104 protein-coding genes, 1 tRNA gene, 3 pseudogenes, 1 CRISPR repeat array and 1 riboswitch (1 of these 110 running past the window's edge) are annotated in these 115,343 nt (G+C 34.8%); of the genes and pseudogenes, 69 read left to right on the top strand and 39 right to left on the bottom strand.

Annotated elements, in window-relative coordinates:
- The 8 genes from recG to uvrD all read left to right on the top strand — a co-directional run.
- Nucleotides 1-1,928, top strand: the 3' portion of a protein-coding gene (recG, locus tag J6569_RS02050) for an ATP-dependent DNA helicase RecG (protein ID WP_296317369.1). 166 nt of this gene lie to the left of the window's left edge; 1,928 of the gene's 2,094 nt are visible here — the last part of the coding sequence; the start codon falls outside the window, past its left edge; its stop codon occupies nt 1,926-1,928.
- Between the two features lie 242 nt (nt 1,929-2,170).
- Complete coding sequence (locus tag J6569_RS02045; protein ID WP_141672655.1) at nt 2,171-2,326, top strand: lipoprotein; 156 nt, start codon at nt 2,171-2,173, stop codon at nt 2,324-2,326.
- A 21-nt stretch (nt 2,327-2,347) separates the two neighbouring features.
- On the top strand, nt 2,348-3,601 hold the full coding sequence (gene lysA / locus J6569_RS02040) for a diaminopimelate decarboxylase (protein ID WP_065608838.1): 1,254 nt from the start codon (nt 2,348-2,350) through the stop codon (nt 3,599-3,601).
- 121 nt (nt 3,602-3,722) lie between these two features.
- Nucleotides 3,723-4,547, top strand: a complete 825-nt coding sequence (dapF, locus tag J6569_RS02035; protein WP_174799450.1) for a diaminopimelate epimerase — start codon at nt 3,723-3,725, stop codon at nt 4,545-4,547.
- 159 nt (nt 4,548-4,706) lie between these two features.
- Nucleotides 4,707-5,444, top strand: a complete 738-nt coding sequence (locus J6569_RS02030; protein WP_174799451.1) for a DUF484 family protein — start codon at nt 4,707-4,709, stop codon at nt 5,442-5,444.
- Between the two features lie 12 nt (nt 5,445-5,456).
- Entirely contained in the window at nt 5,457-6,374 is a 918-nt protein-coding gene (xerC, locus tag J6569_RS02025) for a tyrosine recombinase XerC (RefSeq protein WP_174799452.1), read from the top strand.
- Nucleotides 6,375-6,376: 2 nt separating this feature from the next.
- The gene (yigB, locus tag J6569_RS02020; RefSeq protein WP_296317365.1) at nt 6,377-7,090 is read left to right on the top strand and encodes a 5-amino-6-(5-phospho-D-ribitylamino)uracil phosphatase YigB; all 714 of its coding nucleotides are present in this window, start codon (nt 6,377-6,379) and stop codon (nt 7,088-7,090) included.
- A 215-nt stretch (nt 7,091-7,305) separates the two neighbouring features.
- A complete protein-coding gene (uvrD, locus tag J6569_RS02015) occupies nt 7,306-9,486 on the top strand; it encodes a DNA helicase II (protein WP_174799454.1) in 2,181 nt (726 codons plus the stop codon).
- Between the two features lie 77 nt (nt 9,487-9,563).
- On the opposite strand, the gene cyaY is transcribed toward uvrD, so the two are convergent.
- The 6 genes from cyaY to J6569_RS01985 form a co-directional block, all read right to left on the bottom strand.
- Nucleotides 9,564-9,875, bottom strand: a complete 312-nt coding sequence (cyaY, locus tag J6569_RS02010; RefSeq protein WP_296301105.1) for an iron donor protein CyaY — start codon at nt 9,873-9,875, stop codon at nt 9,564-9,566.
- Between the two features lie 99 nt (nt 9,876-9,974).
- A complete protein-coding gene (locus J6569_RS02005; RefSeq protein ID WP_085165678.1) occupies nt 9,975-10,487 on the bottom strand; it encodes a surface-adhesin E family protein in 513 nt (170 codons plus the stop codon).
- Nucleotides 10,488-11,264: a hypothetical protein gene (locus J6569_RS02000; protein WP_296317363.1), complete on the bottom strand. Its 777-nt coding sequence runs from the start codon at nt 11,262-11,264 to the stop codon at nt 10,488-10,490.
- A gap of 89 nt (nt 11,265-11,353) precedes the next feature.
- Entirely contained in the window at nt 11,354-11,974 is a 621-nt protein-coding gene (locus J6569_RS01995; protein ID WP_296301107.1) for a thiamine diphosphokinase, read from the bottom strand.
- A gap of 35 nt (nt 11,975-12,009) precedes the next feature.
- A complete protein-coding gene (gene rimI, locus J6569_RS01990; protein WP_085165672.1) occupies nt 12,010-12,471 on the bottom strand; it encodes a ribosomal protein S18-alanine N-acetyltransferase in 462 nt (153 codons plus the stop codon).
- Nucleotides 12,440-12,847 (bottom strand): DNA polymerase III subunit psi, encoded by a 408-nt coding sequence (locus J6569_RS01985; RefSeq protein ID WP_085165670.1) that lies wholly within the window; start codon nt 12,845-12,847, stop codon nt 12,440-12,442. Before J6569_RS01985 ends, rimI begins: the two co-directional genes overlap by 32 nt.
- An 88-nt stretch (nt 12,848-12,935) precedes the next feature.
- On the opposite strand from J6569_RS01985, the gene rsmC reads away from it, so the two are divergent.
- Nucleotides 12,936-13,976, top strand: a complete 1,041-nt coding sequence (rsmC, locus tag J6569_RS01980; RefSeq protein WP_085165668.1) for a 16S rRNA (guanine(1207)-N(2))-methyltransferase RsmC — start codon at nt 12,936-12,938, stop codon at nt 13,974-13,976.
- A gap of 110 nt (nt 13,977-14,086) precedes the next feature.
- Here the strand turns inward: rsmC and J6569_RS01975 are convergent, their stop codons facing one another.
- The 3 genes from J6569_RS01975 to yihI all read right to left on the bottom strand — a co-directional run bounded on the left by J6569_RS01975 (nt 14,087) and on the right by yihI (nt 17,292).
- Entirely contained in the window at nt 14,087-14,896 is an 810-nt protein-coding gene (locus tag J6569_RS01975; protein ID WP_085165666.1) for a hypothetical protein, read from the bottom strand.
- Nucleotides 14,897-15,094: 198 nt separating this feature from the next.
- Nucleotides 15,095-16,465, bottom strand: a complete 1,371-nt coding sequence (gene hemN, locus J6569_RS01970; protein ID WP_174799457.1) for an oxygen-independent coproporphyrinogen III oxidase — start codon at nt 16,463-16,465, stop codon at nt 15,095-15,097.
- 326 nt (nt 16,466-16,791) lie between these two features.
- Nucleotides 16,792-17,292, bottom strand: a complete 501-nt coding sequence (gene yihI / locus J6569_RS01965; protein WP_085165662.1) for a Der GTPase-activating protein YihI — start codon at nt 17,290-17,292, stop codon at nt 16,792-16,794.
- A 170-nt stretch (nt 17,293-17,462) separates the two neighbouring features.
- Here yihI and coaA point away from each other — a divergent pair, with 170 nt between their 5' ends.
- The 6 genes from coaA to J6569_RS01935 all read left to right on the top strand — a co-directional run bounded on the left by coaA (nt 17,463) and on the right by J6569_RS01935 (nt 22,905).
- Nucleotides 17,463-18,398: a type I pantothenate kinase gene (coaA, locus tag J6569_RS01960; RefSeq protein ID WP_085165730.1), complete on the top strand. Its 936-nt coding sequence runs from the start codon at nt 17,463-17,465 to the stop codon at nt 18,396-18,398.
- 18 nt (nt 18,399-18,416) lie between these two features.
- Nucleotides 18,417-18,872 carry a DUF1090 domain-containing protein gene (locus tag J6569_RS01955; RefSeq protein WP_085165660.1) on the top strand — a complete coding sequence of 152 codons (456 nt, stop codon included), beginning with the start codon at nt 18,417-18,419 and terminating at the stop codon, nt 18,870-18,872.
- A gap of 165 nt (nt 18,873-19,037) precedes the next feature.
- Nucleotides 19,038-19,082: riboswitch (PreQ1 riboswitch) on the top strand.
- Nucleotides 19,083-19,085: 3 nt separating this feature from the next.
- The gene (queF, locus tag J6569_RS01950; protein ID WP_085165658.1) at nt 19,086-19,559 is read left to right on the top strand and encodes a preQ(1) synthase; all 474 of its coding nucleotides are present in this window, start codon (nt 19,086-19,088) and stop codon (nt 19,557-19,559) included.
- Between the two features lie 27 nt (nt 19,560-19,586).
- Nucleotides 19,587-20,243, top strand: a complete 657-nt coding sequence (gene queC / locus J6569_RS01945) for a 7-cyano-7-deazaguanine synthase QueC (protein ID WP_174799459.1) — start codon at nt 19,587-19,589, stop codon at nt 20,241-20,243.
- Between the two features lie 46 nt (nt 20,244-20,289).
- Complete coding sequence (locus tag J6569_RS01940; protein WP_174799460.1) at nt 20,290-20,970, top strand: 7-cyano-7-deazaguanine/7-aminomethyl-7-deazaguanine transporter; 681 nt, start codon at nt 20,290-20,292, stop codon at nt 20,968-20,970.
- Nucleotides 20,971-21,285: 315 nt separating this feature from the next.
- The gene (locus J6569_RS01935; RefSeq protein ID WP_296317355.1) at nt 21,286-22,905 is read left to right on the top strand and encodes a hypothetical protein; all 1,620 of its coding nucleotides are present in this window, start codon (nt 21,286-21,288) and stop codon (nt 22,903-22,905) included.
- A gap of 107 nt (nt 22,906-23,012) precedes the next feature.
- On the opposite strand, the gene J6569_RS01930 is transcribed toward J6569_RS01935, so the two are convergent.
- The 3 genes and pseudogenes from J6569_RS01930 to J6569_RS01920 all read right to left on the bottom strand — a co-directional run bounded on the left by J6569_RS01930 (nt 23,013) and on the right by J6569_RS01920 (nt 24,867).
- The gene (locus tag J6569_RS01930) at nt 23,013-23,444 is read right to left on the bottom strand and encodes an integrase core domain-containing protein (RefSeq protein ID WP_174799462.1); all 432 of its coding nucleotides are present in this window, start codon (nt 23,442-23,444) and stop codon (nt 23,013-23,015) included.
- Between the two features lie 177 nt (nt 23,445-23,621).
- Nucleotides 23,622-24,423 (bottom strand): annotated as a pseudogene (locus tag J6569_RS01925) (transposase); the annotation flags it as partial.
- Between the two features lie 75 nt (nt 24,424-24,498).
- Nucleotides 24,499-24,867 (bottom strand): hypothetical protein, encoded by a 369-nt coding sequence (locus tag J6569_RS01920; RefSeq protein WP_143426364.1) that lies wholly within the window; start codon nt 24,865-24,867, stop codon nt 24,499-24,501.
- Between the two features lie 231 nt (nt 24,868-25,098).
- Here J6569_RS01920 and J6569_RS01915 point away from each other — a divergent pair, with 231 nt between their 5' ends.
- Nucleotides 25,099-25,350 (top strand): YfhL family 4Fe-4S dicluster ferredoxin, encoded by a 252-nt coding sequence (locus J6569_RS01915; RefSeq protein ID WP_034911286.1) that lies wholly within the window; start codon nt 25,099-25,101, stop codon nt 25,348-25,350.
- Nucleotide 25,351: 1 nt separating this feature from the next.
- On the opposite strand, the gene ispH is transcribed toward J6569_RS01915, so the two are convergent.
- The 5 genes from ispH to folE all read right to left on the bottom strand — a co-directional run bounded on the left by ispH (nt 25,352) and on the right by folE (nt 31,499).
- Nucleotides 25,352-26,299, bottom strand: coding sequence for a 4-hydroxy-3-methylbut-2-enyl diphosphate reductase (gene ispH / locus J6569_RS01910; protein ID WP_174799193.1), 948 nt, complete (start codon nt 26,297-26,299; stop codon nt 25,352-25,354).
- Between the two features lies 1 nt (nt 26,300).
- A complete protein-coding gene (gene lspA, locus J6569_RS01905) occupies nt 26,301-26,786 on the bottom strand; it encodes a signal peptidase II (protein WP_202983962.1) in 486 nt (161 codons plus the stop codon).
- Nucleotides 26,787-26,876: 90 nt separating this feature from the next.
- The gene (ileS, locus tag J6569_RS01900) at nt 26,877-29,684 is read right to left on the bottom strand and encodes an isoleucine--tRNA ligase (protein ID WP_296317351.1); all 2,808 of its coding nucleotides are present in this window, start codon (nt 29,682-29,684) and stop codon (nt 26,877-26,879) included.
- Nucleotides 29,671-30,660: a bifunctional riboflavin kinase/FAD synthetase gene (gene ribF / locus J6569_RS01895; protein ID WP_174799196.1), complete on the bottom strand. Its 990-nt coding sequence runs from the start codon at nt 30,658-30,660 to the stop codon at nt 29,671-29,673. Before ribF ends, ileS begins: the two co-directional genes overlap by 14 nt.
- A 179-nt stretch (nt 30,661-30,839) precedes the next feature.
- Nucleotides 30,840-31,499, bottom strand: coding sequence for a GTP cyclohydrolase I FolE (gene folE, locus J6569_RS01890; RefSeq protein ID WP_034911276.1), 660 nt, complete (start codon nt 31,497-31,499; stop codon nt 30,840-30,842).
- 202 nt (nt 31,500-31,701) lie between these two features.
- Between folE and polA the strand changes: the two genes are divergently transcribed.
- From polA to asnB, 6 genes are all read left to right on the top strand, one after another.
- On the top strand, nt 31,702-34,473 hold the full coding sequence (polA, locus tag J6569_RS01885; RefSeq protein WP_296317348.1) for a DNA polymerase I: 2,772 nt from the start codon (nt 31,702-31,704) through the stop codon (nt 34,471-34,473).
- A gap of 281 nt (nt 34,474-34,754) precedes the next feature.
- A complete protein-coding gene (gltX, locus tag J6569_RS01880) occupies nt 34,755-36,185 on the top strand; it encodes a glutamate--tRNA ligase (RefSeq protein ID WP_174799202.1) in 1,431 nt (476 codons plus the stop codon).
- A gap of 54 nt (nt 36,186-36,239) precedes the next feature.
- Nucleotides 36,240-37,853: a YdbH domain-containing protein gene (locus tag J6569_RS01875; protein ID WP_296317345.1), complete on the top strand. Its 1,614-nt coding sequence runs from the start codon at nt 36,240-36,242 to the stop codon at nt 37,851-37,853.
- Nucleotides 37,854-37,864: 11 nt separating this feature from the next.
- Entirely contained in the window at nt 37,865-38,050 is a 186-nt protein-coding gene (locus tag J6569_RS01870) for a YnbE family lipoprotein (RefSeq protein ID WP_034911268.1), read from the top strand.
- A gap of 105 nt (nt 38,051-38,155) precedes the next feature.
- Nucleotides 38,156-38,500, top strand: coding sequence for a DUF1318 domain-containing protein (locus J6569_RS01865; RefSeq protein WP_085165597.1), 345 nt, complete (start codon nt 38,156-38,158; stop codon nt 38,498-38,500).
- Nucleotides 38,501-38,679: 179 nt separating this feature from the next.
- On the top strand, nt 38,680-40,353 hold the full coding sequence (gene asnB, locus J6569_RS01860; protein ID WP_034911264.1) for an asparagine synthase B: 1,674 nt from the start codon (nt 38,680-38,682) through the stop codon (nt 40,351-40,353).
- 80 nt (nt 40,354-40,433) lie between these two features.
- Here the strand turns inward: asnB and satP are convergent, their stop codons facing one another.
- Entirely contained in the window at nt 40,434-41,012 is a 579-nt protein-coding gene (gene satP, locus J6569_RS01855) for an acetate uptake transporter (RefSeq protein ID WP_034911261.1), read from the bottom strand.
- A gap of 229 nt (nt 41,013-41,241) precedes the next feature.
- Between satP and dnaK the strand changes: the two genes are divergently transcribed.
- Nucleotides 41,242-43,158: a molecular chaperone DnaK gene (gene dnaK / locus J6569_RS01850; RefSeq protein ID WP_085165595.1), complete on the top strand. Its 1,917-nt coding sequence runs from the start codon at nt 41,242-41,244 to the stop codon at nt 43,156-43,158.
- A 127-nt stretch (nt 43,159-43,285) separates the two neighbouring features.
- Nucleotides 43,286-44,413 (top strand): molecular chaperone DnaJ, encoded by a 1,128-nt coding sequence (gene dnaJ / locus J6569_RS01845; RefSeq protein ID WP_085165593.1) that lies wholly within the window; start codon nt 43,286-43,288, stop codon nt 44,411-44,413.
- A 202-nt stretch (nt 44,414-44,615) separates the two neighbouring features.
- Here dnaJ and J6569_RS01840 read toward each other — a convergent pair whose 3' ends face one another.
- The gene (locus J6569_RS01840; RefSeq protein WP_296317343.1) at nt 44,616-45,188 is read right to left on the bottom strand and encodes a hypothetical protein; all 573 of its coding nucleotides are present in this window, start codon (nt 45,186-45,188) and stop codon (nt 44,616-44,618) included.
- Between the two features lie 693 nt (nt 45,189-45,881).
- On the opposite strand from J6569_RS01840, the gene J6569_RS01835 reads away from it, so the two are divergent.
- The 5 genes from J6569_RS01835 (at nt 45,882) to csdE (ending at nt 51,294) form a co-directional block, all read left to right on the top strand.
- Nucleotides 45,882-46,973 carry a DUF695 domain-containing protein gene (locus J6569_RS01835; RefSeq protein ID WP_174799208.1) on the top strand — a complete coding sequence of 364 codons (1,092 nt, stop codon included), beginning with the start codon at nt 45,882-45,884 and terminating at the stop codon, nt 46,971-46,973.
- Nucleotides 46,974-47,690: 717 nt separating this feature from the next.
- Nucleotides 47,691-48,686 carry a peptidase U32 family protein gene (locus J6569_RS01830; RefSeq protein WP_296301243.1) on the top strand — a complete coding sequence of 332 codons (996 nt, stop codon included), beginning with the start codon at nt 47,691-47,693 and terminating at the stop codon, nt 48,684-48,686.
- 85 nt (nt 48,687-48,771) lie between these two features.
- Nucleotides 48,772-49,650 (top strand): U32 family peptidase, encoded by an 879-nt coding sequence (locus J6569_RS01825; RefSeq protein ID WP_034911249.1) that lies wholly within the window; start codon nt 48,772-48,774, stop codon nt 49,648-49,650.
- Nucleotides 49,619-50,830 (top strand): cysteine desulfurase CsdA, encoded by a 1,212-nt coding sequence (gene csdA, locus J6569_RS01820; protein WP_296302104.1) that lies wholly within the window; start codon nt 49,619-49,621, stop codon nt 50,828-50,830. Before J6569_RS01825 ends, csdA begins: the two co-directional genes overlap by 32 nt.
- Before the next feature lie 68 nt (nt 50,831-50,898).
- The gene (csdE, locus tag J6569_RS01815) at nt 50,899-51,294 is read left to right on the top strand and encodes a cysteine desulfurase sulfur acceptor subunit CsdE (protein ID WP_296302106.1); all 396 of its coding nucleotides are present in this window, start codon (nt 50,899-50,901) and stop codon (nt 51,292-51,294) included.
- 42 nt (nt 51,295-51,336) lie between these two features.
- Here csdE and dolP read toward each other — a convergent pair whose 3' ends face one another.
- Nucleotides 51,337-51,915 (bottom strand): division/outer membrane stress-associated lipid-binding lipoprotein, encoded by a 579-nt coding sequence (gene dolP, locus J6569_RS01810; RefSeq protein ID WP_296302108.1) that lies wholly within the window; start codon nt 51,913-51,915, stop codon nt 51,337-51,339.
- 240 nt (nt 51,916-52,155) lie between these two features.
- Here dolP and J6569_RS01805 point away from each other — a divergent pair, with 240 nt between their 5' ends.
- Together J6569_RS01805 and J6569_RS01800 are read left to right on the top strand one after the other, a co-directional pair.
- Nucleotides 52,156-52,854 (top strand): DUF1266 domain-containing protein, encoded by a 699-nt coding sequence (locus tag J6569_RS01805; RefSeq protein WP_065590581.1) that lies wholly within the window; start codon nt 52,156-52,158, stop codon nt 52,852-52,854.
- Complete coding sequence (locus tag J6569_RS01800; RefSeq protein WP_296317341.1) at nt 52,851-55,574, top strand: hypothetical protein; 2,724 nt, start codon at nt 52,851-52,853, stop codon at nt 55,572-55,574. The genes J6569_RS01805 and J6569_RS01800 overlap by 4 nt, the downstream gene beginning before the upstream one ends.
- A gap of 81 nt (nt 55,575-55,655) precedes the next feature.
- On the opposite strand, the gene J6569_RS01795 is transcribed toward J6569_RS01800, so the two are convergent.
- From J6569_RS01795 to xthA, 3 genes are all read right to left on the bottom strand, one after another.
- The gene (locus tag J6569_RS01795; protein WP_174799214.1) at nt 55,656-57,326 is read right to left on the bottom strand and encodes a molecular chaperone HscC; all 1,671 of its coding nucleotides are present in this window, start codon (nt 57,324-57,326) and stop codon (nt 55,656-55,658) included.
- 125 nt (nt 57,327-57,451) lie between these two features.
- Nucleotides 57,452-58,786 (bottom strand): exodeoxyribonuclease VII large subunit, encoded by a 1,335-nt coding sequence (gene xseA, locus J6569_RS01790; protein WP_174799215.1) that lies wholly within the window; start codon nt 58,784-58,786, stop codon nt 57,452-57,454.
- Between the two features lie 51 nt (nt 58,787-58,837).
- Entirely contained in the window at nt 58,838-59,644 is an 807-nt protein-coding gene (gene xthA, locus J6569_RS01785; RefSeq protein ID WP_065590585.1) for an exodeoxyribonuclease III, read from the bottom strand.
- A 120-nt stretch (nt 59,645-59,764) separates the two neighbouring features.
- On the opposite strand from xthA, the gene tyrA reads away from it, so the two are divergent.
- The 10 genes from tyrA to J6569_RS01735 all read left to right on the top strand — a co-directional run bounded on the left by tyrA (nt 59,765) and on the right by J6569_RS01735 (nt 69,007).
- Nucleotides 59,765-60,886: a bifunctional chorismate mutase/prephenate dehydrogenase gene (tyrA, locus tag J6569_RS01780; RefSeq protein WP_174799216.1), complete on the top strand. Its 1,122-nt coding sequence runs from the start codon at nt 59,765-59,767 to the stop codon at nt 60,884-60,886.
- Nucleotides 60,887-60,993: 107 nt separating this feature from the next.
- Nucleotides 60,994-62,325: a phosphoglucosamine mutase gene (gene glmM / locus J6569_RS01775; protein ID WP_174799217.1), complete on the top strand. Its 1,332-nt coding sequence runs from the start codon at nt 60,994-60,996 to the stop codon at nt 62,323-62,325.
- 258 nt (nt 62,326-62,583) lie between these two features.
- Nucleotides 62,584-63,366, top strand: a complete 783-nt coding sequence (gene atpB, locus J6569_RS01770) for a F0F1 ATP synthase subunit A (protein ID WP_085163680.1) — start codon at nt 62,584-62,586, stop codon at nt 63,364-63,366.
- A gap of 24 nt (nt 63,367-63,390) precedes the next feature.
- Nucleotides 63,391-63,630 carry a F0F1 ATP synthase subunit C gene (gene atpE, locus J6569_RS01765; protein WP_085163681.1) on the top strand — a complete coding sequence of 80 codons (240 nt, stop codon included), beginning with the start codon at nt 63,391-63,393 and terminating at the stop codon, nt 63,628-63,630.
- 25 nt (nt 63,631-63,655) lie between these two features.
- Nucleotides 63,656-64,126, top strand: a complete 471-nt coding sequence (gene atpF / locus J6569_RS01760; protein WP_034911222.1) for a F0F1 ATP synthase subunit B — start codon at nt 63,656-63,658, stop codon at nt 64,124-64,126.
- 13 nt (nt 64,127-64,139) lie between these two features.
- Complete coding sequence (atpH, locus tag J6569_RS01755) at nt 64,140-64,673, top strand: F0F1 ATP synthase subunit delta (RefSeq protein ID WP_296317336.1); 534 nt, start codon at nt 64,140-64,142, stop codon at nt 64,671-64,673.
- 11 nt (nt 64,674-64,684) lie between these two features.
- On the top strand, nt 64,685-66,226 hold the full coding sequence (atpA, locus tag J6569_RS01750; RefSeq protein WP_296317335.1) for a F0F1 ATP synthase subunit alpha: 1,542 nt from the start codon (nt 64,685-64,687) through the stop codon (nt 66,224-66,226).
- Nucleotides 66,227-66,240: 14 nt separating this feature from the next.
- Entirely contained in the window at nt 66,241-67,110 is an 870-nt protein-coding gene (gene atpG, locus J6569_RS01745; RefSeq protein ID WP_065590589.1) for a F0F1 ATP synthase subunit gamma, read from the top strand.
- 47 nt (nt 67,111-67,157) lie between these two features.
- Nucleotides 67,158-68,540, top strand: coding sequence for a F0F1 ATP synthase subunit beta (gene atpD, locus J6569_RS01740; RefSeq protein WP_034911215.1), 1,383 nt, complete (start codon nt 67,158-67,160; stop codon nt 68,538-68,540).
- 41 nt (nt 68,541-68,581) lie between these two features.
- Nucleotides 68,582-69,007, top strand: coding sequence for a F0F1 ATP synthase subunit epsilon (locus J6569_RS01735; protein ID WP_034911289.1), 426 nt, complete (start codon nt 68,582-68,584; stop codon nt 69,005-69,007).
- Between the two features lie 168 nt (nt 69,008-69,175).
- Here J6569_RS01735 and J6569_RS01730 read toward each other — a convergent pair whose 3' ends face one another.
- The 5 genes and pseudogenes from J6569_RS01730 to J6569_RS01710 form a co-directional block, all read right to left on the bottom strand.
- A complete protein-coding gene (locus J6569_RS01730) occupies nt 69,176-69,574 on the bottom strand; it encodes a hypothetical protein (RefSeq protein ID WP_174799219.1) in 399 nt (132 codons plus the stop codon).
- A gap of 108 nt (nt 69,575-69,682) precedes the next feature.
- Entirely contained in the window at nt 69,683-70,030 is a 348-nt protein-coding gene (locus tag J6569_RS01725) for a hypothetical protein (protein WP_174799220.1), read from the bottom strand.
- An 88-nt stretch (nt 70,031-70,118) separates the two neighbouring features.
- Nucleotides 70,119-70,460, bottom strand: coding sequence for a hypothetical protein (locus tag J6569_RS01720; RefSeq protein WP_174799221.1), 342 nt, complete (start codon nt 70,458-70,460; stop codon nt 70,119-70,121).
- 161 nt (nt 70,461-70,621) lie between these two features.
- Nucleotides 70,622-70,967: pseudogene (locus J6569_RS11210) on the bottom strand (transposase); the annotation flags it as partial.
- 471 nt (nt 70,968-71,438) lie between these two features.
- Nucleotides 71,439-72,728 carry an NAD(P)/FAD-dependent oxidoreductase gene (locus J6569_RS01710; protein ID WP_065590593.1) on the bottom strand — a complete coding sequence of 430 codons (1,290 nt, stop codon included), beginning with the start codon at nt 72,726-72,728 and terminating at the stop codon, nt 71,439-71,441.
- 337 nt (nt 72,729-73,065) lie between these two features.
- Here J6569_RS01710 and J6569_RS01705 point away from each other — a divergent pair, with 337 nt between their 5' ends.
- The 5 genes from J6569_RS01705 (at nt 73,066) to rraA (ending at nt 77,960) form a co-directional block, all read left to right on the top strand.
- Nucleotides 73,066-74,037 (top strand): HlyD family secretion protein, encoded by a 972-nt coding sequence (locus tag J6569_RS01705; protein WP_296317332.1) that lies wholly within the window; start codon nt 73,066-73,068, stop codon nt 74,035-74,037.
- The gene (locus J6569_RS01700) at nt 74,037-75,158 is read left to right on the top strand and encodes an ABC transporter permease (protein ID WP_296317330.1); all 1,122 of its coding nucleotides are present in this window, start codon (nt 74,037-74,039) and stop codon (nt 75,156-75,158) included. Before J6569_RS01705 ends, J6569_RS01700 begins: the two co-directional genes overlap by 1 nt.
- Nucleotides 75,159-75,175: 17 nt before the next feature.
- Nucleotides 75,176-76,336 (top strand): ABC transporter permease, encoded by a 1,161-nt coding sequence (locus J6569_RS01695; protein WP_085163709.1) that lies wholly within the window; start codon nt 75,176-75,178, stop codon nt 76,334-76,336.
- A 140-nt stretch (nt 76,337-76,476) separates the two neighbouring features.
- Nucleotides 76,477-77,379 (top strand): 1,4-dihydroxy-2-naphthoate polyprenyltransferase, encoded by a 903-nt coding sequence (locus tag J6569_RS01690; protein WP_065590595.1) that lies wholly within the window; start codon nt 76,477-76,479, stop codon nt 77,377-77,379.
- 89 nt (nt 77,380-77,468) lie between these two features.
- Nucleotides 77,469-77,960: a ribonuclease E activity regulator RraA gene (gene rraA, locus J6569_RS01685; protein ID WP_296317327.1), complete on the top strand. Its 492-nt coding sequence runs from the start codon at nt 77,469-77,471 to the stop codon at nt 77,958-77,960.
- 89 nt (nt 77,961-78,049) lie between these two features.
- Here the strand turns inward: rraA and dprA are convergent, their stop codons facing one another.
- A complete protein-coding gene (gene dprA / locus J6569_RS01680) occupies nt 78,050-79,156 on the bottom strand; it encodes a DNA-processing protein DprA (protein WP_296299985.1) in 1,107 nt (368 codons plus the stop codon).
- Between the two features lie 156 nt (nt 79,157-79,312).
- Here dprA and def point away from each other — a divergent pair, with 156 nt between their 5' ends.
- A complete protein-coding gene (def, locus tag J6569_RS01675) occupies nt 79,313-79,825 on the top strand; it encodes a peptide deformylase (protein ID WP_065605826.1) in 513 nt (170 codons plus the stop codon).
- A gap of 44 nt (nt 79,826-79,869) precedes the next feature.
- Here def and grpE read toward each other — a convergent pair whose 3' ends face one another.
- Nucleotides 79,870-80,454: a nucleotide exchange factor GrpE gene (gene grpE / locus J6569_RS01670; protein WP_034909401.1), complete on the bottom strand. Its 585-nt coding sequence runs from the start codon at nt 80,452-80,454 to the stop codon at nt 79,870-79,872.
- Nucleotides 80,455-80,612: 158 nt separating this feature from the next.
- On the opposite strand from grpE, the gene nadK reads away from it, so the two are divergent.
- Nucleotides 80,613-81,491: an NAD(+) kinase gene (gene nadK / locus J6569_RS01665; RefSeq protein WP_065574520.1), complete on the top strand. Its 879-nt coding sequence runs from the start codon at nt 80,613-80,615 to the stop codon at nt 81,489-81,491.
- 55 nt (nt 81,492-81,546) lie between these two features.
- On the opposite strand, the gene J6569_RS01660 is transcribed toward nadK, so the two are convergent.
- Both J6569_RS01660 and argF read right to left on the bottom strand, forming a co-directional pair.
- Nucleotides 81,547-82,044, bottom strand: coding sequence for a phosphatidylglycerophosphatase A (locus tag J6569_RS01660; RefSeq protein WP_296302119.1), 498 nt, complete (start codon nt 82,042-82,044; stop codon nt 81,547-81,549).
- A 99-nt stretch (nt 82,045-82,143) separates the two neighbouring features.
- Nucleotides 82,144-83,154 (bottom strand): ornithine carbamoyltransferase, encoded by a 1,011-nt coding sequence (argF, locus tag J6569_RS01655; protein ID WP_296299979.1) that lies wholly within the window; start codon nt 83,152-83,154, stop codon nt 82,144-82,146.
- 270 nt (nt 83,155-83,424) lie between these two features.
- Here argF and carA point away from each other — a divergent pair, with 270 nt between their 5' ends.
- The 10 genes from carA to J6569_RS01605 all read left to right on the top strand — a co-directional run bounded on the left by carA (nt 83,425) and on the right by J6569_RS01605 (nt 99,728).
- The gene (carA, locus tag J6569_RS01650; protein WP_296317324.1) at nt 83,425-84,585 is read left to right on the top strand and encodes a glutamine-hydrolyzing carbamoyl-phosphate synthase small subunit; all 1,161 of its coding nucleotides are present in this window, start codon (nt 83,425-83,427) and stop codon (nt 84,583-84,585) included.
- A 2-nt stretch (nt 84,586-84,587) separates the two neighbouring features.
- Nucleotides 84,588-87,803, top strand: a complete 3,216-nt coding sequence (carB, locus tag J6569_RS01645) for a carbamoyl-phosphate synthase large subunit (RefSeq protein ID WP_296317322.1) — start codon at nt 84,588-84,590, stop codon at nt 87,801-87,803.
- A 165-nt stretch (nt 87,804-87,968) separates the two neighbouring features.
- On the top strand, nt 87,969-88,922 hold the full coding sequence (gene cas1f, locus J6569_RS01640; RefSeq protein ID WP_366940469.1) for a type I-F CRISPR-associated endonuclease Cas1f: 954 nt from the start codon (nt 87,969-87,971) through the stop codon (nt 88,920-88,922).
- A complete protein-coding gene (cas3f, locus tag J6569_RS01635; protein WP_296317320.1) occupies nt 88,919-92,242 on the top strand; it encodes a type I-F CRISPR-associated helicase Cas3f in 3,324 nt (1,107 codons plus the stop codon). The genes cas1f and cas3f overlap by 4 nt, the downstream gene beginning before the upstream one ends.
- Before the next feature lie 759 nt (nt 92,243-93,001).
- Nucleotides 93,002-93,319 (top strand): hypothetical protein, encoded by a 318-nt coding sequence (locus J6569_RS01630; RefSeq protein ID WP_296317318.1) that lies wholly within the window; start codon nt 93,002-93,004, stop codon nt 93,317-93,319.
- A 75-nt stretch (nt 93,320-93,394) separates the two neighbouring features.
- Nucleotides 93,395-94,771: a type I-F CRISPR-associated protein Csy1 gene (gene csy1 / locus J6569_RS01625; RefSeq protein WP_296317316.1), complete on the top strand. Its 1,377-nt coding sequence runs from the start codon at nt 93,395-93,397 to the stop codon at nt 94,769-94,771.
- Nucleotides 94,771-95,694 (top strand): type I-F CRISPR-associated protein Csy2, encoded by a 924-nt coding sequence (csy2, locus tag J6569_RS01620; RefSeq protein ID WP_296317315.1) that lies wholly within the window; start codon nt 94,771-94,773, stop codon nt 95,692-95,694. Before csy1 ends, csy2 begins: the two co-directional genes overlap by 1 nt.
- A 35-nt stretch (nt 95,695-95,729) precedes the next feature.
- Nucleotides 95,730-96,737, top strand: coding sequence for a type I-F CRISPR-associated protein Csy3 (gene csy3, locus J6569_RS01615; protein ID WP_296317313.1), 1,008 nt, complete (start codon nt 95,730-95,732; stop codon nt 96,735-96,737).
- 5 nt (nt 96,738-96,742) lie between these two features.
- The gene (gene cas6f, locus J6569_RS01610) at nt 96,743-97,312 is read left to right on the top strand and encodes a type I-F CRISPR-associated endoribonuclease Cas6/Csy4 (RefSeq protein ID WP_296207756.1); all 570 of its coding nucleotides are present in this window, start codon (nt 96,743-96,745) and stop codon (nt 97,310-97,312) included.
- 137 nt (nt 97,313-97,449) lie between these two features.
- Nucleotides 97,450-98,257: direct repeats of the CRISPR family, unit length 28 nt; unit sequence CTTCAATGCCGTATAGGCAGTTTAGAAA.
- 544 nt (nt 98,258-98,801) lie between these two features.
- Nucleotides 98,802-99,728 carry a hypothetical protein gene (locus J6569_RS01605; protein ID WP_296300794.1) on the top strand — a complete coding sequence of 309 codons (927 nt, stop codon included), beginning with the start codon at nt 98,802-98,804 and terminating at the stop codon, nt 99,726-99,728.
- A 249-nt stretch (nt 99,729-99,977) separates the two neighbouring features.
- Here the strand turns inward: J6569_RS01605 and J6569_RS01600 are convergent, their stop codons facing one another.
- Nucleotides 99,978-100,559 (bottom strand): YigZ family protein, encoded by a 582-nt coding sequence (locus tag J6569_RS01600; RefSeq protein WP_296317311.1) that lies wholly within the window; start codon nt 100,557-100,559, stop codon nt 99,978-99,980.
- 59 nt (nt 100,560-100,618) lie between these two features.
- On the opposite strand from J6569_RS01600, the gene nfi reads away from it, so the two are divergent.
- Nucleotides 100,619-101,284 carry a deoxyribonuclease V gene (gene nfi / locus J6569_RS01595; protein ID WP_366941225.1) on the top strand — a complete coding sequence of 222 codons (666 nt, stop codon included), beginning with the start codon at nt 100,619-100,621 and terminating at the stop codon, nt 101,282-101,284.
- Nucleotides 101,274-102,020 carry a methyltransferase domain-containing protein gene (locus tag J6569_RS01590; RefSeq protein ID WP_065590445.1) on the top strand — a complete coding sequence of 249 codons (747 nt, stop codon included), beginning with the start codon at nt 101,274-101,276 and terminating at the stop codon, nt 102,018-102,020. The genes nfi and J6569_RS01590 overlap by 11 nt, the downstream gene beginning before the upstream one ends.
- 11 nt (nt 102,021-102,031) lie before the next feature.
- Here the strand turns inward: J6569_RS01590 and J6569_RS01585 are convergent, their stop codons facing one another.
- The 6 genes and pseudogenes from J6569_RS01585 to lolB form a co-directional block, all read right to left on the bottom strand.
- Nucleotides 102,032-103,441 (bottom strand): basic amino acid/polyamine antiporter, encoded by a 1,410-nt coding sequence (locus J6569_RS01585; RefSeq protein WP_065590444.1) that lies wholly within the window; start codon nt 103,439-103,441, stop codon nt 102,032-102,034.
- Nucleotides 103,442-103,492: 51 nt separating this feature from the next.
- A complete protein-coding gene (ddaH, locus tag J6569_RS01580) occupies nt 103,493-104,263 on the bottom strand; it encodes a dimethylargininase (protein WP_065608562.1) in 771 nt (256 codons plus the stop codon).
- A gap of 272 nt (nt 104,264-104,535) precedes the next feature.
- Nucleotides 104,536-105,087 carry an adenine phosphoribosyltransferase gene (apt, locus tag J6569_RS01575; RefSeq protein WP_065559991.1) on the bottom strand — a complete coding sequence of 184 codons (552 nt, stop codon included), beginning with the start codon at nt 105,085-105,087 and terminating at the stop codon, nt 104,536-104,538.
- 172 nt (nt 105,088-105,259) lie between these two features.
- A pseudogene (locus tag J6569_RS01570) lies at nt 105,260-106,310 on the bottom strand (methylated-DNA--[protein]-cysteine S-methyltransferase).
- Between the two features lie 246 nt (nt 106,311-106,556).
- A complete protein-coding gene (ispE, locus tag J6569_RS01560) occupies nt 106,557-107,399 on the bottom strand; it encodes a 4-(cytidine 5'-diphospho)-2-C-methyl-D-erythritol kinase (protein ID WP_296317305.1) in 843 nt (280 codons plus the stop codon).
- 11 nt (nt 107,400-107,410) lie between these two features.
- Nucleotides 107,411-108,031 (bottom strand): lipoprotein insertase outer membrane protein LolB, encoded by a 621-nt coding sequence (lolB, locus tag J6569_RS01555; RefSeq protein WP_034914549.1) that lies wholly within the window; start codon nt 108,029-108,031, stop codon nt 107,411-107,413.
- Nucleotides 108,032-108,197: 166 nt separating this feature from the next.
- Here lolB and hemA point away from each other — a divergent pair, with 166 nt between their 5' ends.
- From hemA to J6569_RS01510, 9 genes are all read left to right on the top strand, one after another.
- Nucleotides 108,198-109,469: a glutamyl-tRNA reductase gene (gene hemA / locus J6569_RS01550; protein WP_065559989.1), complete on the top strand. Its 1,272-nt coding sequence runs from the start codon at nt 108,198-108,200 to the stop codon at nt 109,467-109,469.
- A 36-nt stretch (nt 109,470-109,505) separates the two neighbouring features.
- On the top strand, nt 109,506-109,763 hold the full coding sequence (locus J6569_RS01545) for a DUF1289 domain-containing protein (RefSeq protein ID WP_065625977.1): 258 nt from the start codon (nt 109,506-109,508) through the stop codon (nt 109,761-109,763).
- A gap of 118 nt (nt 109,764-109,881) precedes the next feature.
- Nucleotides 109,882-110,124, top strand: a complete 243-nt coding sequence (locus tag J6569_RS01540; RefSeq protein WP_065575322.1) for a zinc ribbon domain-containing protein — start codon at nt 109,882-109,884, stop codon at nt 110,122-110,124.
- A gap of 98 nt (nt 110,125-110,222) precedes the next feature.
- Nucleotides 110,223-110,309, top strand: a tRNA-Leu gene (locus J6569_RS01535).
- 476 nt (nt 110,310-110,785) lie between these two features.
- Nucleotides 110,786-111,730 carry a WYL domain-containing protein gene (locus tag J6569_RS01530; RefSeq protein WP_065590437.1) on the top strand — a complete coding sequence of 315 codons (945 nt, stop codon included), beginning with the start codon at nt 110,786-110,788 and terminating at the stop codon, nt 111,728-111,730.
- Between the two features lie 60 nt (nt 111,731-111,790).
- A complete protein-coding gene (locus J6569_RS01525; RefSeq protein WP_296317303.1) occupies nt 111,791-112,861 on the top strand; it encodes a hypothetical protein in 1,071 nt (356 codons plus the stop codon).
- Between the two features lie 62 nt (nt 112,862-112,923).
- A complete protein-coding gene (locus J6569_RS01520; protein ID WP_174798536.1) occupies nt 112,924-114,495 on the top strand; it encodes a cobalamin adenosyltransferase in 1,572 nt (523 codons plus the stop codon).
- Nucleotides 114,492-114,758: a YkgJ family cysteine cluster protein gene (locus J6569_RS01515; protein ID WP_174798535.1), complete on the top strand. Its 267-nt coding sequence runs from the start codon at nt 114,492-114,494 to the stop codon at nt 114,756-114,758. The genes J6569_RS01520 and J6569_RS01515 overlap by 4 nt, the downstream gene beginning before the upstream one ends.
- 113 nt (nt 114,759-114,871) lie before the next feature.
- On the top strand, nt 114,872-115,343 hold a 472-nt coding region (locus J6569_RS01510; protein ID WP_296317298.1), incomplete at its 3' end, for a DUF3944 domain-containing protein.

The raw sequence follows: 115,343 nt of genomic DNA, 5'->3' as shown, positions 1-115,343 counted from the left end.
CCAATATTGGCGAATTTACGACAATTGAAGGTGTTATTATTAAAAGTGAAATTGCTTTTGGTCGCAAACAAATGCTAGTTTGTTACGTTCAAGATGATTCTGGTATTGCAATATTACGATTTATGCATTTTACTGCTAGTATGAAGGCTTCGCTAATTAAAGGTAAATGGATCAGTGCTTATGGTGAAATAAAACGCGGTAAAAATTATCTTGAAATAATTCATCCGCAATTTAAATTAAAAACAAGTCGAGACGAAAAATCTATCAAGTTAGAAGATGATCAAGAAAGATACACACCTATTTATTCAACTACTTATGGATTAACTCAGGCTGTGATTCGACGGTCAATTATGGCTGCGCTAATTTTGTTGAAAAATAATCCTTCAGAAGAAGTTTTACCTCCTCAGTTGGCTTATCGGTTTTTGTCGGCTTTTGATTCTTTAAATATTATTCACAATCCCCCCATTGATACTGAGATTGAACAGTTGGAGTCGGGTGATCACCCAGCTATTAAGCGGTTTATTTTTGAGGAATTGATTGCTTATCATCTGAGTATGTTAATGATAAAAAAACATAATCAAAGACAGCAGGCACACTTGTTTTCCCCAACTCAACGCTTGATCAACCCGTTTTTATCATCATTACCTTTCACGCCAACCCATGCTCAACAGCGAGTTGTGCAAGAGATTTATCTCGATATGGCAAAACCAGTACCTATGATGCGATTAATTCAAGGTGATGTTGGTTCTGGTAAAACATTAGTAGCAGCTTTAGCAGCGTTGAATGCAATTGAAAATGGTTGCCAAGTGGTTTTGATGGCACCAACAGAAATATTAGCCGAGCAACATTATAATAATTTTAGTACTTGGTTTGAGCCGTTGGGAATTAGTGTTGATTGGTTGTCAGGAAGATTAACCGCCAAAAATAAGCGACAGCGTTATGAACGCCTTCAAAAGGGTGAAATTACTATGTTAATTGGTACTCATGCAGTATTTGTTGATAAAGTAGAATTCACCTCGTTAGGTCTTGTCATCATTGATGAACAGCATCGATTTGGTGTTAATCAGCGCCTAAGTCTTTGGGAAAAAGGAATTAAAGATCATCTTTATCCGCATCAATTAATTATGACAGCAACGCCTATTCCAAGAACATTAGCCATGACAGTCTATGCTGATTTAGATGTTTCTGTTATTGATGAATTACCTCCAGGAAGAACACCAATTAACACAGTTGTAATACCTAATAATCGCCGAGATGAAATTATTGAACGTGTAAATCAAGCTTGCTTAGCAAACCGCCAAGTTTATTGGGTGTGTACTTTGGTCGAAGAGTCCGAAATACTTGACGCACAAGCGGCTGAAATGCTGGTTGCAGAATTGCAAATGCGTTTGCCGCATTTAAATATTGCGTTAGTGCATGGTAAAATGAAGTCTGATTTAAAACAATCAGTTATGCAAGAGTTTAAAGCAGGAAAAATTCAACTGCTGGTTGCTACAACAGTTATTGAAGTTGGTGTTGATGTTCCTAATGCTAGTTTAATGATTATCGAAAATGCAGAACGTTTAGGTTTAGCTCAGTTACATCAGTTGCGTGGGCGAGTTGGACGTGGCACGGCAGTATCTCATTGTGTATTAATGTATCAAGCTCCTCTAAGTAAAGTTGCTCAAGCACGCATGAAGGTAATGCGTGAAAGTACTGATGGATTTGTTATTGCCCAAAAAGATCTTGAACTTCGTGGTGGTGGTGAAATTTTAGGGACTCGGCAAATGGGTACAGCTAATTTTAAAGTTGTTGATTTGATTCGCGACCAGCATTTGATTAGTGAAATTCAAAATATATCTTATGACATCCAAAAAAACCATCCACACAGTGCTGAACAATTAGTTGATTGTTGGCTTCCAAATCGTGAAAAGTATATTAATGCATAAAACTTAGCTGATTTTTTCTGATAAGTTTTGAAATTATCAATCTGAATCATATCTACAAATTGTGTAACGGTTTATTGCATAGTAATTTGATGTGTAGAATGTAGTCTTGTACCTTTAATTTAATATATTTACTTATTTTATATATCTGTTTATGTTCGCATGATGATTTGCGCTTTGCAGCATTGTGCCTATCGTGTAATATAGATAGTATTATAAAAAATGGAAAGAATTGCGAATATTGTATGAAATCAACTATAAAATTACTCCCTATCTGTTTTGTTACATTGGCATTAGTAGGATGTGGATTAAAAGGTCCGCTTTATCATCCAGTTGAAAAAACAGCAATGCAACAAACAAAACTAACAACTGCTTCAATTCAATCTGGTTTATTTATTTAAATTGCATAATGGAATAACATGATGGATTTTTTAAATTATCAACAAAATCGTTTATTTGCCAATCAGATAGCGATAGCGGATCTTGCTAAGCAGTATGGTACACCATTATATGTTTATTCGGCCGAATACATAAGTAAACAGTTTTTAGAGTATGAACATGCTTTGGTTAATAATAAACATTTGGTTTGTTATGCGGTTAAAGCTAATAGTAATTTGGCTGTTTTGAGTTTACTTGCAAAACTGGGTGCTGGTTTTGATATTGTTTCACAAGGTGAGTTAGAACGAGTATTAAAAGCAGGAGCAGATCCTAAAAAAATTGTCTTTTCAGGTGTTGCTAAATCAATAGTTGAAATTGAACGTGCGCTTGAAGTTGGTATTAAGTGCTTTAATGTTGAATCTGAGGCTGAATTATACCGAGTTGATGAAGTTGCTAAAAGATTAGGTAAAATTGCACCGATTTCATTGAGAATCAATCCTGATGTGGATGCTAAAACACATCCTTATATTTCAACAGGTCTTCGCGAAAATAAATTTGGTATTAGCTATGAGTTAGCTTTAAATGTTTATCGAAAGGCAAGCTCATTAGCTAACATTAAAATCGTTGGTATTGATTGCCATATTGGCTCTCAATTAACTCAATTGTCACCATTTCTTGATGCTGCCGATCGTATACTCGCTTTAGTTGATAAATTGCAATCTAATAATATTGTAATTGAACATATTGATTTAGGTGGAGGTTTAGGGGTCTGTTATGATAACGAACAACCACCAACAGCATCGCAACTTGTAACCGAGCTTAAGAACAAATTAGTTGATTATCCTGATATTGAAATTTTGTTCGAACCTGGGCGTTCGATTGTTGCTAATTCAGGTTTGCTAATTACTAAGGTGGAATATACCAAACACCAAGATAATAACCATTTTGCAATTGTCGATGCAGGTATGAATGACTTAATTCGTCCCGCTCTTTACGATGCTTGGATGAGAGTGTTACCTGAAAAGCAACCACAAACTGGTGATGAATTTTTGGTCTATAATGTTGTGGGACCTATTTGCGAATCTAGCGATGTGTTGGCTTATCAGCGTGAGCTTTCGGTTAAACAAGATGATTTGTTGGTAATTTGTAGTGCTGGTGCTTATGGCTTTAGTATGGCATCAAATTATAATAGCCATTTACGACCAGCAGAAGTGATGCTTATTGATGATAAACAACATAAATTAATTCGCCAGCGTGAATCCTTCGATGATTTATGGCGAGGTGAAGTAGTTTTATAATATTTAACAGGTTATTGAATGCTTAATTATAATAGCATTCCTCTTTTAGTTGATGTTGGTAACCAGTTTAGACTAAAAGTTAAAAATAAAAACATGTTTGACAACAGAAGGTAAACTAGCGATGAACTTTTCAAAAATGCATGGACTCGGAAATGATTTTATGGTTATTGATGCTGTGACACAAAATGTTCATCTTTCGACAGAAATGATTAAACGTATGGCAGATCGATATACTGGTGTCGGGTTTGATCAACTTCTTATTGTTGAGCCACCTTATGTACCAGATAGTGATTTTCATTATCGTATTTTTAATTCAGATGGTTCTGAAGTTGAGCAATGTGGTAATGGGGCTCGCTGTTTTGCACGTTTTGTCCGTTTAAAAGGCCTTAGCCGAAAACGAGTGTTAAAAGTTAGTACCATGAAAGGCAATATTGTTTTAACCGTAAATGATGATAATACTGTGCGTGTTAATATGGGACAGCCTATTTTTGAACCTAACAAAATTCCTTTCAAAGCTATAAAAGAAGAAAAAACTTATATAATCCGAGCACAAGAACAGACTATATTATGTGGTGTTGCATCTATGGGCAATCCTCATTGTGTTGTTCAAGTCGATAATATTCTAACCGCAGAAGTGGCAACACTAGGTCCGTTATTAGAACAACATGAACGCTTTCCTGAACGTGCCAATATTGGATTTATGCATATTATTGATCGCAATAACATTAATTTACGTGTATTTGAACGTGGGGTTGGTGAAACACAAGCTTGTGGTACTGGTGCCTGTGCCGCAGTAGCAGTAGGCATCAATCAAGGACTATTAAACCAACAAGTTAATGTCAATTTACCTGGTGGCAAATTATTAATTGAATGGAAAGGTGGAAATCAACCACTTTATATGACTGGACCTGCTACACATGTATATGATGGTTTTATTGCTACTTAACTTTAACATCATCCTCCCAATAGATTCTAAAACTTGTTGACAGAAAATAACAAGGCAAAAAACATTCAGGTTTGGTATTGATTTTATTGAAGTTTTTATCTTTAACCGAAAAAAACAGTAGAAACATGAGATAACACGGTAATACAATAGACGCTAATTATGGTTGGTAAAAATACACAAAATTTAAGAGTAAAAAAAGCTCGGCGATCGTCTTCATCATTAAAATTAAATGATGAAATCGTTTGTCAATATATTATTGATAATCCAGATTTTTTTATGAGAAATGCCCGGTATGTTGAGTGTATGCAAGTGCCTCATCCTGTCAGGGGAATGATTTCTTTACCAGAATGGAACATGGCGCGTCAGCGCAATAAAATTAACCAATTAGAGTGCGAAATTTCATTATTATTGGAACATGCCAGTGCCAACGAATTGTTGTTTAATCAGCTAATGGATCTGCAAATTGAATTAATTAAAGCACAGGATCTAAATCAACTTATTGTTTTATTAAACACATGGGCTAAATCATTAGGACTTAGTGGTGCTTATTTATATCTTTTTGGTGACAAATGGTTGCTTAATGCGCCATCAAATTACCATCATATAGCTTTAGATTCATCACAATTTGATTTTATTCGTGTTAGACATTTCCAGTACAGTCAACAGTATTTAGGTACATTAAATTCAACTGAGCTTGATTTTTTATTACCTGATGAACACGGTTATGTTGGCTCAGTGGCATTATCTTTGTTAGGTCAATTTGGTGATTTGGGGCTTTTAATGTTTACTAGTGCTAATTCCGAACATTATCAAGCAGGACAAGGTACATTATTACTTGAAAAAATGAGTGAAATTTTACCGATTTTAATTAGCAGATGGATTATGCGAACAAAATAAGGACATAGCATTATGCAGCCTAATAAAAATGATAATACGGCATTAAAGCTGCCTGTTGATCAATTTTTAAATTATTTAAAGTCAGAAAAGCAACTAAGCTTAAATACTCAGATTAATTATCGACGTCAACTTTATGCACTTATTTCGTTGGCAAGTGAAGTTGAAATCTCGAACTGGCAAAATTTGGATTCATCCGCAGTTAGATTGTTAATCAGTCGTAGCAAACAGACGGGCTTGCAAGCAAGAAGCTTATCATTAAGACTTTCTGCTTTGCGTAGTTTTTGTGATTGGATGGTAAAAAACGAGCTGCTTACCGCTAATCCAGCTCGAGGCGTGCTAAATCCAAAATTAGGTCAACACTTACCCAAAAATATTGATATTGACGAAATTAATCAACTGCTTGATATTGATCATAACGATCCTCTTTCTGTTCGTGACAGAACAATGCTTGAAGTTATGTATGGTTCTGGGTTACGCCTTTCTGAATTAGTCGGTCTTAACTGTCAAGAATTGAATCTTGTTGATGGTGAAATTCGCGTAATGGGTAAGGGGAATAAAGAGCGAAAATTGCCATTAGGTCGAGAATCTATCAAATGGATTAAACACTGGTTGTCAATGCGGAATTTTTTAACACCACAAGATGATGCTTTATTTATTTCCAAATTGGGTAAGCGTATTTCACCGCGAAATGTTGAAAAACGGTTTGCTCAGTGGGGAATCAAACAAGGGTTAAGCAGTCATGTTCACCCTCACAAATTACGTCATTCATTTGCAACTCATATGCTAGAATCAAGTGGTGATTTGCGTGCAGTACAAGAATTGTTAGGGCATGCTGATTTATCGACGACCCAAGTCTATACGCATTTAGATTTTTCGCATCTATCTGAAGTTTATGATTCAGCCCATCCACGCGCTAAAAGGGGAAAATAACGATGCACTTTTATCGATCTATTAATAAGATTAAAGCGTTTACTTTCGATCTAGATGATACGTTATACAATAACAGCATGATCGTTGAAAAAGCGGAAGACGAAATGATCAAAACTCTTCAAGGTTATGAACAATTGCGCACGCTTACTTTACCCGAATATTTTGCTGAAAAGCGTGCTGTACTTGCATCTGACCCTGAAATTTATCACGATGTTATTGTTTGGCGAATTCAAACCATTACATCGCTATTAAAAAAAACTAATATACCAGCATCAAAATTTGCTGATGTCATCGATGAAGCAATGAGTTGTTTTAATGTTTGGCGGCACAAGATGAACGTTCCTGAATCAACGCATACACTATTAACTAAATTAGCCACTAAATATCCTTTGGCTGTTATTACTAATGGTAATGTTGATATTAACAAAATTGGCATAGGTGATTATTTTCAATTTTCACTACGTGGTGGTGAACATGGCCGTTCTAAACCTTTTCCTGAAATTTTTGATTTAGCATCTCACAAACTTAATATTTCATCACACTCTATTTTACATGTGGGTGACAATTTATTAACGGATGTTAATGGAGCTATTGATAACGGCTTTTTAGCTTGCTTTATTAATATTTATAATCAGGATATTTTTCAGCTTAATGATACTAGATGTTTACCTCACATCGAAATAACACAATTGCCAGAATTAGAGAATCTGCTATAATTAACCTCCTTATCTGTACAAATAAACAGTAAAATAAATGCAAAGATACGTTTCTTTAGTAGTAATGGAAATTTTTACCTAAGAAGCTTTGTCTTTATTTATATTCTGTTAGATCACAGTGGACAAACGTATTCGGAATATGATGAAAATATTAATAACGCTTTCAACAATAATGTTACTTGACGGTTTCTATTATCAAAATAGGTTTGCATGTAATGGAAATTAATAAATTATTATTAGATGGCCTAAACACAGAGCAACAAAAAGCAGTTACTACCGATAGTCAATATTCAATTGTTCTTGCAGGTGCAGGGAGTGGCAAAACGCGTGTTTTAGTTCATCGTATTGCTTGGCTTTGTATTGAAAAGAGTTATTCACCTGGCTCAATTTTTGCGGTTACTTTTACCAATAAAGCGGCTATTCAAATGCAAGAACGTATTCAAGCATTAGTAGGTGAGGGTTATTTTAATGGTATGTGGGTGGGTACATTTCATGGGCTTACTCATCGTTTGTTACGCATGTTTCCTGAGCAAGCTAAGTTACCTCCTAATTTTCAACTTATTGATACTGAAGATCAAATTCGGCTTATTAAGCGAATTTTTCACGAGCTAAAAATCGACGAAAAACAATGGTCGCCAAAACAGTGTGCTGCTTTTATTTCTACTCAAAAGGAAAAAGGATTCCGAGCGGAAGATATTGTTCCTGAAGATCCTAAACAAGTGATGTGGCAGGCGATTTATCGAGACTACCAGACTATTTGCGATAGAGTTGGATACGTTGATTTTTCAGAATTAATTTTAAGAACGTATGAGCTGCTTTGCCATAATCAAGACGTTTTAAATTATTGTCATCATCGTTTTTGTAATATCTTAATTGATGAATTTCAAGACACTAATAAGATCCAATATCGTTTGGTACAAAAACTGGCAGGTAATACAGCTAATGTAATGATTGTAGGCGATGACGATCAATCTATTTACAGTTGGCGTGGTGCTAATGCGGATAATCTCCAATTATTTATAAACGATTACCCTGAAACTGAAATTATTAGGTTGGAACAAAATTATCGTTCAACTGGTAACATTTTAGATGTAGCTAATAATTTAATATCGAAAAATCAGAACCGGTTGGGTAAAACTTTATGGACAGATATAGGCGGCGGTGAACTGATTACGCTTTATATTGGTTTTAATGATATTGATGAGGCAAGATTTGTTGTTGGTCAAATAAAAAAATTCCATGACGAAGGTGGAAAGTACGCAGACTGTGCGATATTGTACCGTAATAATGCACAATCACGTATATTTGAAGATACATTGTTGCAAGCAGGTTTACCTTATCAAATTTATGGATCTATTCGTTTTTATGAACGACAAGAAGTTAAATTAGCGCTTGCTTATTTACGGCTATTACATGACCACAATAATGACATGGCGTTTGAAGCTACAATCAATACCCCAACTCGAGGTATTGGTAATGTCACGCTAGATAAAATTAGATTGACTGCAAAGCAGTATAATATTTCATTATGGGATGCATGTATAATGCTAATCCAAACCAATGCTTTTACTGAACGGCAAAGCTCTGGGATTGGTCGTTTTTTGGAATTAATAGAATCAATCTTCGATAAAGTAGAGCTTAAACCATTTTATAAACAACTTGATATTATTATCAAATTATCTGGCATATTGCAAATGTATGAGCAAGAGCCTGGTATTAAAGGGCAATCAAAGCTGGAAAATCTTGAAGAATTGGTATCGGCCGCTGAGCAGTTTTATCGCTTTAATGAAAATAACCTTATTCAAGATAAAGAAACGGGTAAGGCATTAACTGTTTTAGAATCATTTTTAGCATATACGTCATTAGAAAGCAGAGATGTAATTAGTGAACAAGATACCGTTCAACTAATGACTCTGCATTCTGCCAAAGGTCTTGAATTTGATAATGTTTTTATTGTAGGACTAGAAGAGGGTATATTCCCAGACTTAAGATCTTCTCAAGACTTCGATAAACTTGAAGAAGAGCGTCGTCTTGCCTATGTTGGTATTACTCGAGCACGTAAGTATCTAACATTATCATTAGCTCAGATAAGGCGTCTATATGGTCGTGAAGAGCGTAATTTACCTTCACGCTTTTTGTCTGAATTACCTATTGATAAGTTAAATGAAATTAGTTATCAAGGAACAATGTCGCCTGAAAAAATAAAGTCTTACCCTAAAAAGAAGCCTCAATGTGATGGTTACAAATTAGGTCGTAAAGTGTTACATAAACGTTTTGGTGAAGGAACTATTGTTAATCTTGATGGTGAAGGTGATCATAAGCGAGTACAAATTGCTTTTGTTAATGAAGGTATAAAATGGCTAGTAGTTAAATTAGCAAATCTTACTTTATTGTAGATTTCTTTTAAGTAAAATTTTGTGACTACTATCTTGAACGGGAACTAATTGTTAAACTAATTCCCGTTTTTTATACATTATAGCTCAGCTTGTTCTTTTACAGATTCAGAAAAAATTTGATCAAACGACTTGTCGGTGCGATTACAAATCCAATTATTATCGATATAATCAAAATGATAGCCTTGTTTTTGAGTGGCTAGCCATACCTGAAAGAGTGGTTCTTGGGTATTAATAATGATTTTACTACCATTGGGAAAACTAATGGTGATGACATTGCCGTTTGTTTCATAGTCTAAATCGATGTCATGCTCATTTACATAATTATCCAAGAATAATTCGATTTTGCTGAATAACTGCTCGGTAATGGTATGGAATTGTGTGATATTCATAAAGGGATATTCATTCAAATAAATAATAGAGCGATATTAACATAAATGGATATACTCCGCCACAGCAAGGTGGCAAGAGTAAAAGTAGGTACTGATTTACTATTTAGCAAGTGGTAAGGAACAGGCAATAGCAAGTAATTTGTATTGCTCGTTATCATGAGTGATAGCTATCCAACGGTTTGCTATCTCAATTGTGTTGACTAATTTTCCATCACCAAAATTATTTTCGATTGTTCTAAGTTTTCCTTTTGCTAACTCCATTTTGTCGCAATTGGCATAATATTCGATCTTTATGGAATGATAGGGTGTCTCTGTACCATCATCATTTTTTTGTATCAATGCTGGGCTGTAATTAGTCACTTCACTAAATACACGAATTTTGGAGTTGAAAGGGTGAAGGTTGATCGATTTTCTATCTAAAAATGAATAGCCAATAGTATTATTGTCGTTAGTTTTTGATGTTGGAATGAATTGTTCTCCTACTCTTGGATCTTTTAAACTTTCAACAGCAGTATTTTCATTTGCTTTCGTATCAATATTAGCTTTTTCCCCTGAGGCATGGCTGAATGCTGCAAAAGAAAAGAGAATTAAAAATAAATTGACCTTTTTCATTTAAATTTTTTCTCCATCTTTTGAGTTAGTATCTGTAGGATTAGCTTGTGATTGAGTTTGTTGTTTTTCTTTTTGCATTTTTTCTTGATTTGCTTTAATTCGCTCTTGCAGTTCAGCTTCTTGTTTTTCGATGATTGGTTTTAGATCTGGGCGAGTCGTAAGAATTGTTTCTTTTTCTAAATCGCCTTGAATAGAACAAAAAATACTACTTTGATTATTAGCAGAAGATTCTAAATAAAGCGCTTTATTAATTGTACCAAACCTTGGAATAACACCATCGATGGCATAAATATCATCTTCCCATGTTTTAGATTTTGATTTTCTATCATAAATTTTGGCGTTTGCTATGTAAGTATTTTGGCTATAGTGTAACCAATTAATATGGCTTAAAGCACTTTTAATTTCATCTTGCTTGTTATCAAAGATAAATCCCCAATAAAGAAACTGACCAGATAAAGTAGTTGAAATATAAATATTTTGATAGCCAACAATTTCTAAACCATGATACTTAAGTGGTTTTTTAAACATGACTTTATTTTTGTCGGGTTTTTGAATAGATTCAACAGGAATATAAGTTACATTATCGGGAGTGGTTGCTAAATCAACGTATTGATTTATTGACTCTTGGTGTTTAGATAATTGTTCAAAAAACTGATTATCACATTGCAAAAATGTATCAATTACCTTATCTGTTTCATCCTGTATATTATTTGTTTGGGCAAAAACACAAGAAACGAAAGATGCGCAAACTAGCACAGAAAGTTTTTTGAGAAGCATGGCGAATTTCCTTGAACCACAATTATATTTCTTCTTTTGTAAAGGAAGATTGTAAAGTAATGTAAATATAAATGTCAATTGACATTATTTCAATTCTCAACGAAGACCATTAAATCACCGTTTTTAAAGGATATTTTAATCAAATCACTAATCGCTTTGTTTCTTAAACTCACAACTCCTCCTAGCGATAATGTGGCATCAATTAAGGGGTATTGAAAGCCTGTAATGGTTACACCAGTTACTTTCGAAAATGGCATTAGTGAAATAATATGATCTTTTACATTGGTTATTTCTTGATGATGTTTTGCAAAAAAGAAATGACAATAATTATCATAAAAGGTAATTTGATACTGATGATAATATCTTATTGCAACAGAAATATTCCCCAAAAAGTGATCGCTAGCATGACCACTAGCACCATAAACATCAAATGCTTTCACCCCTTTACCTGCTAAAAACAAAATTGCTTTTTCAAAATCAGTTTTATTTTGGTCAGGTGTATGAATAATTTTAGTTTTAGGTGGAATTGCTTTGTTAGGATTATAGCTATCTAAATCGCCAATAATAAAGTTTGGTTCGATTGACAAAGTCGACAGATAATTATGATAAGCCCCATCTGTGCAAGCAATATAAGTATAATTATCCAAATGTTGAAAGTCATGTTGTGGTGGCTCGCCATTAATAAAAAGTAAAGCTCTATTTTGTGACATTACACTTTTTTCCTTTTGCTCATTTTATTGGTAAATCATAAAGCCAAAGTATATGCCATGATAATAGCGTCTTCTTGTTTACCATTAGTTGTTGGGTAATAATTTTTTCTAATCGTTATTTGGTTAAATCCCAGCGTGTGATAAAGCTTAAGTGCTGCCGTATTTGATTGTCTGACTTCAAGCCAAAGGGTTGAGATTGGATAGGGCGATTTTATCGTTATTAACGCATCTATTAAATGATTGAGCAGCTCTCTTGCTAGTCCTTGCTTTCTAAAATCGGGATGTATTGCAATGTTAAATAAATTTGCTTCATCTGCTACATGTTGGCAAATACAAAACCCAACTATTTGGTTATTAATCGTTATTTTAAAATTGAGATAACGTTCACCTTGGTTTGAAAAGAATGTTTGTTTTGACCAAGGAATTGCATGGCAAATCTTTTCTAATTCAAAAGCTTTTTTTAAATCATGTTCGGTGAGGATGGAAATAGTTTTCATATTGACATAATTGTTGCCATAGTAGGCGTTTTTGTTGTGGTGCTTTTGCAAGCTGATTTAAACTGGTTGTTTGAATAGTTAATGGGTTAATCCAAGACTCATCCAAGGTAATATCAATAAACCAAATTACTGTATTAATTTCATCAGCAGGAATAATTAATTGTTGTGGCGTTAAAAACAATACTTGTTTTTCAGTTAGATGGATAGCATTTAAAATATCATAATAGATTTTTTGTGTTGGTTTTTGTTCTGCAACTACAATCAATCTAATTTCTTCACTTATTTGTGTCGCTATTTCACCTTTGAAAACATTAGCATTCCTCAAAACGTATTGAGTTATGTTGCACTGTTTTAGATACCAATCTTGTAGTGTCATTATTGACTTACTGTTTTTTATTAGAGATTAAAGATAGTTAATTGTATAATCAATGCATCAATTTATAAAGGTTTTTCATTGAGGAAATATGGCAACATCTGCTTTTACCCCAGCAAGTCAAGTACTTGAGCGTCACCAAACATTTTTTAACGATAAAAATGTGCTGATAGCTGGTGATATTCAGGATAGTTATCCATCTATTATGTCGGCAAATCAAGTTAAGATTCATTGCACACAATTTCATACTTATTTACGTCTAAAAGCTAGTGCACGAGGCAATCACACCTATTTTTCATTATTGCCAGAAGCGGATTTTTACGTAGGAATGAATACACTGATTTACTATTGGCCAAAAACTAAAAGCGAAGCACAATTTCAGCTTTCTTATTTATTGCATAATATGCCAAAAGGTAGTGATATTTTTATCATAGGTGAAAATAAAACAGGTGTAAAAAGCGTGGAAGCTTTATTGAATGATTTTGGTACAATTCAAAAAATCGATAGCGCAAGACGTTGTGGTTTATATCATTTTCAGGCAGATAGCCGTTTAGTATTTAATCTTGATGAATGGTGGTTAAGTTATCATTTAACTATTGAAAATCAGAATATTGAAATAAAAAGCTTACCTGGTGTTTTTAGCCAAAAAGGCTTAGATGCTGGTAGTGAATTATTGTTAAATGCATTGATGGATCGTACTGATATTATTAAAGGTAATGTATTAGATGTGGGATGTGGTTCGGGCATTTTGTCCACGGTGCTAGGTAAATTAAATCCTGATATAGCACTAACGTTATCTGATGTAAGCTGTGCAGCAATTGAATCAAGTAAAGCCACGTTAAACCGTAATCATGTTAATGCCACAGTTGTAGCGAGTGACGTTTTTTCAAATCTAAATGATAAATATCATCTTATTGTTTCGAATCCACCTTTTCATGATGGTAAACAGACTAATTACACGGCCGTTAATACGTTAATCAAAGAAGCAAAAAAACACCTAAAATTAAATGGTTATTTGTGCATTGTGGCAAATTCATTTTTACCGTATCAAACCATTTTAGATGAAACATTCAAAAGCGTTGAAGTGATTGCCCAAACGACGAAATTTAAGGTTTATCTAGCAAGCCATTAATAAGTGCTGTTTATTTTGTTTAAAAAAATAGGGCGATGTTATCGCCCTAGGTATAAAATTTAAATATTTAATAACAAACTGATTTCACTATTCTTGATATCATATCTGGATTAAGAGAGAGCTTCTTTTAATGCCTGCATTTCATTATAGGTAAAATCACAGCGCATAAATTCTTGGTCAAGAAGAATAGGAACAGAGTTGCTTTCTCCAACTACGGCCAACACATTACATTTATTTCTAATCTTATCACCTATAATGATTGGTCCACCGTTTGAGTCTTTATTAAAATTGGCTGCATATTTAGCATTTATTCCTTGTGCATTGCTTGCACGATATAAGGCAGTTATTATTTTACCATAAGAGACTAGTTTAACTGGTACAATAACAGGTGTTAATTTTTGCCCGTTAATTTCCTTGATAACTTTTATCATTTTATGTGTTCTTAAGAAACATCCTAAACTCATCCATGTAACCAACAACAACAAAAGAATAAGACCAGTAGTAGCCACAAATACAGTCCGCATATTATCAATAGCTAAATTGATTGTTACTAGTGATGGATCATCGGCCGAAGCGACAGTTACAACTTGATAATTTCCTTTTTTCCCCCCAATGAAAGTATAATCACGCTTAATAACTTGTCCTGTATCAGTAGTAATTTTCACTGAACAGTTATCAACCATACGTCTTGCACGACATGTTCCTTCTACATCATAGTCAACCACAACAGGATTCTGTGATATTTTATAATCATCAATTAATCCAGGATAATTTCTTATGGCCATAAATAAAGCTAACGCAAAGAGAATTATTGCTGCAAGTAATCTTCTTATTTGATGCATTGAGCCTTCTTGCTTTAAATTCATGACTTTTAAAGGGCGAGTTGGAAATACTTCTACTAATTTATTCATCAATGCCATTTTATCAATATACTCCTTATTAAAAATAAAAATTTCATGTCTAAGGCTAAAATTGTGAATTTAAAAGCTAACCTTTAATCACAATAAAATAAATAATTTATTTATTATTTTTTATTAAATTAGAATAAATATTATCATAATATTTACTTTGTAGGAATTACTCATATTGTTTACGGCAATTTGACAAACGACTTCAAATTAAATAACCCTAGAAAACTGCTGCTGCCTTGCCATTTTTCGCATATAAATATCAAAGCACATACAAATATTGCGTATCAATAAATGTCCTTTAGGTTGGACTTCGATTATATTGTTATTGATTGTCACTAATCCATCTTTTTGCAATGGAGCTAGTAATTTTAAATCTTCGGAAAAATAATCATCAAATTGAATTTGGTATTGCTGTTCAATGACATTTTTATCTAAATGAAAATGGCAGATAAGCTGTTTTATCACATCACGACGAATCTTATCGTCACGATTTAAGGTGAATCCTTTCCATAATCCATGTCCTTTTTGCTCAACCTGAGTTTGATAGATTTTTATATCTTTCTGATTTTGCGCATAACTATCACCTAACATACTAATGGCCGACACACCAAGTCCAAGTAAATCAGCATCGCCTTGAGTTGTATACCCCTGAAAATTACGATGCAATTTATTTTCTTGTTGAGCAATAGCTAATTCATCAGAGGGCTTAGCAAAATGATCCATACCGATAAAGTGATAACCAGCTTCGGTTAACTTTTTAATGCTAGTTTGTAGGATCTGCAATTTTTGATTGGCATTAGGCAAATCATCATCTTTAATTTTTCGTTGGGCAGCAAAACGGCTTGGTAAGTGGGCATAATTAAATACACTTAAACGATCGGGAGAAATCTCAATCACTTTATTAAGCGTTTCGGCAAAACTTTCAATGGTTTGTTTTGGTAGGCCATAAATTAAATCTAAACTAATTGAGTGAAAATTATTTTTACGTGCTTGATTAATAAGAGACCGTATTAATGTTTCATCTTGTTCACGATTAATTAGGCTTTGGATTTCGTGATTAAAATCTTGAATTCCCATACTTAGCCTATTAAAACCAACACTTGCTAAATGGTCAATTGTTTGTGGTGTAATTTCACGCGGATCAATTTCGATGGATAGTTCGGCATTAGCAACAAAATTAAAATGCTTTTTTAACGAGGTAATCAATCGAGTAATTTCAGCATCGTTTAAAAAAGTTGGTGTACCACCACCCCAGTGCATTTGTGTTACCGTGCGATGTTTAAATAATTTTGCACGTTCGGCAATTTCAATATCTAAAATATCAAGGTATTTGGTAACTTTTTGTGTTTGGCGAGTAATAAGTTTATTACAACCACAAAAATAACAAAGCTTATGACAAAACGGAATATGTACATAAAGCGACAACGGCTTTGTAGGATAACGAGTTGCTGCCGATAAAAATTCCTGCTCATTAAATTTTTCGTTAAATTCAAGTGCAGTAGGGTAAGAGGTATATCTTGGGCCAGAATAATTATATTTTTCAATTATCGCTTGATCCCATAATTGCGTATCAGTCATGCTTTTTACTTCCACTTATGTCTATCTTTAGTGTTGTTATTTTTATGAATTTTTACTATTGCTTTTTGTTGGTTCTTGATTTTGGTTTTAATTTTGATTCGATTAGTTTTATTTAAATATAACAATGTGCAAATCAACAACCCAAAATATAAACTTAACATAATTAATATTGGCACTATGATTTGCTCACTGTTAATTATTAATTGACTGAATAAAAATAATGGATTCTAAGCTTAAATTATCAGTAGGAATATAATCCAATAGATTATATTCCTACTGATATCAAGACACACACTATCACGATTGCCGATTATATTTTACTATCATTAGTTTCGTTTTAATAAACTAACAATATCTTCTTTCTTTTCGTCTAATTCTTCAAAATCATCAAAGTCTTCATCAGTATAACCAAGCTTTTGCATCAGTTCATCGATACGATTCAATTTTCTATCAAGATAAATTTGTTGATCTTTAGTGAGTTTGACATTTTGCTCGACTAGATCAAGTAACATATCTAATTTTGGATCGTTCTCTAACTGTTCTAATTCTTGTTGTGGCGATAAAATCGTTTTAATTGGTTTAGATTGTTTAACAGGTTTTTCTATATTGTTAGAATCTTCAACAATTAAAGAAATAGGTTTTTTGCTACCCACTCTTGGATCTTTGGTTGTTTTTGTCGAATTTTTATTTTTATTATTATCTAGCTTATTAAAGCGAGAGCCACTTGGTAAACCTTTGTGTTTGCGTTTACGCTTCAGTTCCCGAGATTCTTCATTAATCTCTTGACGGCTTTTTTTAGCTTTCTGTTTTGATTTATTTTTTAACATAAAATCTCTGTCTAATATTAGGGTTAATCATTTTACAAACGTATTTTATCAGTAAGTCCAGAATATAGCTATGATGATGACGTCATGCTAATTTAAGATTGTAAAAAAAGAAATTTATGTATAATCTGAGTCAAATAAATTTGTTAGATCGAATTAGAGAACAATATAAAATGAAAAATCACTTAAGCCCTTATCTGAAATTTAATCGTCAAGAATGGGCTAGCTTACGTAATACTGTACCAATGACTTTAACTGCAGATGAATTAGTTTCGTTACAAGGTATTAATGAAGATTTATCCATGGATGAAGTGAGTGAAATTTATTTACCTTTATCTAGATTACTTAATTATTACATCAGCAATAATTTTAATCGGCAAGCTGTTTTATCTAAATTCTTAGGTAAAAGTCAAAAAACACCTTACATTATTGGCATTGCAGGCAGTGTTGCTGTAGGTAAAAGTACTACCGCTAGAGTACTACAAGCATTATTAACCCGTTGGCCTGAACATCGCAAAGTATCTTTGGTAACAACTGATGGTTTTTTATATCCAAATAGATATCTTGAAGAACATGGAATAATGAATAAAAAAGGGTTTCCTCAGTCTTACGATATAAAAAAATTGCTTAATTTTGTTGCTGATATAAAATCAGGACAGGCACAAGTTAAAGCACCCGTTTATTCTCATTTAGTTTATGATATTGTCGAAGATGAAGAAATCGTTATTGATAGTCCTGACATTTTGATTCTTGAAGGTTTGAATGTACTGCAAAGTACACTGAATTATCCACAAGCGAATAACCGAGTTTTTGTTTCGGATTATGTCGATTTTTCAATTTATGTTGATGCTGATATGTCATTATTACATGATTGGTATGTAAATCGGTTTTTAAAATTTAGGGAGGGTGCATTTAGCGATCCTAACTCTTATTTTAATCACTACTCAAAACTTCCAGAACATGAAGCTACAAATATTGCCAATCGTATTTGGCGAGAAATTAATGAATTAAATTTAGTTGAAAATATTTTACCTACAAAAGAACGAGCGAACCTTATTCTAACTAAAGGTAAAGATCATAAAGTCAATTGTGTTCAATTAAGAAAATAAAATTAAGGAAAAATTCGTATGAAATCAGTAATTCGGTTAATAAGTAAATTGAGTGTCATTACATTAGCTATCTCATTATCATTTGGTGCTTATGCTTCAAATGAACAACTAAAGGGACTTACGTGTGAAAGCAAAAAACAGGCTATTGAAAAACAGATTGATTATGCTAAAAAAAATAATAATTCTCATCAAATCCAAGGGCTTGAAAAATCATTACGTAACTTAAATAAGCATTGTTCAAATGATGATTTAGAAGCCAAATATAAAAAAGAGATTAACGAAAAATCAAATAAAGTGGCTGAAAGAACTAAAGAATTAGAACAAGCAAAATCAAAATCAAAATCAAAAGCGAAAGATAAAGATAATGAACAGAAAATTGTCAAACAACAAACAAAATTAGCTGATGCTGAAAAAGAACTTAATGAAGCTAAAACTAAATTATCTGATTTTTATAAAGAATTGGGAGCGAAATAAACGATATCAGGCAGAGTATTTCCCGATTCTTGATTTATTTGCTCTTCAACGATATTTTATTATTAACACCATCAATAGTTATTGTTGACGGTGTTAGTTTTACATTTTTTATAAATCTATTGTCATACTAGACTTTTTAAAGCAAAAAGAGTATGGTGTGCGCCTTGTTACGTGGTTCGTGAACCTCCCACGCTAAAAAACTAAGGAAAAATAATGAGTAAAATTACACTACTAGGCGATCAGTCTGTTCGCTATCCAACAACCTATTGTCCTGAAATACTCGAAACGTTCGCTAATAAACATCCGAATAACGATTATTTTGTTAAATTTAATTGCCCAGAATTTACTAGTCTTTGTCCTATCACAGGGCAACCTGATTTTGCGACAATTTATATTTCATACGTGCCCAATATTAAAATGGTCGAAAGTAAATCGTTAAAACTTTATCTGTTCAGCTTTCGTAATCATGGCGATTACCATGAAGATTGCATTAATATCATTATGAAAGATCTGATTAAATTAATGGATCCTAAATATATCGAAGTCTGGGGAAAATTCACTCCGCGAGGTGGCATTTCGATTGATCCTTATGCCAATTATGGCAAATCGGATACTCATTGGGAACAAGTTGCGGCTAATCGATTAGCCAATCACGACATGTATCCAGAAAAAGTGGATAATCGCTAATCTAATCTATCCAAACAGGAACAGTTAATGCAAACTCGTAAAGCACTAGTTATATTTTCTGGTGGGCAAGACTCAACCACTTGCTTACTGCAAGCCATTGCTGATTATGGACGTGAAAACGTTCAGGCAATCAGTTTTCACTATGGTCAACGTCACGCAATAGAGCTTGAAAAAGCTAAAAGGATTGCTGATGATCTTGGTATTAAACAAACCGTCATTGATACTTCAGTTATCAAACAAACTACAAATAATGCGTTGATTGATGACGCTCAAGAAATTAAAGCCGCTCAAGATGGCGATTACCCCAATACCTTCGTTGATGGGCGTAATATGCTTTTTTTACTTTTGGCTGGCTGTCATGCTAAGCAACAAGGAATTTCTGACATTATTATTGGAGTTTGTGAAACCGATTTTAGTGGTTATCCAGATTGCCGTGATGTCTTTATTAAATCAATGAATGTATCAATGAATTTAGCCATGGACTATGCGTTTAATCTCATCACGCCACTGATGTATTTGACTAAAGCGCAAACGTGGGAAATGGCTGATAAACTAGGTTATCTTGATTATGTTCAAAAACATACCCACACCTGTTATTACGGTGTTGAAGGGGGATGTGGTAAGTGTCCAAGTTGTTTATTGCGCAATAAGGGCCTACAAGAATATATGGCTCAAGCTAAATAAATTCATTCATCATTGGGTTCTCTCACCCCATTAAAAAGGAAAAAAGATGTACTTAAATGTTCATTCAGAATCGATAGAAAAAAGTTTTACCAGTAAACAAAAGCAAAAAGCGCTTTACTGGTTGGCTTTTTTTCACATATTGGTTATTGCTTCAAGCAATTATTTAGTCCAAATCCCATTCGAAATTTTTGGTTTTCAAACAACTTGGGGGGCATTCACTTTTCCGTTTATCTTTTTAACTACCGATCTGACTATTCGAATTTATGGTGCTAGTTTAGCGAGAAAAATCATTTTTGTTGTAATGATTCCTGCATTGTTATTTTCATACCTGATTTCGGTACTATTTTTTGAAACCCATTGGGTTGGATTATCAGCATTGACGGAATTTAATAGCTTCGTATTTCGAATTGCATTGGCTAGTTTTGCCGCTTATTTAGTTGGACAACTAATGGATATTACTGTTTTTAACTATTTAAGAAAAAACAGATCATGGTGGGTTGCCCCAACAGCATCGGCAATATTTGGTAATGGTATTGATACTATTGTCTTTTTTGCTATCGCATTTTATCAAAGTAGCGATGAATTTATGGCAAATCATTGGATCGAAATTTCGTTAATGGACTATAGTTTTAAAATTCTAATTTGCGGATTATTCTTTTTGCCACTTTATGGCGTCATTCTGAATTTTATCCTAAAAAAGTTAGTTGCAATGCCTAAAAACAATTAATCATTAAAATCTAAATTTTAGTTACTCACCTAAATAAACATAAACTCATTTATTTTTTTGATGAGTTTTATGTTTAATATTGAAAAACCCACCAATATTTCACAACACCTAAAGGTCAATATAGCTTTTTATCCTGCGTCGGGCAGCCGAAGGCTTCATTCTGCATCCTGTGCTAGGTTTTTAGAAAATTTTGCCAAAAACTAGCGCTTTAGTATTTAGTTAGCTATAATTTTGATTATTTTATGGCAAAACGCAGCTCATTAAAAAATAAACAACTATAAAAATAAAACACAAATTAACAGGAGGTTAGATATTGTGTGCTATAATAATAACAGGCATTGGCAGTGCTATACCTTAAATCTATTTAAGTTTTACCGTAATCAAAAACAAACTCCATTTTGCTTTTTATTATCAAATCTAGCGAAATCGCCAAGATTGCCGTCGATTTCCAACTTGTTATCCAAATTAGCCATAGTTTTTGCACCATTGTTGTTATTGCCATATTCAGTGAGTTCGCAGGCGTTGTTAGCTCGGACCTCACAGGTTATTAACGGCTCTGCGCCGTATTTGACGCTTGATGGTGGCGTCACTAAATTAACTACAACTGATGATTTAATAAGTATTAAGTTATCGGACGGTCAAGTTTTCACTCCACAAAATAATAACTCAGCGATGACGCCAATTCATTTACCTAATGCAGGTGATACGCTTGCTAATATTGAAATGATAGTTCCACCATCAACCGACTCTGTGAGTATAAGTAGCTTGGTAACACAAGGTAATTGGGGAGATGATGATGGAGATGGACAGGGAGCTAATAGTGTCACTGCGACAGGGAATATATCAGTATCGTTTACTGATAAAAATAGTAATGCCGTTAGTCGCAGTGATATATTAGATATTTGTAATGCACCTTATAGGATAACATTAAGTAGTACGGATGCTACTTTAGAAACAAAGTATGGTGTGCCAAATAGAAGTACTTTAAACGGAAATACGGTGTCATATTATATCAACCCAAATTCACAGCAGCCTAAAGTTTGCTATGTAAGGCCTCGTTTGATATTTGGTGGTACTAATTTTGCTGGAGATAATCCTCGCTTTGCGGGGCCATCTAGTATATGGGATTCTACTAAAGGTTTTTTAACACAGTCAATTAATCCATCTTCTTATAGCCTTAATTTTCCCACTACGGGGGCAGATGGATTATATTTTGATTTGGATATAGGCGGGGTAGATGCAAGTCAGTTGACCTGGTCTTCAGAAACTCAAGGAGAGATAACTGCAACAGTGAATTGGGTAAAACCTCGTTCAGACTCATTCACCATTCCATGCCGATGGTGCACGGGCACTACTACATATGATGATTGGATTACAGATAAATCCAAAAACGTAACGCGAGTAACGTTAAATGGTCCTAGGGCGAATAATATCCAAATACAATCAAGTAATCCTAGTCGACTTACTGTGCCATCTTTGCCGCAACTATTTGTGTTGGAAGGGAAGAATAGTAGTGGTGTGGTTGTTAAATATGGATTTGAGCTAAAGCAGTGGTTTGTCCATCGGGGAGAGAAATATACTACTGTTCCTGAGCAAGCAACTTGGTGTAGTAGTTTGGGTTATCGTTTTTCGAAGATAAGAGATTTAAGCAATGCGAAATGTGGTGTGGATAATGCTTATTTTCCATGTATAAGCGACATAGATGGCTCCACACCGTCGTCCGGTAGTCTATATTACCAACGTCAAATAGGGGCAGGATTTTTAAGTGAGTGGAGCGATTTATCCTATTATGGTGATGTGGCAGGTTTTGGTCGTGGTGATATTTGGACGAATGATGCGGTATCAAATACAACTCACTTATATATTCACCGTAATGGTTATGTGGATCAGTGGGGCACCTCTGGAGGTGGCTATGCTGTTTGCACCGTACCTTAGTGTTTAGTTCTTAATCCTTGAACTGTGGGAAGTTTATATGTAAATAGAGAATAATCAACCAAAGAACTGTAAATCCCCCAAACTTAGTACACAACTCACGTAGAAAATTAAGCTGCTTGTTTTAATGTTTTATATTCGAGCAGTGTCATGTTATTTAACGCCTCATGTGGTCTTTCGGTGTTATAAATCGTTAACCATTCTTCGGTTATTCTCCTTGCTTGTGCTAAGTTGTTAAAAAGATATAAATCGAGTACTTCAGTACGATAGGTACGATTAAATCGTTCAATATAGCCATTTTGATAAGGGCTACCGGGCTTTATATAATCAATGACTATATCATGTGATTTAGCCCAGTTTATAAAGGTTTTTCCTGTAAATTCTGGTCCATTATCGACCCGTATTTTTAATAAATATCCATGATATTCGGCCAGTTTATCTAAGTAACGGGTAATTCTTTCTGCCGGTAAACTGACTGCAATATCAATGCCTAGCGCCTCACGATTAAAGTCCTCTATCACATTGAATGTTCTCAAGTTCACATTGCGTTAATCTTTGCCTCTAGTTAGTATTTCGATTCATTCTATGCTGAACATTTTTCTTAGATACTTCTTTTATCAAAGTAATAATTGATCTTTGCAAAAATATTAGACAGTGCCCACCGCTATCATTTTATTGTTTTGGTAAAATTGCTATTCATATTGCTGCGGCGATATCTAGCCTTTGGCTGAATGACGACGAATACGATTATAATAGATTTCAATATATTCAAATAGTGCTTTATTAGCCTGCATCCTCGTTTTATAGTAACAACAATGAATAATATGGGGTTTGAGTGTATGAAAAAACTTTCAACAACAGCATTATCAAAGCAGTTTCCTCTTCGACTCATACTTTGCCTTAGTCCATATTGTAACAATAATTGCTTGAAATCAGCACTGGAATATTGAATTCTTTGGTCACTATGAATGAAGACATTTTTAGGAAAGTGACGCCGAAACAAAGTTTGCTTTAATGTATTACACACTAAATAGCCTGTATCCCTAACATCATGAAGCAGGCTTAGCGCACCCAAACGGGCTTTATGTTGCCAATACTGTTTTTGAATATACTCGCTGAGTTTAGCTGATTTGTTTGCTCTTTTTAACCAAGCATAATAACCCGATGAACTGACACCAAGTAATGAGCATATCCTAGTAACGGGATAGCAGGTTAAATGATTTTTCATATAAGTGTACTTCACCGACTTGGATTGTTGATGATATGCACATGCGCCTTTTTTAGTATATCATTGGCCATTTTCAGTTCTTTAATCTCTTTTTCTAACGCCATAATCCGCTGTTGCTCAGCGGTTAACTCTCGACGGCTAGTTTTATTCGGGGAAAGTTGCCTAATCCATTTATCTAGGGTTGATTTACCCACACCTAGATGATTGGCAAGTTCGCTGATAGAAAGGTGTGCATTAGATAACGCATAATCCACTGATTGTTGTTTGAATTCGATACTAAATTTTTTGACCATAATATTTGTCTCCTATGATTTTTGTTTATATCATAGAGGCGACTTTTGTCCACTTTTTTGGCGAGGATCAGGTAGCTACCCACACACCAAGCAATAATCAGCAACCACGCAATGATATGCTTCACGTGCGAATTGGATGCCAATAAAAACCAGTACCGCAATCAAAAAGCTACTGGAAATTGGCCAAACTATTAGGCTGATAGCCACAAACTCGAAAAATACAACATTGTAAGCTTCAGTATTAAATTTATATTTTAATAAATCACTTTGCAAGCTCATTTTTTGCCTCCCTGTTGTCAAACTGGTTTTAATAAGCTGTCTTATGTAATCAGCCATACTGATTTTATGATAAAAGCAATATTGGTCGAGTTGTTCTCGCAGTGCCATCAGTAAATCAATAGTGGTTCGCTTCATGCCGCAGGCAGGGGTATTGATTTTCTTCATTAGTGTAATATCCTTATCTTTTGCTATATATAGCATCAACTTAAAAAAAGCGACCCGCATAAGCTGCTGTAGTACTCACTTTTAAGTATAGCTAAATGAAATAGCATGATTTTCTAAAATTTTTTGCAAAGATTGAACTACTCAATAAGCGATAATGCGATCTTTATTCGGATTTATTGGTGATTACGCTATAATGGCGCTAATTTTTTAATTAGTAAAGTTAGAATAGCAATGGCGTTAAAAATAACCAATAAATGTATTAATTGTGACATGTGTGAGCCTGAGTGCCCAAATGAGGCAATCTCAATGGGGTTTGATACTTATGAAATTGATCCCAATAAATGTACAGAATGTGTTGGTTATTATGATCATTCGACTTGTCAGCGAGTCTGCCCTATTCAAAATGCCATTATTGCGGATCCTGAACATATTGAAACAAAAGAAGAGTTATTAGTAAAATTTGAGGGACTTAAGTCTTCTTAAATCAGGTTGATTTAATGTTAATTCGAAGTTCTTTTGGAATTTCAAAAGTGATATTTTCTAAAATGCCATCTGTTTCAATAAGCGATGTGCAACCTAAGCTTTTTAAATGATCAATCACCTGTTGTACTAAAATCTCAGGCGCAGAAGCACCTGCTGTTACGCCGATTGTATGTGCGTTTATTAACCACTCTTTTTGGATGTCAGATGCAAAATCAATTAAATAAGCTTGTTTGCTGTTTCGCCTTGCTAGCTCGGCTAGGCGATTTGAATTAGACGAATTTTTAGAACCTACGACTAAAACAATGTCTGCGCGTGATGATAACTGTTTCACTGCTTGCTGGCGATTGGTTGTGGCATAGCAGATATCATTTTTGCGTGGGCTGCGAATATTAGGAAAACGTTTTTTTAAAGCATCTATAATTTGAGCCGTATCATCAACGGATAACGTTGTTTGAGTGGTAAAGCAAAGATTATTTTCGTTTTTTACCTGTAGCTTTTTTACATCATCAATTGATTCGATTAAATAAATGCCACCTTCGGGATTGTTATATTGTCCCATTGTACCATCTACTTCAATATGCCCAGCATGGCCGATTAAAATAACTTCTTCACCACGATAACTCGATCTAGCCACTTCCATATGTACTTTGGTTACAAGTGGGCAAGTGGCATCAAAAACACGGAGTTTATGTTGTTTGGCTTCCTCACGGATAGCTTTAGACACCCCATGCGCTGAAAAGATAAGAATTGAGTTATCGGGTACTTCGCTAATATCTTCAATGAAAATTGCCCCTAATTCTTTTAGGCGATTAACGACATAGCGATTGTGTACTACTTCGTGACGGACATAAACTGGTGCGCCAAACAATTCTAGTGCACGTTCAACAATTGTGATAGCACGATCAACACCAGCGCAAAAACCGCGAGGATTGGCCAAAATAATTTGCATACTATACAGTCTTCTTTGGTTTTTTATAATTACTGAAAATAAATAGTCCAATACCAACGCAGATTGCACAGTCAGCAATATTAAAAGTTGGATAGTGCCAGTCACCAAAATTGACATCTAAAAAGTCAATCACAAATCCATGATAAAGACGATCAAATAAATTACCTAATGCACCGCCTAAAATCATTGATAACGACAAGTTCTCTAATTTTTGTTGGCGAGTGTTGCGGTATAACATACGTACTATCACGGCACTGATAATTAAAGCGATAGCAGCAAGCATCATACGTTGCCCTTCAAAAATGCTAAAGGCAGCGCCAATATTGCGTACATAAGTGATAGAGAAGAATGGCAAAAGATTCACTGATTCAAATAGCGAGAAATTATTAATAATCCAAAATTTACTTGCGATATCAATGATAAAAACAATGATTGCAAATAATAACCAGTAAAGTCCATTATCTTTTTTCATATAGTTTGTGCTCATTATTATGTTTCCGCCGACAATCGTCGACGGAAAAGGTACTAGATTGCTTAAGGGATTGGCATAGCTCCATTTAATTTACTAAATAGATTGCTATGCGAAATGCCTTACCTCGCCTTTGCCGTGAATGTTTTCTTCACAACGCTTACATAAATGTGATGTTGGCTCATTATCGACGGTATAGTGCCAGCAACGAGGGCATTTATCACCTTGTGCTTTAGCGAGTTCAATTTTTAGTCCTTGAATATCGCTTTGCACCGCATTTTCAGGTGCTTCTTGTAATGGTTTTACGCTAGCTTGTGATGTTAGTAATACAAAGCGTAATTCGTTTTCTAATTTAGCTAATGTTGCTGCAATATCTTTATCAGCATAAAGCGTAACAGCAGCTTCAAGTGCACCACCAATCACTTTATCATTACGACCTTGTTCAAGCACTTTATTCACTTCGCTACGAATGGTTAAAATCTGAGCCCAATATTCGCTATTTAATGCTTCGCTTTCTGGCAATGTAAATAGTGCTGTATACCACTCATCTTCAAAAACAAATTCTTGTTTATCAGCCATTGGCAGATATTGCCAAATTTCATCAGCAGTGAATGATAAAATAGGTGCAATCCAACGAACCATTGCTTGCGCAATATGATATAAAGCAGTTTGGCAACTGTGACGGGCAATACTATCACTTTTTGCTGTGTATTGGCGATCTTTAATAATATCTAAATAGAATGATCCCATTTCGATTGAGCAAAATTGCATAATACGTTGTACAACTTTATGGAAATCGTAATTTTCATAAGCCTGAATAATTTGTTCTTGCGCTTCTTTTGCCATACTAACTGCCCAGCGATCAAGAACAACCATATCTTCTTGTTTTACCATATCTTTAGTTGGATCAAATCCATTTAAATTCGCCAGTAAAAAACGTGCGGTATTACGAATACGGCGATAACTATCGGCAGCTCGTTTGATAATTTCTTCCGAATAACTCATTTCGCCTGAATAATCGGTCGATGCAATCCATAGACGTAAAATATCAGCCCCAAGTTTGTTCATCACTTCTTGTGGTGTCACAATATTACCTAGTGACTTAGACATTTTACGGCCTTGACCGTCAACCACAAAACCATGTGTTAATACTTGTTTATAAGGGGCTTTATTATCAATTGCTGTTGATAACATTAATGAAGACATAAACCAACCACGATGTTGATCTGAACCTTCTAAATAAATTTCTGCATCATGTCCTTCAAATTCAGGGCGTGCACGCACAACAGAAGAGAATGTTGATCCTGAGTCAAACCAAACATCTAACGTATCAGGTACTTTACGATAATCATCAGCATCAGGACCTAAAAGATCTTTAATATCAGCATCCCACCAAGCTTGAATGCCATCTTTTTCAACTAGCTGTGCAACTTTTTCAACTAATGCTAGTGTATCTGGATGAAGTTCTTCGGTCTCTTTGTGAACAAACAACGTCATAGGTACACCCCATGTGCGTTGGCGAGAAATACACCAATCAGGGCGATTAGTAACCATAGTTTCAATGCGCGCTTGTCCCCAATCAGGGATCCAACGAACTTGTTTAATTTCTTTTAATGATTGCGTTCGCAGACCTTGTTTATCCATGCTAATAAACCATTGTGGTGTAGCACGATAAATAACCGGTGTTTTATGACGCCAACAACATGGATAGCTATGTTCAATATTTTCAAAGTGTAATAGTGCGTTATGTTCTTTTAACATTTCAACGACAACTTTATTCGCTTTGAATACAAATAACCCATCGAGACCAGCGCCCGTTCCAGGCAAGTAACAACCATTACCACCAACAGGATTTGCCACTTCAAGACCATATTTTTGACCGACCATAAAGTCTTCTGTACCATGTCCTGGTGCGGTATGCACAGCTCCTGTACCTGCATCAATTGTAACGTGTTCGCCAAGTACAACTGGTTCATCAAAATCAAGGAATGGGTGTTTAAAACGTAACAACTCAAGAGCATTACCTTGGCAGCTACCTAATACTTTCCATTGGTCGATATTGGCACGTTGCATCACAGACTCAACTAAATCAGTTGCTAAAATTAAGCACTCTTTATCATTAATTTGAACAAGTTGATATTCAAAATCAGCATTTAAAGCTATCCCTCGGCTAGCTGGTAATGTCCAAGGCGTGGTTGTCCAGATAACAGCATAAATGGTTAAATCAGTATTGATACCAAATTTATTTGCTACAGCTTGATTATCAACAGCTTTAAATTTCACATCAATTGCTGGCGATGATTTATCATAATATTCAACTTCTGCTTCGGCTAAAGATGACATACAATCGGTACACCAATAAACAGGTTTAGCGCCTTTAACTAAATGACCGTTTTTTATCACTCTACCTAACGCACGGATAATATTCGCTTCGGTATTGTAGTCCATTGTACGGTAAGGGTTTTGCCAATCACCTAGTACGCCCATACGGATAAAATCAGCTTTTTGTAGTTCAACTTGTGAAGCGGCATAATCGCGGCAAATTTGACGAAACTCAGCAGGTGTTACTTTTACACCTGGTTTTCCTACTTGCTCTTCAACTTTTTGTTCAATCGGTAAGCCATGACAATCCCATCCTGGAATATAAGGGGAATTATAACCGCTTAACCCTTTTGATTTGATAATAATATCTTTAAGGATTTTATTAACGGCGTGACCAATATGTAGTTTTCCGTTTGCATAAGGAGGGCCATCATGCAGAATAAAGTTTTTTTTACCTTTTTTGACCAAGCGAATTTTGCGATAAAGTTCTTTATCGTACCAATTTTGTAACATTGCTGGTTCGCGTTTAGCAAGATCACCTCGCATTGGGAATCCAGTTTCCGGTAGATTCAATGTATTTTTATAGTCTGTCATGCTGATTTATTCCAGTTAAATGTGTTGATACTACTTTATTATTGGTTAATTTTGCACTGATCTTTTTCGCAGTGCAAATATCTTGTGTAATTTGTTGTTTTAATTCTGCTAATGAGTCAAATTTTTTCTCATCGCGTATTTTTTTGATGAACGTTATGTCTAAATATTGTCCATATATATTACCCGAAAAGTCAAAAAGATTTACTTCAAGTATTGCGGTTTTTCCATTAATAGTTGGTCTTATCCCAATATTGGCAATACCGTTATAATGCTGATTATTGCAGATATTTTTGACTTTAACAAAATAGACTCCTTGTAGTGCAGGCTTTTTTCGATGTAAGTGAATATTTGCTGTTGGAAATCCCAATTCCCTTGCTAAAGCATTGCCATGAACTACGCGACCTTGAATTGTATAATCACGACCTAATAGACAATGAGCCAATTCAAAATCACTATTCAAAAGTGCTTGGCGAATAGCAGTACTACTTATACGAAAATTATTCCAAACAAATGTTGGTATGCTTTCTACTACAAAATCATGATTTCGCGAATATTGTTGTAGAAGGTTGATATCCCCTTTACGTTCAAATCCGAACCGAAAATCATCACCAATTGTAATGTATTTAGCTTGTAGCTTATTGATCAACCAATCTTGAATAAAATGATCGGCAGACATATTGGCAAAAGTTTGGGTAAATGGAATAGCAATAATATAGTCGATACCTAATTTTTCAATAAAAATAACTTTTTCATGAAATGAAGTTAAACGTGACGGCGCATTATCTTGGGCAAAAAACTCTAGTGGTTGCGGCTCAAATAACATCACAACAGTGGGAAGATTGAGTTTTTTACCTTGTTTAATAATATGGTTAATTAATTGTTGATGTCCTAAATGCACGCCATCAAAATTTCCCAAGGTTAGAACACATTGAGAAAACTGATTTTTTAGATTAGTTATACCACGGATAATCTTCATGAAAACAATGTTATTTATATTAAGTAACCAAGAATTATACCAATCTTTCTTGAAGATGCACGCAATATAAAGTTAGATTTTGTCGCTTTTCTTCAAGCATTTTCACTGTTTGAGATAAAATGCTAAGTGACTAGGTCATACTTTAAACTGTTGTGATTCAAACATACCCATTTATAAAATTAATAATGGTTTAGTGCTCGCAAAAATTCTTGCCTTGTGCTTGGGTTTGTTTTAAACCCGCCTCCGAGGGCAGTTGTTGTTGTAATACTATTGGAGTCTTTAATGCCTCGGGCTTTAACGCAATAATGGGTTGCATCAATAGAAACCGCTACATTAACCGTACCTAGTAGTGTTTGTAGTGCCACTAAAATTTGTTGTGTTAATCTTTCTTGTACTTGAGGACGTTGGGAAAAAAAAGTTACAATTCGATTAATTTTCGATAAACCAATGACTTTATCTTTGGGAATATAAGAAACCGTTGCTTTACCGTCTATTGTGACAAAATGGTGTTCACAGACACTAGTTAGTGTAATATCGCGAACCGTTATCATTTCATCAACTTGCATTTTATTTTCGATTAACGTAATTTTTGGAAAATTTTCGTAATAAAGACCAGAAAAAATCTCATCAACATACATTTTCGACACGCGGTGAGGAGTTTGTGCAAGGCTATCATCAGATAGATCAAGTTCCATTAGCTTCATAATTTCACGAAAATGCGACTCGATTTTTGCTTTACGCTCATTATTATCTATAACTAGACGGCATAATGGTGTTTCAAGATTTTTAGCTGCAAGGGCTTCTTTGACTTTTTGCGCGGCAGGGCTTAATTGTGTCATTTATTACATACTCAAGCGAAAATGAATGCGTTATTATATAACACTCATTGCGCAATATACAGTTGTTTACACATGATTTTATACTGAAACATAGTGTTACCTGAAACTTTTTTACATTATATTGTTGACTTGGTAAGAATATTATTGCCAATTAGGTGTTATACTATCAGCCATTAAATTAAATAATGTTTAGGTAACCATAATGCCAAATAATACACCGATTATTTTAATTGATGGATCATCTTATCTTTATCGTGCTTTTTTTGCTTGTCCACCATTAACCAATGCTAAAGGTGAGCCTACAGGCGCTATTTTTGGTGTGGTTAATATGGTTCGTAGTTTAATTAATCAGTACAATCCTACACATATTGCCGTGGTTTTTGATGCAAAAGGAGGATCATTTCGCAATGAGCTTTATAATGAATATAAAGCCACGCGAGATGAAATGCCTGAAAATCTTCGTCCGCAAATCGAACCTATTCATACTATTTTGAAAGCCATGGGATTACCATTACTTTGTATTGAAGGTGTTGAAGCAGATGATGTAATTGGTACATTAGCAAGACAGGCTGAGAGGGAGAATCTAGAAGTATTAATCAGTACTGGTGATAAAGATATGGCACAGCTAGTGAGCGATAGAATTACATTGATTAATACGATGAATAATACCCAATTAGATTCACAAGGGGTAATAAAGAAATTTGGTGTTCCGCCAGAAAAAATTATTGATTATTTAGCTTTAAGAGGCGATTCGTCTGATAATATTCCTGGCGTACCAGGTATAGGTGAAAAGACAGCACAAAGTTTGTTATCTGAATTTGATGGTGTAGAAGATATTTATAATCGGTTAGACGATATTGAAAAATTGAAGATCCGAGGCGCTAAATCTTTAAAACAGAAATTGATTGATAATCAAAATGATGCCGATCTTTCTTATTTACTTGCAACAATCAAAACTGATGTTAAGTTAGATTTTTCCAATGAACAATTATTGGTAGGTGATATTGATGTTAAGGCTCTAGTTGAATTATTTAATTATTATGGTTTTCATCGTTGGCAAAAAGAATTAATGGCTGGTACTTTTTTAAATCAGCAGAAAAATCAAGTTATAGAAGGTGATGATAATTACTTCATTCAAGAAGAACAAACAACAACACAAAAAAGAGAGACTGATTACCAGTGTATATTAACTGAAAAGCAATTAGATGAATGGATCACAAAATTAACAAATAGCGGACTATTTGCTTTTGATACTGAAACAGATAATGTTGATCACGTGCATGCTAAATTAGTTGGTATATCATTAAGTGTTGAACCTAATCAAGCGGCTTATATTCCACTTTCTCATCAGTATTTAGGTGTTCCTAAGCAATTACCACTAGATGATGTATTAGCTAAATTAAAACCAATATTTGAAAATCCAGAAATCAAAAAAATTGCCCAAAATGCAAAATTTGATTACAGCGTGCTAGCAAATTATGGCATAACCATACAAGGGATTGCGTTTGATACTATGATTGAATCTTATGTATTAAATAGTACTGACCGTCATGATATGGATAGTTTGGCCAATCGTTATTTGGATCATAAAACCATTACTTATGATGAATTAACTAAATTTGATAAAATTCAGGTTACTATTGATAATATTGATGTGGAAAAAACCACACAATATGCTGCTGAAGATGCTGATGTTACCTTACAATTGCATAATAAATTATGGCCAGATCTTGAAAAAGATGAAAAATTAAAAGCTCTATTCACAGATATTGAAATGCCTCTCACCACTTTGATAGCAGAAATGGAACGAACAGGCGTTTTGATTGATGTCAAGTTATTAAATAAACATTCTAGTGAATTGAGAAAGAAATTAAACGAAATTCAAGAAACGTTACAATTGTTGGCAGGTGAAAAATTTAATCCAGCATCACCTAAACAGATTCAAGCTCTTTTATTTGATAAACATCAATTACCAGTTCTCAAAAAGACACCAAAGGGCGAGCCATCAACCAGTGAAGATGTTTTGAGTGAGCTAGCTAATCAATACGAATTGCCACGCATGATCTTGCTTTATCGTAGTTTAGCTAAGTTAAAAAATACCTATACCGATAAATTGCCATTGATGGTTAGTCCTATCGATCATCGTATTCATACCAATTATAATCAAATTGGTACTGTAACTGGGCGATTGTCGTCAAATGAGCCAAATTTACAACATATCCCAGTGCGAAATGAAGAAGGGCGACGAATTCGCCAAGCTTTTATTGCACCAAAGGGATATAAAATTATTTCGGCAGACTACTCGCAAATTGAATTACGGATCATGGCGCATCTATCACAAGATAAAAGTTTACTTTATGCTTTTTCTCATGATAAAGACATTCACCGTGTTACGGCTAGTGAAATTTTGGGTAAAACTGAATCTGAAGTGACTTCTGAAGAGCGAAGACGTGCAAAAGCGGTTAACTTTGGATTAATTTATGGTATGAGCGCCTTTGGTTTATCTAAACAAATTAATATTGCGCGTAAAGAAGCTCAGTTTTATATCGATCGTTATTTTGAGCGCTATCCAGGTGTTCAAGCGTATATGGACCAAATTCGCCAACAAGCTGCTGAACAAGGTTATGTTGAAACCCTATCTGGTCGACGTTTATATCTTCCTAAAATAAAATCAGGAAGTGGTATTGAACGACGCGGTGCTGAGCGTGCTGCTATTAATGCCCCAATGCAAGGTACAGCGGCTGATATTATTAAAACAGCAATGATTAAGGTAAGCGAATGGATAAAAAGCTTACCTGTAGGTAATATTAGAATGGTTATGCAAGTACACGATGAGCTAGTATTTGAAGTAAAAGAAGAATTAGTTGAGCAATATAAAGCCCAGATAAAATCGATCATGGAAAATTGTTACCAACTATCTATACCATTAAAAGTGGATGTAGGTTTCGGTAATAATTGGGATGAAGCACATTAATCATACTAAATTCGTACTAAATAATTCAGCCTTATCTGTCTAGTTAAGGCTGATATTATACTTAAATATATACTTTCCTGAAACTTTTTAACAAGTTAAATTAACCTGTTAACTATAATGGAACTATTGCCGAAACCTTTCGGCGTGTTAGAATAAGCAACTAAATTGAATCGATACAAACATATTATTCTGCTTGTTGATATATAGCAGAATTAAAGGAAATGGTGCTGGTATTCGTTTTGTTGTTAAAGCTCTATTTTCGTTATTATTAGGATTATTTCATGAAAATCAAAACCCGTTTTGCACCTAGCCCAACAGGCTATTTACATGTAGGTGGTGCACGTACAGCACTTTATTCTTGGCTTTATACTCGCCATGCAAAAGGTGCATTTGTATTACGCATTGAAGATACCGATCTTGAGCGCTCAACGCCTGAAGCGATTGAAGCAATAATGGAAGGTATGAATTGGTTAAAATTATCATGGGACGAAGGTCCTTATTATCAAACTAAACGCTTTGATCGTTATAATCAAGTCATCGATGAAATGTTAGCCAAAGGAACAGCTTATCGTTGCTACTGTTCTAAAGAACGTCTTGAAAAATTGCGTGAAGAACAGATGGCAAAAGGTGAAAAAGCGCGTTACGATGGGCATTGCCGTTGTGCTTCAGTACAACAAGAGCATACTCATGATGAGCCACATGTTGTTCGTTTTGCTAACCCTACTGATGGCACCGTTATTTTTAATGATTTAATCCGTGGTCCAATTGAGATTGCTAATAAAGAGCTTGATGATCTTATTATTCGCCGCACTGATGGTTCACCAACTTATAATTTCTGTGTCGTTGTTGATGATTGGGATATGGAAATTACCCATGTTATTCGTGGTGAAGATCACATCAACAATACACCACGCCAGATCAATATTCTAGAAGCATTAGGAGCGCCAATTCCTAAATATGGTCATGTATCAATGATTTTAGGGGATGATGGACAAAAATTATCTAAACGTCACGGAGCGGTTAGTGTCATGCAATATCGTGATGATGGTTATTTGCCCGAAGCATTACTTAACTATTTAGTGCGTCTTGGTTGGTCACACGGTGATCAAGAGATATTTTCTGTTCCGGAAATGATTAGTTATTTTTCATTAGATGCGGTTAGTAAATCAGCCAGTGCCTTTAATACTGAAAAATTACTTTGGTTAAATCACCATTATATCAACCATCTTGATGCGGATTATGTTGCTCAACATTTAATTTGGCATATGAACCAACAAGGATATGATTTATCACAAGGTCCTGATCTTATCACTATTATTAAGTTATTTGGTGAACGTTGTAAAACGCTTAAAGAGATGGCTGAATCATGTGCTTATTGCTATCGAGATTTTGAAGATTATGATGCCGATGCAGCTAAAAAACATTTGCGCCCAGTCGCCAAACAGCCATTAGAAACAATTAAAGCAAAAATTGAAGCTATTGCTGACTTTGATTGGCAAATTGATAAAATTCATCATGCGATTGAAGCAACTGCAACCGAGCTTAATGTTGGTATGGGTAAAGTTGGCATGCCATTACGCGTTGCTGTAACAGGTATCGGGCAATCGCCATCGGTTGATGCAACTGTTTTTGCGGTAGGCAAAAAACGAGCGCTTGCTAGAATTGATAAGGCTTTGGCATATATTAATCAACGTGAGCAATCTCAAAATTAATATATTTACTGCAGGGAAATCCCTGCAACCCTTTTTGTCAAAGTGAGAACTTCTATGGTTCGCTTAAAAAAACGCTATTGGATCTTACTCAGTATCTTATTTTTCCTCATACTGTTTTGCTTGTTTGGATGGCATTATTGGCAGACTTTCAAGCAGAAAAATGGGATTATTGTCGATTGGCATGGTGCTAGCGTTGGCTTTAAAGGTCTTACTTTTGACGAACTTACTGTCAGTAAACCATCCCAAGTTTCTATAACTGCTAAAAATTTATCAATTTCATTATCGCAGTTAACTGCAAACAATTTAGATATTTATTGGCAACCCAATGAATCTGAAATAGCTTTAGAAACTATTGAAAACACGGTTGATACAACGACTGAAACGCTTAATCAATCTGATCCCGATCTCTCTTTGATTTCAACTATTATTTATTGGTTACCTAAAACGATTCATATAGATACACTGCGATTTTATGAACAAAATAAAGCGAGATTAGATTTAAAAGTTGATATAAGTAAACAGCAAGAAGCAATACAACTTAATTTATCAACCAATACCCAAGAAATAACACAATTGTCTGCCACTTTGTTGTTTAATCAACAGGCTTTGCGGATTGACATACAAAACGGCCTTTTTAAAACATCCCTAAATCAATTTGGTTTACAAAATAGTAATTTAGTCTTACCGTTTACTGGTTGGCTATCTAGTCATCAATTGGAATTAACAACTTCGGATAAAGCATCAATTAGTTTAGAAAAAGCAAATCTTTCTGATGATTTAATCCTTGGTTCTTCCAATGGAGATTTCAATATTCAACTTAAATCAAACATTCCATTTGATAGTAACCAACTATCTGCTATAGCAACATTAACCATTAATAAACTCAATGGTATTTATAAAACTAGTGAAATCAAATCGGTTACAGGCGATATTAATATTATTATTAAAGATAACCAATTTACTATTTCAACACCGGGATTAAATATTCAAGAAGTAAATATGGGGATCGCTTTTGAAAAGATTAAATTAGTTGGAAGCTATTTAGCCTCGTTTAAAGCACCAAACAAAGGAACGGTTACATGGAAAAAAGCTCAAGCTAATATATTCTCTGGTTTGGTTTTTATTGAAGAAAATAAATTGAATTTAGCTAAATTACCCCAACAATTTAATTTAAGGTTAAAACAGATACAACTAAAAGATATTTTTAAGCAATATCCTTCTGAAGGGCTTGCTGGTGATGGTGCAATTGATGGAGTTTTACCTATTACGTTATCAGAGATAAAGAAAAAGGGTGAAACAGCTTTAAAATTTGTCATTAACAATGGCAAGTTAGTTACGATCAACGAGGGTTATTTACAATTTGAAAATTCTGCTCTCAAAAGCTATGGGCAAAATAACCCCAATATGAAAATACTCACTGATATTATTAAAAATTTTCATTATACTAAGTTACAAGGCGCAGTTGATTACGCTAATGACATTGCCAAATTAAAATTGAATATTCAAGGCAGTAATTTGGATGTCGAAAATGGCAAAGCGGTTAATTTAAATATCAACCTTGAAGAAAATATGACTAAATTGCTCATGAGTTTACAGTTATCCGATCAAATTAGTGAGCCAATCCGTAAACGTATTGAAGCTTATTTAAAAAATAAATCTTCAAAATAAGGGGTTATTTTATGGTACGAAATGTTATTGCAATTATAATATTAGCAGGTGTATTAACGGGATGTTCACCAACAGTTAAAGTTCAAGCACCGAGTGAACCAATTAATATCAATTTAAATGTTAAGATAGACCATGAAATTAATATTAAGGTTGATAAAGCTTTAGATAATATAATCAATAAATCTGGATTATATTAATTAATAAGTTTTATTTTTATCTGTCTTTTTGATTATAAGTATTAATAAAAATCTATACTCACATTCAAATAAATAAAATACGATGTATTTATTAAGGAGTTTGTTATGAATATCTGTAAGAAAGCAACCTTGGCATTATTTTCAGTTGTGTTATCTTTTTCTGCGTTTGCATTAAATTTAGATCAAGCAATAGATTCATTAAGCCAAGCCAAAGCTCAAGGGATAGTTGGTGAACAGGCTGATGGTTATTTAGGTGTAGTGAAAAACGAAGGTAACGCTTCTGAAATTGCGCAATTAATTAATCAGGCTCGTAAAGAACAATACCAAAAAGTATCAGCTGAAAGTAATGTCCCTTTAAATGAAGTAGAAAAAAAGGCCGGTAGTAAAGCGCAAGAAAAGACCCCAGCAGGTCAATATATAAAGCGACAAGGCCAATGGTTAAAAAAATAATTGCTACTTTTTTCAGTAGTAAGAAAAGTATAATCACATTATGCTTTAATTGTGTATAAATAATGTGTATTCTGTTTGTTTAAATATTTGTTTTATGTTTAACAAAATAAAAAAAAATTTATCTAGTTAGTTTTTACTTGTAACAGTATCGCTTATGCGATTTGAAATGGAGAAAATCAATGTGTTCGATTTTAGGTATTCTTGATATTAAATCAGATCCAGAACAACTACGAACAAAAGCATTAGAGCTATCATGTCTACAGCGTCATCGTGGTCCTGATTGGTCTGGTATCTTTGCGTCTGATAAAGCAATTCTTGCTCATGAACGTTTATCAATTGTAGATGTTAATACAGGATCTCAGCCTCTTTATAATAAAGATAAAACCCTAGTTTTAGCGGTAAATGGCGAAATTTATAATCATCAAGAACTCCGAAATCAGTACAAAGATCGTTATGAGTTTCAAACAGGTTCTGACTGTGAAGTGATTCTTGCTTTATATCAAGAAAAAGGTATTGATTGCCTTGATGAATTACAAGGTATGTTTGCTTTTATCCTTTATGATATCAATAAAGGCAGCTATTTTATTGGCCGTGACCATATTGGTATTATTCCAATGTATACAGGTCATGATGAAAATGGCACATTTTATGTTGCCTCTGAAATGAAAGCATTAGTGCCTGTTTGTAAAACAATTGAAGCTTTCCCTCCGGGATGCTATCTATCTAGTACCGAAGGTGAAATCAAAACGTATTACAAACGTGACTGGATGGATTACGAAAATGTGAAAGACAATAAGACGGATATTAATGCACTGCGTGTTGCATTAGAAGAGTCTGTAAAAAGTCATTTAATGTCTGACGTGCCATATGGTGTTTTATTGTCAGGTGGACTTGATTCTTCCGTCATTTCAGCGATCACTAAAAAATTCTCAGCACGTCGTGTTGAAGATCACGAAAAATCAGAAGCATGGTGGCCACAGTTACACTCATTTGCTGTAGGTTTAAAAGGTGCTCCTGATCTAAAAGCTGCACAAGCGGTTGCTGATCATCTAGGTACAGTTCACCACGAAATTAACTTTACCATTCAAGAAGGTATTGACGCGATTCGTGACGTAATTTATTTCATTGAAACTTATGATGTCACCACAATCCGTGCTTCAACACCAATGTATTTAATGGCACGTAAAATCAAAGCAATGGGAATAAAAATGGTACTTTCTGGTGAAGGTGCTGATGAAGTGTTCGGCGGTTACCTCTATTTCCACAAAGCGCCAAATGCTAAAGAGTTCCATGAAGAAACCGTACGTAAATTAGCAGCACTGCATATGTATGATTGTGCACGTGCGAATAAAGCAATGGCGGCTTGGGGCGTTGAAGCTCGAGTACCATTCCTTGATAAAAAATTCTTAGATGTCGCAATGCGCATTAATCCAAAAGATAAAATGTGTGGTAGCAATGGCAAAATGGAAAAACATATTGTCCGCGAAGCATTTGAATCTTACTTACCTGCATCGGTTGTTTGGCGTCAAAAAGAACAATTCTCTGATGGTGTTGGTTATAGTTGGATTGATACATTAAAAGAAATTGCAGAAAGTAAAATTACTGATCAGCAATTAGAAAATGCAAAATTCCGCTTCCCATATAATACGCCAACTTCGAAAGAAGCTTATATGTATCGTGAAATTTTCAATGAACTATTTCCAGTTGAAAGTGCAGCTCATTGTGTACCAGGTGGTCCAACTGTTGCATGTTCAACTGCTAAAGCAATTGAATGGGATGAATCATTTAAGAATTTAAACGATCCATCTGGACGTGCGGCGGTTGGTGTTCATAACGACGCTTATAAAAAATAATTGATTTTAGCGATAATTATTTGATATAAAAAACGGGGAATATTCCCCGTTTTTTATTAACGATAGACTAAATTAAATTATTAATGCGCAGCGCCTTTAGGTGCACCAATCGGTAAAACCGTACGACCAAATTGCTCATTAATCACTTCTGCCATTGCTAAATAAACAGCACTTGCTCCACAAATAATGCCTTCAAAACCAGCAATATGAATAATGCCATGGTTACCTGAAATATTACCGATAGCTAATAAAGCAAATAAAACAGTTAAACTAGCAAAAACAAATTGTAATGCGCGGTTGCCTTTTAATGTACCAATAAACATAAAGCCAGTAAAAATTCCCCATAACGCAAGGAAAATACCAACAAAAGTGGCATCAGATGGCGCTGTCGCTGGTGAAGTTGGTAAATACCAAATACCCACTAACGCAATCCAAAAGAAACCATAAGAAGTAAATGCCGTTGTACCAAACGTATTACCTTTTCGAAATTCTAAAATACCAGCAATGACTTGCGCAAGGCCGCCATAAAAAATACCCATTGAGACAATTACTGTCATAGCAGGAAAAAATCCAGCATTATGAATATTCAATAAAATTGTTGTCATACCAAATCCCATTAAGCCAAGAGGGCCTGGATTTGCAAGTTTTGTTTGTTCCATAAGGATCCTATAAATTAAGTAAGATGATTAAAGAGCGGCAATAATAAGTGTAGAAAACGCTATAATCAAGGTTTTAGAAAAATAATTTTTTTGTACCCCCTTGATATTAATAATAACGTTCCCATTTATGTGAAAACAAAAAACATTTCTTTGTGAAGTAAGGGCTTGAAAATTAAAATTTAAGACTTATATACAAGAAATAAAATACAGGTTTTGAGGAGAAAAGATTATGGGTAAAATTATTGGTATTGATTTAGGTACAACAAATTCATGTGTTGCTGTAATGGACAATGGTCAAGCAAAAGTATTAGAAAACGCTGAAGGCGATCGTACAACCCCTTCTATTATTGCTTATACACAAGATGGAGAAATCTTAGTTGGTCAACCAGCAAAACGTCAAGCAGTAACCAATCCACAAAATACACTATTTGCAATTAAACGTTTAATTGGTCGTCGTTTTGAAGATGCCGAAGTACAACGTGACGTTAGCATCATGCCATATAAGATCGTAAAAGCTGACAATGGCGACGCATGGGTTGATGTTAAAGGTCAAAAAATTGCACCGCCACAAATTTCTGCTGAAGTATTGAAAAAAATGAAAAAAACAGCAGAAGATTATCTTGGTGAAGCAGTAACTGAAGCGGTTATTACTGTTCCTGCTTATTTTAACGATGCACAACGTCAAGCAACTAAAGATGCTGGTCGTATTGCAGGACTTGATGTAAAACGTATCATCAACGAACCAACAGCCGCAGCGCTTGCTTATGGTTTAGATAAAGATGTAGGTAACCGAACTATTGCGGTTTATGACCTTGGTGGTGGTACATTTGATATATCTATTATCGAAATTGACGATGTTGATGGCGAAAAAACCTTTGAAGTATTAGCAACAAATGGTGATACTCACTTAGGTGGTGAAGATTTTGACTCACGCTTAATCAATTATTTAGTTGACGAATTTAAACGTGAACAAAACTTCGATCTAAAAAATGATCCGCTAGCAATGCAACGACTAAAAGAAGCGGCAGAAAAAGCGAAAATTGAATTATCATCAGCGCAACAAACTGATATTAATTTACCTTATATCACTGCTGATGCAAGTGGTCCAAAACATTTAAATATTAAAGTGACTCGCGCTAAATTAGAATCATTAGTAGAAGATTTAGTTAAACGTTCAATGGATCCTGTAAAAACAGCATTACAAGATGCAGGTCTTTCTGTTTCTGACATTAAAGACGTTATTCTTGTTGGTGGGCAAACTCGTATGCCAATGGTTCAAAAAGCGGTTGCTGACTTTTTTGGTAAAGAGCCACGTAAAGATGTAAACCCTGACGAAGCGGTTGCTGTTGGTGCGGCTGTTCAAGGTGGTGTACTTGGTGGTGATGTTAAAGATGTTTTATTACTTGATGTAACTCCATTGTCTTTAGGTATTGAGACTATGGGTGGTGTAATGACAACTTTAATTGAAAAGAACACAACTATTCCAACAAAACATAGTCAAGTGTTCTCAACAGCTGAAGACAATCAATCAGCAGTAACCATTCATGTATTACAAGGCGAACGTAAACGTGCGGGTGATAACAAATCATTAGGTCAATTCAACCTAGACGGTATTCAACCTGCACCTCGCGGTATGCCACAAATTGAAGTTACTTTTGATATTGATGCTGACGGTATTTTACATGTATCAGCTAAAGACAAAAACACTGGACGTGAACAAAAAATTACGATTAAAGCCTCATCAGGATTAAGTGAAGAAGAGATTCAAAAAATGGTTAATGATGCAGAAGCAAATGCCGATGCAGATCGTAAATTTGAAGAACTAGCTCAAACTCGTAACCAAGCAGATCATCTAGTTCATTCAACACGTAAACAAGTGACTGAAGCAGGTGATCAGTTATCAGCTGATGATAAAAAAGCAATTGAAGATGCCGTAAGTGCTTTAGAAACTGCCGCTCGTGGCGAAGATAAAGCAGAAATTGAAGCAAAAATTAATGCATTAATGGAAGCTTCTAAAAAATTGCTTGAATTAGCACAACAACAAGCTCAAGCAGCTCAAGGTGCAGAAACAAATAGTGGAAGCTCTAATGCGCAAGATGATGTTGTTGATGCAGACTTCAAAGAAGTTGATGATAATAAAAAATAATCATTAGTTACTATGTTTTTTAATGAGTTATTCCAACAAGTTTTAAACATGTAATACATTAAACGGGCGCGAGGTAACTCAAGCCCGTTTAGTTGTTTATGAAAACAGATAAAAATAAAGGTTAATTATGGCGAAGAAAGATTATTATGAAACATTGGGCGTCAGTAAAAGTGCCAGTGAAAGTGAGATAAAAAAAGCCTATAAACGCCTAGCCATGAAATATCATCCTGATAAAAATCAGGATAACAAAGCCGAAGCTGAAGAAAAATTCAAAGAAGTAAAAGAAGCTTACGAAGTCCTAACCGATCCGCAAAAAAAGGCGGCTTATGATCAATATGGCCATGCTGCTTTTGAACAAGGTCAAGGCGGTGCAGGAGGATTTGGAGGCTTTGGTGGATTTGGCGGCGGAGCTTTTGACGATATATTCAGTGATTTCTTTGGTGGTGGTCGAGGTCGTGGACAAACTGCATCTCGCGGCAATGACTTACAATACAATATCACACTAACATTAGAAGAAGCTGCCGCAGGTGTTAGTAAAGAAATTAAAGTTCCAACGTTAGTAAGCTGTGATACTTGCCATGGACAAGGAACCGAAAAGCCTTCTGATGTGGTAACGTGTAACACATGTCATGGTGCCGGTGTTGTACAAATGCGCCAAGGCTTTTTTGCTGTGCAACAAGAGTGTCCAACTTGTCATGGTCGTGGTAAAGTAGTTAAAAATCCATGTAAAAAATGTCACGGTGAAGGCCGAGTACAAAAAACAAAAACATTATCTGTTACTATTCCTGCTGGTGTTGATACAGGAAATCGTATCCGACTTTCTGGTGAAGGTGAAGCTGGATTAAATGGTGCGCCATCTGGTGATTTATACGTACAAGTGCAAGTTAAATCACATGCTATTTTTGAACGAGACGGTACAAACTTACATTGTGAAATTCCAATTAATATTGTATTAGCATCACTTGGTGGCGAAGTTGAAGTGCCAACACTTAATGGCAAGGTCAGCTTAACAATTCCTGCTGAAACACAAACAGGAAAAATGTTCCGACTACGAGGTAAAGGCATAAAATCGTTGCGTGGTAATGCTGTCGGTGATCTTTACTGCCATGTTGTAGTTGAAACACCAGTTAATTTAACCAGTAAACAAAAAGAGTTACTAAAAGAGTTAGGTGAAAGCTTTAAAGCTGATAAAAACTCTAAACACAGTCCCAAAGAAAAAAGCTTCTTTGACAAAGTGAAAAAGTTTTTTGGTTAATTTGATATAGTAAAAGCACGATTGAACAGTAAAATCACTTGTTCAATCGTGTTTTAGCCAACATTAACACCTCTACACCCATCCCTATTTATTCACAAAAACAAAAAACTTTTAGGCAAAAATTAGTTAATGCAGGTATTAACTTTATTAAAGTTTTTGGTGTTTTTTAGCCAAATTAACCGTTTATGCAACTATTTCGTTTTTACTGCGATCCTGTTTTTTGCTTGCGATATTTTTCGGTTAAAATTGCGACATAAAACTTACCGTCAGTTTCTCGGGATAGATGTAAAGCGTATGGTTTATAGCTCCATATTTTATCCCCTACTATGTTTTTATATTCTTCTTTACCATATTTTTGGGTTAATTCTTTATAAACTTTCTGCTCTATTTCTGCTGTGTATGTCATTTTTTTATAAACATTGAACACAACTAATTTGGTAGGGTTACGCTCTAAGTCATCTTCAAGTCTAATTGTTAATTTTTCGTCTTGATTGTTGGCATTTAAAGTTATTTCATAGCTTTTGATTGTGCCTTCGACTATCGATTTTTTTCCTATTTTTGATGGCGGTAATCGCATTTTCATTTCACTAATTTTTATGTCATTTTCAGAAAGGTGATATTTGTTTTTGAGTAATTCAACCAGTTCCAGTTCGGTTATTCCAAGCTTAACCCCTGCAAGTTCAAGATTTTCCGCCTGCTCTTTTGTTAAAACATCAGCCCAACAGGTTGGGATACAAAATAACAAAGTGAATAATAAAAAGTATTTTTTTAACATTGTTTAGTTTGAATAGTATAATGAATTATGAAGTTATCATTTTATTTTAATAAAATAATAAATTAGAAGCTAGCAAGTGAAAAAATAAGTATGGTGCAAAAAGTAAGCAAAATAAATTCCTCAATCAAACTGATTATTTATACAAAAGAAATACTTAAGGAAGATTATTTTATCATAATATTGGCATTAGAATGCGCCGATAACGAAGCGAGGATAAGCTGACAAATATAAAAATCTTTCAATATGTTAAAATATTCTCCAGAAGCTTAATTGCTATAACTCATCCTCGCCAAAAAATTTCTTCAAAAAAATAGTTAGAGCTTTAACAAACAGCAATGCTCTCACTGATTTAAAAAATCAGCTTATTAAGTAACTAAAAATAAGAAACTAAATAAAATACTTGAATAAGTAGTAGATAGGATGTGATGCACTATAATTCTAAACACTGGCAAATCTATATCTTGAATCTTTTTAGAACATTTTCAAAATAATTTGAAGTTAGCACTAAATTACAACAAGATAATGCTATTGATTTAACACTTTAGTCTAATATTGATAATCATATTGCTGAATATTATATCATTAATATTTTAATTAATTATCTTATTAGATGATTAATAGTTATAAAATTTAAATGAATATAGTGTATTATTAATGCTATTTTTGTATGATTTTTATTGAGTTAAGAGAATAATGTATATGTTTTTCAAAAAGTTTTGGAAAAAATCACCACCTGATATTAAAAACACACCAAAAGAGCAACAAAGCACACAAGATTATTTAAGTGCGATGATTCGAGATTTTTGGCAACAAGTAAAAAATTCTGAACAATCTCTTAATGAACTTGATATTTTAGATATAATGAAAAATATTAATAATCTATTAGATGAAAATCAGTTAGATGTCATTGCTGAAATTACTGTAGGGGATACTAAGAAACATAAAATTATTTTTACTGCGGATGGAAAAATTGAACGCTTCGAATATGTAATAGAAATTTTCCGACAAGCACCTGATCTTCAGTTTTTCGAAGTAGAAGCATTTCGTCAGCGCATTAATAATGTAGATACATTTGTTATAACATCTAAAGAGAGTTCTTTTTCATTAGGTGCAACTGATTTATTAATTCAATACAAAGAAAGTCGTCGTAAAATATCTATCGGTATTATGTTTGCTAAGACAGTCCCTGAAGAGATGATAAAACAGGCAGAAACGATGGCATTAATCTATCTCGATCATCTATTAGGTGAATATGATTTTGCTGTTAGAGTAGAAGCTGTTGAGTTTTTAAAGATAGATCAGAGTGCTACCACAATTCCTGCTAACCAATTTGTAACTATTTTTGATCGGTTATGGAAAGAAGATTTAAAACATACCGGTATATTTAATATTCAAGAAGATCAATGGATTGTATTTGAATTAACAGATCTTAAAATGTTAGTGCATCGTAATGAAGCGGCTAATTCTTTGTTAGGACATGAAAATTATTGTTATGCACTTAATGTTATAGTTGATATTGATAGTAAAGAGACACTTTCACTTGTTTATGAATTAGAAGATGCTATTAATCTTGCTTTACGTGCTGATGAGAGGGGAATTCATTGCCAAAACAGTTTTAGTGAAGGTGTAAGAAATATGCTATGGTATGTAGGAAATAAACAGTCAGTACTCCAATTAGTTAAACAAATAACAAACCGATATAATACATTATCAGTTAAAATTGAATGTGAGTTCGATCCTTTTTGGTTACAGTACTTACGCTGGGTTGAGTGTTATCAAGCATAAAAAAGTATCTATGATTAATGGATACTTTTTTGCACAATAACTATTGTAGCAGGGGATGTTGAGATACTATTCTAAATTTTGTGTATTTACCTGTTAAAGGTGACGGTTTATATGGTTACCAAATTCTGTAATAAATGGACTCAATGCATTTTCCCTGTTTTGGATGGACATAGCACATTTTCTAGAAGCTTGCTGTATTGCTGAAATAGATAACTTTTTAACCGATCGGTCGGGAAAACTTACTTTCATTAGGAAACCACAGCGTAAATGTTTTTCAGCTATATCGTTTAATACTAAATTAATCATCCAATCATCCAATCATCCAATAACTTAGGTTGATAATATTAAGAGCTCATGACAATTGGATTGATTTAGTGGCTTGTAGTTCTTTTGCCCATGTTTTTTTTCCTTGATGGGCATACATTCTTTTATGATTTCTTCCTGAAGCTGTGATTTTAAATTCAATTCGGCAATTATCTGTTTAAGTTTGTTATTTTCGGTCTCAAGTTCTTTTAAGCGTTTGATATCTGAACTTTCTACTCCACTGTATTTTTTCCGCTATTTATAAAAGTTAAATTACCCATATCATATTTTCGGCAGTGGTTATAGTATACTACCCATTTTTTAAACATAACCACCGCTTTCTATTCGCATTACACTCGGAATTATTGCATAATACAGAGCGTATAGACTATAAAAATTGAGTTAGGAATAATTATGGAACTTCTTTGTCCAGCGGGATCTTTACCATCATTAAAAGTGGCTATTGATAATGGCGCTGATGCTGTTTATATTGGTTTGAAAGACGATACCAATGCCCGTCATTTTGCTGGTTTAAATTTTAATGAAAAGCGATTGATTGAAGCTTCAGATTATGTACACAAACACGGCAAAAAATTGCATATTGCTATTAATACTTTTGCCCATCCAGAAAATTTTCAGCGTTGGCAATATGCGGTTGATACTGCGGCTAATATTGGTGCTGATGCTTTAATTATTGCCGATCTTGCTATGCTTGATTATGCGGCTGAAAAATACCCTAATCTTGAGCGTCATGTTTCTGTACAAGCGTCGTCGACCAATGAGGAGTCGATTAAGTTTTACTATAATAATTTTCAGGTACATCGCATTGTTTTGCCACGCGTACTTTCAATGCATCAAGTTAAACAGTTATCACAAGTGTCCCCCGTTCCACTCGAGGTGTTTGCTTTTGGTAGCTTGTGTATTATGGCGGAAGGTCGATGTTATTTGTCATCTTACTTAACTGGCCAATCCCCTAATACCGTTGGCGCTTGTTCGCCTGCCAAATTTGTTCGTTGGGAAGAGACCGAAAAAGGACTGGAATCAAGGCTGAATAATGTGTTAATTGATTGTCATAAGAAAGGTGAGAATGCTGGCTATCCAACACTATGTAAAGGTCGTTATTTTGTTGGAGATGAGCTTTATCATCCGATCGAGGAGCCAACAAGTTTGAATACCATTGAGCTATTGCCTGAACTGTTTGCCGCAAATATTGCATCAGTCAAAATAGAAGGCCGTCAGCGTAGCCCTGCTTATGTTGAGCAAGTCACTAAAGTGTGGCGACAAGCCATCGATCGCTATAAAGCCAATCCGCAATCATTCAAAGCCGAACAACGCTGGATCGATACGCTTGGTTCGGTGTCAGAAGGCACACAAACAACATTAGGCGCTTATCACCGTAAATGGCAATAAGGTGTGAGTTAGCAATAGGTAATGTGCTAACAGCATCAACGTAAATCATTGAGAAAGATCTAACATAAATATAGTGAGCAAAACCATGAAATACGCATTAGGACCAGTGCTTTATTATTGGCCTAAAACTGAAACAGAAGCGTTTTATTACGCCGCTAAAGAGAGTCAAGCGGATATTATTTATATGGGCGAAACGGTTTGTACCAAGCGCCGTGAAATGAAAGTACCAAACTGGATTGAATTAGCAAAAGAGATCGCTAAATCCGGTAAACAGGTAGTGCTTTCTACATTAGCTTTACTTGAAGCACCATCAGAATTAAATGACTTACGGCAATTGGTTAATAATGGGGAGTTTTTAGTCGAAGCAAACGATTTAGCTGCCATTAATGTTGCGCATGAGCATAAATTACCCTTTGTTGCAGGTCCGGCTATTAACTGTTATAACGCTTTAACTCTAAAATTATTACAAAAACAAGGTATGGTTCGCTGGTGTATGCCGGTTGAGCTTTCTCGTGATTGGTTGAGTAATGTGCTTAAACAGTTTGAGAGTTTAAATATCGCACGAAATTTTGAAGTTGAAGTGTTTAGTTATGGTTATTTACCTTTAGCTTATTCAGCTCGCTGTTTTACCGCAAGATCGGAAGATAAGCCTAAAGATAAATGCGAAACTTGTTGTATTAAGTATCCTGTTGGACGTGAGGTGTTTTCACAAGAACAACAGAAAGTATTTGTGTTAAACGGCATTCAGACTCAAAGCGGTTATTGTTACAATTTGGGAAATAATCTAAAAGAGATGAAAGGATTGGTTGATATCGTTAGGATTTCACCACTTGGTATTGAAACACTTGATATTATTAAGCAGTTTAAAGCTAACGAAGATGGATTAAATCCACTACAAATTGAACATAACCGAGATTGTAATGGTTACTGGAATGGGATTGCTGGACTTGAACTTACCCAATAAGCATTTTCTGCCTGAACAGTTTCGGGCAAATTTTCCTGCACTTAATAGTGAAAGCGTATATCTTGATTCGGCAGCAACAGCACTTAAACCGCTATCAATGATTGATGCGACACTTGTGTATTATGCCCAGAATACTGCTACTGCAAAACGTAGTTTATACCAAGATGCTTTGCAAGTAACTGCAAAAATTGATAAGGCAAGACAAAATGTTGCCGATTTGGTTCACGCTAATAGTAGTGCTGAAATTATCTGGACACGAGGTGCAACCGAGTCAATTAACTTAATTGCGCAAAGCTATGCTCGATCGTTGTTACAACCCAACGATGAAATTATTGTGAGTGAATTAGAGCATCATAGTAATTTGTTACCTTGGTTGATTGTGGCTAAGCAAACGGGGGCTAAAGTCGTTAAGTGGTCGTCGGATGTTAATGAGTTATCGTCGTTAATGTCAGCTAAGACCAAGATTGTTGCAGTGACTCAAATGTCAAACGTCACTGGATTTTGCCCTGATTTAGCTACAATAAGCAACATTGTTCATCAATATGATGCGGTTTTAGTGGTGGATGGTGCGCAAGGTGTTGTTCATCATGCAATTAATGTTAACCAGTTAGATATCGATTTTTATGCCTTTTCTACCCATAAATTGTATGGTCCAACGGGGCTTGGCGTTTTATATGGTAAAAAGGCATTACTTGAGCTAATGTCGGTTTGGCATGGTGGCGGTAAAATGCTAAAAAGCGCTTCGTTTGATGATTTTATTCAAGAAGATCTTCCTTATAAATTTGAAGCTGGTACGCCTAATATTGCAGGTATTGTTGGTTTTAATTCCGTACTTGAGTGGTTAAAAAGTTGGGATAATAAGCAAGCTGAAAACTACACAAAACAGCTAGCTTATTATGCAAAATCACAACTAAACCAATTTGCCGATATTCAATTTTATAGTGTGGATGATAGCCCGATAATCACTTTTAATATCAATAATATTCATCATAATGATATTGCTATTTTGTTAAGTGAACAAAATATTGCCATCCGTACTGGTGAGCTTTGTGCCCAGCCTTTGATGAATAAATTAGGATGCCACGGAGCGGTTCGTGTTTCATTGATGCCATATAATAATCAGCAAGATGTGGAAAAATTTATTTCAGTATTGCAAAATGTAATTGAAATATTAGTGTGATTTTATACTGAAACGTATAGTTTCCTGAAACTTTTTTACAAACATTTAACCGTAAATAGGTCAATATTATGCTATCACAGCAAAACTTAGCCGAATTATTCGCAAAGCAACATAATTGGCAAGATCGTTATCGACAGTTAGTGATGTTAGCAAAGCAATTGCCTGATTTTCCTGAAGAGCAAAAGACAGCGCAAAATCAAGTCAATGGCTGCGAAAACCGAGTTTGGTTGACTTATCAAAAACAGACAGATGATACCTATGTTTTTAGTGGTGATAGTGAAGGTCGAATAGTGAAAGGATTATTGGCAATCTTAATTATTGTTGCTAATAATAAAACAGCGCAAGAAATTGCAACGCTCGATTTTCAATCCTTATTAAGCCAATTGAAAATTTCTGATGAGTTAAGCCAATCTCGTTTGCAAGGGGTTACTAAATTAATTGAGCGTATTAAATCAGTTGTATAAAAAAGGGGGCTAATTCGCCCCTGTCTTTTATATAGTCAATATTTAATCTTCAGTATACGTATATAGTGTGATAACTTTTTTTACACCACGGACTTTACTTGCAATTTCGGCTGCTGCTTTACCTTCTTCTGATGTAACAATACCAATTAAGAAAACTTCGCCGTTTTCAGTTACTACTTTAATCTTGCGAGCTTTTGTTTTGGCATCTAAAACTAACTGAGATTTAACTTGAGTCGTTATCCAAGTATCATTGGTAATAGTCCCTGCGCCAACAGGCTCTCCAATACGAATTTGATTATAGACTTTTTTTACCCCTTCAACTTGGTAAGCAAGACTTTCAGCTTTTTCAACTTGTTCATTATTTGCTTGTCCAGTTAACAGAATATTACCACCATAAGCACTAGTAACAATACGAGAACCAATAAAAAATGGTCCATTATTTTTTATTTTCATGCTCATGCGTGAACTAAGTGTTGTATCATCAACTTGAGTACCCGCAGTACGAGGATCGGTTGCAACTTTTGCCGTAGCCCCTGCACCAATTCCTATAAAGGCAGCAACGCAGCCTTGTAATGTTAATGAGCAAGAAATTAACATTACTATTAAGCTAACTTTTTTCACTATAACTCCTTATGATTTATTACTCTGTAATAATCAAATTTCAATAAATTGTTTGTATTATGCCTTGTAGATATTGATTTGCAAATAATTTTATGATTTATGCTAGCTTATAGCAGTATTTATATTTTATTAAACTTAACCATACCATAGATTTCTGTTTGAATTTCAATTGTTATTTTAGTGTAAAATCTGCTATCTTTTGATAATAAATAAAATAAATTAGATGATTGGAATACAAATATGAATCAAGATTGTGTCGATTGGCTATATGGTTTATCTGCACCAATGGTTGTAATAAACATAGAAAATGGAGCAAGTTATACTTCGCCATTTTTTTATCCAGATCGAGATTTTGTTGATATGAAAGAGAGTTGGGGGATTGATTCCCGTGAAACTTTACTTAACTGTGTGTTCGACATGGTTGATGATGGGCACGCTTCAGCATTGTCTAAATATTATTTGATGTATTCTCGACTTTCCGAATTTGATTGGTGTGACCATTATCAAGAACAAGATGACTATCAAAAAGTTTTGCTTGATTTTGTCAAACAAACCTTTCCTGTGTGCGGTACTGCAGGTATCCGTAGTTGGGATTATGCTCGAATGGGATATATCTTACGAAATGGTATCACTAATAAATATATCACCGAACAAGAGGCCTTATGGGTTTTTTCTCGAATAGGACTCCGTTGTCAATATTATTATAGAAACTGGCACCATTACTTTTCAGGCTGGTTTGTTGGCTATCAATATTGGATATCACTCAATAGCAAAGAAGACTTAGAAACATTACGTTGCGAATTGACTCGAGCATCACGCGCTCATACCATGGCAAATTTACATGAAGATAAAGATGCCCCACATAATCGTTTATCTTGGTATATAGATATTGAAGAACTAGAAAAACCTGAGTCACTAATGGAGTATGATTGGTCATGAATGAAAATTTTTGGCAACTGTTAGGCATTGAAAAAACAACCGATCAAGCGGCTATTCGTCAAGCATATCGAGCACAATTACCTTCATATCATCCTGAAACTGATCCCGATGGTTTTAAAGCATTACGCGAAGCCTATGAGTCAGCAATAAAATATGCACAATCGCCCGAAACAATGGTCGATGAACCTAAGTCTGAATCAGAACAACAACAAGAAGTATCAGTATCTTTAACAGAAGAACAGTTTAAAGCCAATGAAATTTGTGAGGCTTATCAAACATTATTAGATGATCCTCGACGCTGTTTTAATGTTAACGAGTGGCAAAAATTTATTGGTTCATTTTATGACTACTCAATGGTAGTTATTGATTCTGTAAAATGGCGATTGTTAGAAATAAGTTATGAATCAAAAAATATATCAGAGTCATGTGTCAAACTATTAGCCGATAGTTTACGTTGGCGGCAACTGCTAATGATTCAATTTACCGATGATTTTGAAAAGTATGATAATTATTTAAATCATATTGATCGTGGTGATTTGTTCAATTACACCTATTTACCGACAACAAGTAAAACACTGCAAAATGTAACTATCGATTATATGTACTATACTAGGTGGTTATTTTGGGAGCGTAGATCTGAGGATATTTATGCATTCTTATCACAAGATACGGTCATTTATCTTCCTGATGATAAAAATTTGATGCTTAAATTTTCCTATTGGCATTGTATAGCTAATATAAAAAATCAAGCTATTTTGGATTACGCTTTAAAATGTATTTCCCAAAATGATCAAGATGAAAATATCATTATCGAATGGAAATATATTGCCGCTATTCAATATACGCTACTTGATAATAAGCAAGAGTCCTTACAATCTTGGCTAGATCTTTATAGTTCTGGTCATTATCAAGATAAAGCAGCCAGCTGGATAGCTGGTTGGTGCGAATATTATAATAAAGATTATTTCCCATTATTAATCATGGCCCTTAATAATTCTTACTGTATTGATATAGATAACACTGAAAATTATTTAAATGCAATACCTCAGCTAACAGCAACAACTGTTTCACGATTGGCGGAACTTGAGGCTAGTGATTATTCCCCTGAAATAGCCAATTTTATTGATTGGGCGTTAAATGTAAATTGGAATTATAGACAAGTTTTATCCATGCTGTTACTTGATGACGGTACCAATCGATTGTATCGCTTATATCGCCATGCCATCATGCTTCGCCACGGTAATGAAAGATTATTGCAAGAAATCCTTGATGAACGCAGCGATGATCCATTTGAACAATTTATTTTGCAAAATTTACAAAGGCAAGCAGGACAAAACCTAACATGGTTATCAGAGCTACCGCCCGTACAAGAGTTTAAAGCTTGGCTATATGATAGTGATGAAAATGCGCCTATTCCAGCTAAATTTGATCCTAATTCTGAAGATAATCATTGTTTGTATTGTCGTTTATGGCTAGATAGGCTTGATTATTTGCCTTATGTTGCCATGTTTCATCTTTATAATAATTTAGAGTATTCATATATGGAAATGTATGATTGGGTAGCTTTTCTTACAATACGAATACCTTACAAATTACCCGCTCCTCCAGATGCTTCTATCTGTTCAAGTAATAAAAATGCCTATTGGCAATGGTATCGTAATTGTTTATTAGTTATATCAATTGCCAGTCAACCCTTTGCAACGGCCAAATATCTTCAAACTGAAAATAATACATTCCAACTACCGGATGATAATTTGCTATCTCCTCTTATTAATATTTTTAAACAAGGAAACTGGCAAAATGAAACAGAGTTATATAATCTGATTAACAATGACAGTAAGTTAATTGATTGCATTTTAATAAATTATCCAAATTCAATTGAATCGTATATTGATGATACACCTGATAGCATTGATTTTAAAGAAATTGAGCAAAAACTTGAACAAGTATGGCAAACTAAATTAGCGAAACAAAACCCTCTCTACTTGATGATTTTATACACCATAGTATTTAATAAGCCCGATCAAAAAACAAAATTAAATAAAATGTTACAAGATATTACTGGCGATAATAAAGAGTTAATAAAAGTATCAACAGTTCTACAAAAAAATTGGGAGTCATTATCATCTGATGATAAAATAAAATACAATTACACCGAACTAGTTGATGAAATAGTGACCATTGCTAAACGTTTATCTAACTCTTACGGTATATGTGATGAAGACGACCTTACAATGCTAGACGAGTTCAAAAATACCAGCGACAATGATTTAGTCTTACGGCTTTGTGCAGCATCACTTATAGCAAAAAATGCCGAAAATCAAAAAAAACTGAATTCACAGGCATTACCTAAAAATAAATGGTGGCAGTTTTGGCGTTGGAATGGACGAACAAATCTAAAAGGTTTGATTACACAATTACTTTGTAATTTTGTACTTTTAGGATTAATGTCCATACTTAGCAATTATTTTGAGCTAAATAGTCCAATCTTTTCTAAGATTGGTTGTTTTATTATTGCAGCTAACACGATTTTTGCTATAAAGAGACGCCTAAATGACAGTTATAAAGGACAACCTTTATTCTTTTACTACTTTTACTACTCTTTAATATCAATATTGGTTATTCCTTGGACTTTTTGGCCATTTAGGCTTCCAGGAATTAAACAAACCAATCGTTTTGGACCACCAGTAGAAGAAATTACCAAGGAAAAAGAAAAGTAAACGACAAGTAATCTCCCCTTTTTTATCTAGGCTATACTTGGCTAAAGGAAGGGGAGAGGATATTTTTAAAAATTAGATCTTTTATCGATTAAGATCTTTTAAGTTTAACTCAATTTCACAACGAATTTCGTTAATTTCTTCAGAATTTTGTCTATTTAGTACTTCCATAAAAACTTCGATATATGATCCAATTAATAGTCGTTCATCACCCAATGATTGTGCCCATGCACGTTCTAGCCTTGCTAATAAAGTACGATTCGGCATTTCGTCGCGAGGGTGAATTTTAAGTGCTTTCAAGCGATCATGACTGTCTTGTTTTTGTTTGTCTGTTAATCCAATTGGACTATGATCAATTACTTTGCCATGTTGCTTACCTGTTTCAAGCAAAACCACATCAACTTCTAATAAGCCATTTAGATCATAACTAAAGCGGACATCAATTCCTTGGGTTCTTTCCATTGGCGTTAGAGGCACTTCAAACTCATCAATTAAAACATTATTTTCAACGCGTGGATTTTCACCTTGATAAACCGAAATACATATCGCTTTTTGCTGAGGGTGCGTTGTGTAAAATGTTTTTACTTTCGAAGTTGGTACAATGGTATTACGTTCAATAATGGGTGAAAATAATCCACTAACATTATTTGAACAACTTTCAATCCCTAGTGTATAAGGGCACACATCAGTAAGAATGACTTCTTCAACATCAGCATTTCGCAATCGACAAGCTGCTTGAACTGCGGCACCTTGTGCAACGATCGTTGTCGGATTTATGTGGCGATAGGGTAATTTACCAAATAATTTAGTAACCAGTTCTCGTACCACACCTAATTGAGATGAACCGCCGACTAATACGATATGTTCAAGTTGATTAGGTTTTAATCGGGCATCACTTAATGCTTGTTCTATTGGTGCTCTTAGTCGATTAAGTAGTGGTAACCATAGTGTTTTAGCTCGGCTTTCGTTTAAGGTAAATTGCCACTGCTTATCTTGCCAAAACCAAGTTAAAGTATGTGATTCTTCAACATTTAATTTACATTTTAGTTGTTCGGCTAAATCTAACAGGCGAGCATAATCATCGGTCGGAATATCTTGTTGTTTAAGATTCCATTCACTTAAGCAAACTTTAACAAGCTCTTGGGTAAAATCTTCACCACCTAAATAGTTATCACCAGCAGAAGCATGCACTTCAATAATGGGCATTGAATATTCAAGCACTGTTACATCAAACGTACCACCACCTAAATCAAATACTAAAGTATTACCCGATTGATCTTCATGTAATCCGTATGCCATAGCGGCTGCTGTTGGTTCATTGATTAAGCGTACAGCATTTAACCCAGCTAACTCGGCAGCAAAGCGAGTTTGCTTGCGTTGTTCATCATTAAAATAAGCAGGAACAGAAATGACAACATCACGAACTTCTTGGTTTAAAAAAGCCTCTGCATCTGCTTTCAATGATTTTAAAATTATGGCTGAAAGTTCAGTTGGCGTAAATTTTTTGTCACCTAATTCGAAAACTTTATTTGAACCTAAAAAGCGTTTAAATGCTGCTGCACTGCGATTTGGATGAGTGGTTAAACGAGACAATGCCGCATGTCCGACTAAAATAGAATCGTCTTCATCAACACTAACTACAGATGGTGTAACAACTTCACCAATTGAGTTAGGAATGAGGACAGTTTTACCATCTTGCCAAACACAAATTAAACTGTTTGTAGTGCCTAAATCAATACCGATTGGATAATGCATAAACTCTCTAAATAATATAATAATTTCCTATTGTTTAGATTATATACTAGCGATCACCAGAATTGCAAAAATGATACTAAAGATTAGTAAAATAGGTTTATCTATTATCTTTAAATATAATTATTTTATTCGTTAATTTTTGTAATTTGGCTAACAAGTTTACCTTTTTTCAGCTTTGTTACGATAATGTCACCCACCGTGACTTGTTCAGAGCGACGAACCACTGTGTTGTTTTGGTCGGTGGTAACTGAATAACCTCGTTCGAGAGTAGCTAGCGGACTAACGTTGTTAAGTTGAGAGGTTTGTAAAACAAATTGATGTTGTGATTTTATTAACTTTTGTTTAATTAAATTAATTAATTGTTGCTGTTTTTGCCAAGTAAGTTGCCCTAAATAGGTAATATTATTTTGTGGAGATACTCGTAATAGTCTTTTATCGAGTGAATTATGACGATTTGATAGTCTGAGAAAATATTGCTGAATATTTTCAGATAATGAATGGCGATAAGCTAAAAGTTGATTTAATTGTTTTTCTAGCTTTGTTTGTGGATGTTGAGTCTGTAATTGGTGTCGCCATTTATTGAGTTTTTCTCGGCATTGCATTAAATAATAATCCATTGCCATGGTTAAATGCTGCTGTTGAACTTGCAAACGTTTTACTTGTTGTAAACTGTCTCGACTAACAAGCTCGGCTGCTGCAGATGGGGTTGCCGCTCTAACATCAGCCACAAAATCGGCAATCGTAAAATCAATCTCATGCCCAACCGCACTCACAATCGGTATTTGACTAGCAAAAATAGCTCTGGCTACCACTTCTTCATTAAATGACCATAAGTCTTCAAGCGAGCCACCACCTCGTCCAACAATTAATATATCACATTCTTGACGAATGTTGGCAATGTGAATCATGTTAGCGATTTGCCCTGCCGCTTCATTGCCCTGAACTTGCGTTGGGTAAATAATTAAATGCAAACTTGGATCTCGGCGTTTTAATATCTGACAAATATCATGCAATGCCGCACCCGTTGATGAAGTGATAATTCCAACTATGCGAATGTTTTCTGGTAATGGCTGTTTATTGGTAGAATCAAATAAACCTTCCTCAGACAGCTTTTGTTTTAGTTGCTCAAACTTTTGCTGTAATAATCCCGTACCTGCTGCTTGGATTTTATCAATAACCAGTTGGTATTCGCCACGTGCCTCATATAGTGTTACTGTGGCCCTGACTAAAACTTGTTGCCCATTTTGTGGGATAAAACCTGCACGAAAATTGCTGTTGCGAAACATAGCACAGCGTACTTGTGCACTATCGTCTTTTAACGAAAAATACCAATGACCTGATGATGGACGTGAAAAGTTTGATATTTCACCTATTAACCAGATCTGGCCAATAGCATCACAAAGCAATTCTTTAACCATTTGATTAAGATCTTTCACTGATAAAATCGAATTGCTTTGCATGCTATTGTCCTTATTACAACTGTATTACAACTATATTATAACTATAAAGGTTTATACTAAATCAAATTGAGCCCAAATTGGTGCATGATCAGATGGTTTTATCATTGCACGAATATCATAATCAATACCCGTTTGTTTACAATAAGTCATCATTTTTTGACTAGCTAATATTAAATCAATTCTTAACCCATTATGGGTTTCAAAACCTTTAGTACGATAATCAAACCAAGAATACTCAAGTTCAGTTGGGTGAGCATTGCGGTAAGTATCAATAAAACCGAGAGACATTAAGTTGTTTATCCATTTTCGTTCTTCCGGTAAAAATGAACATTTTCCTGTACGAAGCCATCGTTTACGGCTATCTTCGGAAATGCCTATATCTAAATCGGTTGGGCAAATATTCATATCGCCCATGACTAAAGTTAGTTGATTATTTAATTGACGATCTTGTAAATACTGTATTAAATCATTATAAAATTTACGTTTAGCAGGGTATTTAATTTCATGATGTAAACTTTCACCTTGAGGAAAATAACCATTAATTATTGTTAAATTACCTTGACTAGTAGGTAACTCAATTATGATCAAACGACATTGAGCATCATCACTATCGTTTGGAAAGCCACATTGCACAGACAAAGGTTGTTGCTTGGTTAACAACGCTACTCCATAATGCCCTTTTTGTCCGTGATAATGTAAGTGATAACCAAACTGTGCTAATTCATCAATGGGAAACTGATCGTTATGAACTTTAGTTTCTTGTAAACCAATAATATCTGGTTGGTGTGTCTCAATAATTGCTGATAATTGATGAATTCGAGCGCGAAGGCTATTAATATTAAACGAGATAACTTTCATAATAAATTTATTATATTTAATTCCATGTTATAAACTAAATACGCATCGTAACAAAAATACGTTATACTGTTAAGCTATTACAATAAAAACCACCATTTGTGATAAAGGGAATCACTAAATATGTCTACGGAATTACTTGCCTTGCGCGATAAAATCGATGAAGTTGATAAATCCATTTTATCTTTAATTACAAAGCGATTAGCATTAGTTGCCGAAGTTGGCGAAGTAAAAAGCAAACATGGCATTCCGATTTATGATCCCAATCGTGAAGCGGATATGTTAGCTAAAAGGCGACATGAAGCTGAAAAAGTAGGTATATCCCCCAATTTAATAGAAGATATTTTACGTCGTTTAATGCGTGAGTCTTATATTAGCGAAAATGATAAAGGTTTTAAAAAAGTCTATAGTGGTCAAGGATCAATAGTGATTGTTGGTGGTAATGGGCAAATGGGACGATTGTTTGCTCGTTTATTTACCCTATCTGGCTATCAGGTTAAAACATTAGGCTCCAAAACTATGCATCAAGCAGCCGAAGTGGTTACTGATGCAGTGGCTGTTATCGTGACAGTACCTATTAACAAAACCTGTGAAGTCATTAAACAACTACCACCATTACCCAAAGATTGTATTTTAACGGATTTTACATCCATAAAAGCCAAGCCTCTCCAGGCAATGCTTGATAAACATCAAGGGCCTGTAGTCGGTTTACACCCAATGTTTGGTCCAGATGTACCAAATTTAGCCAAACAAATTATTGTTTATTGTGAAGGGCGATATCCAGATAAATACCAATGGCTAATTGAACAAATGCGTATTTGGGGTGCCAATTTATGTGCGATTAATGCCAAGGAGCATGACAAATGCATGTCATTCATCCAAGCATTACGCCATTTCACTTCGTTCTCATATGGTGTCAATTTGCAACGAGAACAGGCCGATTTAGAGCAATTGATCGCACTTTCTTCACCAATTTATCGCCTTGAATTGATGATGGTTGGGCGATTATTTGCTCAAGATCCTGAGCTTTATGCCGATATCATCATGGCGTCAGATGATAATATTGAATTAATCAAACGCTACTATGAACGCTTTGGGCAAATGGTCAAACTTATTGAACTACGTGACAAAACTAAATTTATTAAAAGTTTTAACGAAGTAACTCAATGGTTTGGTAGTTATGCCGAACGTTTTATTAAAGAGAGCCAAGGATTATTAAAATTTGCCAATGATAATCGAGAGTAGTTTTATATTAAAAAGTATACTTTCCTGAAAGTTTTTCACAAATTAAAATATACTTTTTATCAAAAGATAGTTGTTAGAAATAATAAATGTTAGTGTGAGGGAATATCATGTCTAATCGAAAATATTTTGGTACAGATGGGATTCGCGGTAAAGTTGGCCAGTATCCTATTACACCAGATTTTGCGCTTAAATTAGGCTGGGCTGCTGGGCGAGTGCTAGCCAAAGATGGCGTTAAAAAAGTATTAATCGGTAAAGATACCCGCATTTCAGGCTACATGCTTGAATCAGCACTAGAAGCGGGATTTGCTTCTGCTGGTGTTGCCGCTGCGTTTACAGGACCAATGCCAACCCCGGCAATTGCCTATTTAACCCGCACTTTTCGTGCTGATGCCGGCGTTGTCATTTCTGCCTCGCACAATCCTTTTTATGACAATGGTATTAAATTCTTTTCAACCGAAGGGAAAAAGCTTGATGATACAATCGAACTAGAAATTGAAGCCGAACTTGAAAAAGAGATCGATTGCGTTGAATCCAAACAACTTGGTCGAGCTAGCCGTATTACCGACGCTGCAGGGCGTTATATTGAATTTTGTAAAAGCACATTTGACCATGATTTAAGTTTGTCTGGATTAAAAATTGTTGTCGATTGCGCTAATGGTGCCACCTATCACATAGCACCAAAAGTATTACGAGAACTAGGAGCACAAGTAATAAAAATTGGTTGTGAGCCAGATGGTGTTAACATCAATGAAAACTGTGGCGCAACTGACATAAAAGCGCTTGCTAAACGAGTTATTGATGAAAAAGCCAATTTAGGTTTTGCCTTAGATGGCGATGGTGACCGCATTATCATGGTTGATCACGAAGGTCGAAAAATTGACGGCGATTTAATTATCTATATCATTGCCCGTGAAGCATTAAGACAAGGTCAACTAAAAGGTGGCGTTGTCGGTACATTAATGAGCAATATGGGGCTTGAAATTGCCCTTAAAAATCTCGGTATCCCATTTGCTCGTGCTAAAGTTGGTGATCGTTATGTACTTGAAAAACTAATCGAAAAAAATTGGCGCTTAGGTGCCGAAAATTCGGGACATGTTTTATTATTAGATAAAACCACCACTGGTGATGGTATTATTGCTGGCTTACAAGTATTAGCAGCAATGATTCGTAATGATATGTCATTGGCTGACTTGTGCAGTGGTATGACAATGTTACCACAAGTATTAATTAATGTTCGGTTTTCAGGTGAAAACGACCCCTTAAATAGTGATGAAGTAAAAGCGGCAATTAAACATGCAGAAAAACAGCTTGGTCATAATGGTCGAGTTTTGATCCGTAAATCAGGAACCGAACCGCTAATTCGTGTTATGGTAGAAGGAAGCAATGAAAACGAAGTGCAAAAGTTGGCAGAAACTATCGCTACAGCAGTTAAAGCCTAAAAATACCCCCAATCATGCCCATTAATTAAGCCATTAATTGAGCTATATTGAAGTTAGAATAGTAAAAGAAGTTGCGTGCATTTACGTAAAATTAGTAAAAAGTGTCTAAAATTTTAATTTTGTTAATCAAAGGTTGACTTGTTATAGGCAATTAGGTTTAAAATAGTAACTTCAGATTATTACAGCAATTGCTTATATCTTTCAACTGAAAACATGAGCAATATTTTTTATTTTTTAAAAATAGGTTAAGAGGGTTATATGTCGGTTTCCTCTCCAGCTTCACCACAAGCTTATATCAAGCATCATCTTGAGAACTTGCAAGTAGGTTCTGGTTTTTGGACCTTAAATCTTGACTCATTGTTCTTTTCGATCTTACTTGGTGTTATTTTTTTGTGGATATTCCATCGTGTAGCAAGAAAAGCCACCAGTGGTGTCCCAAGTAAACTGCAATGTGCAGTAGAAATGATCTTCGAATTTGTCAATAATACTGTTAAGGACATGTTTACTGGTCAAAATAAACTCATTGCGCCGTTAGCATTAACTGTGTTTATTTGGGTTTTCTTGATGAATTTAATGGATCTTATCCCTGTTGATTTTCTACCTTATGCAGGTCAGTACCTAGGTCTGTCACACTTGAGAGTTGTACCAACCGCAGATGTAAGCATTACTATGTCGATGTCCTTAGGTGTGTTTGCACTTATCATCATTTACTCGATCAAGTACAAAGGGATTTCAGGGTTTGTTAAAGAATATACCTTGCATCCATTTAATCACTGGGCGTTTGCACCTATTAATTTAGTACTTGAATTAGTTAGCCTATTAGCAAAGCCTGTTTCTTTAGGGCTTCGACTTTTCGGAAATATGTATGCAGGTGAGCTTATTTTCATCTTAATTGCTGGATTATTACCTTGGTGGTCACAGTGGGTATTATCGTTACCATGGGCCATTTTTCATATTTTAATAATTACGTTACAAGCTTTTATTTTTATGGTGTTGACGATCGTCTATTTAGCTATGGCGTCGGCAACGGAAGATCATTAATTTTAATATTTTTTTGTTAATAAACTGGAGTATATAATGGAAATGTTATTTGTAGCCGCAGGCATTATGATGGGATTAGCTGCAATTGGTGGTGCAGTTGGTGTTGGTTTATTAGGCGGTAAATTTTTAGAAAGTGCTGCTCGTCAACCGGAATTAATGCCTATGTTACGTACTCAATTCTTTATCGTTATGGGTCTAGTTGATGCAATCCCAATGATCTGTGTAGGTATTGCACTTTACGTTATCTTCGTGGTTGCAGGTTAATAAAAATTTAAGGGGGAATCGTGTCATGAATATGAACGCAACTCTCCTCGGCCAAGCAATTACATTTGTATTGTTTGTTTGGTTCTGTATGAAGTTTGTTTGGCCTCCTGTTATTGGCGCGATTGAAAAACGCCAAAAAGAGATAGCCGAAGGACTTGCTTCAGCAGAAACAGCAAAAAAAGATTTGGAATTAGCCAAAGCGAATACATCTGACATAATGCAACAGGCTAAGGTTGAGGCTAATGCAATTATTGAGCAAGCGAATAAACGCAAAGCAATCATTCTTGAAGAAGCAAAACAAGAAGCTTCTCGCGAAAAAGAACGAATTGTTGCTCAAGGACTTGCCGAAGTAGAAGCTGAACGCAAACGAGCAAGAGAAGAGCTTAAACAACAAGTCGCTACACTCGCTATTGCTGGTGCAGAAAAAATTATTGAACGTTCTGTTAATGAAGCCGCAAATAGCGACATCATTGATAAACTCGTAGCTGAACTATAAGGAGAATAGAGCAATGGCTGACTTAATTACGATTGCTCGCCCTTATGCTAAAGCCGTTTTCGAATTTGCGGTAGAAAATAACAGCATCGAATCATGGCATAAAATGTTAGTGCTAACATCTGAAGTGAGTAAAGATACTAAAATAAGAAGTGTCTTAACATCTGATATGAAAACTGATTCGGTGGCTAATTTACTCATCAACATTTGTAAAGATGTGTTAGATGAGTTTAGTACTAATTTTATTAAGATTATGGCTGAAAACAAACGATTATCACTTCTTCCTGAAGTGTTAATCTTGTTTGAACAATATTGTTTAGATAGAGAATCACAAGCAGATGTTGATGTAATTTCTGCCAGTGAACTAACTAATGAGCAACTTAATAAAATTTCTGTCGCTGTCGAAAAACGTTTATCACGAAAAGTAAAACTAAAATGTCATATAGATAAATCGCTCATTTCTGGTTTTATTATTCGTACGGGCGATATGGTTATTGATAGTAGTATCAGAGGGCGTTTAAATCGTTTAAATAACGCTCTACAGTCTTAAGGGGACTGACAATGCAGCTAAATTCAACTGAAATAAGTGAACTAATTAAAGAGCGGATAGCTCAGTTCAATATTGTGAGTGATGCTCACAATGAAGGAACTATCATATCTGTAAGTGATGGTATCCTTCGAATCCACGGATTAACTGATGTAATGCAAGGCGAAATGATTGCATTACCAGGTGGCCGATATGCAATGGCATTAAACCTTGAAAGAGACTCCGTCGGTGCGGTAGTCATGGGGCCATACGAAGACTTGTCTGAAGGTATGAAAGTACAATGTACTGGCCGTATTTTGCAAGTACCAGTTGGTGAAGGTTTATTAGGCCGCGTTATTAACACACTAGGTGAACCAATTGATGGTAAAGGCTCACTTCAACATGACGGTTTTTCACCAGTAGAAGTAGTTGCACCCGGTGTTATCGATCGTAAATCCGTTGACCAAGCATTACAAACTGGTTATAAAGCCGTTGACTCAATGATTCCAATTGGACGAGGTCAACGTGAACTTATCATCGGTGACCGTCAAACAGGTAAAACAGCACTTGCTGTCGATGCAATCATCAACCAACGCGACTCTGGTGTAAAATGTATTTATGTTGCCATTGGTCAAAAACAATCAACTATTGCCAATGTTGTACGTAAACTTGAGGAGCATGGTGCACTTAAAAACACAATTGTGGTTGTAGCATCAGCGTCTGAATCAGCTGCGTTACAATACTTAGCGCCATATGCTGGTTGTGCAATGGGTGAATACTTCCGCGATCGTGGTCAAGATGCATTAATTGTTTATGATGATTTATCTAAACAAGCTGTTGCTTACCGTCAAATTTCGCTATTACTTCGTCGTCCGCCTGGACGTGAAGCTTATCCTGGTGATGTATTTTATCTTCATTCTCGCTTACTTGAACGCGCAGCGCGAGTCAACGAAGCCTATGTTGAAGAGTACACTAAAGGCGAAGTTAAAGGAAAAACAGGCTCATTAACAGCATTACCAATTATTGAAACTCAGGCTGGTGACGTTTCAGCATTCGTACCAACTAACGTAATTTCGATTACTGATGGTCAGATTTTCCTTGAAACTAGCCTATTTAACTCAGGTATCCGCCCTGCGGTTAACCCTGGTATTTCGGTTTCACGTGTGGGTGGTGCTGCACAAACTAAGATAATGAAAAAATTATCAGGTGGTATTCGTACTGCGCTTGCACAGTATCGTGAATTAGCTGCGTTCTCTCAATTTGCATCAGACTTAGATGAAGCAACAAGAAACCAATTAAGTCACGGTGAAAAAGTAACAGAATTGTTAAAACAAAAGCAATACTCGCCAATGACTGTTGCTGAACAATCAATAGTACTTTACGCCGCTGAACGTGGTTATCTTGAAGATGTAGAATTAGCTAAAGTATTACCATTTGAAACAGCACTACTTGCTTATGCCCATAGTCAATATGCCGATTTTGTTAAATCAATTGATGGAACAGGTAATTACAATGATGAGATTGAAGCTAAGCTAAAAGAATTACTTGAAAGCTTTAAATCAACTCAAACATGGTAAGGGTGAGGTAAAAAATGGCTAATGCAAAAGAGATTAGAACAAAAATTGCCAGTATCCAAAGTACGCAAAAAATCACTAAAGCGATGGAAATGGTTGCCAATTCTAAAATGCGTAAGACGCAAGATAGAATGGCTGCTAGTCGACCATATGCCGAAATGATTCGTGAAGTAATTGGACATTTAGCGTTAGCTCAGATAGGCGCCAAACATCCTTATTTAGAAGAAAGAGATGTAAAGCGAGTTGGCTATCTTATCATTTCAACCGATCGTGGTTTATGTGGTGGTTTAAATATCAATCTTTTTAAAACTGTCATTGCTGATATGTCAGCATGGCAGGAAAAAGGTGTTGAAGCTGATGTTGCTTTAATTGGTTCGCGTGGTGTTTCGTTTTTCTCGTCAGTGAAAGCGAACATCTTAACTCAAGCTACTAATTTGGGCGATGAACCAAATTTATCCGATTTAATTGGGCCGGTAAAAACAATGCTTGAGGCATATGACAACGGTAAAATTGATAGATTATATATTGTCACAAACAAATTTATTAATACGATGTCACAAAAGCCGACAATTCAGCAATTATTACCTTTACCACCATCAGAAGATAAAAAACTCAAAGCTTCATCATGGGATTATATTTATGAGCCTGATGCTAAATCACTATTAGACGTGATTTTACGTCGCTATATTGAATCACAAGTCTATCAAGCAGTGGTTGATAATTTAGCGAGTGAACAAGCAGCAAGAATGGTGGCCATGAAAGCGGCAACGGATAACGGTGCAAACCTAATTAATGAATTACAAATTGTGTATAACAAGGCACGTCAAGGTGCTATTACTAATGAATTAATTGATATTGTATCCGGTGCAGCCGCTGTTTCAGGTTAGTGCTAAATATTGGCTTATAGTTAAGAAAAAGACGTAGAGGATTAAAAATGGCTACTGGAAAGATTGTCCAGATCATCGGTGCGGTGGTTGATGTCGAATTCCCAGAAGATGCAGTACCAAAGGTATATGATGCATTAGAAGTGGAAACAGGCACTGAAAAATTAGTTCTGGAAGTTCAGCAACAATTAGGTGGTGGCGTTGTATGTTGTATCGCAATGGGTTCATCTGATGGTTTAAGACGTGGACTTGACGTAGTAAACACTGGTCACGGCATTGAAGTACCTGTTGGTACAAAAACACTAGGTCGTATTATGAACGTACTTGGTGATCCTGTTGATAAAGCAGGTCCTATTGGAGAAGAAGAACGTTGGGCGATTCACCGTGCAGCCCCAACCTATGAAGAACTTGCAAACTCAACCGAACTACTTGAAACAGGTATTAAAGTTATCGACTTAATTTGTCCATTTGCTAAAGGTGGTAAAGTTGGTCTGTTTGGTGGTGCTGGTGTAGGTAAAACCGTTAACATGATGGAGTTGATCCGTAATATCGCTATTGAACACTCAGGATACTCAGTGTTTACTGGTGTGGGAGAACGTACTCGTGAAGGTAATGACTTTTACCACGAAATGAAAGAATCAAACGTACTTGATAAAGTATCATTAGTTTACGGCCAAATGAATGAGCCACCAGGAAACCGTTTACGTGTTGCGTTAACTGGTTTAACTATGGCTGAAAAATTCCGTGACGAAGGTAAAGATGTTTTATTATTCATCGATAATATTTATCGCTATACATTAGCTGGTACTGAAGTATCTGCGTTATTAGGTCGTATGCCATCGGCAGTAGGTTATCAACCAACATTAGCTGAAGAAATGGGGTTACTACAAGAACGTATTACTTCAACTAAGACCGGTTCGATTACTTCAATCCAAGCGGTGTATGTGCCAGCAGATGACTTGACTGACCCATCACCAGCAACAACCTTTGCTCACTTAGATGCGACAATCGTATTAAGTCGACAAATTGCTTCTTTAGGTATCTATCCGGCAGTGGATCCATTAGATTCAACTAGTCGTCAATTAGATCCTTTAGTTGTTGGTCAAGAGCACTATGATTGTGCCCGTGGTGTTCAATCAATTCTACAACGTTATCAAGAATTAAAAGATATTATTGCTATTCTTGGTATGGATGAGTTATCTGAAGATGATAAATTGATCGTTGCTCGTGCACGTAAAATTCAGCGCTTCTTATCTCAACCATTCTTTGTTGCAGAAGTATTTACTGGTTCACCAGGAAAATATGTACCTTTAAAAGATACGATCAGTGCATTTAAAGGAATCATGAATGGTGATTATGACCATATTCCTGAACAAGCATTCTATATGGTTGGTTCAATTGATGAAGCGATTGAGAAGGCAAAATCTCTCTAAGAGATTCATTGAACGAAGATCGTATTAATGGAGATCGTATTATGGCACTAACTTCCTATCAATTAGAAGTTGTTAGTGCTGAATCTCACCTGTTTTCGGGTGATGTTCAGCGAATCAGAGTCACAGGTAAGGAAGGTGAACTTGGGATTTATCCTGGCCATACCCCTTTACTCACAACCATAAAACCAGGCATGGTCGGCATTGTGAAAGCGGATGGTGAAGAAGAGTTTATTTATCTATCTGGTGGCATCTTAGAAGTACAACCTAACATCGTAACTATCTTGGCAGATACTGCAATTCGTGGTGAAGATTTAGATGAAGCAAGAGCACAAGAAGCAGTAAGACAAGCACAAGAACATATTAATCACCCAAGCGATGATATGTCATTTGCACAAGCATCTGCTGAATTATCAAAAGCTTTGGCAAAAATTCGCGTTATCGAATTGACTCGCCGCATGGGTCAATAGTTTGCTTTTTGATGTTTTATCATACACAAAAGGCTATTTGGTATTACAAGTAGCCTTTTTTAACTTTCCGATAAGTTGATTGCTAAAGGGCTTTCCAACATTTAACCTGTGAGTTGTACCCATTCTATATCCAAATTAAAGCTAAAAAAGATTAGTTAATCAATCGAATTATTTACTATCTACACTTAAATTATTTTTCGATACAAAATAAACGTCGCTCAATCCTGCTGAACAAAATTCAGTAATATCATTTTCGTTAATTTCTACCGCATCACCTTTTGTTATAACTTGATAGCTATTGCCACTATCATCATAAAAAACGAAGCGATAAATTTGAGTATATACATATTTTTTCTTTATCATATTATTTGTATTTTTCTTTTTTTCTGATGCCAATAATGTTACTGTTGTTTTTGATGGATCTAAATCAGCCATCTCAACGATTCCTCCATCATATTGCATCCACCAAGCCGCATTATTCATGAAAGCATTTGCACAATTAGGTGTTTTAGCAAAAGAGATTATAGGCCACATTATTAGCCCAATAATTAAGAAATTTTTTTTCATTTTACAACCTTTAATTTTTTGTCTTGCCGTATTCATTTAGCTAAATAATTGATAAAGCAATAATATAGTTTGGTTAAACACGTCTGAAATCTTTAGTAATTTCACTAATTAATCAAAATAATCAACCTGGCGTTTTGCTACTAAATAACTATCAACGTTACCTATTGAGCATTCTTTATCAGAATCTTCATTTTTTGTGATGACTTCGTAAGATTTATTTTGATTATCATACAAAACAAAGTGGTAAATTTGTGTATATAAACCCTTACTTTTCTGTTCAGATGCTAAAAGTGTTATTCTCAATTTTGATTGATTCAAGTTTTCAATCTCCACTATATTACTACTTTGCAACCACTCTTTAGCCTTATTCAGAGCGTGATTATGGCAATCTGGCCCTTTAGCAAAGGATAGAATTGGACATAATATTAACAATATTAATAAAGAAAGCTTTTTCATATAATTACCTTAAATTATTCTTTTTTACCTATATCGTTGACTAAAAATAGTCTAAAATACCGAGTTTACTTACCTATTATTAGATAACCTATTGATGAACTTGGCTTTTGGATATTAGATATTTATTCACATCACTCATTGAACATTCTTCGTATGATGCTTGGCTTTTTGTAATAACTTCGTAACTATTACCATTCTTATCATAAAAAATAAAGTGATAAATTTGCGTATATAAATCTTTTTTTATTTTCTCTGAGGCCAATTGCATTATTTTGGTTTTTGATTCATCCAAGTCTTGGATATCTACTATCTTTTCATTTTTCATCCAAACCATGGTCATGTTCATAGGCCAAGTATAACAATTAGGTCCTTTGGCTAAAGATACTAGTGGCCATGACATTAACAATATCAGTATAGTTATTTTTTTCATATTATTACCTAAATTGATTTCTTGTAGATGACGCCACAAAGTGTACCATGTAAAAATTAAGTTGTAATTATAGACTGCTGATCTTTTGTGTTTATATATTAATCAACAATACATTGGTAGCCACAAAAGTATAAATACCAGCGATAACATGCTGGCATAATTCCTATTTGTTCTAAATGTTGAGTTATTGCACCTGAGCTATGTTGATGTGCTTGCACAATAGACCATCGAGGAAAATCCATTCGAAATCAGCTATACTTAATAATTATTTGATAATATACATTAATATACTTTTTTCTAAACCATAAATTAAAACATCTATAAACTGTATTTCATTCACTAAATGTAGTCGGCAAATCTCGCCAAGAAATACCTGTTCTTATTTGGAACAGTATTTCCTCAAATGTCACCCTATATTCTGTTTTATTATAAACTCGATTCGTACTTTTCATTATTTTCAGTCGCGTTTCCTTCCCACTGCTTATCTGTTAACATTGTTAACGGTATAATGAACTAAGTTATGGTTATTTTTGGCAAAATTATTATAACGTTCACTATGTCATTTAAAAACTGCCATCAAAGATAAATACATCCTAGATAAATTGTGATTTTTTAATCGTGTGATAACGTAATTTTTTATTTTACCACGTGAAACCCAACTAGTTAGTGGTGTATAAATTACTTTATTAGCCGTTTCAAAAATATATGGCTTACCATTTGTATTAAAAATAATTACCATATGAATGTATGGAGAGTTTGTTGCTTGTTCAACAGCCAGACTTTGTTGATTGTGTGGATGGAAAAATAAAATCACTATCTTGAGGTTTATAACTAGCAATACTAAAAAGCTAACTAGAGACAGACAGCATAAATAATATAATAAAACGTATTAAATTCCCCTTACCTGTAAATAATGTTATAAATTATAAAATAGCTACTTATAAAATAGTATTTGTAAGTAGCTATCTAAATGGGAAACTAGTCTTGATGAGTAAAAATAGAAGCAAATTTATTTTTATACATCTCTTTACTAGCCTTAACAAATCGAATTGTTTTGAAAATACCTAATAAGCTTGCTTGATGCATACGGTATAACAAACGATGAATAGTTAAAGCAAAAAAACCTTTAACATTCATTTCGCGTTTACCAGCAATTTTAACTACACCTTGTGCTGTATCATGGAGAGAAATAATCGTTCCATTATCAACATAATTAAATGATTTCATGGGTTTATTATTTAACATGTTAATGATATTTTCATAACATATTTTTGCCATTTGATGTGCGGCTTGTGCTGTAGCAGGTGAGGCTCGGCCGCTGTTTTGCATAGCATAAGCACAATCACCAATAACAAAAATATTATCATCGCGCGTTGTTTGTAATGTTGGTTTAACTACCAGTTGATTCGAACGGCTTGATTCTAAACCAGCAATATCTTTTAAATAGTCTGGCGCTTTTACACCTGCAGTCCAAATCATAATATCTGCGCTAATAATATCGCCTTCCTTTGGATAAAAGCCGTTACTTTCCGCCTTGGTTATCATGGTTTTTGTTAATACATGAATACCACGTTTTTGAAGGGTATCGGTAATATTTAATGCCGTTTTTTCAGGTAAAGCAGGTAAAATACGGTCAGTTGCTTCAATAATAGATACATCAAGCAAATCAGAACACATTTTATTACGACCACAGTTGCCAAATGTTTCAACCATATGAGGTAACTCAGAAGCTAATTCAACACCTGTTGCGCCACCACCAACAATAGCAATACGAATTTTATCTTCAGTCGTCGTTTCATGTTCATCAATAATTGAACAAAAACTAGCAAATTTTGTAATCAGTGTTTCACGTAGACGAATTGCAGCGTTTTGGTCATCTAAAAAGATACAATGTTCTTTAACTCCAGGTGTGCCAAAATCGTTTGAAGTACTTCCTATTGCCACAACTAATGTATCATATGGTACAGAAATAGATTCACTATTTGAATTCTCAATAATAACATGCTTTTCTTCACGATTAAGATTAGTAAAGGTGCCTTGAATAAATTGAAAATGGTGTTGTTGTCCTTGTTCAGCATAATCAATTTTATCAGCTTGCTCATTTAGAATACCAGTAGCAACTTCATGTAATAAAGGTTTCCAAATATGATAAGTATTTTTATCTATTAGTGTAACCTCGGCTTGATTACTTTTCCCTAATTTATCGCCGAGATCAGTTGCTAATTCTAATCCTCCTGCGCCACCACCAATAATAATTATTTTAACCATATTAAATACCTTAAATTTTTATTTTTTAATAGTTTACTAAATAAGTAGGTTTTTATCTATTTTATTTGACTAATATCACTTATAAATAAAACCTATTAAAGTATCATTTTATAATTAATAAAATTTATTTTAAGTAGATATAAAAAATCAGTTACCACTATAATAACTTAGTATTGATATTAATTCATTTTTAAATTAAATTGATATGCTTTGTGTAAATAAAGCAATTTTCGTATAATGGGAGAGAGTAAATTTTACATATGCTTATTTTACAAAGTATATAATAATTTTAATTCTCTATTTCTTATCTCTTTAATACCACTCTATACAAAATTTTATGAACAAAAAAGTTTTTACTATTATTGCGTTAATCGTTATTTTAATATCAATGACGATTTTAATTCGCTCACACAATAGTCAGTTTATCCTACAAGGAGAAGTTGATGCACCGAATGTTAGCGTTGCTTCTAAAGCCAAAGGTAGAGTGCAATTTATTCATGTTCATCGAGGTGATGACGTTAAACCTGGTGATATTCTTATTACTCTCGATAGCCCTGAGCTTTTAGCTCAAGTCAAAGCGGCTGAAGCAGCGCGAGACCAAGCAAAAGCTCAATTAGCACTTTCGGAGCATGGAACTCGTGAAGAAAGCATTCGTTATTATGAAGCAATTCTTGAGCAAGCAAAGGTAACATATGATAATGCTTCCAAAGAATATGAGCGTAACAAAGCTATTTCGGCCAAAGGTTATGTTTCTCAATCTATCTTAGATAATGCTTTAAAAACACGTGACTCAGCTTTTCAACAAGTTCAATCAGCACAAGCTAATTTAGACCAAGCTAAAAATGGAGATCGCATTGAGCAACGTGAAATTTATGCTGCCAAATTGGAAGAAGCTGGAGAGCAACTTAAACAGCTACAAATACAATATGATGATTTACAAGTTAAAGCGCAAGTAGCAGGTGAAATTGGTTCTATTCCTGCTGAATTCGGCGAATTGTTTAACGCTAACAGTCCATTGTTAACAGTGATTCAACTACCTCAAGCTTATTTTGTATTTAACTTGCGTGAAGATATTATGTCTAATATTCGCAAAGGCGATCATATTATACTTGAAGTACCTGCACTCAATCACAAAGAGATTGAAGCTGAAATCCGTTATATAGCACCAATGGGCGATTATGCAACTAAACGTGCAACAAGAGCAACAGGAGATTTTGATTTAAAAACCTTTGAAGTCAGACTCTATCCTATTGCACCTGTTGAAGGTTTACGTGCAGGTATGAGCACATTATGGAAGCTAGACAAATAATGTTAGATTTCTGGCATCGTTTTAAAGAGGCGTTTAACGCCGAAATACCACAAATTTTTAGGCGATTTACCTTTCACTGGCTAATGTGGATTATGCCACTAATTATCTTTGTGTTAATTAGTAGTATTTTTTATCGAGGTGTATTATATGATTTACCAGTAGGTTATCTTGATCAAGATAAGAGTACTTTATCACGCGAACTCGTGCGTAATCTTAATGCTGCAGCACATGCAGATCTTATCAATTATGATAGCCAACTTTTTGATGCTGAGCGTGATCTGCAAAAAGCAAAAATTTATGCGCTACTTTATATTCCACCTAATTTTGAAGCGGATGTATTATCAGGTCGCCAACCTACACCAATGCTTTACTATAATGCGTTATATTATAGTGCTGGATTATATTCGATCATGGATTATTCTGGGTTGATAGCAACAATCAATACCCAATATCGAACCACCATGGCTACTAGTATTGGCATGCCAGTTCCCCCATTGGCAAAAGTTAACTTTAATTATGATGGTTTATTTAATGCTAGTGGTAACTCAATGTACTTCCAACAATTTTCCGCAGTAGTGCATTTATTGCAGCTATTTGTTGTAACCACAACAATTCACATTTTAGCACAGTTGCCAAAGCGAACTCGTCCTAGCTACCCTTTTGTTTTAGGGAAATTAGCACCTTATACAATTTGGTTTACTATGCTGCTTATTTTTGAAATTGCCATGCTCGTTTTGTTTTCTAATGCGCGTGTATCAGGTTCTCCGTTTGCCATGATGATAGTGGTATTTTTCTATGTTATTGCAGCACAAAGCATTGGTATTTTGCTATACACTTTTACTAAAACTCCTATTGATGCCTATACTTATATAGGTATTTTAGTTGGACTTGCATTAACTTATTCTGGTGTTGTTGTACCTGAACTATCCATGCCATGGATTGCTAGATTTATCTCTTCACTTGAACCATTAACTTATGCACTAAATAAGCTGTTCGATCTGTTTTTGCGTCACTCTAGTTATTTGTCGGTGTTAAAAACATGCGGAATTTTAATGATCTATCCAATTATTATTACCGTGTTAGTCAGAAAGCGTCTAGTAAGGCGTTTACATTCACAGTAAGAGGATAAATTTAGATGATTAAAATATTTTGGTCTTCATTTATAAAAATATTCTTTTATCTGTTAGGACGACCAATGTGGTTATTGTTACTATTGTCAGTATCATTAATGAGCCTTGTTTATATTAATGGAACTATCACTAATTTACCGATAGCAATTGTTGATCAAGATCATACTCCAACAAGCCGTGGTTTAATTCGCTCATTAGAAACAAGTTCAAAAATTGATACAATTATTTATGAAAGCTCTCTTCAGGCTTATGATGATATCAATAATCGTAAACTTTTTGCTGTGATCACAATTCCAAGAGATTTTGAAAAGCGTCTAATAAATGGTGAAGAAGTTACAATTCCTGCATATGGTGATGCTTCAAGTCGTTTAGCTAATGGTTTAATACAAGTTGATATAAAAGGGATATATCAGCAGATATTGACTGAATATAATACTAAAATAATGCGTAATAACGGATTTTCAGATAAACAGATCAATATTATTTTATCACCTATAAAAGGTCAAACCGAACCACTTTATAATGCAGGCATCAGTTTTGCCGCCATTACCTTTCCAGGTTTGTTAGTCATGTTGTTACAACACTCTTTTTTAATTGCTTCAACTCGTACTAATATCACCCTAAATTCGCTACCCCAAGGCAAACCGCCTAAAATTGTTGTCTTTGGCAGTTTATGTGGGTTATTACCTATTTGGTTATTTTTATCTATTGTATTATTTGGTTTATGGCCTTGGATACTTGGTTATCGGCAATTAGCTAGCATTCCCGAAATATTAATCATGACATTTCCATTATTGCTTGGTGCGCTAGGTTTGAGCAAATTACTAACAGAATGTTTACGCCGTACTGAGATGATATATCTTACATTAGCATTTTTAACCACACCTGTTTTCTATCTTTCAGGAACCATTTGGCCTATTGATGCAATGCCATTATGGGTGCAATGTGTTTCTTATTCTCTACCTTCAACTTGGGCAACCAATATGATTGCAGGAGTGAATCAAATGGGGTTAAGCTTATCAGATAACTGGCTAAATATATTTATGATACTTTTACTAGGAGTAATATATAGCTCGTTAGGTATTTTCATATCAGCCTTACGAGAAGGAAAAGTTAGAAGTATATTTAGAAAAATGAAAACGTTTCGATATTCAAAAATGCGTAGCTAAATGATAAATATGGGTAAAGTGCATATACGGAAAATAATCTGAGTTTTACTGAAGGAGCTTTTTATTACTAACACAGTGAATTAATTCAGTATTCCTGTTATTATGATTTATAGTTTTCACTAAAAATAATAACGCTTTGAATGTACAATAAATTTTACCCATGGATTATTAGTTTACGGTTAAAAACCATACCTCTTTCTCTTTCTGCGATATTAGTAGGTAATGCACTAGCTTATTGGCAACATCAATTTAGTTTTTGGATACTACTGTTTTCATTAATTACAGCATCATTGTTACAAATTCTTTCTAATCTAGCCAATGATTACGGAGATGAAATTAAAGGTAGCGATCAAAACAATCTTACTGCCCATAATCGAGGTATACAATTAGGCTTAATTACACTTAAGCAGCTAAAAATAGCGCTATGGATTAATATTTTTTTATGTATTTTATTTGGGCTGATTTTGCTTATATTTGCTTGTAATAATATTTATGAATTATTTATTTTTATATTATTAGGATTATTATCTATTGTTGCCGCAATAACTTATACCATAGGTAAAAAACCTTACGGCTATATTGGATTTGGCGATCTATCAGTACTTACTTTTTTTGGTTTGATTGGTGTCATGGGTAGTTTCTACTTGCAAACTAAGGTATTCTCTTTATCCATTATTTTACCTTCTTTAGGCTGTGGTTTGTTATCCGTTGCAGTGCTTAATATCAATAACCTTCGTGATATAGAACTAGATCGAAAAAGTAATAAGCGTACTTTAGTGGTAATGATTGGTAAATGTATGGGGCGATATTATCATTTATTGCTATTACTCATAGCATTTTGTTCGCTAAGTTTATTTGCATACAATAAATTACAAACAATCTGGAGCGGTTTGTTTATATTAACATTACCGTTATTTATTAAGCATATTTATATGGTTTTTCAATTTAATACGCACAAAGAAGGGGTACCTTTATTATTACAGATGGTCAAACTTGCTTTATTGACTAATTTACTTTATTGTTTGGGGATTATTTTGAGCTAGTTCACGTTTATTTAATTTTAATATCATTTTACTTGGCATTAGCGTTATACTAAATAAACTTATATATCACAGCAAAAGGAGACTTGATAATGGAGTTTGATACTTCAATTCTTTGCGATTATTACCCAGAAGATGTTAACGTAGTTGAACCAATATTTAGTAATTTTGGTGGCGTAGCATCGTTTTCAGGTCAAGCTGTAACAGTTAAATGTTTTGAAGATAACGGCTTACTATACGAAATTTTGCAATCAGACGGCTCAGGAAAAATCCTTGTTATTGATGGGGGTGGCTCTGTTCGTCGAGCGCTAATTGATGCAGAGCTAGTAGATATTGCTGTTCAAAATCAATGGGAAGGAATAATTGTTTATGGTGCTGTTCGCCAAGTTGATTATCTAGCTGAAGCCGACATTGGCATTCAAGCTCTAGCAGCTATTCCTGTTGGTGCTGAAGATCAAGGCATTGGTGAAATTGATATTCGTGTTAATTTTAGTGGAGTGACTTTCTTCTCAGGTGATTTTGTCTATGCTGATAACACAGGTATCATCTTATCTGAAATTGCTCTTGAAATTGAAGATAAATAAAAAATAGTGTGAACCGCTGGTACTTATCGGCGGTTTTTATACTTAAACGTATAATTACCGGAAACTTTTTGACAAAAAAATCTTTAATTTTAAATCACTCGATTACGAATATAACCACCTGTTACCGTCTTTATTAAACCTTCTAGTTCCATATCTAATAATTTGACGCTCACTTCTGAAATCGACATATTTACTTGTTGAGCAATAATATCAACAGGGATAGGTTGATGATGAATCACAGCAAAAATTTCAGGATACAAAATAGAATTATTCTGTTCTTCTTTAAGCTGATTACACGAGCTATTTACTACTGATAAATAACTATAATAATGCTCTAAAATATCAACTGGTTTAGAAACTAAATAAGCGCCTTGTTTAATTAAATAGTGAGTTCCACTACAGTTTTCATTGTTAATATCACCTGGTAAGGCAAATACATCTCGATTTTGTTCAAGTGCATAGCGCGCAGTAATTAACGAGCCGCTTTTTTCTGAAGCTTCAACCACGAAAGTTCCTAAACTTAACCCGCTAATAATTCGGTTCCGACGAGGAAAATAGACGGATCTGGCTTTTTCAAATGGAAAAAATTCGGACACAATAGCCCCACCTTGCTCCAAAATATCATTGGCTAAGTTTAAATTTGATCTTGGTGCAATTTTTGCTAAACCGCTGCCTAACACTGCGATGGTATGGCCCGATACTTCAAGTGCGCCACGATGGCAAATAGCATCTAATCCAAGCGCTAAACCGCTGGTAATTGTTAAACCATTAATAGCTAATTCACTAGCAAAATATCTTCCCCACTGTGCTCCATATTCACTAAATTCACGACTTCCAACCATGGCTAATTGAGGTGAATGTAATAACTGTCGATTACCTAAAACAAACAACAATAAAGGCGGAGAACAAATTTGTTTAAGTAATAAAGGATAATCGTTATCACAATAAGCAATAAGGTGTTTTTGTGGGTGGGGTGATTCTAACCATTGAAGTATTGGTTCTAAATGAAGATATGATGTTTCATAAAAACGCACTAATTGAACATCCGACAATCCTAGTTTATTTAACAAACAAGACACATTTTGTATGCTACTTGGTAAACCGTTAGCAAAAAGCTGTCCAATTTTTTCAAAAATATTTTGTTTTCCATATCCAACCATTGAAATTCTTAATAAGAATTCATATTTACTCATCATAATCTTTCCGCACTCGTTTTAAATGATTTAGATATCTTGAATTGATAAGATAAATACTACCAATAGCCAACAAGGGCTATTCATCAGTATGATAAATGTTTACAATGAGCAATAGTTTGAATAAACCCGAAATTTGAGGAGTAGATCGAAGAATTTATGGCTATTTTACCGGTATTACGTTTTCCTGATGAGCGACTTCGCAAAGTTGCTAAGCCTGTTACCAAGTTCACCCCTGAGCTACAAACGATCATTGATAACATGATCGAAACCATGTATGACGAAAATGGTATTGGGCTTGCAGCAACCCAAGTTGATGTACATGAACAAATTATTGTTATTGATGTATCAGAAGATAAAAGCCAAGTTTATGTGATCATCAATCCTGAAGTGATAAGCCAAGAAGGTGAAACGGGTATTGAGGAAGGGTGCTTATCGGTTCCTGATTGTCGTGGATTTGTGCCAAGAGCAGAAAAAATCAAAATTAAAGCTCTAGATCGCCATGGCAATCCTTACGAAATTGATGCCGATGAGTTACTTGCTATCTGTATCCAACACGAAATGGATCATTTAAAAGGTAAACTTTTTGTTGATTACCTTTCACCATTAAAACGTCAACGAATTGAACAAAAAATGAAGAAACTTGCTCGTGAGGAGCAACGGAATCAATAAAATTAACCGCCACAGTGATTGGCGGTTAACCTATCTAAAGATAACTATTTAGCAACAATTACCATCGCAGGGCGAATTAACCGGCCATTTAAGGTATAGCCTTTTTGGATGGTATTTACTATTTGACCTGATTGATGTTCTGGTGATTCAACCATACTAATTGCTTGGTGCACATCAGGATTTAGTTGTGAATCTTCAGTATTAATCACTTCAATACCAAATTTTTTAACAGTATCTAGGAATGATTTTAATGTCAGTTCTAACCCTTCAACAGTAGCTTTATGCTCAGGGTTGGTTTTATCTGTAGATTCTAAAGCTCGTTCTAAATTATCAATAACGGGTAATAATTCATTAGAGAATTTTTCTAGTGCAAATTTACGAGCTTTATCAACATCTTGTTCAACACGTTTACGAACATTATCAATTTCAGCTCGCGCACGAATCATGGCTTCGCTTTCATTTTTTTTAGCCAACTGTAATGCTTGTTCTAGCTCTGCAATACGTGCATCTTTTGCGTTTAATTGCTCTTCTAGACTTGGTTGCGCTGGAGCTTCTTGCTCTGTTGTTTCTTCAGCTGGTGTGTCAATGTTAGTTTCATTTTCTGACATATTTTTATCTTGCTCTGTCATAAGGTACTCCAAATAATGTAGTCGAAAACTTAGTGAATTACGGTTATTATGGGGACAATTTTTATGATTACAAGCTTATCAGTAAATTGATATGTAATTTTTTGACCTGTGACGAAAAAATACATATCGTTTATATAAAAGAATAACAAGGATATTTTATGAATACACCTTTTAAATGCATTGGTCTCATTGGGCTTCCTCGTAAATTAGAGGCAATCGAAACTCATCAAGTGCTTTATGATTGGCTTGTTAGTCTTGGTATTCATGTGCTAGTTGAAGATCGCTTAGCGGATCATATTCAATTTCCAGTTAGCCATTACGCTTCGTTAGAAGCAATTGGTGAACAAGCTGACCTAGCCATTGTTGTGGGTGGTGATGGAAATATGCTACGTTCAGCTAGGTACTTGTCACACTATAAAATCAAAGTGATTGGTGTTAATCGAGGTAATCTCGGTTTCTTAACGGATATCTCGCATGAACAAGTAATTGAACAATTAAGTCCTGTTATTGCCGGTGAATATGAGGATGATCCTCGTTTCTTATTAGAAGTTTCCATTTATGATAATGGTAATTTGATTAATTCGAGTTTCGCCGTAAACGAAATTGTCGTCACTCCTAACACTGTAGCGCATATGATTGACTATGATGTTTACATTAATGAACGTAATGCGTTTTCACAGCGAGCTGATGGGTTAATTATTGCAACGCCAACAGGCTCTACCGCTTACTCGTTATCGGCTGGAGGTCCTATTTTGGCGCCTCACTTAGATGCATTAATTATTACGCCAATGTTTCCGCATTCGTTAGCAGTTAGACCTTTGGTTATCAAAGGCAATAACCCAATTCATCTTAAATTTCCAACTACTGCGCTTGATTTAAATATTGCCTGTGATAGCCAAATTATTTTACCGGTCAAACCAACGCAAGATGTGATTATTCGTCGATCTTTATATGAATTTAATTTAATTCATACCAAAGATTATGATTATTTTAATAATCTTTCGACTAAGTTAGGATGGTCGCAAAAGATGTTTTAATCTATTTTTGTAAAAAACTTTCAGGAAAGTATGTATTTTAGTATAAGATTACATTTTAAATAACCAATGTCATGATATAAACGGTGAATGATGAAAAGATAGCTGCAATCACATCATCCACCATAATACCAAAACCGCCAGGTATACGTTTATCAAACCAACGAATTGGCCACGGTTTTGCCATGTCAAAAATCCTAAATGCTACAAAGGCTATCGCAATCCACATAACAGAAAGTTGTGGAATAAAAAATAGGGTGATCCACATGCCAACAAATTCATCCCATACTATATGCCCTGAATCGTGCGTCTGGGTATCATCCGATGTTTTTTGGCAAATAAAACAACCAAAAATAAAAGTCACTAAAATAAATACCCAGTATAAAGCTGGTTGTAAACCATAAAATAATAGCCAAAGTGGAATCGCCATTAACGATCCCATTGTTCCGGGCATAATTGGAGATAAACCACTACCTAGTCCTACAGCTAAAAAATGAATGGGATTGGTTAACTTGAGGAATTTTTTAAAATCTTTATTTCGTTCTTGTTTTGTCATAATCCAATATTCTTTTAAATAAAATTTGCCGACATTAAGCCGGCAAAAAGAAAGTGCCTAATTTTTTAGCTAAGCATTTAAGTATTGATTATGACAATATTATTCATCTTTGGCTAATGTTGCAACCATTACCGCTTTAATGGTATGTAGCCTGTTTTCGGCTTCATCAAAAACAATACTATGTTCAGATTCAAACACATCATTAGTCACTTCAAGTCCATTGGTTAAACCATATTGAGCTGCCATCTGTTTACCGACGGTAGTGTTCATATCATGAAAAGCGGGTAAACAGTGCATGAATTTGACATTTGGATTATTGGTAAGTTTAATAACATTTTCATTCACTTGATAAGGTGTTAATAATTTAACACGCTCATCCCAAACTTCCTTAGGCTCACCCATTGATACCCATACATCAGTATATAAAAAGTCGACGTCTTTAACTCCTTTGGCAACATCTTCGGTTAAGATAATTTTTGCACCCGTATTTTTTGCTATATCTTGGCACTTTTGTACGAGTTCGGCTTCGGGATGACAGGCCTTTGGTGCAACTAAACGAATTTCCATTCCCATTAAAGCCGCACCTTCCATTAACGAATTTCCCATGTTATTACGGGCATCGCCTAAATAGGCAAATTTAATGCTACTTAATGGGCGATTGCCTATATGCTCTTTCATTGTCATAAAATCGGCTAAAATTTGGGTTGGATGTGCTTCGGTCGTTAAGCCATTCCATACTGGTACACCAGCATATTGGGCTAATGTTTCAACGATCTCTTGACCATAACCACGATACTCAATACCGTCATACATTCGACCCAGCACGCGTGCGGTATCCGCAATTGATTCTTTATGACCGATTTGACTACCATTTGGTCCTAAATAAGTGACATTTGCACCTTGATCAAATGCACCAACCTCAAAAGCACAACGTGTACGGGTGGAGTCTTTCTCAAAAATTAATGCAATATTTTTACCAATCAAATGTTGTTGTTCTTGCCCTTGTTGTTTGGCTTGTTTTAATTCGATAGCAAGATTAATTAATTGATTGATTTCGGTAGGGGTAAAATCAAGTAATCGTAAAAAATGACGCTGATAAAAACCGTGCATGATATAGCTCCTAATAACCGTAATGATGTAAATGATTCTATTTGAATAATTATGCAAATTCAAGTTAAACATCATAATAACCCTAACATTTTACCTTTATGTTGAGATAAGTCTCAAAAATTAGACTTAATTATTAAAATAATTTTTATAATATTGCTTTTTTTGTACAAAAAAGTGTAATAAAATGACCAAATATTGTATCTTTGTAGCTAGGTAAAATTGAATTTTTATTCAAAATTAATGATAATTCATTCAAAGGATCTTTTAGTCATGCAAACTTATGCCCTCCTTATGTTACAAGATGGTTCGCAATTTATCGGGAAATCAATTGGTGCTGATGGTCAAACAGTTGGGGAAGTGGTATTTAACACCTCAATGACAGGTTACCAAGAAATTCTTACCGATCCGTCTTACTGTGAGCAATTGGTTACATTAACCTACCCGCACATTGGTAATGTAGGAACGAATGATACCGATGCCGAATCGAACCAAGTTTATGCAAAAGGCTTGATTATTCGTGATTTGCCATTATTAGCTAGCAACTATCGAAGCGAACTCTGTCTTTCTAGCTATTTAAAAAAACATAATGTTATTGCCATTGCGGATATTGATACGCGGCGCTTAACCCGTATTTTGCGTGAAAAAGGTGCACAGCATGGCGTCATCATAACAGCAACGGACAAAACGACCTTACTTGAAAAAGCCGAAATAGCTAAACAGCAGGCGATCGATTTTAAAGGATTAAGTGGGCTTGATTTAGCCAAAGAAGTGACTTGTTTGACAAGTTATATTTGGTCACAAGGCATATGGACAAGGCAACAGCAACAGCCTGCTCCAAAACCAGAAAGCCAATTACCATATCACGTTGTTGCTTACGACTTTGGTGTAAAACATAATATTTTGCGAATGTTAGTTGAGCGTGGTTGTAAATTAACTGTTGTACCAGCCAAAACGACAGCAAAACAAGTCCTTGCTTTAAAGCCCGATGGGATCTTTTTATCTAATGGTCCAGGAGATCCTGCACCTTGCAGTTATGCGATTGATGCCATTAAACAGTTTTTAAACACAGATATTCCTATTTTTGGCATTTGTTTAGGTCATCAACTTCTTGCGCTTGCTTGTGGTGCTAAAACTATCAAAATGAAGTTTGGTCATCATGGTGGTAATCATCCTGTTAAAGATCTAGAAAATAATAAGGTAATGATCACTGCACAAAATCACGGCTTCGCTGTAGATGAAGCAAGCTTACCAGCTCATTTACGAGCGACGCATAAATCACTGTTTGATGGTTCATTACAAGGCATTCATCACAATCAAAAACCAGCTTTTAGTTTTCAAGGTCATCCCGAAGCCAGTCCTGGGCCTCATGATGCTGCATCACTTTTTGACCACTTTATTGAGTTAATTAAAATTTATAAGCAGGAGCAATAATCATGGCTAAGCGAACAGATATAAAAAGTATACTAATTATTGGCGCTGGCCCAATTGTTATTGGTCAAGCATGTGAATTTGATTATTCTGGTGCTCAAGCCTGTAAAGCGCTGCGTGAAGAAGGTTATCGTGTTATTTTAGTTAACTCTAATCCAGCCACTATCATGACAGATCCTGAAATGGCTGATGCCACTTATATTGAACCCATTCATTGGACAAGCGTTCGTAAGATTATTGAACAAGAAAGGCCAGACGCCATTTTACCAACCATGGGCGGTCAAACAGCATTAAACTGTGCATTAGAGCTTGAAAAACAAGGTGTATTGAAAGAATTTAATGTTGAAATGATAGGTGCAACAGCCGATGCTATCGATAAAGCCGAAGATCGAAAACGCTTTGATGAGGCGATGAAAAAAATTGGTCTTGATACCGCTCGCTCAGGGATTGCTCATTCGCTTAAAGAAGCTTACGCCGTTCTTGATCAAGTTGGTTTTCCTTGCATTATTCGTCCATCATTTACCATGGGGGGCACCGGTGGCGGTATTGCTTATAATACCGAAGAGTTTGACGAAATTTGTACTCGAGGACTTGATCTTTCGCCAACCAATGAACTACTTATTGATGAATCATTAATTGGTTGGAAAGAATATGAAATGGAAGTAGTTCGAGACAAAAATGATAACTGCATTATTGTTTGTTCAATTGAAAACTTTGATCCAATGGGTATTCATACAGGTGATTCAATTACGGTGGCTCCGGCACAAACCTTGACTGATAAAGAATACCAAATCATGCGTAACGCTTCGATCGCGGTACTGCGTGAAATTGGTGTTGAAACTGGTGGCTCCAATGTACAATTTTCGGTTGATCCAAAGACAGGACGATTAATTGTTATTGAGATGAATCCACGGGTGTCGCGATCATCTGCCTTAGCTTCGAAAGCAACGGGCTTTCCTATCGCGAAAATTGCCGCTAAACTGGCTGTCGGTTATACGCTTGATGAATTATCTAATGATATAACAGGCGGAAAAACCCCCGCTTCATTTGAACCGTCAATTGATTATGTTGTCACCAAAATTCCACGCTTTAATTTTGAAAAATTTGCTGGTTGTAATGATCGTTTAACCACACAAATGAAATCAGTTGGTGAAGTGATGGCCATTGGGCGTACCTTCCAAGAATCAATACAAAAAGCGTTGCGAGGGCTTGAAGTTGGCGCTTCAGGATTTGATCCTAAAATTGATAATCATACTGATGAAAAAAATATCACCAAAATTCGTTATGAGCTCCAAGAAGCGGGCGCTGATCGGATTTGGTATATTGCTGATGCTTTTAGAGCAGGATTCAACTTAGAAGATATCTTTTTACTAACCAATATTGATCGTTGGTTTTTAGTACAAATTGAAGAGTTGGTTAACCTTGAAAACAAGCTAAAGGAACAATCACTTGCACAGCTTGATCAAGAAACATTGTGGCAATTAAAACGTAAAGGTTTTTCAGATTTACGCATCGCCAAACTGCTTAATACCACAGAACAAGCTGTTCGCGATTTACGCCATCAATATCAAATTCACCCTGTTTATAAACGTGTTGATACCTGTGCGGCTGAATTTGCAACAGATACCGCTTATCTTTATTCAACCTATGAGCAAGAGTGTGAAGCTAATCCTCAATTTAGCCGTAAAAAAATTATGATCCTTGGTGGTGGTCCTAATCGGATCGGACAAGGTATTGAGTTTGATTATTGCTGTGTACATGCGGCATTAGCACTGCGTGAGGATGGTTATGAGACAATTATGGTTAACTGTAATCCCGAAACGGTTTCAACCGATTATGATACTTCTGACCGTCTCTATTTTGAGCCCGTTACGCTTGAAGATGTGCTTGAAATTGCACATGTTGAAAAGCCAAATGGTGTTATTGTGCAATACGGTGGGCAAACACCGCTAAAACTTGCTCGTGCGCTTGAAGCAGCAGGGCTACCAATTATTGGTACCTCACCTGATGCTATAGATAAAGCCGAAGATCGTAAACGCTTTCAAGAAGTCGTCGATAAACTGAAATTAAAACAACCTGTCAACGCCACAGTGACCGATATTAATGAGGCTGTCATTGAAGCAGAAAAAATAGGTTATCCATTAGTGGTTAGACCTTCTTATGTATTAGGAGGTCGCGCAATGGAAATTGTTTATAATGAACAAGATTTACGCCGTTATTTTAAAACAGCAGTAAGCGAATCAAATAATGCACCAGTCTTACTTGATCACTTTTTAGATGATGCAATTGAAGTTGATATTGATGTAATTGCTGATGGTGAGCAAATCCTGATTGGTGGCATTATGGAACATATTGAACAAGCAGGCATTCACTCTGGTGATTCTGCTTGCTCACTACCAACCCACACCTTAACTGCAGATATTTTAGACAAACTACGACAACAAGCCAAACAATTAGCACTTGAACTCAATGTAAAAGGTTTAATGAATGGGCAATTTGCGGTGAAAGATAATCAAATTTATTTGATCGAAATCAATCCTCGTGCAGCTCGCACTGTACCTTTTGTCTCAAAAGCAACAGGTTTACCATTGGCGAAAATAGCGGCTCGCGTGATGACGGGACAATCACTTGCCAAGCAAAATGTGACTAAAGAGGTGATTCCTCCTTATTATTCGGTAAAAGAAGTGGTATTACCGTTTAATAAATTCAGTGGCGTCGACCCAATCTTAGGTCCTGAAATGCGCTCAACTGGTGAAGTAATGGGAATCGGTACAACCTTTGCTGAAGCCTTTGCTAAAGCCCAGCTAGGTAGTTTATCCAATATGAAAAAATCAGGGAAAGCATTATTATCGGTTCGCGATCAGGATAAAACAAGGCTGTTAGAGGTAGCTAAACGGTTAATTACTCATGGGTTTAGTATTGATGCAACTATTGGCACGGCAAAGGTATTACAACAAGCAAATATACCATGCCAAGTCGTAAAAAAAGAAAACGAAGGGCGACCAAATATCCATGACCATATAAAAAATGGCGAATATAGCTATATTCTTAATACCACCTCTGGGCGAGCAGCTATTGAAGCCTCAAAAGTATTACGTCGAAGTGCCATTCAATATAAGGTACATTACGATACCACGATGAATGCTGCTTATGCTACAACTGCAGCGCTAGATTACGATCCGGCACAAACTGTAACGCCATTACAGCAACTTTATTGCTAATCACAAAGATAAAGACGAGTATCACTCGTCTTTAAAAATTCCATCCACAATATAATAACTTAGAAATCATGCAATTGTTGTTAATAAACAATAAAATGCTCGTTTTTGATACAGAATAATGTTAATTTATTTGCTATATTTCAATCAATTTAATTAGTTATTATCATGGATATGATTCATTCTTCTGATCTAAAAACGATCATGCATTCCAAGCGTGCCAATATTTATTATTTAGAGCATTGCCGTGTTTTGGTTAATGGCGGGCGAGTTGAGTATGTTACTGAGCAAGGTCAACAATCGTTATATTGGAATATCCCAATAGCTAATACTACCTGTATTTTATTAGGCACGGGAACATCATTAACGCAAGCGGCAGTGCGAGAGCTTTCACGGGCAGGTGTCATGATTGGCTTTTGTGGTGGAGGCGGAACGCCTCTATTTTCATCAACCGAATCTGAATTCGCTTGTCAATTTTTTTCGCCACAAAGTGAATATCGCCCGACAGAATATCTACAAAGCTGGTGTCAATTTTGGTTTGATGATGAACGTCGATTACAAGCAGCTAAATTATTGCAACAAACACGGCTTAATATTATTAGTGAGTGTTGGCCGCAATTTGATTGGGATGTTGATAAAACGCAGTTAGCGCATATTCTTACTGATGCAACACAACAATTTACCGATGTTGATAATAGCCAAGCACTTTTAGCCGCAGAAGGGCGAATTAGCAAACGTCTTTATAGCATGGCAAATCAATTAACCTTACAAGATGATAAATTTAAACGGGAACAAGGCACACGAGGCAAGAGTCATGATCCCGCTAATCAATTTTTAGACCATGGTAACTATTTAGCTTATGGACTCGGCGCAACGGCTTGTTGGGTGTTAGGTCTCCCTCATGGACTTGCTATTTTACACGGAAAAACTCGCCGAGGTGGATTAGTTTTTGATGCGGCAGATATTATTAAAGATGGCATTGTATTACCTCAGGCCTTTTTATCAGCCAAACAAGGCGATAGTGAAAAAGAATTTCGTATGGCATGTATTGCGCAATTTGCTCAATTAGGTGCACTTGATAGGATTATTGATACTTTAAAACAGATAGCAGATCAAATATGAATATTTTACTTGTTAGTCAATGCAAAAAAAACGCCTTAACCGAAACAAGGCGGATTATCGATCAGTTCGCTGAGCGCTGCGGTGAACGAACATGGCAAAGCCCAATGACCGAAGCAGGGTTACAAACGCTCTATAAATTATTACGCAAAACTGCACGAAAAAATACTGCTGTTGCATGTTACTGGACACATGGTAAAAATTTAACTGATCTTTTGTGGATTGTGGGTGATCGCAGTCAGTTTAATCAAGAGGGACGAGTCCCAACTAATCGTACTAAACGTAATATTTTACGCAGTGACAGCGAAAATTGTTGGCAATATGCAACCAGTATCCAATTAATTACAACCATAGCGGCACTACTTCATGATTTAGGTAAAGCAACGATTGGTTTTCAATCTAAATTACGAGCAGAAACGGCTGTGGCGGCTGATCCTTACCGACATGAGTGGATTTCGTTACAATTATTTTTATTAATGATTCAAGGCTGCACCACGAACGAAGCCTTATTTGATCGATTAGCGCATTTTACTGAATATCGACAACAGAATCCTAATTGGTACCAGCAACTAACCAAAGTCGACAAAAATGATCTCACGCAGTTACCGTTATTGGCACAATGGATTGCGTGGCTCATTGTGTCGCATCATCGAATGCCGTTTTTACCGGATTCATTAACGGGTGATATTAAAAATTTACAGAAAATAGATTTTGATATATCTGGTTTAACTATCCGAAGTTTTTATAAAACATTTAAGGCAATTGATAAATGGGTTAAAAATAGTCATAGTCAACACGCTTCACCCAACGATTTTTGGCTGCTTAAAAGCGATATAACCTTAAGTCAGCCTTGGCTGAAAAAACTAAGCCGTTATACAACCAAAGCCCTAAATCATGTGCCTTTAATGCAATTGTCTAATATTGACGAGTTTTTATTGCATATTTCACGTTTAAGCTTAATGGTGGCTGATCATAACTACTCAAGTTTATCTTTAGCATGTGAAGAGGCAAAAGAAAATGAAGCAATATTGATTGCTAACACGAATTACCTAAAAAAAGCGAAGCAACGTTTAGATGATCATTTAATCGGTGTAGCTAATTTTTCAGCCCGCTTTGCTCGTTTATTACCAGAAATAACTACGGAATTACCCGCAATTAATCAACATAAACCCTTTACCAAACGAACAACTATAAAACGCTTCCAATGGCAAAATCATGCTTTTGATTTAGCAAAAAGTTATCAACAACTATCTGATGAATGTGGCTTTTTTGGTGTTAATATGGCATCGACTGGCTGTGGTAAAACCTTAGCCAATGGGCGGGTTATGTATGCGCTTTCAAATCCAAAACGGGGCGTGCGTTTTACCATTGCATTGGGATTGCGTGTTTTAACGTTGCAAACAGGTAAAGCATTAAGAGAAAGATTACACTTAAGTGATGAACATCTGGCGATTTTAGTGGGTGGGCGAGCCACAAAAACCTTGTTTGAACTGAGTAAGGAAGACATTGAACAAAACGATTCTCAAAAAAAATCAGAAAACCAAGGTAGTGAATCTATTGAATCGTTACTTGATGAATATATTGATGTCGCAGAAAGTGGTATTGCTGATTGTGAATTAGGTACTATTATTGAAGACAGTAAAGCACGGCAATTACTTTATGCACCTATTGTGACATGTACAATTGACCATATTATTCAAGCTAGCGAATGTAGCCGAGGCGGTAAATATATTGCACCAACGTTAAGATTATTAACCTCAGATTTGATTTTAGATGAACCTGATGATTTTGATCAACACGACTTGCCAGCGCTGGCGCGTTTAGTCCATTTAGCTGGATTGTTTGGTAGCAAAGTACTACTGTCATCGGCGACCTTAACACCAGATTTAATTGCTGGATTATTTGATGCTTACCAAGCAGGGCGAAAAATTTGGAATCAAAATAACCAATATGCCAATAATGCCATTGTATGTGGTTGGTTTGATGAATATGAACAGTCGATATCACAAATTGCTGATACTAAAACGTTTAGCGATCATCATCAACAATTTGTAGCAATGCGCATTCATCAATTAGCACAGAGCGCAATCCGTCGTCAAGGGCATATTTTGGATCTATTAAATTACCAAGAAAATAAAACAGAAAACCAAAAAATCAATTATGGTGTGCTAGCTAAACAATTATTGGATCAAGCTTATCAATTTCACCAAGATCATCATCAAATTGATAAAAAATCGCAAAAAAAGGTAAGTATCGGTTTAATGCGTTTTGCCCATACAGAAGATGTTATTTCACTTACAGAACAAATTTATGCACAAAAGAAGTTACCTACTGATACTACTTTTCATATCGTGGTTTATCATGCTCGACAACTGCTGTTATTGCGTAGCCAATTAGAAGAAAAACTTGATAGAATTTTAAATCGCAGTGATGAACAGGCTCTATTTAGCCAACCAGAAATTCGCCAATCTATAAAAGGTAGTAAAAAAGAAAATCATATCTTTATTGTGATTGGCACACCAGTCACCGAAGTCGGGCGCGATCACGATTATGATTGGGCGATTGTCGAACCATCATCCATGCGCTCTATTATTCAGTTAGTAGGGCGAGTATGGCGTCACCGACCACAAAAAATTGCACAAAAGGCCAATGTGGCCATATTAGGCTCGAATTTAAAAGCAATTGAATCTAAGTATCGTACGGATAAAGCCTGTTTTACTAAACCAGGATTTGAAGAAAAACCATTATTTTTGCTGAAAACCCATAAAACAAATGAATTAATTCCTGCTCATCAGTTAGTGAATATAGATGCGGTTCCTCGTATTAAGTCTTGCCCTGAAGATGGGCTAACGCTAGCTGAATTAGAACATAAGGTCATGGCAGATCTCTTTGCGATTAATGCCCGTAAAAGTAATTATGTCACCAGCTATTGGCAACAAGGCTTAGCTCATCACCATTGTGTGCATTTACAGGCGATTTCGCCATTTAGAGGAAATGATGAGACACAAGATGAATATATTTGCCAACTTGACGATGATGGCGATTATCAATTTAGCTATGCAGATATCGCATGGCAAACACCAGATGAGTGCTGTAAAGATACACAAAATAGTATAATTGAATATAAAAAATGGTCATTTGCTAATCCTAACATTCAACCTTGGTTGGTTAATAGTGTCGAGCAAGCCATAGCAAAAATAACCGAATCTTTCCCAAATAAAACGCCATATCGATTAGCGAATGAATTTTGTAGCGTAAGCTTATATCGTAATAGCAGTTGGTATTTTCATCCTTATTTAGGATTTTATGAAAAGAAAGGATAAAAGAATATCAGTTTTTATACTGAAACATATAGTTACCGGAAACTTTTTTACAAAATATCGTTAGGTGAATAATGGTTGCTAGTAAAAAAGATTTAATTCTTTTATACTTGATGACACTGCTGTGTAAGCAGTTTAGAAATATTAAATTTTTTCAAATATTGATTATACATTCTACATTCACCGCCGAATAGGCGGTTTTCATTCTTAATCATTAATTTATGGTATTTTCTAATTTAATTTTTCCTATTATATTTTATTTAAAATTAAAATTTATTGATGTGGATTTTTTATATATTTAATTACAAAAATGTAATTTAATTTACATGACAGTTCATTGCAAAATCGAAGTGTTAAATATAGATAAAATCCAGATGTTCACGCATCTGAAGTATAAAACTTTAATAGTTATAAATAATAAAAAGTTAGGTAATTATTTATAGTTAGTTATGCTTCTGTATAATCAGTTTAGAAATATTAAATTATTTTTGAATACTAATTTATATAATTCACCTTGTAATATATATTGTATTATTAATCAATAAATTATTTATGTTTGTTGGTTTTATTGTCCCTATTAAATTATGGGGATGATAAATTTGTTGACTTGTCTTTTTTATATAGTTATATTACAGAAATGTAATTTTAAGTTACTTAATAATGTACTACAAAATTGTAGTATTAAATACAAAAAAACCCCAGATGTTCCAGCATCTGAGGTTTAGAATTTTATCAACCCTGACAAATTAGGAGGACAAAATTATGTCTAAGAATAAAATGTTAAAAATTCAATGTCAAATCTTAATTAAAAATATTAAGTTAAAAAAATTCGATATTAGTACTTCAGCAGCTAATGATGAAGTAAATATCGAATTTTCTCATCAAATTAATGATTATTCAATTCGAGATCTAATGAAAATTCTAAATATTTCGACGACTAAAGAAGTCAAATATTTAATTAAAAATTTAGAACTAGAACAATCTAATAAGTATCGCTCTTTAAATTCTCATAAAAAATGGGTTTATAACAACAATGCATTAAATATATTGAAGTTATATTTAAAATATAAAGCAGCATAGCATTAAATCAAAAGGCTTATATATGATGATATAAGCCTTTTTGATTTTGAATTTGCAAAAATATAAGGAGGGTCAATGAATAACATATCTTGGCAAGATATAAGAAAAGTAATTTTAGATTTTCTGCAACAACGGCTTGCCAATAATAGTAATTATAAAAGTGAAACCGCTAAGCTGGAAAAAGCAAAAGAGTTAGGCGATCAGGTCGCAGTGAATGAAGCTCAGCAAAAGTTAGCTGAACTTGCTAAAAGGTTTGATTTTGAAACGTGGATGGAAGATGCGGCAACTAGAAGAATTTCGTGGATAACAATTGGAACTCATTTAAGCAAAGGTATTCATTCATCTAGCTCAGGAGATAACGTTAACATTGCAACCCAATCCAAATTGAGCAATCAAACAGTTATATCTTCTGCAACACCATTCTTGTTAGAACTTGATAGCTCAGGTAATGCTGCTTCATTAGATATATTTTCTATTTTTAATCAATATGTTGGTGAAAATAAAATTTTGCAGTTAATTATAGAAAATCATCCAGCTGTTTTACCTGCACTTTCCGATGATAAGCAAAAAGCATCACTCTATTTAACTAATTTTAAAAAAGCAATCTTTAATGATTTCGATAACCCCAAAGCCTCGGAATTGAATAAGCAATTATATTGGCCGAATGATGAAGAACCGTATTTGTCAAAGCAAGATAATAATTATCGATTGTTAATTCCATTACATCCTAGCTCATTGTGTAATTACTTATACGAGAAGGTGCAAACACGATTTTCAGAAGAAAATAAATATGCACGAGAATTACGTAAAAAAAAGGATGTTGAGCATCAACCTTATTTTTCTTTCCATGACTTAGCCGTAGTTAAACTGGGAGGAAGTAATCCTCAAGGTGTCAGTCAATTAACTAGTAGTCAGGGAGGACGTAATTTTTTATTACCCTCTATGCCTCCTATATTTCAAAAATCTCAATTCCCATCGATTTCTAAACAACAAGAAACAATTTTCAATAATGCACTGCAATATTTTTGTCGATTTGGTTTTAAATTACTGTTTGATATGGTTGAAGCGCCAAAAAATATTGTAGAAGAACGAGATGATCGTAAAGATGCGTTTGCGGTGATTTTATCTTTACTACTTAAGTTTGCTCGCTATATTCAAACTACTCAACCAGCTGGTTGGAGTCGTGATTATTCACTCAATTTTGATGAAAAACTTTGGCTTGATCCACAGCGAGTCCAATTAGAGAATGAAGAGGATTTTAAAAAGCAGTATGAACAAGGTGATTGGCAACAAAGTCTAGAAAAGCTTTTTGCAACTTGGGTTCAAAATGCTTTAAAAGAAAAATTTAAAAATTTTAAACAGCAATTTGCTGATCCTGAATTTAGCGAATGGCGCCGTGAATTTAATGCAGCGGTAAAAGCAAGTCAACGTAAAAGGGAGGGGATATTTTAATGGCATCATTACGTTATTATTTATTATTTGATCATGTTAAAATCCATAATGCCAATGCGATTTCTAGCCCATTAACGTATGGATTCCCAGCTATTTCGGGGTTTCTAGGCGCTATTCATGCTTTAAGTCGTAAAATTGAATCAGAAAATCCTATTTACTTAGATGGTGTGTTAATTGCATGTCATGAATGTGATGTACAAGTTTATCGACCAAACAACTATGCCGATTATACGTTTCGATTAACACGCAATCCATTAGCTAAAAATGGTAGTACTCGTTCAATTATTGAAGAAGGGCGAGTTCATCTAGATGTTTCATTGCTTGTTGAGGTAAAAATTGAAGATCGTGAAACATTAGATGATGCAGATGAACAGCAAGCATTTATCCAACAGATGAAACAAAAACTTTACCAGCAGCGTGTTGCTGGTGGGCAGGTTGTTGATATTGAATCAGTCGCACTATATTCTGCATCAGAATCAAATAAAAACTTAATCAATGCACTATTACCCGCATTTGTTTTAGTTGAAGCACCACAAGATTTGCAAGATATTACTGCTGAATTACAGCAACAAGATCCTAATGCTACAGCGCTTGATGCCCTGATTGAAACAGCGATGTTGCATCATCATCCACAAGAAAAAGATCACTGGCAAACCACATCGGTTAAGCAAGGTCGTGGTTGGCTTGTCCCTTTACATTTGGGCTATCAAGCTATTTCACCGTTATTTTCAGCAGGTAAGGTTGAACATGCACGCAGTAATGAGCATGCTACGCAATTTGTGGAGTGTATTTATGGGCTTGGTAAATGGGTCTTTCCTTTACGTTTGACAGAGAGTTTATCACAGGCTTTTTGGCGTTATAAATGCAGTGAATTGCAATCTAATGATGCAGGAATTTATATTATCAATCAAGAAACCAATTAAGTAAATTTAGAAAATTATAGACTAAGGAATACATTATGAGTAAAGATAAAATGACAACGGCAAGCGTACTTGCTTTTGAACGTAGTTTTGATATTTCAGATGCAATTTTTGCACAGCAAAGTAGTACGGATACCAATAAATTATCCCCTGTTGTAGTTACTGAAAAATCAGTCCGAGGCACTATTTCAAATCGTCTTAAAAATGCAGTGGCAAACGATCCAACCAAATTAGATGCTGAAATACAAAAACCAAATTTACAAACAGTAGATGTCGCTTCGTTAGATGCCGATAAAGATACTTTGGTAGTTACATGGAGCTGTAAAGTGTTGCCATTTTTAGGTAAACCATCAGTATGTAATGATATCGAATATCAAAAAGAACTAGAAAAAACAACGCAGGGTTATATTCAAACGCAAGGATTGACAGCACTAGCTAAGCGTTATGCTATTAATATCTTAAGTGGCCGTTGGTTATGGCGTAACCGTATGGCAGCAGAGCAAATTAGCCTTTCGATTACTCGAAAAGATGAAAAAAAACCAATGATTGAAGTCAGTGATGTTAAACAATATCAACTGAACTCATTTGATTATGATGATAAATCGGTGAATGATCTTGCTACACTGATTGAAGCAGGATTATGTGGTAAAGAGTTTGTTATTTTTAACGTTGAAGCCAAACTGAAAATGGGTTTAGGTCAAGAAGTCTACCCGTCACAAGAATTAATTCTAGATACTGGCAAAACTAAAAGTAAAGTATTGTATGAGAAGAACAAACAAGCCGCCATGCATTCACAAAAAATCAGCAATGCAATTCGAACTATCGATACTTGGTATGATAATGCTCAATTCCCAATAGCAATAGAACCGTATGGCTCGGTGACATCAATGGGGCATGCTTTTAGACAACCAAAACAGAAATTAGACTTTTATACCTTATTTGATAATTGGGTATTAAAAGGTGAAAAACCATTGCTTGAGCAACAACATTATGTAATTGCGGTATTAATTCGTGGTGGTGTCTTTGGTGCTAGTGGCAAGGAGTAAATAATATGCACTCACACTATTTAGAGCTGCGAGCTATTTCGCAAATTGAGATAACCGAGGTGGATGTGATGAATCAAGTCATGCAGTCACTGCACCAAATCTTGGTTAATCAACAAGGAAATATCGCAATTAGTTTTCCTTGTTACAATGTGCACCGAACATTAGGCGGAGTGATTCGCCTATTTGGTACCGAGCAGGAATTGCAAAAACTTAAAGCAGATATACAGCAAAAATCATCGATAAGTGATTATGCTTTATTGATGCCTATCACAACAGTACCGGCAACGATAAAAGGCTATTTGCATTTGAGCCGTGTTAATCCTAAAGGTCAGAGTGCATTAAGACGTGCCGAAAAAAGATTAACAGCACAAGGTAAATGGACACCTGAAGTGAAAAATAAAATGGTTGAAAAGTGGGGAAGCGTTCATTTGCAATATCCACATCTTCATTTGAATAGTAAAAGTACAGGTCAAAAATTTATTTTGTGGTTAAAGCAAGAAAAACGTCCAGAGCCAGTGCAAGGCACATTTAATAGCTATGGATTAAGCCAAACAGCCACTGTTCCTGATTTTTAAATCATTAACCCTTTTTTTGGGGATAATTTTAATATATTGATTATTATTGATATTAAAATAGACTCAAAAAAAGGGTAAAAATTGGGAAAAGTGCAGTATGCTCTTTTACAATAAGGTCCTATTGAGATAAAATTCTACTTCAATGCCGTATAGGCAGTTTAGAAATGTAGGTTAATTATTTTTCTTGAATATTACCCCTTCAATGCCGTATAGGCAGTTTAGAAAGCTTGATGTCGCTCTCCTGTTCGATAAACTCGCTTCAATGCCGTATAGGCAGTTTAGAAACCATTGGCGTCCAGTAAAAAATAGCACCGACACTTCAATGCCGTATAGGCAGTTTAGAAATTCGACAACATATTCGTATGTTGCGTTGATGACTTCAATGCCGTATAGGCAGTTTAGAAAATTTAATGACTTATCATCTTTGGCAACATTTACTTCAATGCCGTATAGGCAGTTTAGAAAACGATTACTAAAGGATAAATCGGGATGCCCATCTTCAATGCCGTATAGGCAGTTTAGAAAAACTGTTTTATTTTTCCAGTCAGTCGCATCAACTTCAATGCCGTATAGGCAGTTTAGAAAAGTAAACGCTGAACGATAGCCGCTTTGATATGCTTCAATGCCGTATAGGCAGTTTAGAAATCTCTAAAGTTGGTGCTTATCTTCAAGGGAAGCTTCAATGCCGTATAGGCAGTTTAGAAATGGATTTCTGAGTCTATCTTCGGCAATTCTAACTTCAATGCCGTATAGGCAGTTTAGAAAGGTATCGCGGCATATGCTAAAAATAATTTTAACTTCAATGCCGTATAGGCAGTTTAGAAACTCCGGGATACTTACAAACATATTTTTAAAATCTTCAATGCCGTATAGGCAGTTTAGAAAATGTAAAGTTAAACGTGCATCAATAGTAGACACTTCAATGCCGTATAGGCGGCCTTTTGTATAAAAATAGAAATTTCTGTATAACTGGTTGATTTTAATGAAAATAAAAAATTAAATAAAATCAATGCTCTACCTGAACGATTTTATGGGCGTAATACATCTTATAACATGGTAAGGATTATATGTTCATTGGTTGTTAGGTAATTCACTAATTCCTTGGTTTAGAAATTATCACCAATATTCATGATATTCACAAAAGTTAAGACTTACAAAACCTAACACCGTATTCTAATTAAAAAATTGCATAAAAAACTAGCCAAGTTTTTTTAAAATGGCTATACTTTAATCTCCTTAAAGGAATAGATTATTAAACAATCAAATAAATATAAAAATTAAAATAAATCATTAATTTACTTGACAGGTGAACCGTAATGCATTATCATTTTAGACACCAGACACCAGACACCAGCACTGGCAAACCTATGTCTTAAATTTATCAAATAAACATACTAGTTGGATTTTTAGCCCCGCCACGTTTATATTTTCAAAGTTATCTTCCAAATTATTATCAAAATTATTCCGAAAATTTCTGTTAGTATTGGTATTGTTATTATTATCTTCTTTATGGAGTTTACAGGCATTACCCGTTAAAAATGGTCGAAGGATTAATCGTAGTGATGCCGTAATACTGCCATCGTCACAATGGGGGGAGCTTAAATTTGTAAAGCCCAATCTTGAGCTGGGTGGACTCCATTTTGCTGGCCCTGCTGATATATGGCACCCAGATTATGGGTTCTTAGTTCAATCAACCGATCAGGGATCATATAACCTAAATTTTCCGACAACGGGCGCAAATGGGTTATATTTTGATTTAATCATAAGGGGAGATGCCGATGAATTAACATGGGGAACGCCAATTACGCATGATGGAATTACCGCTACAGTAACAAGAAAAACAAAATGTAATGCCCAATGCGATGTTGAATTTCGCGTTACACTAACAGGTCCAGAGGCAAGAAATCAATGGTTCAATCCTTATTCTAGTCGAATTGCTAGGCCAAGGTTACCGCTGACCTTTGAGTTAGTGGGGAGAGATAGAGAGGGGAACGAGGTAATTAAATATGGATTTGTCCTGCAAAAATGGTTCGTAGTTAGGGGGGCTGAATTATATCACTACCCTGATATGGTAACTTGGTGTAGTGGTTTGGGTTATCGTGTGCCACAGGTTAAGGATCTGACTAACGCTGTTTGTTCTGGTATTGGCTCAGGTCCGAATTGCCAAGGCTCTATCGGCGCTACACCTCCATCAAAAAATAATAATTACCTGCGTACAATAGGTGCTGGATTATTTTCGGAGTGGGGCTTTATGTATCATTACGCTGGTGCGGACTTCGTTGACCAAAACTATTGGACAAGTGACACGACTAGAATAGGGCAGTTTAGTGGTCAGTTTGATGTGGGAGCTAGTAACGGTGATATTTTTTGGTTCAAGACTTCTATTATTAATTATGGTCTTTGCACCACCCCTTAGTTTTTATGACTTAGTTATTAATCTTTATGGTGCTGATGATATTCTGATATTAATAAAGAATAATCAATAAAAGAATAAAATTCCAGTGCGAGGAGGACAGCCAAAATAGCAAAGCCTGAGAGCTTTGCATTTTAATGACTGAAAGTCCAAAAGCACTTTTATTAAAAATTAAACTTGATATAACAAAAGATAGTCAATAAAAAAATTAATCTTTTATAAAATAAAATCAATATTCTACCTGAGTGATTCTTATAGTTCAATAATAACTCGTCCACGAGTGATGTCGCTAATATTTTTTTGTAGGAGTTGCGATTTGTCTTTTGTGATAGCGACGTTTACTTTTACACCTTCAGCATCAAACTCTTGATTTTCAACAATGGAATCAAGTTCCTTTAGACGATTTTCGATAATTGGCCATTCGTTATAATAACAGTGAAATTGTAGCGTTATGCGGGCAATGAGTTCAATTAGCTCAGCTTGTTGTAAGCAGTGGCTAGCTGAACCGCCATAGGCACGAATTAATCCTCCAGTACCTAATTTTATGCCGCCAAAGTAACGAGTTACTACTACAACCACTTGGTCACAATCTTGTCCTTCAATGGCTGAAAGAATAGGGCGACCTGCTGTACTAGTGGGCTCGCCATCGTCATTAAATCGGTATTGTTGTCCAATCTTCCATGCCCAGCAGTTGTGGGTGGCGTTGAGATCGCTTATTTGATTAATAAAGTCGATGGCTTGTTCAGCTGATGTGACTGGCGCTGCATTGACAATAAAACGACTTTTTTTGATTTCTTCTGTTAACTCGGTAGGATTTGCTAATGTATATGGCATGCTAATTCTGATAAAATCAATCTATTGGAATAATGATACTGAACAGAATAAAAATGTCTATCAATTTAGAACAATTAATGCAAACACAGCAGGCGTTAGCCAAGCAGGTTAAATACGATGATGACTTTAATCCGTCAATAAATTACGTTGGTGGTACTGATGTCGGTTTTGAAGATAATGGCAAGATTACTCGAGCAGCAATCGTTATTTTGCGCTATCCAACTTTCGAGGTTGTTGAGTATCATATTGCTCGGGTTGAGACAGGGTTTCCTTATATTCCTGGTTATTTATCTTTTCGAGAATACCCTGCGCTACTTGCCGCTTGGCAACAGGTAACACAGAAGCCAGATTTGTTGTTCGTTGATGGGCAAGGTGTTGCACATCCTAGGCGGTTAGGTATTGCGAGTCATTTAGGCTTGTTGTTAGATATGCCAACAATTGGTGTTGCTAAAAAAAGGCTTTGCGGTCAATACGAAATATTACCTAAGCAAGCAGGTAATGTAACACCTTTACAAGACAAGCAAGAACAGATTGGTTGGGTTTTATGTAGTAAAAATAATTGCAATCCTTTATTTATTTCAACAGGTCACCGAGTAAGTCAAGATAGTGCCTTAAAATGGGTTAATTTATGCTTGCGCGGCTATCGTTTGCCAGAACCGACTCGCTGGGCTGATGCGATAGCATCCAACAAGCCTTTGTTTAAGAAGTTTATTTATGCAGAATAATTCATTACCGTTAAAAAAAGGTGGCTTTACTTTTAAGCGTTTTTTTGTGGCGCACGATAAAAGTCCAATGAAGGTAACAACCGATAGTTGTTTGTTAGGGGCTTGGGTTCCGATTGATTCGTCTCCGCAAAAGGTACTCGATATTGGCTGTGGTTGTGGTGTAATTGCGTTAATGTTAGCTCAGCGGTTAGAACATGATAGCAGCCAAATTGATGCCATCGATATTGATATGCAGGCGGTAGCACAATGTCAGCAAAATAGCCAACAAGCTGGTTTTACTTCGATTAATGCGATTAATGCTGATATTAATCAATTTCAGCTAAGTTATGCGGTGGGCTATGATTTGATTGTGACTAATCCCCCTTATTTTGAATCTGCCGTTGATTGTCGCAATTCCCAAAGACAGTTGGCACGTTATACCGAATGCTTGAACTTTCAACAGCTTATTGACACAGTTAAGCGCTTACTAAAACCGAAAGGGCAATTTTGTTTAGTTTTACCTTATCATTTATCCAATCAGTTTAGGTTATTATGTGAATCTAATCAGTTATATTTATTCCAACTGATGAATGTTAGATATAGTGCAGATAAAGACTTTTCGTTATCATTATTGGCTTTTTCATTTATCCAGGCTAATAAAATTGATGAGCAGCAATTGTGTATGCGAGATGGTGATGGGCGTTATTCTCAAGACTTCAGAAAGCTATTAGCTGACTTTTATTTATTTCGAAAATAACGCCTAACTAATTAATTTGGTGTTATGTAGAAGTGTAAAATAGCGATGATAGCTAATAGGATGATTGCAATAGCGTACACTTTGTCATGCAAGTAACTAAATGCTGGCAAAGATCGTTCCTTTCTGGCATAAAGGTAAAAACAGAGTCCCATACTATAGAGTATCATCGACAGTAATAAATAAACTGTGCCACCAGCATAAATCAACCATATGCCATAAAGCGATCCTAAAGCGCCAATCATAATTAAGTAGGCTTTACCTTGTTGAACGGCTAATTTAAAAACAAAGAGAGCCGCCAGTAAATAGGGAATAAGCACCATTGAGGTTGATAATTGGATTAAGGTGTTGTAGCCAGATTGATAGTAGTGGGCAAGGATAATTAATACGGTTATTAAACATGTTGTTAACCATAATGCGTTGGATGGCGTGCCTGCTTTGTTGAGTTTTCCAAAACAACTTGGTACTGTGTGTTGTGTGCCTTGGCCAGCTAAAAATAGCATTTCGGCCGCTAGCATTAACCATGATAGTAATCCACCACTGACTGACACAATTAAACCAATATTAATTAATGTTGCTCCCCAGCTGCCTACTACATGTTCAATGACAAGTGCCATGGAAGGGTTTTTCATTTGAGCAAGTTCTTGTTGTGGCACAATACCAAGCGATAACACTGATACGCAAACAAGTAATAAGCTAGTAATAGCAAAGCCAAAAAAGGTAGCTCGGCTAATGCTGATGATGTTTTTGGCTCTAGCAGCATACACAGTTGCGCTTTCAATCCCTAAGTAGACCCAAACGGTATAGAGCATGGTGTTTTTTACTTGCTCGATAATTGAGCCTAATTGCGGTGTTCCCCAAAAATCTATCTTAAATGTCGATATTTTAAAGGCAAGGCTAACACAAACAATAAATAAACCAATAGGCACGATTTTCGCTAATGTTACTAGGCAATTTAATAAAAAAGCACGATATATTCCTTTTAATACAAAATAGTGCACTATCCATAAAAATATGATAGCCGTAATAACGGCAGGTAATGTGGTACCATGACCAAAGAAGCTCAAGCAATCAAAAGATCCTAATGCACTAAATAAAATCACTAGGTAGCTGGTGCACGACATCCATGCTGATATCCAGTAGCCCCATGCGGCATTAAAGCCGATATAATCGCCAAAACCTTCACGCACATAACCATATAATCCATCATTGATTTTGTAAAATCGAATCGATAAATACTGAAATATCCGTGTTAGCATTAACATGCCAAATAGGGTTATTATCCATGCAATTAAAATAGCGCCAGAGCCCGAACTTTCGGCCATGTTTTGTGGTAGGCTGAAAATACCGCTGCCTACAATACTGCCAACCACTAACAGTGTGAGTGGCAGGATGCCTAGCTTTTTTCTTACCGATGTATTCATGTTGTTGTCTTATTATGTGGTTTAGTACGGTTAATATTTAATATAGATCGATTAAAATCTTAGTGACATGCAACTTACGCCACCATCAATCTTTTGATATTCCGATGTATCAACTTCAATAACTTGATAACCAAGTTTTTCTATTTTTGCTTTTGTTGTTGGATAGCCCATCGGCATTATTACGTGATCATTAACCCAAATACAGTTGGCAGCATAACTTTCTTGTTCGGGAATTTCGATAATATTAAAGCGTTGAAACTCTGGTTTAGTTATAAATTCGCCTGCTGCTAATAGGTTATTGTTTTCTAAATAAGCTAAACCTGTTTTTAGATGTAATACTTTTTCAAGCTTAACTACCGAACCAGTTAATCCGTACTTCTCTAAAATAGCTATCATTTGGTTAGCACCAGCTTGGTTGGTTCGAGCAGATAAGCCAATATAGTAGTGGTTTTCAACCATCATTATATCGCCAGCTTCAACGGTGCCTGGTGCGGTGATTCGCTCAACTTTATTGGGATAAAATCGTTCAATGGTGTCTGATATAATTTCGGTTTCTGCTCGGCGACTTTCAGCTCCAGGCCTTGTAATAATTGCACAATATGGGGTACAAAGCACAGCGTCTTCAACAAAGACTGAATCAGGAAAACGTTCGTCGGGTGGTAAAATAGTGATATCAACATCGCACTGCTGTAGTGCTCGAATGTAATAGTTATGCTGATCTAAGGCCTTTTGATAATCAGGTTTACCCAAGTTAGCTGACGTTAATCCGTTAATTAAAGATTTGGCGGGTGTTCTTGCAATAATATGGTTAAATTTTTTCATTCTATCTATTTCCTTTTGCTTTAAATAATTATGCTTTATTTATGAATAATAATTCACATTTATAGCTTTATCAAGATGTAAAGTGTATTTTTATTCGTTTTTGGAGGTTTTGTTGGTTTTTTATCTTGATTTATTTAGCTGAATTTAGATAGAGTGGTGGTACATATCTATTTTTTATGCAATGAAAATGACTAACTTATTTTATTTTAGAAAGGAAAGGAGATAAAAGTATTCAAAATAAAAAAAGGCACTAATTGTGCCCTTAATAGTAATTATTCGCCGTCAAAATTAACTAAAGTAAAGCAATCAATTCCCATATCCGTTAACTTTGTTTTGCCACCTAAATCTGGTAAGTTGATTACAAATGCGGCGTTTTCGGCAATGCCACCAGCTTTACGAATTAAATTCGCTGTTGCAGCAATTGTTCCACCTGTAGCAAGTAAATCATCAATAATTAATACTCGTTCACCTGGTTTAATGGCATCAGTGTGAATTTCTAACGTATCTGTACCGTACTCAAGCTGATATTCTTCTTTAAATACGTGGCGAGGCAATTTATTAGGTTTTCGAACAGGAATAAAACCGACACCTAACGCTAACGCAATTGGTGCAGCAAAAATAAAGCCTCGAGCTTCTGTGCCTACTACTTTATCAATTTTTTTATCACGATAATGATCAATTAATAATTCAACAGTGGTTTTAAATGCAGCAGGATCAGCAAGTAAACTTGTGATGTCACGAAACAAAACCCCTTCTTTTGGATAGTTGGGAATAGTAAGAATGCTGTCTTTAATTAATGCAAGTTTTTCTTGTAACTGATTCATCTAAATGCTCTCTAAGTTCTTCTATAAGAGTTGCTAATCTTACATTATATACCTGCAAACTTTTTAGTTGCAACAAAGAAACCGTAATATCATGCTGAAACCTAGCAATACTTATAATTTAAGTAATAAAACTGTCATTACTGTATTTAGCACAGCAATTATAATGGAACAATTAAGAATGTCTTTTTTCATGTTCAATTAACCATCGTTTCCTTTCTAGCCCTCCGCCATATCCCATTAATTCGCCATTTGAGCCAATGACTCGGTGGCAAGGTATGATAATTGCAATTCGATTAAATCCATTTGCGCTTGCAACTGCGCGAATAGCATGTGGATTATTGATGTTTTCTGCTTGCTCTTTATAGGTAGTTAGTTTTCCATAAGGGATTTGTTTTAAACTGTCCCAAACAGTTTGCTGAAAATCTGTTCCAGGAGTATGTAATTTAACTGCAAAATATTTTCTTCTTCCTTGAAAATATTCATCAATTTCATTTTTAGCTTGAACAATATGGCTATTTTCTCCAAAAATAATTTTTGTATTAAGTTGTGTTTGTAATTGTTTAAATTCTGTTTCTAACATTCGACGATCCACGAATTCTAATAGGCAAATACCTTGATTAGTGGCGCAAATAAACATTGGTCCCAATGGTGTAGTTAGGCGATTAACCAAAATAATTTCGTTATTAGTATTTTGAGATGGGGCATTTTTCATTATTTTTTTGTAAGTGTATCCAAAACCACTTAATGACTCATATCCTGTATCATAAGCGGTATTAATGACATTTTTACCAATTTTAAGCTCTTGAAAGGCATTATTTATTCGATACATCCTTTGATAGGTTTGGAAGGTAATACCATAATTTTTTTGAACCAGCGTCTGATCGTTTCGGGGCTTATTTGATGCTCTTTTAATATCATATCGGATATTTTTGTTTTAGGATTTTGGGTAATTAATGCGATAGCTTTAATGACTTCTGATGGTGCTGCGTTAGAATTTTCAGTTGGTTTGCAAATTTTACAAGGACGATATCCAGCATCAATAGCTTCTTTGAAAGTGCTAAAAAATTCTACATTTTCATATTTTGGTTTCTTTGCCCGACAAGTTGCAATACAAAATACCGAAGTTGTTTAACTCCAGCATAGAATATCCCAATATAGCCTTGGTCTTTTGCAAGTAAAGCCTGATAATATTGTTTTCTTTTGTCTAAATTGGTAATAAGCATAATTTTTAAAATCTTAATTTTAGTTAATTGATAACTGGGTTTTGTAATCTGGTTAGCAGATTAAATAAACAGTAAGCATCGCAACCGAAAAATCGACAACTATTTTTATTTTACTGTTTTTATGGTTTATAAATATAATTGGTGATTACCACATTCTATCTTTGTCAAAATGTGGTTATATTTAATATATAAATATTGACGTAATAAAACCTTAACCATTTAATGATTGTTGATTAAGGTTTTTGTTTAATTTGTGAATAAAGAAGAGGTGTTTAACGATTTTGCGACAAAACTATTAACTGATAGTGCTGCATTAAGTTTGCCTTGAATGGCTAATGCTTGTTGCTTTGATTCACATTGGGTAAAAACACATGCACCAGTTCCTGTTAATCGAGTTGTACCATATTGGGAAAGGTAAGTAATTATTTTATCTATTGTTGGATAACGTTTCCTAACTACTTCCTCACAATCATTTTTTAATTCGTTAAACTTCAATGAAAGTAAATCAGTAATGCTTTGAGCTGGCGTATTGCGAGTTAGCTCAGGAGCATTAAATATTTCGACTGTTGATATTTCAATATTAGGGCAAGTGACTAAATACCAATATTCAGGAATATCTACAGGGTGAAATTGATCGCCAATTCCTTCGGCAAAAGCCGCATGACCATAAATAAAAATAGGGACATCGGCACCAATTTTTCGTCCTATATCCATTAGTATTTCGGTTGATAAATTAAGTTGCCATAGCTGATTAAGTGCTACTAATACTGTTGCAGCATTAGATGAGGCTCCTCCTAATCCACCACCCATAGGAATTTTTTTATCAATTGTAATATCTACACCTAAATCATTACGGTTGGTATAGGATTTCAATTGTTCAGCAGCAACAACAATTAAGTTTTTATTAACAGGTACATTTGTAAAATCGGTTAATAAGTTAATTTTATTATCTTGACGAACATTAAAGATTAGGATGTCGCAATAATCAATAAATTGAAATAACGTTTGCAAATTATGATAATTGTCAGAACGGCGTCCAATGATATAAAGGAATAAATTTAATTTAGCAGGTGATAACCACTGTTTCATACTATTATCCTTTATCGTAAAATCCAGTCACTAATTTTTAAGCGAACAACTTCGTCATCATGCGTAAGCTCTATAGTTGCAGGTAAATCTATCTTTTTGTTTTGATAAGTATAAGTAGAGTAACTTGGAATTTTTAATGTCCATTTATTGTTATTTTGTATAAAGACAGTTGAAAGTAATCTTCCTGAACTATCTAACTTGTCAGTATTGATGTTGTCTGAAAATCCTTTTAACCAATTATGCAAAGAATTAAGTGGAATATTTACATTGGATATCTTTTTCATAAGATTTTCAACATTGGTATCTTGGTAATTTCTACCGTCTTTATCAACCAGTTGAGCATAATTAGGTTCGGCGTTTAATGTTAAAATATTGCTACCAATGGGGGAGGTTAATTTAACTTGGTAGTTATCAGTTGATTGTTGAGCTATTAAAAATCGTCCATAATTACGAGATTTATCACTTATGTAAGCTATACTACCTTTAACTTGGAATGTGTTTATTTGTTTTAGATTTTGTTGGCGGATTTGCCACTGCTGTTCAATCGAAGTGTTGTTTTGAGATTTTGTTATTTGGCAAGCGGTGATAAGTAAAGGTAATATGAAAACAAATATATATTTGATTTTAGACATAAAATAACTCTTAGTTGTTAGTGTTTGTGTCAATAAGTGCAGTATTATAACTGATAATTTACTGAATAAGAAAAAGAACCTTTACTGTTTTTTATGTATAATATGGAAGTTTAAGAACTGTTAATAAAATAATATATCTAATAACCTTCAAAAAAGAAGCGATGCAATGTCTATTACAATTTTTGGTGTTAATCATAAAACAGCGCCAGTTGCTTTAAGGGAAAGGCTTGCTTTTCCTAATGAGATTGTCGATAAAGCACTATACAGCTTATACCAACATCCTTTAGTTGATGGGTGTGTTATTTTGTCTACCTGCAATAGAACAGAAATTTATCTTAGTTATGAGCATCAAACTGACTATCTAAGATTAAAACAATCTGTAGAAAGTTGGTTAGGACAATTTCATCATCTTGATGTTGATCTATACCAAGATTCATTTTATTGGTATGACGGTCAACAAGCTGTTGAACATTTGATGTCGGTAGCAAGTGGTTTAGATTCTATGATCATTGGTGAGCCACAAATTCTAGGGCAAGTTAAGCAAGCATATAGTTTTGCTCAAGAACAAAATTGCTTATCTGTTCAATTAAAAAAACTATTTCAAAAAGTATTTCATGTAGCGAAAATTGTCCGTAGTGAAACCAATATTGGCACTAATACAGCATCTGTCGCTTATGCTGCTTGTTTAGTTGCTCGCCATCTTTTTAGTGATACCTCTAATTTAAATATTATGCTTGTTGGCGCGGGTGAAACAATAGAGCTTATTTCACGTTACTTAAAACCGCATGGATTTAATCAAGTTATTATTGCCAATCGAACCCGTGAAAAGGCATTAAAACTTGCGGTTGATATTGATGCAGAAATCATTTCATTACCTGATATCGCTAATCGACTTAAAGATGTTGATATTGTGATCAGCTCAACAGCGAGTCCTTTACCTATTATAGGTAAAGGCATGGTTGAGCGCACTTTACGAGCTAGAAATCATCGTAAAATGCTGTTTATTGATTTAGCTGTTCCTCGCGATGTAGAGGAAGAGGTTAGTCAACTCAATAATGTGCATCTTTATACTATTGATGACTTACAAAAAACGGTTGAAAGTAATTTAGAACAAAGAGCTATTGCCGCTAAAGAAGCGCAATATCTTATTCAAGAACAAGCTGAACTTTTCATTGATTGGCTTAAGACTAGACATGCAGTTGCTTATGTTAAGCAGTATCGTAGTAATGCAGAAAGTATCAAACGTGAGTTACAAATAAAAGCCTTAAATGCCATCAGGCAGGGCGCTAACATTGACGATGTTTTTGCTGAGTTTTCGCATCGCTTAACCAATAAATTAATCCACGCACCGACTCAAACATTACTTCATGCAGCTACACATGATTGTGATGACTGTTTTAAAGTATTAAGTAAAGGGTTAGGATTAAAAGAACATTAGTCAATATGTCGTTTTGCTTAGGAAACGAGGAATAAATTGGATCAGATTGAATTTTTTGATATTCCAAGCCCGTGTAAACGAGTTTGTGTAACTGATAAACAAGGCTATTGTATTGCTTGTTATCGCTCAAGAGAAGAAAGATTTAGTTGGTTAACCTTGAGTGATAGCCAAAAGCAAAAAGTTTTGCGTTTATGTAAACAACGGGCATTAAAACGCCGTTATCTATTATCAAAACAGCAACGACAACAACAAGACTTAAATCCAGTAACACCTCAATTCGATCTTAATTTCTAAATCTATTTATCTATTTTTAATATATATTGTAATCTTGTTTAACTCAGAGTAGGATTTTTATACATATAAAGATGGCAATTATTTAGTCACCTTTTTTAATATTATTGGAATTTAAAATATGAAAATGTGTATTGCATGTGGCATGCCAATGACTGCTATTGCTGATTATCCATTGCTCGATATGTCTAAAAACTATTGTAAACATTGTGCTCATAAAGATGGCACAATGAAAACATTTGATGAAAAATGGCATGAAGTTACATTACAATATGCTCAAAATCACAATGTTGATAATGCAGTAGCTAAACAAACTGCTTATATAATCCTTAAAAAATTACCTGCCTGGAAACGCAGGTGGTAGTTGATTTTTTAGGCAACCAAAACGCTTTACGATAATACCTGTTGCAGATATTGTAAAGCTTAGTATAATGCTAACGTTTACTTATTTACACGTTTAATGCCAGTGTGGCGAAATTGGTAGACGCAGCGGATTCAAAATCCGCCGCCCTTAAAAGCGTGTCGGTTCGAGTCCGACCACTGGCACCAAGTCACAAAGAACACCTGCTTAAAGCTGGTTTTTTTATATCTAAAGTCTTATCAAAACTGAGTTCAGCTATATTTAATAAACTAGCTAACTAATCTCTACTGAAATTACATCAAAATAAGCACAAAAAAGATAGAATTGAGTAATATTGATCGAAATAAACGATCAATGATCATTAATTGATCGAAAATTCCGATATGACAATTTTCTCTTATTCATCAATAATTAAATAAAAAAATAATTCTTTTTATTTCTTTTTCCGTAGATAGGAAAAACAATCTGATAATTTAATGCGTAATCAGAATATAACATTATTAATGTAAATGTTATCGGATTTTTATTCAGATCAAGCATAAAGTTTAATTTATAAATTCAGTTAATACTTTAAGTTAAGAAAAGCTATATTATTCTGTAAAAATTTTTGATTAAAAATAAAGCAATATTTCTAATTAGGGAAAAGGTTACAATAGGTAAATAGATGATGGGTAGGAAGAAAGATTCAAATGTTAGTGCAGGACAAAAACTGTTGAAAATGTATCACATTTTGCTATCAGATAATAAACCGCATTATCAATCGGATTTAGCTGAAATACTAAACTGTTCTGCTCAAACAGTAATACGACTAGCTGAACAGATCGAGTTATCTTTCCCTGAATGTTTCTGCTCTGGCAAGGAAAAAAATCGTCGTTGGTATAGTCTGCAGATTAATCATAAAAATACACTAGGTTTAAATTATCAGGAATTACGATATCTAAGTTTGTGCCGCGAATTGTCTAAACCCTTTATTCCCCCCGAGATTGGTGAACGTATTGATCAAACATTATTGCATCTTTCTATGTTGTTATTAGAGTTAGATACAAGAGAACACTTTGCAACAAGTACACCTATTGCTTTTTTTACTAAAGGGAAAATTGATTATTCAGAGAAAGTTAACATTATTGAGGACCTATTAAAATGTATTGAAAATAAGACTTTTTGTCATATTCATTACATTGCTAACGGTAATCAACAAGGAAAAAACCACTATTTTGTTCCGCGAAAATTAATTGCAATGAATCATGCCTTATACGTTTATGGCGCAATTTCAAATAACGTTGCGACAGAATTAAAACACAGTACTTGTTTGGCAATTCACCGAATACAAAAGTTAGATTTTATTAATCAAAAAGCCTCTATATCAATAGCTGATCCAATTGAAAATAAAACAATGTTTGGTTTACCTGAACATGAACCTCGTACTTTTTCAATTCAATTTGCCAAATCAGCAGCTGGTTATATTAAAGAAAGAATTTGGTCCGACGAACAAAAAATCGAAGAGATCGAAAATGGTGAAATTATTCTTACTATCACCACATCTAGTGAACGTGAGTTAAATGCTTGGGTTAGAGGGTTTGGAGAGCAAGCAAAAATGATCACATCTTAAGTTTGTTGTAACACAAACATAATATATTTTAATTAACATAAATTTAACGAGGAAATAACAATGGCATTACCTATTATTCTTGCAGGTGCAGCTGCAGTCGCTGCAGCAGTTGGTGGCAAAAAAGCATACGATGGTTATCAACTAAAATCAGAAGCTGATGAAATCTTGGAAAGAACCAAAAGCCGATATAACAAACGAAAAGATGAACTGGATGTATTAAACAAAGTTTCAGAACAGAAATTAGAGCGATTAGGTACATTAGAACTTAATATTGGTAAATCATTTGGTGAATTTAAAAAAATTTCCGACGAATTATTAAAACAATTGAAACAAAATGACAATAAAGATCTTAAGTTATCTGTTCCTAAAGCTAAGATGGATAAAATTGAAGAATATTCTTTTTCTACAGTGGGGTTTTTAGGTACGGTTGCAGCATCTGGTGCAGCGGGAGCAGCTGCAAGTTTTGCGGTATATAGCGGAGTAATGGCTTTTGCAGCTGCTTCAACAGGAACACCTATTGCCGCTTTATCTGGCGTAGCTGCATATAATGCCACTATGGCCGCTATTGGAGGTGGATCACTTGCTGCTGGAGGTTGGGGAATGGCTGGTGGAGCAATGGTTTTAGGTGCTGCAGCCATTGCGCCAATGATTGCTATTGCTGGTTTTGCGTATGCAAACCACGCTGAAAAAGCATTAGAAAATGCAAAAAAATCAAGTTCTGAAGCTGACACAGCAATAACAAAAATGGATTTAATTGATAAACATTTATCTAATACAAATAACTATGTGGATAAAATTTATACATCGTTGGAAAAAATCAATCAGACCTTTAATTATTACTTTTCTGCTTTAAAAGAGTTGCATCAAAAGATAGTGGTTCTTGGTTGGGGAGAAGATATTAGCGATAATTCGGAAAAGAGCTTAAGAGTTATTAATAACGGTTATTTATTGGCAGCTATTATGACCGATATTATTACAACCCCACTTTTTAAAATTAAAACAGTATCCGAAGATAGTATTGTTGAAGTCGAAAAAGATAGTGATGGATTCAATATTCTTAATCAAGAAGAATTAGATAATGTATTAATTAACAAAGAAAAAGAATATAAAGATTTTACTCAGGAAATGTAATGATAAAAGCCAAGAATACTTGGCTTTTGTTTTATTGATTATATTAACGAGGACTAAAAATAATGATGAAACAGGAAATGGATTGGGGCGAAGAGTTACATAATACCGTTGTCAAATCTTTGGTAACTTCATTTGGATTAGATTTTTTATTATTTAAAGATAATGTAGGTGGAGATGTTGATACTGTTCATAATGCACGACAAAACATTTACGCAACCGATAGAGAAAGAATAATAAATGAACAAAACTCAAAATATGATTCACATGAGTATCATTCTCATGCCAATTATATTGAGACAAATCGACAAGGAAAAATCGCTCATCAAGCAAATACCTTAAAAGATGCTTACACAGGGGAAATATTTGCTCAACATGATAAAAAAAATTTAGATCATGTTATTGCTGCAAATGAAATACATCACGATCAAGGTAGAATATTAGCTGAATTATCAGGAACTGACCTTGCTAATGACAGTAGCAATTTATATTTCACTAATGAAACATTAAATAAGTCTAAGAAAGCAAGTTCAATGTCTGACTTTGTAAGCAAACTTCAAAATGAACTTACTCAAACCCGTCAAGAAATAGCTATACTAAAACAGAAAAAATCGTTAACAGATCAAGAAAAAAAATCATTAGAAAAGTTAGAAAATAAAGAAAAAGCAAACTTTAATAAAATGCTTGAAATAGACAAAAAAGCACGGGCTAAATACGAGAGAACTGTCAATATAGCCTATTATACTAGCAGTAAGTTTGCTAAAGATGTCGCTTATCAATCAGCTCTTTCTGGTTTTAAAATGGGAACAAGACAGATGCTAGGGCTTATTCTTGCTGAGGCATGGTTTGAACTACGCGATCAATTTCCTTCTATTTATGCAAATAATAAATATAATTTTTCTATAAAAAATTTTTTAAATGATATTAGCGATGTATTTAATGCTATATGGGAACGAATAAAATTAAAATTTAAAGATTTTTTTAATTCTTTCAAAGATGGCGCTGCTAGTGGTGCGTTATCGAGTGTAACCACTACTGTTACCAATATATTTTTCACTACGCAAAAAATGCTTGGAAAAATGATCCGTGAAATGTGGGGGCATATTACGGCAGCTATAAAATTAATCTTTTGCAACCCTGATTCATTGCCTTTAGGTCAATTAGTCAAAGAAGTAAGTAAAATTATTAGTGCTGGAATTTCCGTTGTTTGTGGTACTGCTATTTATAGCATATGTTCACAATTATTTGCTTTTCCATTTGGCACTGAGTTATCTGCATTTTGTAGTGCACTAGCGACTGGTATTTTAACATTAGCATTTAATCACTATCTAGATAAAGGGACTCTTCCTCAAAAAATTTGGGCTTTTTTAGATAAATTTAAAGATAAATACGAAAGAACTCTCGATTTTTTTAAAGCTGTAAATACTGAGTTAGATAATTACTTAAAAGAGTTAGCAAGGCTAGAGTTCAATATGGATACACAACAATTAGCGTCGTTTACATTGCATCTTACTATGACCAATAATGAACTAGAACGCAGCTTTCTGTTAAAAGAAGAAGTAACTCGCCGAGGAATTAAATTACCATTTGAAGCTGGCAATTTAGAATCAGTGCATTCATGGGTAAAATCATTATGAGTAATTCCCCCCCGTTTCCTTGTTATCAATGTGGAGCTTGCTGTTGCAGTGTTAATCGTTCACAAGAAACGCAATTTCTTGATAGTGGTAATGGGGTATGTCGTTATTATGACCATCAAACAAAATTATGTACCATTTATGAAACAAGGCCAGATATTTGCCGTGTAGATAAACAATACCAGCTCAATTATAAAAATAAATATAGTTGGGTTGAGTTTATCGAGATAAACACTATTGCATGCAAAATTTTGAATTCAAAATAACAAATGAACCAGTAATAAAAAATTAGAACGAAAACACCTTAAATTCCTTATGAAGGAAATTCTGATTGCTATAGTGTTGTAATCATAATTAATAATTAATAAGAGGAGTATAAATGGCTATTTATAGAGATGATTCAGACCTAGTTTTTTTAAAACAATGTACTAATGAAGATTTAGAATTATTGGTTTCTATATTGACTGTTGATCCTAAGGATAATACCCTTCGGTTTACCGAAACATTAACAAGCGATGCAAGTTATAAACGACATTATCCTAACCATCAATTATATTGGAAATCTATAGCTGCAGAGCTTCAAACATTTGGTGCAAATTCAGGAATGAATTTATTAAGGCAAGGTAAAGGGGTATGCTATCGTGAAATATTAATAGATGTATGTAATCGAACTAATACAATATTAAGTGAGCCAGCACCTTTTTTTATTGAAAAAATTGAAGATGCTTTATTAAATTCACTTCTCAAGCAATCATTAGAAAATATAAGTCAAAATGGATCGGCTACACTAAATCATACAACTTTTTTAAGGGGTAAGGTAAACTTATCACAACTAAAAAAGGAACAAATAT

The organism is Gilliamella sp., from assembly GCF_024104075.1.
Classification (GTDB): Bacteria; Pseudomonadota; Gammaproteobacteria; order Enterobacterales; family Orbaceae; genus Gilliamella; species Gilliamella bombi.
This window is presented reverse-complemented; position numbering and strand designations above follow the sequence as displayed.

Bases quoted from the DNA above. Each gene is read 5' to 3' on its own strand.
- csy2 (WP_296317315.1), top strand. From the start codon at position 94,771: ATGGCATCATTACGTTATTATTTATTATTTGATCATGTTAAAATCCAT.
- uvrD (WP_174799454.1), top strand. From the start codon at position 7,306: ATGGAAATTAATAAATTATTATTAGATGGCCTAAACACAGAGCAACAA.
- cyaY (WP_296301105.1), bottom strand. From the start codon at position 9,875: ATGAATATCACACAATTCCATACCATTACCGAGCAGTTATTCAGCAAA.
- carB (WP_296317322.1), top strand. From the start codon at position 84,588: ATGGCTAAGCGAACAGATATAAAAAGTATACTAATTATTGGCGCTGGC.
- J6569_RS01525 (WP_296317303.1), top strand. From the start codon at position 111,791: ATGGCATTACCTATTATTCTTGCAGGTGCAGCTGCAGTCGCTGCAGCA.
- J6569_RS01805 (WP_065590581.1), top strand. From the start codon at position 52,156: ATGAATCAAGATTGTGTCGATTGGCTATATGGTTTATCTGCACCAATG.
- coaA (WP_085165730.1), top strand. From the start codon at position 17,463: ATGAAAAATCACTTAAGCCCTTATCTGAAATTTAATCGTCAAGAATGG.
- J6569_RS02005 (WP_085165678.1), bottom strand. From the start codon at position 10,487: ATGAAAAAGGTCAATTTATTTTTAATTCTCTTTTCTTTTGCAGCATTC.
- J6569_RS01700 (WP_296317330.1), top strand. From the start codon at position 74,037: ATGTTAGATTTCTGGCATCGTTTTAAAGAGGCGTTTAACGCCGAAATA.
- J6569_RS02045 (WP_141672655.1), top strand. From the start codon at position 2,171: ATGAAATCAACTATAAAATTACTCCCTATCTGTTTTGTTACATTGGCA.
- xseA (WP_174799215.1), bottom strand. From the start codon at position 58,786: ATGCAAAGCAATTCGATTTTATCAGTGAAAGATCTTAATCAAATGGTT.
- nadK (WP_065574520.1), top strand. From the start codon at position 80,613: ATGAATACACCTTTTAAATGCATTGGTCTCATTGGGCTTCCTCGTAAA.
- asnB (WP_034911264.1), top strand. From the start codon at position 38,680: ATGTGTTCGATTTTAGGTATTCTTGATATTAAATCAGATCCAGAACAA.
- J6569_RS01660 (WP_296302119.1), bottom strand. From the start codon at position 82,044: ATGACAAAACAAGAACGAAATAAAGATTTTAAAAAATTCCTCAAGTTA.
- atpG (WP_065590589.1), top strand. From the start codon at position 66,241: ATGGCTAATGCAAAAGAGATTAGAACAAAAATTGCCAGTATCCAAAGT.
- J6569_RS01735 (WP_034911289.1), top strand. From the start codon at position 68,582: ATGGCACTAACTTCCTATCAATTAGAAGTTGTTAGTGCTGAATCTCAC.
- dapF (WP_174799450.1), top strand. From the start codon at position 3,723: ATGAACTTTTCAAAAATGCATGGACTCGGAAATGATTTTATGGTTATT.
- atpA (WP_296317335.1), top strand. From the start codon at position 64,685: ATGCAGCTAAATTCAACTGAAATAAGTGAACTAATTAAAGAGCGGATA.
- csy1 (WP_296317316.1), top strand. From the start codon at position 93,395: ATGAATAACATATCTTGGCAAGATATAAGAAAAGTAATTTTAGATTTT.
- apt (WP_065559991.1), bottom strand. From the start codon at position 105,087: ATGAATCAGTTACAAGAAAAACTTGCATTAATTAAAGACAGCATTCTT.
- queC (WP_174799459.1), top strand. From the start codon at position 19,587: ATGCAAACTCGTAAAGCACTAGTTATATTTTCTGGTGGGCAAGACTCA.
- J6569_RS01870 (WP_034911268.1), top strand. From the start codon at position 37,865: ATGGTACGAAATGTTATTGCAATTATAATATTAGCAGGTGTATTAACG.
- J6569_RS01630 (WP_296317318.1), top strand. From the start codon at position 93,002: ATGTCTAAGAATAAAATGTTAAAAATTCAATGTCAAATCTTAATTAAA.
- xthA (WP_065590585.1), bottom strand. From the start codon at position 59,644: ATGAAAGTTATCTCGTTTAATATTAATAGCCTTCGCGCTCGAATTCAT.
- J6569_RS01720 (WP_174799221.1), bottom strand. From the start codon at position 70,460: ATGAAAAAAATAACTATACTGATATTGTTAATGTCATGGCCACTAGTA.
- J6569_RS01530 (WP_065590437.1), top strand. From the start codon at position 110,786: ATGATGGGTAGGAAGAAAGATTCAAATGTTAGTGCAGGACAAAAACTG.
- J6569_RS01590 (WP_065590445.1), top strand. From the start codon at position 101,274: ATGCAGAATAATTCATTACCGTTAAAAAAAGGTGGCTTTACTTTTAAG.
- hemN (WP_174799457.1), bottom strand. From the start codon at position 16,465: ATGACTGATACGCAATTATGGGATCAAGCGATAATTGAAAAATATAAT.
- lolB (WP_034914549.1), bottom strand. From the start codon at position 108,031: ATGTCTAAAATCAAATATATATTTGTTTTCATATTACCTTTACTTATC.
- rraA (WP_296317327.1), top strand. From the start codon at position 77,469: ATGGAGTTTGATACTTCAATTCTTTGCGATTATTACCCAGAAGATGTT.
- rsmC (WP_085165668.1), top strand. From the start codon at position 12,936: ATGGCAACATCTGCTTTTACCCCAGCAAGTCAAGTACTTGAGCGTCAC.
- J6569_RS01585 (WP_065590444.1), bottom strand. From the start codon at position 103,441: ATGAATACATCGGTAAGAAAAAAGCTAGGCATCCTGCCACTCACACTG.
- J6569_RS01985 (WP_085165670.1), bottom strand. From the start codon at position 12,847: ATGACACTACAAGATTGGTATCTAAAACAGTGCAACATAACTCAATAC.
- J6569_RS01600 (WP_296317311.1), bottom strand. From the start codon at position 100,559: ATGCCATATACATTAGCAAATCCTACCGAGTTAACAGAAGAAATCAAA.
- J6569_RS01690 (WP_065590595.1), top strand. From the start codon at position 76,477: ATGTACAATAAATTTTACCCATGGATTATTAGTTTACGGTTAAAAACC.
- lspA (WP_202983962.1), bottom strand. From the start codon at position 26,786: ATGAGCACAAACTATATGAAAAAAGATAATGGACTTTACTGGTTATTA.
- ribF (WP_174799196.1), bottom strand. From the start codon at position 30,660: ATGAAGATTATCCGTGGTATAACTAATCTAAAAAATCAGTTTTCTCAA.
- J6569_RS02030 (WP_174799451.1), top strand. From the start codon at position 4,707: ATGGTTGGTAAAAATACACAAAATTTAAGAGTAAAAAAAGCTCGGCGA.
- gltX (WP_174799202.1), top strand. From the start codon at position 34,755: ATGAAAATCAAAACCCGTTTTGCACCTAGCCCAACAGGCTATTTACAT.
- J6569_RS01800 (WP_296317341.1), top strand. From the start codon at position 52,851: ATGAATGAAAATTTTTGGCAACTGTTAGGCATTGAAAAAACAACCGAT.
- J6569_RS01865 (WP_085165597.1), top strand. From the start codon at position 38,156: ATGAATATCTGTAAGAAAGCAACCTTGGCATTATTTTCAGTTGTGTTA.
- J6569_RS01540 (WP_065575322.1), top strand. From the start codon at position 109,882: ATGAAAATGTGTATTGCATGTGGCATGCCAATGACTGCTATTGCTGAT.
- csy3 (WP_296317313.1), top strand. From the start codon at position 95,730: ATGAGTAAAGATAAAATGACAACGGCAAGCGTACTTGCTTTTGAACGT.
- J6569_RS01955 (WP_085165660.1), top strand. From the start codon at position 18,417: ATGAAATCAGTAATTCGGTTAATAAGTAAATTGAGTGTCATTACATTA.
- carA (WP_296317324.1), top strand. From the start codon at position 83,425: ATGCAAACTTATGCCCTCCTTATGTTACAAGATGGTTCGCAATTTATC.
- satP (WP_034911261.1), bottom strand. From the start codon at position 41,012: ATGGAACAAACAAAACTTGCAAATCCAGGCCCTCTTGGCTTAATGGGA.
- argF (WP_296299979.1), bottom strand. From the start codon at position 83,154: ATGCACGGTTTTTATCAGCGTCATTTTTTACGATTACTTGATTTTACC.
- grpE (WP_034909401.1), bottom strand. From the start codon at position 80,454: ATGACAGAGCAAGATAAAAATATGTCAGAAAATGAAACTAACATTGAC.
- J6569_RS01520 (WP_174798536.1), top strand. From the start codon at position 112,924: ATGATGAAACAGGAAATGGATTGGGGCGAAGAGTTACATAATACCGTT.
- def (WP_065605826.1), top strand. From the start codon at position 79,313: ATGGCTATTTTACCGGTATTACGTTTTCCTGATGAGCGACTTCGCAAA.
- csdE (WP_296302106.1), top strand. From the start codon at position 50,899: ATGCTATCACAGCAAAACTTAGCCGAATTATTCGCAAAGCAACATAAT.
- csdA (WP_296302104.1), top strand. From the start codon at position 49,619: ATGGGATTGCTGGACTTGAACTTACCCAATAAGCATTTTCTGCCTGAA.
- polA (WP_296317348.1), top strand. From the start codon at position 31,702: ATGCCAAATAATACACCGATTATTTTAATTGATGGATCATCTTATCTT.
- J6569_RS01730 (WP_174799219.1), bottom strand. From the start codon at position 69,574: ATGAAAAAAAATTTCTTAATTATTGGGCTAATAATGTGGCCTATAATC.
- dnaJ (WP_085165593.1), top strand. From the start codon at position 43,286: ATGGCGAAGAAAGATTATTATGAAACATTGGGCGTCAGTAAAAGTGCC.
- glmM (WP_174799217.1), top strand. From the start codon at position 60,994: ATGTCTAATCGAAAATATTTTGGTACAGATGGGATTCGCGGTAAAGTT.
- yihI (WP_085165662.1), bottom strand. From the start codon at position 17,292: ATGTTAAAAAATAAATCAAAACAGAAAGCTAAAAAAAGCCGTCAAGAG.
- J6569_RS01940 (WP_174799460.1), top strand. From the start codon at position 20,290: ATGTACTTAAATGTTCATTCAGAATCGATAGAAAAAAGTTTTACCAGT.
- J6569_RS01705 (WP_296317332.1), top strand. From the start codon at position 73,066: ATGAACAAAAAAGTTTTTACTATTATTGCGTTAATCGTTATTTTAATA.
- J6569_RS01875 (WP_296317345.1), top strand. From the start codon at position 36,240: ATGGTTCGCTTAAAAAAACGCTATTGGATCTTACTCAGTATCTTATTT.
- J6569_RS01515 (WP_174798535.1), top strand. From the start codon at position 114,492: ATGAGTAATTCCCCCCCGTTTCCTTGTTATCAATGTGGAGCTTGCTGT.
- J6569_RS01830 (WP_296301243.1), top strand. From the start codon at position 47,691: ATGGAACTTCTTTGTCCAGCGGGATCTTTACCATCATTAAAAGTGGCT.
- tyrA (WP_174799216.1), top strand. From the start codon at position 59,765: ATGTCTACGGAATTACTTGCCTTGCGCGATAAAATCGATGAAGTTGAT.
- J6569_RS01915 (WP_034911286.1), top strand. From the start codon at position 25,099: ATGGCGTTAAAAATAACCAATAAATGTATTAATTGTGACATGTGTGAG.
- atpF (WP_034911222.1), top strand. From the start codon at position 63,656: ATGAATATGAACGCAACTCTCCTCGGCCAAGCAATTACATTTGTATTG.
- atpH (WP_296317336.1), top strand. From the start codon at position 64,140: ATGGCTGACTTAATTACGATTGCTCGCCCTTATGCTAAAGCCGTTTTC.
- lysA (WP_065608838.1), top strand. From the start codon at position 2,348: ATGGATTTTTTAAATTATCAACAAAATCGTTTATTTGCCAATCAGATA.
- cas3f (WP_296317320.1), top strand. From the start codon at position 88,919: ATGAATATTTTACTTGTTAGTCAATGCAAAAAAAACGCCTTAACCGAA.
- J6569_RS01840 (WP_296317343.1), bottom strand. From the start codon at position 45,188: ATGTTAAAAAAATACTTTTTATTATTCACTTTGTTATTTTGTATCCCA.
- queF (WP_085165658.1), top strand. From the start codon at position 19,086: ATGAGTAAAATTACACTACTAGGCGATCAGTCTGTTCGCTATCCAACA.
- dnaK (WP_085165595.1), top strand. From the start codon at position 41,242: ATGGGTAAAATTATTGGTATTGATTTAGGTACAACAAATTCATGTGTT.
- J6569_RS01835 (WP_174799208.1), top strand. From the start codon at position 45,882: ATGTATATGTTTTTCAAAAAGTTTTGGAAAAAATCACCACCTGATATT.
- cas6f (WP_296207756.1), top strand. From the start codon at position 96,743: ATGCACTCACACTATTTAGAGCTGCGAGCTATTTCGCAAATTGAGATA.
- folE (WP_034911276.1), bottom strand. From the start codon at position 31,499: ATGACACAATTAAGCCCTGCCGCGCAAAAAGTCAAAGAAGCCCTTGCA.
- xerC (WP_174799452.1), top strand. From the start codon at position 5,457: ATGCAGCCTAATAAAAATGATAATACGGCATTAAAGCTGCCTGTTGAT.
- J6569_RS01710 (WP_065590593.1), bottom strand. From the start codon at position 72,728: ATGGTTAAAATAATTATTATTGGTGGTGGCGCAGGAGGATTAGAATTA.
- J6569_RS02000 (WP_296317363.1), bottom strand. From the start codon at position 11,264: ATGCTTCTCAAAAAACTTTCTGTGCTAGTTTGCGCATCTTTCGTTTCT.
- J6569_RS01975 (WP_085165666.1), bottom strand. From the start codon at position 14,896: ATGGCATTGATGAATAAATTAGTAGAAGTATTTCCAACTCGCCCTTTA.
- dprA (WP_296299985.1), bottom strand. From the start codon at position 79,156: ATGATGAGTAAATATGAATTCTTATTAAGAATTTCAATGGTTGGATAT.
- J6569_RS01725 (WP_174799220.1), bottom strand. From the start codon at position 70,030: ATGAAAAAGCTTTCTTTATTAATATTGTTAATATTATGTCCAATTCTA.
- J6569_RS01920 (WP_143426364.1), bottom strand. From the start codon at position 24,867: ATGAAGAAAATCAATACCCCTGCCTGCGGCATGAAGCGAACCACTATT.
- ispH (WP_174799193.1), bottom strand. From the start codon at position 26,299: ATGCAAATTATTTTGGCCAATCCTCGCGGTTTTTGCGCTGGTGTTGAT.
- ileS (WP_296317351.1), bottom strand. From the start codon at position 29,684: ATGACAGACTATAAAAATACATTGAATCTACCGGAAACTGGATTCCCA.
- J6569_RS01795 (WP_174799214.1), bottom strand. From the start codon at position 57,326: ATGCATTATCCAATCGGTATTGATTTAGGCACTACAAACAGTTTAATT.
- hemA (WP_065559989.1), top strand. From the start codon at position 108,198: ATGTCTATTACAATTTTTGGTGTTAATCATAAAACAGCGCCAGTTGCT.
- J6569_RS01995 (WP_296301107.1), bottom strand. From the start codon at position 11,974: ATGTCACAAAATAGAGCTTTACTTTTTATTAATGGCGAGCCACCACAA.
- ispE (WP_296317305.1), bottom strand. From the start codon at position 107,399: ATGAAACAGTGGTTATCACCTGCTAAATTAAATTTATTCCTTTATATC.
- atpD (WP_034911215.1), top strand. From the start codon at position 67,158: ATGGCTACTGGAAAGATTGTCCAGATCATCGGTGCGGTGGTTGATGTC.
- yigB (WP_296317365.1), top strand. From the start codon at position 6,377: ATGCACTTTTATCGATCTATTAATAAGATTAAAGCGTTTACTTTCGAT.
- ddaH (WP_065608562.1), bottom strand. From the start codon at position 104,263: ATGAAAAAATTTAACCATATTATTGCAAGAACACCCGCCAAATCTTTA.
- J6569_RS01825 (WP_034911249.1), top strand. From the start codon at position 48,772: ATGAAATACGCATTAGGACCAGTGCTTTATTATTGGCCTAAAACTGAA.
- rimI (WP_085165672.1), bottom strand. From the start codon at position 12,471: ATGAAAACTATTTCCATCCTCACCGAACATGATTTAAAAAAAGCTTTT.
- cas1f (WP_366940469.1), top strand. From the start codon at position 87,969: ATGGATATGATTCATTCTTCTGATCTAAAAACGATCATGCATTCCAAG.
- atpB (WP_085163680.1), top strand. From the start codon at position 62,584: ATGTCGGTTTCCTCTCCAGCTTCACCACAAGCTTATATCAAGCATCAT.